The 115,343-nt window shown below is 70.1% G+C and carries 96 protein-coding genes, 1 tRNA gene, 5 pseudogenes and 1 riboswitch (2 of these 103 cut by a window edge); of the genes and pseudogenes, 50 read left to right on the top strand and 52 right to left on the bottom strand.

Annotated features, from left to right (window positions below; translation table 11 throughout):
* The 12 genes from AB0G35_RS02600 to dnaA form a co-directional block, all read right to left on the bottom strand.
* On the bottom strand, nt 1-681 hold the 5' portion of the coding sequence (locus tag AB0G35_RS02600; protein ID WP_360942477.1) for a hypothetical protein. 654 nt of this gene lie to the left of the window's left edge; the window shows 681 of its 1,335 coding nt (coding positions 1-681); it begins with the start codon at nt 679-681; its stop codon lies off the left edge, out of view.
* Nucleotides 682-713: 32 nt separating this feature from the next.
* Nucleotides 714-1,430, bottom strand: coding sequence for a hypothetical protein (locus AB0G35_RS02595; protein ID WP_360942474.1), 717 nt, complete (start codon nt 1,428-1,430; stop codon nt 714-716).
* 239 nt (nt 1,431-1,669) lie between these two features.
* Nucleotides 1,670-1,804, bottom strand: a complete 135-nt coding sequence (locus AB0G35_RS02590; RefSeq protein WP_003958712.1) for a DLW-39 family protein — start codon at nt 1,802-1,804, stop codon at nt 1,670-1,672.
* Between the two features lie 189 nt (nt 1,805-1,993).
* Nucleotides 1,994-2,067 (bottom strand) — tRNA-Ile (locus tag AB0G35_RS02585).
* Between the two features lie 88 nt (nt 2,068-2,155).
* Complete coding sequence (locus tag AB0G35_RS02580) at nt 2,156-2,833, bottom strand: DUF3566 domain-containing protein (RefSeq protein ID WP_360942471.1); 678 nt, start codon at nt 2,831-2,833, stop codon at nt 2,156-2,158.
* Between the two features lie 15 nt (nt 2,834-2,848).
* Nucleotides 2,849-5,443 carry a DNA gyrase subunit A gene (gene gyrA / locus AB0G35_RS02575; RefSeq protein WP_360942468.1) on the bottom strand — a complete coding sequence of 865 codons (2,595 nt, stop codon included), beginning with the start codon at nt 5,441-5,443 and terminating at the stop codon, nt 2,849-2,851.
* A gap of 50 nt (nt 5,444-5,493) precedes the next feature.
* Nucleotides 5,494-7,551 carry a DNA topoisomerase (ATP-hydrolyzing) subunit B gene (gene gyrB, locus AB0G35_RS02570; RefSeq protein WP_360942465.1) on the bottom strand — a complete coding sequence of 686 codons (2,058 nt, stop codon included), beginning with the start codon at nt 7,549-7,551 and terminating at the stop codon, nt 5,494-5,496.
* 299 nt (nt 7,552-7,850) lie between these two features.
* On the bottom strand, nt 7,851-8,384 hold the full coding sequence (locus AB0G35_RS02565; protein ID WP_360942462.1) for a DciA family protein: 534 nt from the start codon (nt 8,382-8,384) through the stop codon (nt 7,851-7,853).
* Complete coding sequence (recF, locus tag AB0G35_RS02560; protein ID WP_360942459.1) at nt 8,381-9,568, bottom strand: DNA replication/repair protein RecF; 1,188 nt, start codon at nt 9,566-9,568, stop codon at nt 8,381-8,383. The genes AB0G35_RS02565 and recF overlap by 4 nt, the downstream gene beginning before the upstream one ends.
* Nucleotides 9,569-9,620: 52 nt before the next feature.
* Complete coding sequence (gene gnd / locus AB0G35_RS02555; protein WP_360942456.1) at nt 9,621-10,499, bottom strand: phosphogluconate dehydrogenase (NAD(+)-dependent, decarboxylating); 879 nt, start codon at nt 10,497-10,499, stop codon at nt 9,621-9,623.
* 102 nt (nt 10,500-10,601) lie between these two features.
* Nucleotides 10,602-11,732 carry a DNA polymerase III subunit beta gene (dnaN, locus tag AB0G35_RS02550; protein WP_360942453.1) on the bottom strand — a complete coding sequence of 377 codons (1,131 nt, stop codon included), beginning with the start codon at nt 11,730-11,732 and terminating at the stop codon, nt 10,602-10,604.
* Nucleotides 11,733-12,653: 921 nt separating this feature from the next.
* On the bottom strand, nt 12,654-14,537 hold the full coding sequence (gene dnaA, locus AB0G35_RS02545; RefSeq protein ID WP_360942450.1) for a chromosomal replication initiator protein DnaA: 1,884 nt from the start codon (nt 14,535-14,537) through the stop codon (nt 12,654-12,656).
* Nucleotides 14,538-14,918: 381 nt separating this feature from the next.
* On the opposite strand from dnaA, the gene rpmH reads away from it, so the two are divergent.
* The 9 genes from rpmH to AB0G35_RS02500 all read left to right on the top strand — a co-directional run bounded on the left by rpmH (nt 14,919) and on the right by AB0G35_RS02500 (nt 21,815).
* Nucleotides 14,919-15,056 (top strand): 50S ribosomal protein L34, encoded by a 138-nt coding sequence (gene rpmH, locus AB0G35_RS02540; protein ID WP_003956500.1) that lies wholly within the window; start codon nt 14,919-14,921, stop codon nt 15,054-15,056.
* A 23-nt stretch (nt 15,057-15,079) separates the two neighbouring features.
* Nucleotides 15,080-15,538, top strand: coding sequence for a ribonuclease P protein component (rnpA, locus tag AB0G35_RS02535; protein ID WP_360942447.1), 459 nt, complete (start codon nt 15,080-15,082; stop codon nt 15,536-15,538).
* Nucleotides 15,535-15,852 (top strand): membrane protein insertion efficiency factor YidD, encoded by a 318-nt coding sequence (gene yidD / locus AB0G35_RS02530; protein ID WP_030412278.1) that lies wholly within the window; start codon nt 15,535-15,537, stop codon nt 15,850-15,852. Before rnpA ends, yidD begins: the two co-directional genes overlap by 4 nt.
* A 3-nt stretch (nt 15,853-15,855) precedes the next feature.
* Nucleotides 15,856-17,022, top strand: a complete 1,167-nt coding sequence (gene yidC / locus AB0G35_RS02525; protein WP_360942444.1) for a membrane protein insertase YidC — start codon at nt 15,856-15,858, stop codon at nt 17,020-17,022.
* Nucleotides 17,023-17,036: 14 nt separating this feature from the next.
* Nucleotides 17,037-17,543 carry a R3H domain-containing nucleic acid-binding protein gene (locus AB0G35_RS02520; protein ID WP_360942442.1) on the top strand — a complete coding sequence of 169 codons (507 nt, stop codon included), beginning with the start codon at nt 17,037-17,039 and terminating at the stop codon, nt 17,541-17,543.
* A gap of 136 nt (nt 17,544-17,679) precedes the next feature.
* On the top strand, nt 17,680-18,405 hold the full coding sequence (gene rsmG, locus AB0G35_RS02515) for a 16S rRNA (guanine(527)-N(7))-methyltransferase RsmG (protein WP_360942440.1): 726 nt from the start codon (nt 17,680-17,682) through the stop codon (nt 18,403-18,405).
* A gap of 303 nt (nt 18,406-18,708) precedes the next feature.
* A complete protein-coding gene (locus AB0G35_RS02510) occupies nt 18,709-19,779 on the top strand; it encodes an AAA family ATPase (RefSeq protein ID WP_078871841.1) in 1,071 nt (356 codons plus the stop codon).
* Nucleotides 19,776-20,888 (top strand): ParB/RepB/Spo0J family partition protein, encoded by a 1,113-nt coding sequence (locus tag AB0G35_RS02505; RefSeq protein ID WP_360942437.1) that lies wholly within the window; start codon nt 19,776-19,778, stop codon nt 20,886-20,888. Before AB0G35_RS02510 ends, AB0G35_RS02505 begins: the two co-directional genes overlap by 4 nt.
* Before the next feature lie 309 nt (nt 20,889-21,197).
* A complete protein-coding gene (locus AB0G35_RS02500; protein ID WP_030412272.1) occupies nt 21,198-21,815 on the top strand; it encodes a GNAT family N-acetyltransferase in 618 nt (205 codons plus the stop codon).
* Nucleotides 21,816-21,945: 130 nt separating this feature from the next.
* On the opposite strand, the gene trxA is transcribed toward AB0G35_RS02500, so the two are convergent.
* The 7 genes from trxA to AB0G35_RS02465 all read right to left on the bottom strand — a co-directional run bounded on the left by trxA (nt 21,946) and on the right by AB0G35_RS02465 (nt 31,538).
* A complete protein-coding gene (trxA, locus tag AB0G35_RS02495) occupies nt 21,946-22,272 on the bottom strand; it encodes a thioredoxin (RefSeq protein WP_360942433.1) in 327 nt (108 codons plus the stop codon).
* A 46-nt stretch (nt 22,273-22,318) separates the two neighbouring features.
* A complete protein-coding gene (gene trxB, locus AB0G35_RS02490) occupies nt 22,319-23,293 on the bottom strand; it encodes a thioredoxin-disulfide reductase (protein WP_360942430.1) in 975 nt (324 codons plus the stop codon).
* 114 nt (nt 23,294-23,407) lie between these two features.
* Complete coding sequence (locus AB0G35_RS02485) at nt 23,408-24,382, bottom strand: zf-HC2 domain-containing protein (protein WP_360942427.1); 975 nt, start codon at nt 24,380-24,382, stop codon at nt 23,408-23,410.
* Entirely contained in the window at nt 24,379-25,074 is a 696-nt protein-coding gene (sigM, locus tag AB0G35_RS02480) for an RNA polymerase sigma factor SigM (RefSeq protein ID WP_360942424.1), read from the bottom strand. The genes AB0G35_RS02485 and sigM overlap by 4 nt, the downstream gene beginning before the upstream one ends.
* A 125-nt stretch (nt 25,075-25,199) precedes the next feature.
* Complete coding sequence (locus AB0G35_RS02475; protein WP_360942421.1) at nt 25,200-26,912, bottom strand: protein kinase family protein; 1,713 nt, start codon at nt 26,910-26,912, stop codon at nt 25,200-25,202.
* Nucleotides 26,913-27,019: 107 nt separating this feature from the next.
* Complete coding sequence (gene murJ, locus AB0G35_RS02470) at nt 27,020-29,239, bottom strand: murein biosynthesis integral membrane protein MurJ (protein WP_360942418.1); 2,220 nt, start codon at nt 29,237-29,239, stop codon at nt 27,020-27,022.
* 46 nt (nt 29,240-29,285) lie between these two features.
* The gene (locus tag AB0G35_RS02465) at nt 29,286-31,538 is read right to left on the bottom strand and encodes a DUF6049 family protein (RefSeq protein ID WP_360942415.1); all 2,253 of its coding nucleotides are present in this window, start codon (nt 31,536-31,538) and stop codon (nt 29,286-29,288) included.
* 264 nt (nt 31,539-31,802) lie between these two features.
* On the opposite strand from AB0G35_RS02465, the gene AB0G35_RS02460 reads away from it, so the two are divergent.
* Nucleotides 31,803-33,281 (top strand): CCA tRNA nucleotidyltransferase, encoded by a 1,479-nt coding sequence (locus AB0G35_RS02460; protein WP_360942412.1) that lies wholly within the window; start codon nt 31,803-31,805, stop codon nt 33,279-33,281.
* A gap of 208 nt (nt 33,282-33,489) precedes the next feature.
* On the opposite strand, the gene AB0G35_RS02455 is transcribed toward AB0G35_RS02460, so the two are convergent.
* From AB0G35_RS02455 to AB0G35_RS02440, 4 genes are all read right to left on the bottom strand, one after another.
* Nucleotides 33,490-34,062 (bottom strand): hypothetical protein, encoded by a 573-nt coding sequence (locus AB0G35_RS02455; RefSeq protein WP_360942409.1) that lies wholly within the window; start codon nt 34,060-34,062, stop codon nt 33,490-33,492.
* Nucleotides 34,063-34,174: 112 nt separating this feature from the next.
* The gene (locus tag AB0G35_RS02450; protein WP_360942406.1) at nt 34,175-35,434 is read right to left on the bottom strand and encodes an MFS transporter; all 1,260 of its coding nucleotides are present in this window, start codon (nt 35,432-35,434) and stop codon (nt 34,175-34,177) included.
* 78 nt (nt 35,435-35,512) lie between these two features.
* Nucleotides 35,513-36,595, bottom strand: a complete 1,083-nt coding sequence (locus AB0G35_RS02445) for an inositol-3-phosphate synthase (RefSeq protein ID WP_360942403.1) — start codon at nt 36,593-36,595, stop codon at nt 35,513-35,515.
* A gap of 46 nt (nt 36,596-36,641) precedes the next feature.
* Nucleotides 36,642-37,322: a PadR family transcriptional regulator gene (locus AB0G35_RS02440; protein WP_360942400.1), complete on the bottom strand. Its 681-nt coding sequence runs from the start codon at nt 37,320-37,322 to the stop codon at nt 36,642-36,644.
* A gap of 361 nt (nt 37,323-37,683) precedes the next feature.
* Here AB0G35_RS02440 and AB0G35_RS02435 point away from each other — a divergent pair, with 361 nt between their 5' ends.
* Entirely contained in the window at nt 37,684-40,332 is a 2,649-nt protein-coding gene (locus AB0G35_RS02435) for a transglycosylase domain-containing protein (protein WP_360942397.1), read from the top strand.
* A 131-nt stretch (nt 40,333-40,463) separates the two neighbouring features.
* On the top strand, nt 40,464-41,945 hold the full coding sequence (locus AB0G35_RS02430) for a glycosyltransferase 87 family protein (protein WP_360942394.1): 1,482 nt from the start codon (nt 40,464-40,466) through the stop codon (nt 41,943-41,945).
* An 88-nt stretch (nt 41,946-42,033) separates the two neighbouring features.
* On the opposite strand, the gene AB0G35_RS02425 is transcribed toward AB0G35_RS02430, so the two are convergent.
* The 3 genes from AB0G35_RS02425 to AB0G35_RS02415 form a co-directional block, all read right to left on the bottom strand.
* Entirely contained in the window at nt 42,034-43,065 is a 1,032-nt protein-coding gene (locus AB0G35_RS02425; RefSeq protein ID WP_360942391.1) for an alanine racemase, read from the bottom strand.
* 65 nt (nt 43,066-43,130) lie between these two features.
* Nucleotides 43,131-44,249 (bottom strand): peptidoglycan bridge formation glycyltransferase FemA/FemB family protein, encoded by a 1,119-nt coding sequence (locus AB0G35_RS02420; protein WP_360942388.1) that lies wholly within the window; start codon nt 44,247-44,249, stop codon nt 43,131-43,133.
* A 139-nt stretch (nt 44,250-44,388) separates the two neighbouring features.
* Complete coding sequence (locus AB0G35_RS02415) at nt 44,389-44,706, bottom strand: hypothetical protein (RefSeq protein WP_360942385.1); 318 nt, start codon at nt 44,704-44,706, stop codon at nt 44,389-44,391.
* 228 nt (nt 44,707-44,934) lie between these two features.
* Here AB0G35_RS02415 and rpsF point away from each other — a divergent pair, with 228 nt between their 5' ends.
* From rpsF to rplI, 4 genes are all read left to right on the top strand, one after another.
* A complete protein-coding gene (rpsF, locus tag AB0G35_RS02410; RefSeq protein ID WP_006604399.1) occupies nt 44,935-45,225 on the top strand; it encodes a 30S ribosomal protein S6 in 291 nt (96 codons plus the stop codon).
* Between the two features lie 82 nt (nt 45,226-45,307).
* The gene (locus AB0G35_RS02405) at nt 45,308-45,892 is read left to right on the top strand and encodes a single-stranded DNA-binding protein (protein ID WP_261956679.1); all 585 of its coding nucleotides are present in this window, start codon (nt 45,308-45,310) and stop codon (nt 45,890-45,892) included.
* 108 nt (nt 45,893-46,000) lie between these two features.
* A complete protein-coding gene (gene rpsR / locus AB0G35_RS02400; RefSeq protein WP_003978893.1) occupies nt 46,001-46,237 on the top strand; it encodes a 30S ribosomal protein S18 in 237 nt (78 codons plus the stop codon).
* A gap of 18 nt (nt 46,238-46,255) precedes the next feature.
* Nucleotides 46,256-46,702: a 50S ribosomal protein L9 gene (rplI, locus tag AB0G35_RS02395; RefSeq protein ID WP_033267022.1), complete on the top strand. Its 447-nt coding sequence runs from the start codon at nt 46,256-46,258 to the stop codon at nt 46,700-46,702.
* Nucleotides 46,703-46,786: 84 nt separating this feature from the next.
* On the opposite strand, the gene AB0G35_RS02390 is transcribed toward rplI, so the two are convergent.
* A complete protein-coding gene (locus AB0G35_RS02390; RefSeq protein WP_360942380.1) occupies nt 46,787-47,653 on the bottom strand; it encodes a trypsin-like serine protease in 867 nt (288 codons plus the stop codon).
* 41 nt (nt 47,654-47,694) lie between these two features.
* On the bottom strand, nt 47,695-49,032 hold the full coding sequence (locus tag AB0G35_RS02385; protein WP_360942377.1) for an MATE family efflux transporter: 1,338 nt from the start codon (nt 49,030-49,032) through the stop codon (nt 47,695-47,697).
* Between the two features lie 459 nt (nt 49,033-49,491).
* Between AB0G35_RS02385 and dnaB the strand changes: the two genes are divergently transcribed.
* From dnaB to AB0G35_RS02370, 3 genes are all read left to right on the top strand, one after another.
* Nucleotides 49,492-50,967, top strand: coding sequence for a replicative DNA helicase (gene dnaB, locus AB0G35_RS02380; RefSeq protein ID WP_360942374.1), 1,476 nt, complete (start codon nt 49,492-49,494; stop codon nt 50,965-50,967).
* A gap of 95 nt (nt 50,968-51,062) precedes the next feature.
* Nucleotides 51,063-51,338: a hypothetical protein gene (locus tag AB0G35_RS02375; protein WP_360942372.1), complete on the top strand. Its 276-nt coding sequence runs from the start codon at nt 51,063-51,065 to the stop codon at nt 51,336-51,338.
* 499 nt (nt 51,339-51,837) lie between these two features.
* Entirely contained in the window at nt 51,838-52,242 is a 405-nt protein-coding gene (locus AB0G35_RS02370) for a hypothetical protein (protein WP_360942369.1), read from the top strand.
* A gap of 9 nt (nt 52,243-52,251) precedes the next feature.
* On the opposite strand, the gene def is transcribed toward AB0G35_RS02370, so the two are convergent.
* Nucleotides 52,252-52,914: a peptide deformylase gene (gene def, locus AB0G35_RS02365; RefSeq protein ID WP_360942366.1), complete on the bottom strand. Its 663-nt coding sequence runs from the start codon at nt 52,912-52,914 to the stop codon at nt 52,252-52,254.
* A gap of 111 nt (nt 52,915-53,025) precedes the next feature.
* Between def and AB0G35_RS02360 the strand changes: the two genes are divergently transcribed.
* The gene (locus tag AB0G35_RS02360; RefSeq protein ID WP_360942363.1) at nt 53,026-53,607 is read left to right on the top strand and encodes a winged helix-turn-helix domain-containing protein; all 582 of its coding nucleotides are present in this window, start codon (nt 53,026-53,028) and stop codon (nt 53,605-53,607) included.
* 437 nt (nt 53,608-54,044) lie between these two features.
* Here the strand turns inward: AB0G35_RS02360 and AB0G35_RS02355 are convergent, their stop codons facing one another.
* Nucleotides 54,045-55,154, bottom strand: coding sequence for an FAD-dependent monooxygenase (locus AB0G35_RS02355; RefSeq protein ID WP_360942360.1), 1,110 nt, complete (start codon nt 55,152-55,154; stop codon nt 54,045-54,047).
* Nucleotides 55,155-55,226: 72 nt separating this feature from the next.
* Between AB0G35_RS02355 and AB0G35_RS02350 the strand changes: the two genes are divergently transcribed.
* The 6 genes from AB0G35_RS02350 to AB0G35_RS02325 all read left to right on the top strand — a co-directional run bounded on the left by AB0G35_RS02350 (nt 55,227) and on the right by AB0G35_RS02325 (nt 62,466).
* Nucleotides 55,227-55,907, top strand: coding sequence for a TetR/AcrR family transcriptional regulator C-terminal domain-containing protein (locus tag AB0G35_RS02350; protein ID WP_360942357.1), 681 nt, complete (start codon nt 55,227-55,229; stop codon nt 55,905-55,907).
* A 425-nt stretch (nt 55,908-56,332) separates the two neighbouring features.
* Nucleotides 56,333-57,664, top strand: a complete 1,332-nt coding sequence (locus tag AB0G35_RS02345; protein WP_360942354.1) for a MerR family transcriptional regulator — start codon at nt 56,333-56,335, stop codon at nt 57,662-57,664.
* A gap of 30 nt (nt 57,665-57,694) precedes the next feature.
* Nucleotides 57,695-58,447 carry a hypothetical protein gene (locus AB0G35_RS02340; protein ID WP_360942351.1) on the top strand — a complete coding sequence of 251 codons (753 nt, stop codon included), beginning with the start codon at nt 57,695-57,697 and terminating at the stop codon, nt 58,445-58,447.
* 51 nt (nt 58,448-58,498) lie between these two features.
* Nucleotides 58,499-59,962, top strand: coding sequence for a serine hydrolase domain-containing protein (locus AB0G35_RS02335; protein ID WP_360942348.1), 1,464 nt, complete (start codon nt 58,499-58,501; stop codon nt 59,960-59,962).
* Between the two features lie 91 nt (nt 59,963-60,053).
* Complete coding sequence (locus AB0G35_RS02330) at nt 60,054-61,199, top strand: aminotransferase class V-fold PLP-dependent enzyme (protein WP_360942345.1); 1,146 nt, start codon at nt 60,054-60,056, stop codon at nt 61,197-61,199.
* Between the two features lie 481 nt (nt 61,200-61,680).
* Nucleotides 61,681-62,466 (top strand): helix-turn-helix domain-containing protein, encoded by a 786-nt coding sequence (locus tag AB0G35_RS02325; protein WP_360942342.1) that lies wholly within the window; start codon nt 61,681-61,683, stop codon nt 62,464-62,466.
* Here the strand turns inward: AB0G35_RS02325 and AB0G35_RS02320 are convergent.
* The gene (locus AB0G35_RS02320) at nt 62,450-62,902 is read right to left on the bottom strand and encodes a GNAT family N-acetyltransferase (protein ID WP_360942339.1); all 453 of its coding nucleotides are present in this window, start codon (nt 62,900-62,902) and stop codon (nt 62,450-62,452) included. The two genes, AB0G35_RS02325 and AB0G35_RS02320, sit on opposite strands and share 17 nt — an antisense overlap.
* Before the next feature lie 101 nt (nt 62,903-63,003).
* Nucleotides 63,004-63,438, bottom strand: a complete 435-nt coding sequence (locus AB0G35_RS02315) for a MarR family transcriptional regulator (protein ID WP_360943073.1) — start codon at nt 63,436-63,438, stop codon at nt 63,004-63,006.
* Between the two features lie 295 nt (nt 63,439-63,733).
* Between AB0G35_RS02315 and AB0G35_RS02310 the strand changes: the two genes are divergently transcribed.
* Nucleotides 63,734-64,954, top strand: a complete 1,221-nt coding sequence (locus AB0G35_RS02310; protein WP_360942336.1) for an MFS transporter — start codon at nt 63,734-63,736, stop codon at nt 64,952-64,954.
* 179 nt (nt 64,955-65,133) lie between these two features.
* Nucleotides 65,134-65,319: pseudogene (locus AB0G35_RS02305) on the top strand (heme-binding protein); the annotation flags it as partial.
* Nucleotides 65,320-65,595: 276 nt separating this feature from the next.
* On the opposite strand, the pseudogene AB0G35_RS02300 reads toward AB0G35_RS02305, so the two are convergent.
* Nucleotides 65,596-66,081 (bottom strand): annotated as a pseudogene (locus tag AB0G35_RS02300) (DUF2269 domain-containing protein); the annotation flags it as partial.
* Between the two features lie 289 nt (nt 66,082-66,370).
* Here AB0G35_RS02300 and AB0G35_RS02295 point away from each other — a divergent pair.
* The 3 genes from AB0G35_RS02295 to AB0G35_RS02285 all read left to right on the top strand — a co-directional run bounded on the left by AB0G35_RS02295 (nt 66,371) and on the right by AB0G35_RS02285 (nt 70,890).
* Nucleotides 66,371-67,006 (top strand): HAD-IB family phosphatase, encoded by a 636-nt coding sequence (locus tag AB0G35_RS02295; protein ID WP_360942333.1) that lies wholly within the window; start codon nt 66,371-66,373, stop codon nt 67,004-67,006.
* 448 nt (nt 67,007-67,454) lie between these two features.
* Entirely contained in the window at nt 67,455-69,836 is a 2,382-nt protein-coding gene (locus AB0G35_RS02290; RefSeq protein ID WP_360942330.1) for a globin domain-containing protein, read from the top strand.
* A gap of 100 nt (nt 69,837-69,936) precedes the next feature.
* Nucleotides 69,937-70,890, top strand: a complete 954-nt coding sequence (locus AB0G35_RS02285) for a pyridoxamine 5'-phosphate oxidase family protein (RefSeq protein WP_360942327.1) — start codon at nt 69,937-69,939, stop codon at nt 70,888-70,890.
* A 243-nt stretch (nt 70,891-71,133) separates the two neighbouring features.
* Here the strand turns inward: AB0G35_RS02285 and AB0G35_RS02280 are convergent, their stop codons facing one another.
* From AB0G35_RS02280 to AB0G35_RS02260, 5 genes and pseudogenes are all read right to left on the bottom strand, one after another.
* Nucleotides 71,134-71,613 (bottom strand): NUDIX hydrolase, encoded by a 480-nt coding sequence (locus AB0G35_RS02280; RefSeq protein ID WP_360942324.1) that lies wholly within the window; start codon nt 71,611-71,613, stop codon nt 71,134-71,136.
* A 226-nt stretch (nt 71,614-71,839) separates the two neighbouring features.
* Nucleotides 71,840-72,736, bottom strand: coding sequence for a LysR family transcriptional regulator (locus AB0G35_RS02275; protein WP_360942322.1), 897 nt, complete (start codon nt 72,734-72,736; stop codon nt 71,840-71,842).
* 421 nt (nt 72,737-73,157) lie between these two features.
* Nucleotides 73,158-74,285 carry a cystathionine gamma-lyase gene (locus AB0G35_RS02270; RefSeq protein WP_360942319.1) on the bottom strand — a complete coding sequence of 376 codons (1,128 nt, stop codon included), beginning with the start codon at nt 74,283-74,285 and terminating at the stop codon, nt 73,158-73,160.
* A 158-nt stretch (nt 74,286-74,443) separates the two neighbouring features.
* Nucleotides 74,444-74,911, bottom strand: a pseudogene (locus AB0G35_RS02265) (low molecular weight protein-tyrosine-phosphatase); the annotation flags it as partial.
* A gap of 3 nt (nt 74,912-74,914) precedes the next feature.
* Entirely contained in the window at nt 74,915-75,292 is a 378-nt protein-coding gene (locus AB0G35_RS02260) for a phage holin family protein (RefSeq protein ID WP_360942316.1), read from the bottom strand.
* A gap of 49 nt (nt 75,293-75,341) precedes the next feature.
* Between AB0G35_RS02260 and AB0G35_RS02255 the strand changes: the two genes are divergently transcribed.
* The 4 genes from AB0G35_RS02255 to AB0G35_RS02240 all read left to right on the top strand — a co-directional run bounded on the left by AB0G35_RS02255 (nt 75,342) and on the right by AB0G35_RS02240 (nt 78,320).
* Entirely contained in the window at nt 75,342-75,659 is a 318-nt protein-coding gene (locus AB0G35_RS02255) for a cupin domain-containing protein (RefSeq protein ID WP_360942313.1), read from the top strand.
* Nucleotides 75,660-75,893: 234 nt separating this feature from the next.
* The gene (locus AB0G35_RS02250; RefSeq protein WP_360942310.1) at nt 75,894-76,118 is read left to right on the top strand and encodes a DUF5326 family protein; all 225 of its coding nucleotides are present in this window, start codon (nt 75,894-75,896) and stop codon (nt 76,116-76,118) included.
* A gap of 904 nt (nt 76,119-77,022) precedes the next feature.
* Nucleotides 77,023-77,793, top strand: coding sequence for an IclR family transcriptional regulator C-terminal domain-containing protein (locus AB0G35_RS02245; protein ID WP_360942308.1), 771 nt, complete (start codon nt 77,023-77,025; stop codon nt 77,791-77,793).
* Between the two features lie 104 nt (nt 77,794-77,897).
* Nucleotides 77,898-78,320, top strand: coding sequence for an SsgA family sporulation/cell division regulator (locus tag AB0G35_RS02240; protein WP_360942305.1), 423 nt, complete (start codon nt 77,898-77,900; stop codon nt 78,318-78,320).
* 758 nt (nt 78,321-79,078) lie between these two features.
* Here the strand turns inward: AB0G35_RS02240 and AB0G35_RS02235 are convergent.
* Nucleotides 79,079-80,692: a YibE/F family protein gene (locus AB0G35_RS02235; RefSeq protein WP_360943070.1), complete on the bottom strand. Its 1,614-nt coding sequence runs from the start codon at nt 80,690-80,692 to the stop codon at nt 79,079-79,081.
* A 262-nt stretch (nt 80,693-80,954) separates the two neighbouring features.
* Nucleotides 80,955-81,111, top strand: a riboswitch (TPP riboswitch).
* On the opposite strand from AB0G35_RS02235, the gene thiC reads away from it, so the two are divergent.
* Nucleotides 81,105-82,895 (top strand): phosphomethylpyrimidine synthase ThiC, encoded by a 1,791-nt coding sequence (gene thiC, locus AB0G35_RS02230; RefSeq protein ID WP_360942302.1) that lies wholly within the window; start codon nt 81,105-81,107, stop codon nt 82,893-82,895. (Overlaps the previous riboswitch by 7 nt.)
* Nucleotides 82,896-83,041: 146 nt before the next feature.
* On the opposite strand, the gene AB0G35_RS02225 is transcribed toward thiC, so the two are convergent.
* The 3 genes from AB0G35_RS02225 to AB0G35_RS02215 all read right to left on the bottom strand — a co-directional run bounded on the left by AB0G35_RS02225 (nt 83,042) and on the right by AB0G35_RS02215 (nt 86,667).
* Nucleotides 83,042-83,944, bottom strand: coding sequence for a hypothetical protein (locus AB0G35_RS02225; protein ID WP_360942299.1), 903 nt, complete (start codon nt 83,942-83,944; stop codon nt 83,042-83,044).
* 225 nt (nt 83,945-84,169) lie between these two features.
* Complete coding sequence (locus AB0G35_RS02220) at nt 84,170-85,285, bottom strand: metallophosphoesterase (protein WP_360942296.1); 1,116 nt, start codon at nt 85,283-85,285, stop codon at nt 84,170-84,172.
* 281 nt (nt 85,286-85,566) lie between these two features.
* Entirely contained in the window at nt 85,567-86,667 is a 1,101-nt protein-coding gene (locus AB0G35_RS02215) for a LacI family DNA-binding transcriptional regulator (protein ID WP_360942293.1), read from the bottom strand.
* 418 nt (nt 86,668-87,085) lie between these two features.
* Here AB0G35_RS02215 and hisC point away from each other — a divergent pair, with 418 nt between their 5' ends.
* Nucleotides 87,086-88,165, top strand: coding sequence for a histidinol-phosphate transaminase (gene hisC / locus AB0G35_RS02210; RefSeq protein WP_360942290.1), 1,080 nt, complete (start codon nt 87,086-87,088; stop codon nt 88,163-88,165).
* A gap of 147 nt (nt 88,166-88,312) precedes the next feature.
* Here the strand turns inward: hisC and AB0G35_RS02205 are convergent.
* Nucleotides 88,313-88,572, bottom strand: a pseudogene (locus AB0G35_RS02205) (cyclophilin-like fold protein); the annotation flags it as partial.
* 267 nt (nt 88,573-88,839) lie between these two features.
* Between AB0G35_RS02205 and AB0G35_RS02200 the strand changes: the two are divergent.
* The 4 genes from AB0G35_RS02200 (at nt 88,840) to AB0G35_RS02185 (ending at nt 96,778) form a co-directional block, all read left to right on the top strand.
* The gene (locus AB0G35_RS02200; protein ID WP_360942287.1) at nt 88,840-90,348 is read left to right on the top strand and encodes a cytochrome ubiquinol oxidase subunit I; all 1,509 of its coding nucleotides are present in this window, start codon (nt 88,840-88,842) and stop codon (nt 90,346-90,348) included.
* Nucleotides 90,349-90,357: 9 nt separating this feature from the next.
* Complete coding sequence (cydB, locus tag AB0G35_RS02195) at nt 90,358-91,359, top strand: cytochrome d ubiquinol oxidase subunit II (RefSeq protein ID WP_360942284.1); 1,002 nt, start codon at nt 90,358-90,360, stop codon at nt 91,357-91,359.
* Between the two features lie 39 nt (nt 91,360-91,398).
* The gene (cydD, locus tag AB0G35_RS02190) at nt 91,399-95,001 is read left to right on the top strand and encodes a thiol reductant ABC exporter subunit CydD (protein WP_360942281.1); all 3,603 of its coding nucleotides are present in this window, start codon (nt 91,399-91,401) and stop codon (nt 94,999-95,001) included.
* A gap of 97 nt (nt 95,002-95,098) precedes the next feature.
* Nucleotides 95,099-96,778, top strand: a complete 1,680-nt coding sequence (locus AB0G35_RS02185) for a GAF domain-containing protein (protein ID WP_360943067.1) — start codon at nt 95,099-95,101, stop codon at nt 96,776-96,778.
* A gap of 52 nt (nt 96,779-96,830) precedes the next feature.
* Here the strand turns inward: AB0G35_RS02185 and AB0G35_RS02180 are convergent, their stop codons facing one another.
* Nucleotides 96,831-97,805: a Cof-type HAD-IIB family hydrolase gene (locus AB0G35_RS02180; RefSeq protein WP_360942278.1), complete on the bottom strand. Its 975-nt coding sequence runs from the start codon at nt 97,803-97,805 to the stop codon at nt 96,831-96,833.
* 186 nt (nt 97,806-97,991) lie between these two features.
* Here AB0G35_RS02180 and AB0G35_RS02175 point away from each other — a divergent pair, with 186 nt between their 5' ends.
* The 3 genes from AB0G35_RS02175 (at nt 97,992) to AB0G35_RS02165 (ending at nt 100,760) form a co-directional block, all read left to right on the top strand.
* A complete protein-coding gene (locus AB0G35_RS02175; protein WP_360942275.1) occupies nt 97,992-98,891 on the top strand; it encodes an LLM class flavin-dependent oxidoreductase in 900 nt (299 codons plus the stop codon).
* A 337-nt stretch (nt 98,892-99,228) separates the two neighbouring features.
* Complete coding sequence (gene htpX / locus AB0G35_RS02170) at nt 99,229-100,125, top strand: zinc metalloprotease HtpX (RefSeq protein ID WP_360942272.1); 897 nt, start codon at nt 99,229-99,231, stop codon at nt 100,123-100,125.
* A 71-nt stretch (nt 100,126-100,196) separates the two neighbouring features.
* On the top strand, nt 100,197-100,760 hold the full coding sequence (locus tag AB0G35_RS02165; RefSeq protein WP_360942269.1) for a hypothetical protein: 564 nt from the start codon (nt 100,197-100,199) through the stop codon (nt 100,758-100,760).
* Nucleotides 100,761-100,857: 97 nt separating this feature from the next.
* On the opposite strand, the gene AB0G35_RS02160 is transcribed toward AB0G35_RS02165, so the two are convergent.
* Together AB0G35_RS02160 and AB0G35_RS02155 are read right to left on the bottom strand one after the other, a co-directional pair.
* Nucleotides 100,858-101,400, bottom strand: a complete 543-nt coding sequence (locus tag AB0G35_RS02160) for an RNA 2'-phosphotransferase (RefSeq protein ID WP_360942266.1) — start codon at nt 101,398-101,400, stop codon at nt 100,858-100,860.
* 42 nt (nt 101,401-101,442) lie between these two features.
* Nucleotides 101,443-102,075: a PadR family transcriptional regulator gene (locus AB0G35_RS02155; RefSeq protein WP_360942263.1), complete on the bottom strand. Its 633-nt coding sequence runs from the start codon at nt 102,073-102,075 to the stop codon at nt 101,443-101,445.
* Nucleotides 102,076-102,132: 57 nt separating this feature from the next.
* Between AB0G35_RS02155 and AB0G35_RS02150 the strand changes: the two genes are divergently transcribed.
* Nucleotides 102,133-102,804 (top strand): hypothetical protein, encoded by a 672-nt coding sequence (locus AB0G35_RS02150; protein WP_360942260.1) that lies wholly within the window; start codon nt 102,133-102,135, stop codon nt 102,802-102,804.
* The gene (locus AB0G35_RS02145) at nt 102,801-104,150 is read left to right on the top strand and encodes a carotenoid oxygenase family protein (RefSeq protein WP_360942257.1); all 1,350 of its coding nucleotides are present in this window, start codon (nt 102,801-102,803) and stop codon (nt 104,148-104,150) included. Before AB0G35_RS02150 ends, AB0G35_RS02145 begins: the two co-directional genes overlap by 4 nt.
* 114 nt (nt 104,151-104,264) lie before the next feature.
* Here the strand turns inward: AB0G35_RS02145 and AB0G35_RS02140 are convergent, their stop codons facing one another.
* The 4 genes and pseudogenes from AB0G35_RS02140 to AB0G35_RS02125 all read right to left on the bottom strand — a co-directional run bounded on the left by AB0G35_RS02140 (nt 104,265) and on the right by AB0G35_RS02125 (nt 109,160).
* Entirely contained in the window at nt 104,265-105,392 is a 1,128-nt protein-coding gene (locus tag AB0G35_RS02140; RefSeq protein WP_360942254.1) for a MerR family transcriptional regulator, read from the bottom strand.
* 29 nt (nt 105,393-105,421) lie between these two features.
* Nucleotides 105,422-106,338: pseudogene (locus tag AB0G35_RS02135) on the bottom strand (metal-dependent hydrolase).
* Between the two features lie 84 nt (nt 106,339-106,422).
* Complete coding sequence (locus AB0G35_RS02130; RefSeq protein ID WP_360943064.1) at nt 106,423-108,153, bottom strand: SDR family oxidoreductase; 1,731 nt, start codon at nt 108,151-108,153, stop codon at nt 106,423-106,425.
* A gap of 140 nt (nt 108,154-108,293) precedes the next feature.
* Nucleotides 108,294-109,160 carry a M24 family metallopeptidase gene (locus AB0G35_RS02125; protein ID WP_360942251.1) on the bottom strand — a complete coding sequence of 289 codons (867 nt, stop codon included), beginning with the start codon at nt 109,158-109,160 and terminating at the stop codon, nt 108,294-108,296.
* Between the two features lie 320 nt (nt 109,161-109,480).
* Here AB0G35_RS02125 and AB0G35_RS02120 point away from each other — a divergent pair, with 320 nt between their 5' ends.
* From AB0G35_RS02120 to AB0G35_RS02105, 4 genes are all read left to right on the top strand, one after another.
* Nucleotides 109,481-110,572 (top strand): ABC transporter ATP-binding protein, encoded by a 1,092-nt coding sequence (locus AB0G35_RS02120; protein WP_360943061.1) that lies wholly within the window; start codon nt 109,481-109,483, stop codon nt 110,570-110,572.
* On the top strand, nt 110,562-111,473 hold the full coding sequence (locus tag AB0G35_RS02115; RefSeq protein WP_360942248.1) for an ABC transporter permease subunit: 912 nt from the start codon (nt 110,562-110,564) through the stop codon (nt 111,471-111,473). The genes AB0G35_RS02120 and AB0G35_RS02115 overlap by 11 nt, the downstream gene beginning before the upstream one ends.
* Complete coding sequence (locus tag AB0G35_RS02110) at nt 111,470-112,381, top strand: ABC transporter ATP-binding protein (RefSeq protein WP_360942245.1); 912 nt, start codon at nt 111,470-111,472, stop codon at nt 112,379-112,381. The genes AB0G35_RS02115 and AB0G35_RS02110 overlap by 4 nt, the downstream gene beginning before the upstream one ends.
* An 84-nt stretch (nt 112,382-112,465) precedes the next feature.
* Entirely contained in the window at nt 112,466-113,185 is a 720-nt protein-coding gene (locus tag AB0G35_RS02105; protein WP_360943058.1) for an ABC transporter permease subunit, read from the top strand.
* 31 nt (nt 113,186-113,216) lie between these two features.
* On the opposite strand, the gene mltG is transcribed toward AB0G35_RS02105, so the two are convergent.
* Both mltG and lysA read right to left on the bottom strand, forming a co-directional pair.
* The gene (mltG, locus tag AB0G35_RS02100; RefSeq protein WP_360942242.1) at nt 113,217-114,026 is read right to left on the bottom strand and encodes an endolytic transglycosylase MltG; all 810 of its coding nucleotides are present in this window, start codon (nt 114,024-114,026) and stop codon (nt 113,217-113,219) included.
* 307 nt (nt 114,027-114,333) lie between these two features.
* A protein-coding gene (gene lysA, locus AB0G35_RS02095; protein WP_360942239.1) for a diaminopimelate decarboxylase crosses the window boundary here: on the bottom strand, nt 114,334-115,343 show its 3' portion. It continues 328 nt past the right edge of the window; 1,010 of the gene's 1,338 nt are visible here — the last part of the coding sequence; its start codon lies off the right edge, out of view — the gene reads right to left on this strand; the stop codon is at nt 114,334-114,336.

The following is a 115,343-nucleotide window of genomic DNA, read 5'->3' as shown; positions in this document are numbered from 1 at the left end:
ACCGGTGGCGACCGATCCCGCGTCGTTGAAGCCGGTGCCGCCCTTGGCCCGGCGCTTGGTGGGGTCGGTACGCGGAGCGGGCGTGGCGGTGGACCAGGTGCCCGGCTGCGGACGGGCGGGGGTACTGCCCTTGAGCGGGGGCTCCTGCAGGTAGTCCAGCTCGACCGGCCAGGCGTCGGTCCCGGAGGTCGCGGATCCCTCCCGGGTGAGGACGACGAAGTACGGCCCGGGCTTCTGGCACTGCGTGCGGTCGCTGCCGATGCGTCGGGTGGCGTAGTCGGCGATCGGATAGGCCATTCCACCGCCGTGGAAGGACGGCGTCGCATCCGTGCCGCAGGGCTGGCCGCTGCTGTCCTGGACGCTGAGGGTGAACTGGTCCTTGTAATCCTCGATCTTGGTGCCGGGCCCGGGTGCAGCGACCGCCGAGAAGTAGGCGTTGGTCGTGGCATCGAGGGTGACGGCGTAGTACTTCTGCTGGCCGCGCCCGATGGTGTCGGTGTGCAGGCCGGGCGTGAGTGACGGGGCGTCGGCTCTGCTGGCGGTGCCTTTGACCGCCGTGGCGTCGTCCGCCATCCGGTAGCCGGGCACGGTCTCGGCCGAGGCCACGCCCACCGTCCCGGGAAGTACGGCCACCGCGGCCAGCGCCGCCAGCACGGCGACCGTCCGTCCGCTGTGTTTCACGTGAAACACGGTCCGCCTCGCCGTGCGTCCGGTCACCACGAGCCACCCCTCATCGGATCCGAATTCCCACAGCCGGCCGCCGACTTCCGGCGGGCCCGTACGTAGGCCAGTGCCAGACCGGCCAGCATCAGGACCCCCACCGCACCGACGGCTACGGCCACCACGCGTCCTGTGGACCATCCTCCACCGTCCTGTGACGCCCCGTCCGCCCGGGCCCCGGGAGTCCGCTCGGAGACAGCGCCGGTGACCGTGGCCGCACCGGACTCGGGGCCGGACTTCTCCTGGCCCAGCACCGCGACCCTCAGCACCACACCGATACGCGGGTTCTGAGCGATCTCGGCGGCCCTGGCGCCCAGCGTCACGGCGATGCAGAAGTCGCCTATCTCGTGTACGGGGATGACGTCGGGGTGGGTCTCGTAGCGGTTGGTCCAGGCGACCGGGACCGTCCCCATCCCGAGTGCGGCCGGGCAGGGCGTCCTCGACGGTGCCCACGGCCTTACGTACTGCGGCGGTGGGGGTCCCCCTGCTCGAACGAAGCTGAGAGCTTGGGGGAGGGTGCCGCCGGAGCCGTCGCTCCCGCTCATCGAGCCGGAGGAGTCGAGCACCATCACCATGCCGCTGCCCGCTGCGGCCGGCGCCGCCGTCGATGGCTTCGCCGCGATGGCCTGAAATGGTGCGGCCGCGGCGGCCAGAGCCGGCACCCGCCCGCCGAGCAACGCCACCGCCCCTCTGCGTGGTCGGTGTGCCATGCCTGATCCCCCTTGAGTCCCGCTGGTCACATCACAGGCGAAACTTTGCTTATGCAAGCTAATGGTGTGCTATAGCAAATTCAAGAGGATCACCGTCACGGTCCCGCAACGACAATCAGCCACCCCGGACCCCTCCCCGCACGCCACCACACGCCGCCCCATCCGCCCCCGGACATACGAAACCCCGACTGCCACCGGGCAATCGGGGTTCGTACGAACTTGCTGTACGTAGGTGGGTCTCAGACACCCGAACCTGCGGGCACGGAGTCGGTCGCCTCCGTCCACAGATCCTGCTCGGCGCGATCCGCCTGGATCTGGCGGTACACGAGGAGCCCGCCGATGGCGGCCAGTGCGACCAGGAGAAGCTTCTTCACCGCGCGACCTCGTCTTTCGTTGACGTAGGGGACCTATGTCGGCCGATGATACACACCGGCCGATACCGATCGGTTACCTAGCTCGCAGTCGGCAACGCCTCGTTCGCGGGCGCCCGCCGCGAGCCAACTTCCGCACCGGAACAACGAATCGGCCCGGCGGGGAGTTCCCCGGCCGGGCCGATCGTGCAGTGCGGCTACCAGGACTTGAACCTGGGGCCTCTTCCTTATCAGGGAAGCGCTCTAACCGTCTGAGCTATAGCCGCGCGTTCGCTGCACCGAAAGATTAGCGCACTTCAGAGGCGTTCCCAAAATCGGTTCCGGAGGCCCCCCGGACGCCCTCCCGTCCGGGCCTCATTCGTCCTCGGCGAGGGTCAGCTCCACGCCGCCGACGAACCCGGCCGAGAGGTTGTAGATGAAGGCGCCGAGGGTGGCCAGCGCGGTCGCCAGCACCACGTCGATCACGGCGATGATCCCGGTGAACAGCAGCACCCGCGGCAGCGACAGGAACGCCTGCAGGTCGAAGCCGCCGCCGTCGCCGGAGCCGGTGGCCTCGCTGATCGTCCCGCCGACCGTGGAGAAGACGCCCATCGCGTTCATCACCATCCACAGCACCGAGACGGCCACGACCGTGCAGATGCCCAGCGCGATGGAGAGCAGGAAGCTGACCTTCATCACCGACCACGGATCGGCGCGCGCGACCCTCAGCCGGGCCTTGCGCGTCCGCGGTGCGGTAGCGGTGCCCGTACGGGGCTTGCGGACCGCCTGGGGCCCGTCGGCGGTGGAATACGCCTGGGGCGGCTGGTACGGCGTCTGCGGGCCTTCTGCGGCCCGCGGGGCCGGCTCCTGCGGCTGCGGCTGTGGCTGGCGGGTGTCGCTCACGGGTCCCCCCTGGTGCGCGCCCTCGTGTCGGGGGCCGTCGGCAGAAACGGCAGAGCCACGGGCGCTGTCCTCCTTCACGGTTGCGGGTCCGGACGGGGAGTCCTTCCTGACTCCCGGTCCACCCGCCGCAGCGCCCGTGGCTCCACTCATGACCTACTCCTCGTGCTACTCCGCCGCGGGCTCGGTCACCTCGGCCGCCTCGGTCCCGGGCTCGTCCCCGTCGACCTCTTCGGCTTCCCGGCCGGCCTCGGCGTTCCGGGCGATGCCCACGACGGCATCGCGCTTGCCCAGGTTGATCAGTTGGACGCCCATGGTGTCACGGCCGGTCTCCCGGACTTCGTTGACCCGCGTACGGATCACGCCACCGCCGAGCGTGATGGCCAGGATCTCATCGGTCTCCTCGACGACCAGCGCGCCGACCAGCGAACCCCGGTCCTCGACGATCTTGGCGGCCTTGATGCCCAGACCGCCGCGGCCCTGGACGCGGTACTCGTCGACCGCGGTGCGCTTGGCGTACCCGCCGTCCGTGGCCGTGAAGACGTAGGTGCCGGCCCGGACCACGTTCATCGAGAGCAGTTCGTCGCCCTCGCGGAAGCTCATGCCCTTCACACCGGAGGTGGCCCGGCCCATCGGCCGCAGCGCCTCGTCGGACGCGGTGAAGCGGATCGACTGGGCCTTCTTGCTGATCAGCAGCAGGTCGTCGGTCTCCGAGACCAGTTCGGCGCCGATCAGCTCGTCGTCCGTGCCGTCCTCCTGCTCGCGCAGGTTGATCGCGATGACACCACCGGACCGCGGCGAGTCGTAGTCCTTGAGCGGCGTCTTCTTCACCAGGCCGGCCTTCGTGGCGAGCACCAGATACGGCGCTGCCTCGTAGTCGCGGATCGCCAGGATCTGCGCGATCTGCTCGTCCGGCTGGAAGGCGAGGAGGTTGGCCACGTGCTGGCCGCGGGCGTCGCGCCCCGCGTCCGGCAGCTCGTAGGCCTTGGCGCGGTAGACCCGGCCCTTGTTCGTGAAGAACAGCAGCCAGTGGTGGGTGGTGGAGACGAAGAAGTGGTCGACGATGTCGTCTTCCTTGAGCTTGGTGCCCCGGACGCCCTTGCCGCCGCGCTTCTGCGAGCGGTAGTCGTCCGTCTTCGTGCGCTTCACATAGCCGCCGCGGGTGATCGTGACGACGATGTCCTCCTCGGCGATCAGGTCCTCGATGGACATGTCGCCCTCGAAGGGCACCAGCTTGGAGCGCCGGTCGTCGCCGAACTTCTCGACGATGGCGGCGAGTTCCTCGCTGATGATCTGGCGCTGCCGCTCGGGGGAGGCCAGGATCTGGTTGTACTCGTCGATCTTGCGCTGGAGTTCGTCGTGCTCGGCGGTGATCTTCTGGCGCTCCAGGGCGGCCAGCCGGCGCAGCTGCATCTCCAGGATCGCGTTCGCCTGGATCTCGTCGATCTCCAGCAGGCCCATCAGGCCCTCGCGCGCGACCTCGACCGTGTCACTGCGCCGGATCAGCGCGATGACCTCGTCGATGGCGTCCAGGGCCTTGAGCAGACCGCGCAGGATGTGCGCCCGCTCCTCGGCCTTGCGCAGCCGGAACTTCGTCCGGCGGACGATGACCTCGATCTGGTGGGTGACCCAGTTGCGGATGAACGCGTCCAGGGAGAGCGTGCGCGGCACGCCGTCCACCAGGGCGAGCATGTTCGCACCGAAGTTGGTCTGCAGATCGGTGTGCTTGTAGAGGTTGTTGAGGACGACCTTGGCGACCGCGTCCCGCTTGAGGACGATCACCAGGCGCTGGCCGGTGCGCGAGGAGGTCTCGTCGCGGACGTCCGCGATGCCGCCGATCTTGCCGTCCTTCACCAGGTCGGCGATCTTCTGGGCGAGGTTGTCCGGGTTGACCTGGTAAGGCAGCTCGGTGACCACCAGGCACTGGCGGTTCTGGATCTCCTCGACCTCGACGACCGCGCGCATGGTGATCGAGCCGCGGCCGGTGCGGTAGGCCTCCTCGATGCCCTTGCGGCCCACCACCAGCGCGCCGGTGGGGAAGTCCGGGCCCTTGACCCGCTCGATCAGCGCGTCCAGCAGCTCCTCGTGGGAGGCGTCCGGGTGCTCCAGCGCCCACTGGGCACCGGCGGCGACCTCGCGGAGGTTGTGCGGCGGGATGTTCGTGGCCATACCGACCGCGATACCGGCCGAGCCGTTGATCAGCAGGTTGGGGAAGCGGGACGGCAGGACCGTCGGCTCCTGGTTGCGGCCGTCGTAGTTGTCCTGGAAGTCGACGGTCTCCTCGTCGATGTCGCGGAGCATCTCCATCGACAGCGGCGCCATCTTGCACTCGGTGTACCGCATGGCCGCGGCCGGGTCGTTGCCCGGGGAGCCGAAGTTGCCGTTGGAGTCGACCAGCGGCATCCGCATCGACCACGGCTGCGCCAGACGCACCAGCGCGTCGTAGATGGAGGTGTCGCCGTGCGGGTGGTACGTACCCATGACGTCGCCGACGACGCGGGCGCACTTGTAGAAGCCCTTCTCGGGGCGGTATCCGCCGTCGTACATCGCGTACAGGACGCGGCGGTGGACGGGCTTGAGGCCGTCCCGGACGTCCGGGAGCGCACGCGAGACGATGACGGACATCGCGTAGTCGAGGTAGGAGCGCTGCATCTCCGTTTCGAGCCCGACGGGCTCGACGCGCATCCCGACGCCTTCGATGGTGGCGGGCGCGCCCTCGGCGGTCACGCCGTCCGGGGTCACAGGGGGGTTCTCGTCGGCCATGGTGGTTCAAAGTCCTTTCGAGCTGCGGCTGTTGGAAGGGCCGACAGGGCTCAGATGTCGAGGAAGCGGACGTCCTTGGCGTTGCGCTGGATGAACGAGCGGCGTGCCTCGACGTCCTCGCCCATGAGCACCGAGAACAGGTCGTCGGCTCGGGCCGCGTCGTCCAGCGAGACCTGGCCGAGGACGCGGTGGTCGGCGTCCATGGTCGTCACCCGCAGCTCCTCGGCGTTCATCTCGCCGAGACCCTTGAACCGCTGGACCGAGTCGTCCTTGATCCGCTTGCCGGCGCGCTTGCCCTGCTCGATCAGGCCGTCCCGCTCGGCGTCGGAGTAGGCGTACTCGAAGTCGTCCCGGCCCCACTTGATCTTGTACAGCGGCGGGCGGGAGAGGTAGACGTGACCGGCCTCGACCAGCGGGCGCATGAAGCGGAACAGGAAGGTCAGCAGCAGGGTGTTGATGTGCTGGCCGTCGACGTCGGCGTCCGCCATCAAGATGATCTTGTGGTAGCGGAGCTTGCTGATGTCGAAGTCCTCGTGCACGCCCGTGCCGAAGGCCGAGATCAGCGCCTGGACCTCGTTGTTCTGCAGGATCTTGTCGACCCTGGCCTTCTCGACGTTGAGGATCTTGCCGCGGATCGGGAGGATCGCCTGGTACTCCGGGTTGCGGCCGGACTTGGCCGAGCCGCCGGCGGAGTCACCCTCGACGATGAAGATCTCGCACTTGGTCGGGTCGTTGGACTGGCAGTCGCTCAGCTTACCGGGCAGCGAAGCGGTCTCCAGCAGGCCCTTGCGGCGGGTCAGATCGCGCGCCTTACGGGCGGCCACGCGGGCGGTCGCCGCCTGGATGCCCTTGCGGACGATGTCCGCGGCCTCGTTGGGGTTGCGGTCCAGCCAGTCGTTGAGGTGCTCGTGGACCACCTTCTGCACGAAGGTCTTGACCTCGGTGTTGCCCAGCTTGGTCTTGGTCTGGCCCTCGAACTGCGGCTCGGAGAGCTTGACCGAGATGATCGCCGTCAGACCCTCGCGGATGTCCTCGCCCGTGAGGTTGTCGTCCTTCTCGCGGAGCAGCTTCTTGTCGCGCGCGTAGCGGTTGATCAGACCGGTCAGCGCGGCGCGGAAGCCCTCTTCGTGGGTACCGCCCTCGTGGGTGTGGATGATGTTCGCGAAGCTGTAGACGCCCTCGCTGTACTGGGTGTTCCACTGCATCGCGAGGTCGAGGGAGAGCATCCGCTCCTTGTCCTCGGCCTCCACCGAGACGACCGTCGGGTGCACCAGCTCGCCCTTGCGGGAGTTGAGGTACTTCACGAAGTCGACGATGCCGCCCTCGTAGTGGTACCGCACCGAGAGCGGCTGGCCGTCCTCGTCCACGTGGTCCGGGCGCTCGTCCTTGAGCGAGATGGTCAGCCCCTTGTTGAGGAACGCCATCTCCTGGAAGCGCCGGGACAGCGTCTCGAAGCTGTAGGTGGTGGTCTCGAAGATCTCGCCGTCGGCCCAGAAGGTGACCGAGGTGCCGTGCTTGTCGGTCGCCTCGTGCTGGGCCAGCGGGGCGGTGGGCACACCCTGCTTGTACTCCTGGGTCCAGCGGTAGCCGTCCGTGCAGATCTCGACCGCGACCCGGGTCGACAGGGCGTTCACCACGGACACACCCACGCCGTGCAGACCACCGGAGACCGCGTACCCGCCGCCGCCGAACTTGCCGCCGGCGTGCAGGACGGTCAGCACGACCTCGACGGCCGGCTTGCCCTCGGACGGCACGATGCCGACGGGGATACCGCGGCCGTTGTCGACGACGCGCACGCCGCCGTCGGCCAGGATCGTCACGTCGATGGTGTCGGCGTGGCCGGCCAGCGCCTCGTCGACGGAGTTGTCGACGACCTCCTGCACGAGGTGGTGCAGACCGCGCTCGCCCGTCGAGCCGATGTACATGCCGGGGCGCTTACGAACCGCGTCCAGGCCTTCGAGGACGGTGATCGCGCTGGCGTCGTACGACTTCTCCTCCGAGGAGTCGCCCATGGCGCCGGCCGGAACCCCCTCCTCTTCGGTAGAAGCCGTGTTGTTCTCGTTGAGGTCGCCGGAGTCGGCCACGAAGCGCCCTTTCTGGCACAGCACAAGCCCCTTCCGCGCCTGTGCGGGTCACCCCGGGAAATACAGGCGGGAGCGGCTGCGTCGTTCGACATGTTCCGCGAGTGGGCGGGATTGCTACCAGTGTACCGGTGGCGCCGACACTCATGGGGGTTTGCAGGCACCTGAGTCGTCATGTGCCGCCCTGAACCGCCGTCCGCCGACTCCCCATATCCGAGACGGGGCCCCAGGACGCTCAAACGGGCACTCAGCGCTTCGGGCTGTCAACCGGCGGCTACCATGAGCGGAGTCTCATCCGCCCCAGTGGTTCACCGGTGTCCTACGGCCTATCCGTAGGTGTCGCCGGGGCCCTTGCTGCCGGGCGCGCGCAGCGCTCCGTACCGGCGGGCGGGACCGCCCGGACCCAGCACCTTGAGCATCTTGACGGTGCCGTGCCCCAGGTCCTCGTTGAGCCGGGCCACCAACTGCGGGGCCAGCAGTCGCAGCTGGGTCGCCCACACCGTGGAATCGCATTGCACGGTCAGCACCCGGGCGTCCTCGTCGTAACGCTGCGGCTCGCAGTGCTGCGCCACCTCGGGGCCGACCAACTGCGGCCAGCGGCCCATCACCCCGCCGACCGCGGCCGGGGTCTCCCAGCCGCGCTCCGTGATCAGCCGGTTGATCGCCGCGCCCAGCGGCAGCGGATCGCGGCCGTCCGCCCGCGCGCCGGAGCGCAGGCCCCCGCGCCGGGCCTGCTTCTTCTGCTGGGCGGCCGCGCCCCGCGCCCGCGCCTGCTCCTTCGCGGCCACCAGCGCCTGCCGGGCCAGATCCACACCGGAGAGCTCCGGGGGCTTGGGCCGGTCGGGCTGCTGCTCGCTCACGGGGTCACCTTCTCGACCGCGCCGTCGGACACCGCGTAGCGCGCCCCGACCAGCACCCCGGGCACATCGTCGACGACCGCCGCCGTCACCAGCACCTGCTCGCCCGGGGCCACCAGCTCCGCCAGCCGCTCCCGGCGCCGCGCGTCCAGCTCGGCGAAGACGTCATCGAGGACCAGCACCGGCTCGCCCGCCCGTCGCCCGCCACCGCCCCCGGTGGAAGGCCCTTCGGGCCCTATCGGACTCTCGGCGCGCAGCAGGTCGTACGAGGCCAGCCGCAGTGCCAGCGCGTACGACCAGGACTCGCCGTGGCTGGCGTAGCCCTTGGCCGGCAGCTGGCCGAGCTTCAGCACCAGGTCGTCACGGTGCGGGCCGACCAGCGTCACCCCGCGCTCGATCTCCTGCTTGCGGGCCTCGCCGAGTGCGGCCAGCAGCACGCCGTACAGCTCCTCGCGAGACGTCGCGCCGGCCATCGCCTCGCCCGCCGAGGGGCGGTACTCCAGCGTCAACGGGCCGCCGCCGGGGGCCAGTTGCTCGTACGCCTTGTCCGCGAGCGGCTGCAGCGCGGCGATCAGGTCGAGGCGCTGCGCCAGCAACTCGGCACCGGCCCGGGCCAGATGCTGGTCCCACACGTCCAGCGTCGACAGGTCCATCTGCCGCCCGCCGTGCCGCCGCGCCAGCGCCGCGGTCTTCAGCAGGGTGTTGCGCTGCTTGAGGACGCGGTCGTAGTCGGCGCGCACCCCGGCCATCCGGGGCGAGCGCGCGGTGATCAGCTCGTCCAGGAACCGCCGGCGCTCGCCGGGGTCTCCCTTGACCAGGGCCAGGTCCTCGGGCGCGAACAGCACCGTCCGTACGATGCCCAGCACATCACGCGGTCTGACCTGCGAGGACCTGTTGATACGGGCGCGATTGGCCTTGCCGGGATTCAGCTCCAGCTCGATCAGCTGCTGCCGCTCGCCCTGCGCGACCGCGGCCCGGATGACCGCCCGCTCGGCGCCCATCCGCACCAGCGGCGCATCCGAGGAGACCCGGTGGCTGCCGAGCGTGGCCAGATAGCCGACCGCCTCGACGAGATTGGTCTTGCCCTGCCCGTTGGGGCCCACGAACGCCGTGACGCCCGGATCGAGCGGGACCTCGACCCGGGCGTACGAGCGGAAGTCGGCGAGCGACAGATGTGTCACGTGCATGGCGGTGCGCCGACCTCTCCCGGCTGCATGGTGGTGCCAGTACTGCTGGTGGTTACTTCTTGCTCTCGACCGCGTGGCCGCCGAACTGGTTGCGCAGCGCGGCGATCATCTTCATCTGCGGGGAGTCGTCCTGGCGGGACGCGAAGCGGGCGAAGAGCGAGGCCGTGATCGCGGGCAGCGGCACGGCGTTGTCGATGGCGGCTTCCACAGTCCACCGGCCCTCGCCGGAGTCCTGTGCATAACCGCGCAGCTTGTCCAGGTGCTCGTCGTCGTCGAGGGCGTTGACGGCCAGGTCGAGCAGCCAGGAGCGGATGACCGTGCCCTCCTGCCAGGAGCGGAAGACCTCGCGCACGTCCGTGACGGAGTCGACCTTCTCCAGCAGCTCCCAGCCCTCGGCGAAGGCCTGCATCATCGCGTACTCGATGCCGTTGTGGACCATCTTCGCGAAGTGGCCGGCGCCGACCTTGCCGGCGTGCACCGAGCCGAACTCGCCCTCCGGCTTGAGGGCGTCGAAGATCGGCTGCACCTTGGCGACGTCGTCCTTCTCGCCGCCGTACATCAGCGCGTAGCCGTTCTCCAGGCCCCAGACGCCGCCGGAGACGCCGCAGTCGACGAAGCCGATGCCCTTGGCCTTCAGCTCCTCGGCGTGCTTCTCGTCGTCGGTCCAGCGGGAGTTGCCGCCGTCCACGACGATGTCGCCCGGCGAGAGCAGCTCGGCCAGCTCGTCGATCGTGGACTGGGTGGCGGCGCCGGCCGGCACCATGACCCAGACCACCCGCGGACCCTTCAGCTTGTCCACAAGCTCCTGGAGGCTGTTCACATCCGCCAGGTCCGGGTTGCGGTCGTATCCGACGACGGTGTGGCCGGCGCGGCGGATGCGCTCGCGCATGTTGCCGCCCATCTTGCCGAGACCGACGAGACCGAGCTCCATCAGAGACCCTCTTTGCACGTAGTCGTTGCAGTCGTACCCGAGTCCGAGCCTACGCCCGCAGGTCCGCGCACACCTGTGGGCTCAGCCGCTCATCGGGGCTGGTCAGCCCGACAGACGCACCGGCATGATCAGGTACTTGTAGGCCTCGTCCGCCTCGGCGTCCTTGGCGGGGCGGCCGCTCAGCAGCGCCGGCTTGGTGGACGTCGTGAACGACAGCTGCGCCACGGGGGAGTCGATCGCCGACAGGCCCTCCAGCAGGAAGCCCGGGTTGAACGCGATCGAGATGTCGTCGCCCTCCAGATCGGCGTCGACCCTCTCCACAGCCTGTGCATCGTCGCTGGAACCGGCCTCCAGGATCAGCACGCCCTGCTCGAAGCTCAGCCGGACCGGGGTGTTGCGCTCGGCGACCAGCGCCACGCGCTTGACGGCCTCGACGAACGGAGCGGTCTCGATCACCGCGACCGAATTGAACTCGGTCGGGAAGAGCGTGCGGTACTTCGGGAGGTCGCCCTCCAGCAGACGGGTCGTGGTCCGCCGCCCGGCGCCCTCGAAGCCGATCAGGCCCTCGCCCTGGCCGGAGCCGGACAGCGCGAGCGTGACCGTGTCGCCGCTGCTCAGGGACTTGGCGGTGTCCAGCAGCGTCTTGGCCGGGACCAGCGCGACCGCGGAGGCGTCCGGGCTCTCCGGCTTCCACAGGAACTCGCGGACCGCGAAGCGGTAGCGGTCGGTGGAGGCCAGGGTGACGGTGTCGCCCTCGATCTCGATGCGGACGCCGGTGAGCACCGGGAGGGTGTCGTCGCGGCCGGCCGCGATGGCCACCTGGGCGGCGGCCGCGGCGAAGACCTCGGCGGGGACCGTGCCGGTGGCGGTGGGCATGGCCGGCAGGGACGGGTACTCCTCCACAGGAAGGGTGTGGAGGGTGAACCGCGAGGAGCCGCAGACCACGGTCACCCGTACACCGTCGGTGGAAATCTCCACCGGGCGGTTGGGGAGCGCGCGGCAGATGTCGGCGAGCAGCCGGCCGGAGACGAGGACCGTGCCCTCCTCCTCGACCTCGGCCTCCACCGAGACGCGTGCGGAGACCTCGTAGTCGAAGCCGGAGAGGCTCAGAGCGCCGTCCTCCGCCTTCAGCAGCAGGCCCGCGAGGACGGGCACCGGCGGACGGGCCGGGAGGCTCTTGGCCGCCCAGGCCACTGCCTCCGCGAGTACATCGCGCTCCACCCGGATCTTCACCGGAAACCGCCTCCTGCTGTTGCTGGCTTACGCCCTGCTGGCCTTCGTCGTCGGCTCAGTTGCCGGAGACCAGTCTGACGCACGCCACCGACAGTCGCTGCGGCTCGGGGTCAAGTCGACTCGGGCGACGCTGGACGCCGGGCCGCCGAGTTGTGCACAGGCCCCGTTTCCGAACGAGTTCCCCGGTAGATATCCGTGGTCGTAGTAGTAGGCCCTGTGGAAACCGTGGACAACTTCGTCTGCGCAGGTCAGCGCCGGTTTTTTATCCACTGCGGCTGTGGGCGGGGGCCGTGGATAAGCGGCCCGTGCTGTGGACTGCGGAAAGTTCTGCACACCCGATGCACAGGGGACGGGCAGTTCTCCCCAGTGCCATCCCCAGCTTTACCCACGTTCCCCACAGCCCAACCCATCACCTCGGTGTGACGGCTTTCACTCAGCCCGGTGAGGCGGGGTGTTGCGTTGCCGAACAGTGGACAGGGCTGTGGAGAAGCTGGGGATTGCTGGGGACAACGGCGGCTCACCTGTGGGTGGGCGGTGGACAAGAGATCCACTCCCCTGTGGACGAAATCTCTGTCCACACCCTGTGGAGAGCGCTTGACCACAAATCCACACCCGGCTGACCTCCTCCGATCGCCCTTCGGAGGCTCCGGCTGTGGATCCCACCGGGATAACTTTCCTCTCCCCAGGATGTGGACGGAAGATTCTTGCCCAATCTGTGGAGAGAGGCCGTGACCAGCCCCGGAATCGAACACGGCCGACGGCGCTCCACAGCCTCGGGACGGCGGCGCGGGCTCCCGTACGGCGGGCCGGGCGGCCCTGGAACGGCGAGCCGGGCGGCTCCGGAACGGCGAAGGGCGCCCGGGAGCGGGTCCCGGGCGCCCTGGGCGCGGTCGGTGCCGAGGCGGCGCGTCGGACGCGGCCTCAGCCGTTCTTGATGCGGTTGGTCAGCTCGGTGACCTGGTTGTAGATCGATCGCCGCTCGGCCATCAGCGCGCGGATCTTGCGGTCGGCGTGCATCACGGTCGTGTGGTCCCGGCCGCCGAACTGCGCGCCGATCTTCGGCAGCGACAGGTCCGTCAGCTCGCGGCACAGGTACATGGCGATCTGCCGGGCGGTGACCAGCACCCGGCTGCGGGACGAGCCGCAGAGGTCGTCGATGGTCAGGCCGAAGTAGTCGGCCGTCGAGGCCATGATCGCGGTGGCGGTGATCTCCGGGGCGGCGTCCTCGCCGCCGGGGATCAGGTCCTTCAGCACGATCTCGGTCAGCCCGAGGTCCACCGGCTGCCGGTTGAGCGAGGCGAACGCGGTGACCCGGATCAGGGCGCCCTCCAGCTCGCGGATGTTGCGCGAGATCCGGGACGCGATGAACTCCAGCACCTCCGGCGGGGCGTTCAGCTGCTCCTGCACCGCCTTCTTGCGGAGGATGGCGATCCGGGTCTCCAGCTCGGGCGGCTGGACGTCGGTGATCAGGCCCCACTCGAAGCGGTTGCGCAGCCGGTCCTCCAGGGTGACCAGCTGCTTGGGCGGCCGGTCACTGGAGAGCACGATCTGCTTGTTGGCGTTGTGCAGCGTGTTGAAGGTGTGGAAGAACTCCTCCTGCGTCGACTCCTTGCTCGCCAGGAACTGGATGTCGTCGACCAGCAGGATGTCCATGTCGCGGTAGCGCTTGCGGAACGCGTCCGCCTTGCCGTCGCGGATGGAGTTGATGAACTCGTTGGTGAACTCCTCCGAGCTCACGTACCGCACGCGGGTGCCGGGGTAGAGGCTGCGCGCGTAGTGCCCGATCGCGTGCAGCAGGTGGGTCTTGCCCAGACCCGACTCCCCGTAGATGAACAGCGGGTTGTACGCCTTGGCCGGGGCCTCGGCGACGGCGACCGCGGCGGCGTGCGCGAAGCGGTTGGAGGCACCGATGACGAAGGTGTCGAAGAGGTACTTCGGGTTCAGCCGGGCGGTGGGCTCACCCGGACCGGTGGCCGGCGCGGGCTGCGCGGCGAGCGGGCCCGGGGCGCCGCTGGGTGCCGGCAGCGCGGCACCGGGACCGGAACGGCCGTTGGGGCCACCGGGCTGGTGCTCGGGAAGCTCGCGGCGCTGCGCGTCGTACGGGGAGCGCGCGCCGTCGGAGTGCGACGGGACACCTCGGTCCTGACCGCGGTAGTCCGACTGCGCCTGCTGGTGCTGCGGTACGTGGGGGGCCGACGGGTACGGCTCGCGCCACTGCTCCGCGGACGTCTCGCGCTCGGGGAAGCCGCCGAGGTGCTGCTGCTGCCAGCCGTAGTCGTCGCGCGGGCCGGGGCCGCCGGGGGCCACGTGCTGCGGCCAGGCGCCGGGTTCGTGCCGCGGCTGCTGGTAGTCCGGGTAGGCGGGGCGGACGCCGGGCAGGTCGTCGCTCTGGTGCCCGTACCCCTGCCGGGTGTCGTGCCGGGGCTCGTAGTCGTACGCCTCGTGCTGCTGCGGTGCCGGGTGCTGCGGGTGGTGCGGCTGCTGCTGGGGCGCCTGGTGCTGCAAGGGTGCGGAGGGTGCCGGCGGCTCCTCGGAGGAGTCGTCGACGGTGATCGCGATCCGGATCGGGCGGCCGCACTCATGGCTGAGGGCCTCCCCGATCAGCGGCGCCAGCCGTCCTTCGAGCACGCCCTTGGCGAATTCGTTGGGCACCGCGAGCAGCGCGGTGTCGGCCACCAGCGCGAGCGGCTGGGTGCGCTTGAGCCAGTCCTGGTCCTTCGGCTTGAGGCCGTCGGCCTCCGCTCGGAGGAGATGGTCGAGCACGCGCGGCCACACTGCGGCAAGATCGGCAGGTACATCAGCCACAGGGCACGCTCTCTCACAGTCCCACGAATGTGTGATTCTCAGGACGGGCGGGAAGGAATCGGAGTTCAGCCACGGTAGTCAGGGCGGGCCTGGGGATTCAAGTTGTTGTCCACAGGCTGTGCATAGTGTGTCCTGACAACGGCTCGCGCGGGCTTCCATGGAGCCGGTTTGACCGGATGGCGTAGCCGCGCGTACCGTGACCAGGTCGAGTTGTCGATGGCTGCTGCCGCCTGCCTCCGATGGGCAAAGATCACGCTCCGGTGATCGTGTAGCGGTGCACTTAGGCGTTGCGAGGAGAGCTACTCGTGGGCGCACGGTGACAGCCAACGACGCCCCACATCTGTCTCTCCTTGAGACAACAAGCATTCCTGGAGCCCCCGAGTGAGCAAGCGCACCTTCCAGCCGAACAACCGCCGCCGCGCGAAGACCCACGGCTTCCGTCTGCGCATGCGGACCCGTGCCGGCCGCGCGATTCTCGCGTCGCGCCGCAGCAAGGGTCGCGCCCGCCTGTCGGCCTGAGCAGCCCGACCTAGGTCCATGACGTGCTGCCTACCGAACATCGGCTGAGGCGGCGCGAGGACTTCGCGACCGCGGTACGCCGGGGACGCAGGGCCGGGCGCCCGCTCCTTGTCGTGCATTGTCGTAGCGGTGCAACGGACCCGCACGCATCGGGGGAATGTGTTCCCCCGGCGCGTGCGGGTTTCGTCGTGAGCAAGGCCGTTGGCATCGCGGTCGTCCGCAACAAGGTCAAGCGGCGGCTTCGCCATCTCCTGCGCGACCGGCTGGACCGGCTTCCCGCCGGTAGCCTGGTTGTCGTACGGGCCCTGCCCGGCGCGGGCACCGCGGACCACGACGAGCTGGCCCGCGACCTGGACGCCGCGCTGGAGCGGCTGCTGGGAGGGTCGCCGAGAGGCTCCAACCCCACGGGGGCCGCGACCGGCAGCGGTTGCGCCGCGGACCCCCGGAACCCCGGCCGGGGCCCGGGAGGGAGCGCACAGTGAAGTACCCGCTGCTGCTTTTGATCAAGATCTATCAGTGGACCATCAGCCCCCTGCTGGGGCCGGTCTGCAAGTACTACCCGTCGTGCTCGCACTATGGCTATACGGCCATCGACCGGCACGGCGCGGTGAAAGGGACTGCGCTGACAGCTTGGCGCATTCTGCGCTGCAACCCGTGGTCGCTCGGTGGCGTCGACCACGTCCCTCCCCGGAAGCGTCCGGTCTGGCACCAGCGGCTGAGGAGCCGCCTGGGCGGGACTGCCGTCCATGAACCCGCCGCCCAGCCCGAGACTCAGCCCAACGCCCAAGGAGCCTGATTCGTGGACACGATCCTGAATCCTCTCTATTACGCCGTTTCCTGGATCATCGTCCAGTTCCACTCGTTCTACAGCCTGGTCTTCGACAAGAACAGTGGCGCGGCGTGGGGTCTGTCCATCGTCTCGCTGGTGGTGCTGATCCGTATCTGCCTGATCCCGCTCTTCGTGAAGCAGATCAAGTCGACGCGGAACATGCAGGCGCTCCAGCCGAAGATGAAGGCGATCCAGGAGCGCTACAAGAGCGACAAGCAGCGCCAGTCCGAAGAGATGATGAAGCTCTACAAGGAGACGGGCACCAACCCGCTCTCGAGCTGTCTCCCGATCCTGGCCCAGTCGCCGTTCTTCATCTCGCTGTACCAGGTCCTCAGCCACATCGCGAACAACAAGACGGTCGGCTTCATCGATCAGTCGCTGCTGGAGAGCGCGCAGAAGGCCCACATCTTCGGTGCCCCGCTCGCGGCGAAGTTCATGGACAGCGCGGCCAAGATCGAGAGCCTCGGCGCTTCGGTCACCAACGTCCGCGTGGTCACCGTCATCATGATCGTCCTGATGTCGGCGTCGCAGTTCTACACGCAGCGCCAGCTGATGACCAAGAACGTCGACCTCACGGTCAAGACGCCGTTCATGCAGCAGCAGAAGATGCTGATGTACGTCTTCCCGGTCATGTTCGCCGTCTTCGGCATCAACTTCCCCGTCGGTGTCCTCGTCTACTGGCTGACCACCAACGTGTGGACCATGGGCCAGCAGATGTTCGTCATCCGTCGTAACCCGACCCCGGGCAGCAAGGCGTTCGCCGAGCGCCAGGAGCGTCTGCGCGCCCAGGGCAAGCTGGTCGAGAGCCCGGCCGAGGTCGCGGCGAAGAAGGCCGTCGAGGAAGCACGCCAGAACCGTCAGCAGCCCAAGCGCCAGACGAAGGCCAAGCGGCAGACCGGTGCGCCGGCCGCCGGCGCCCAGGGTCGGACGCAGAACCGTACGCGGGCCGGCTCGGCGTCGGGTGGCTCGGCGAACGGCTCGGCGGGCTCCGGTCAGGGCGGAGCGAAGAAGCAGTCGCTGGAGAAGAAGGCCGCGCAGGACGGTACTGCGCAGGGCGGTTCGACCTCCGGGTCCCGCTCCGCGAAGTCCGGCCAGCGCAAGGGCCAGCAGCGCCCCAAGCACCCGTCGAAGAAGTAAGAAGGAGTCCTTTCGTGACGGACACGACCCCTGCCGCCGAGGGCACCGACACCCTGACCCGCCTGGAGCAGGAAGGCGAGATCGCGGCCGACTACCTCGAAGGTCTGCTGGACATCGCCGACCTCGACGGTGACATCGACATGGACGTCGAGGCCGACCGCGCCGCCGTGTCGATCATCAGCGACTCGACCAGCCGCGACCTGCAGAAGCTGGTGGGCCGCGACGGTGAGGTGCTGGAGGCGCTGCAGGAACTGACCCGGCTGGCCGTGCACCGGGAGACCGGTGACCGCAGCCGACTGATGCTGGACATCGCCGGCTACCGGGCGCGCAAGCGCGAGCAGCTCACGGCGATCGGTGAGAAGGCGGCCGAGGAGGCCCGCGGTACCGGCCAGCCCGTGACGCTCGACCCGATGACGCCGTTCGAGCGCAAGGTCGTGCATGACGCGGTGGCGGCGGCCGGCCTGCGCAGTGAGTCCGAGGGCGAGGAGCCGCAGCGCCGAGTGGTTGTCCTCCCGGCCTGACCGCTCAGCGCTTCCGTTTTTTCTTTGGCCCCGTCTGCTCGCAGGCGGGGCCAAAAGTTGTCAGCGTTCTGTGTTATTCCGGGTGCGTGACCCGGGTTCCCGGCAGGAAAAGCAGTCCAGAGGAAGGGCGGTTCCCGTGACGGAGGCAGCAGCGGAGCTCCCTCCTGCGCCGAAGGCGGCACAGGAGGTATTCGGTGAGCGCTTTCCGGAGGCCGTGCGGTACGGCGAACTGCTCGCCGACGCGGGGGTGACGCGCGGGCTGATCGGGCCGCGCGAGGTGCCGCGGCTGTGGGAGCGGCATCTGCTGAACTGCGCGGTGCTCTCCGAGGTCGTGCCCGAGGGCGTATCGGTGTGTGACGTGGGCTCCGGGGCCGGGCTGCCCGGGATCCCGCTGGCTCTGGTGCGGCCGGATCTGAAGATCACGCTGCTGGAGCCGCTGTTGCGGCGGACGAATTTCCTTCAGGAAGTCGTCGAGCTGCTCGGCCTCGACCATGTGACGGTCGTGCGGGGCCGGGCCGAAGAGGTCATGGGCAAGCTTCCGCAGGTGCATGTGGTGACCGCCCGCGCGGTGGCTCCGCTGGACCGGCTGGCCGGCTGGGGTGTTCCGCTGCTGCGGCCGTACGGCGCGATGCTGGCACTCAAGGGCGATGCCGCGGAGGAGGAGCTCAAGGGTGCCCGGGCCGCGCTGAGCAAGCTCGGTGTGGTCGACACCTCGGTGCTGCAGGTCGGCGAGGGCATTGTGGATCCGCCGACGACGGTGGTGCGGGTCGAGGTGGGCGAGAGCCCCGGCGGTGTGCGCTTCGCGGCGAAGCGGGCGAAGGCGGCGCGGGCCAGCCGTTCGACGAGGGGGCGCCGGCGCTGAGGCCTCCCGCCGGAGCCGTGGAGACCGGCATGGGGTGAGGGAATACCGTTCCGCGAAATAGGGGAAGCGGTAATTCCGTAAACCCCACCAAAACGGCACAAGACGGAGTGTCGCGGCTTATTCGGACGCGACGCTGGCATCGTGTTTCACGTGAAACGTCGCTCTCTGCTGCAAGGGATCATCAGCCGTGGTCGTGCGGCTGCCGCGCCGCGCGACCGTAGACCCACACGGGTAACGGAAGTATCCACAGACGTGGATTTGTCCACAGGAGAACGGACCTCACTGGTTCACGACGCCGAAAGCATGGCAGGCTCTGACCATTGCGAGCCTGATGTCGAGGAGAGTGAATCCTTGCGGTCCGACGCCAACATCGCGGGACCGATGACCGATCCGGTCCCCGGTCCCCGTAGCGAGTCGTTCGGGGACGACGTTTCACGTGAAACGCCGCCCCCGATGGACGACACCCCGATCGGTCGTGCAGCTCAGCTGGCGGTGGAGGCACTCGGCCGCGCGGGCGAGGGGCTTCCCCGGCCCGAACAGACCCGGGTCATGGTCGTTGCCAACCAGAAGGGCGGGGTCGGTAAGACCACGACCACCGTGAACCTGGCGGCCTCCCTGGCCCTGCATGGGGCACGGGTTCTGGTCATCGATCTCGACCCTCAGGGCAATGCGTCGACGGCGCTGGGGATCGACCATCACGCCGAAGTGCCGTCCATCTATGACGTGCTGGTGGACAGCAAGCCGCTCTCCGACGTGGTGCAGCCGGTCGTGGATGTGGAGGGGCTGTTCTGTGCGCCCGCCACGATCGATCTGGCCGGCGCCGAGATCGAGCTGGTCTCGCTGGTGGCCCGGGAGAGCCGGCTGGACCGGGCCATCAAGGCGTATGAGCAGCCGCTGGACTACATCTTCATCGACTGCCCGCCCTCGCTCGGCCTGCTGACGGTCAATGCGCTGGTCGCTGGGGCCGAGGTGCTGATTCCGATTCAGTGCGAGTACTACGCGCTGGAGGGGCTGGGACAGCTGCTGCGGAACGTCGACCTGGTGCGGGGGCATCTCAACCCGCAGCTCCATGTCTCGACGATTCTGCTGACCATGTACGACGGACGTACCCGGCTGGCCTCCCAGGTCGCCGACGAGGTCCGTAACCACTTCGGCCACGAGGTGCTCCGTACCAGCATCCCCCGCTCCGTGCGCATCTCCGAGGCACCCAGCTATGGGCAGACAGTGCTCACCTATGACCCGGGATCCAGTGGTTCGCTTTCCTATCTCGAAGCGGCCCGAGAGATCGCGCTGCGTGGGGCCCCGCAGACCGGGGGCCAGGGCCTCAGCGTCACCTATGAAGGACAGCACAGCATCTCGGAGGGGACTCAGTGAGCGAACGACGTAGAGGCCTGGGCCGTGGGCTCGGGGCGCTGATCCCCGCGGCACCGCAGAGCACGGACCATGCCGGGCCCGCGGTGGGGCAGGGAGCGACATCACCCGCGGCCGTACCGGTCCTGGCGCCGGAGCGAGGGGTGGCCGCCGCCAAGGTGACCTCGCTGCCGACGCACGATGTTTCACGTGAAACGGAAGCGCCGCCAGCGGCGGAGCCGTCGGCGGATGGCGTATCGGAAGTGGCGGGTGCGCACTTCGCCGAGGTGCCGCTCGATGCCATCACCCCGAACCCGCGCCAGCCGAGAGAGGTCTTCGACGAGGACGCCCTTGCTGAACTCGTCACCTCCATCAAGGAGGTGGGCCTGCTCCAGCCGGTGGTGGTCCGTCAGACCGGACCCGGTCGGTATGAGCTCATCATGGGAGAGCGCCGTTGGCGTGCCTCTCGGGAGGCCGGGCTGGAGAAGATTCCGGCGATCGTGCGGGCGACGGAGGACGAGAAGCTCCTCCTCGACGCGCTGCTGGAGAACCTGCACCGGGCCCAGCTGAACCCGCTGGAAGAGGCGGCCGCCTATGACCAGCTGCTCAAGGACTTCCAGTGCACGCATGACGAGCTGGCCGACCGGATCGGGCGCTCGCGCCCGCAGGTCTCCAACACACTGCGCCTGCTGAAGCTCTCCCCGTCCGTGCAGAAGCGACTGGCCGCCGGAGTGCTCTCGGCAGGGCATGCCCGGGCGCTGCTCTCCGTGGAGGACTCGGAGGAACAGGACCATCTCGCGCGCCGCATCGTCGCCGAGGGGTTGTCGGTGCGTTCGGTCGAGGAGATCGTGACGCTCATGGGGTCGACCCCCAAGAGCCCGAGCAAGGCAAAGGGGCCCCGTGCGGGCAACCGGGTCTCCCCCGCGCTCACCGGACTTGCCTCCCGCCTTTCCGACCGCTTCGAAACCCGGGTGAAGGTCGACCTGGGCCAGAAGAAGGGAAAGATCGTCGTCGAGTTCGCCTCGATGGACGATCTGGAGCGGATCCTCAACACCCTCGCCCCGGGCGAAGGCCCCGTCCTGGGCCAGTCGCTGGCCGAGGAGAACGATGAGGAGACCGGCGAAGAGCAGTGAGCTGATGCCTACGGCTCCCGGGCGGGCCGGGTTCCGGATCTATACCGGAACACGGCCCGCCCTTTGCTCTCTCGCGCTACCCGTGCCCGTAAAGGGTGGATACGATGCGTTCGGGTATGGCACGCATCCACGTGGAGACGCCTCACATCGAGGAGAGGCCATGCGATCGGTGAGCCGCACCGGACTGCTGGCAGCGGGCTTCGGCCTGGCAGCCGTTGGAGGGTTCGTTGGGGGTCTGCTCAGGGAGCAGGCCGTGCTGACGGCGCTGCGTGGTGGTGCGGCAGGCGAGAGAAGTGAGGACCTGGTTCCATGGGCCGTCGGCTCGTACCGCTCACGCTGGACAACCTTCCGGACCTCCCCAAGCGCTGCCGCTCCTGTGTCTTCTGGGAGCTCGACCCCGTCAGCGGCGAGGCCGCGGTAAAGGCGGGACGTCCCGAGCTCGAAAAGGAAGCCTGGATCTCGGCGGTCCTGCTGGAGTGGGGATCCTGCGGGCGGGTCGTCTATGTCGATGAGGTGCCGGTGGGGTTCGTGATGTACGCCCCGCCAGCCTATGTGCCGCGCTCGACCGCCTTCCCGACCAGCCCCGTATCGCCGGACGCGGTGCAGCTGCTCACCGCATGGCTGACGCCCGGATACCAGGGCCAGGGGCTGGGGCGGGTCATGGTCCAGACGGTCGCCAAAGACCTCACCCAGCGAGGGTTCAAGGCGATCGAGGCGTTCGGCGACGCCCGCTGGACCGAGCCGGCCTGTGTGCTGCCTGCCAACCATCTGCTCGCGGTGGGCTTCAAAACCGTACGGCCCCATCCCCGCTTTCCGCGGCTGCGCCTTGAGCTGAGGACCACCATCTCGTGGAAGGAAGATGTCGAGATGGCGCTCGACCGTCTGCTGGGCGCAGTCCAGAAGGAGCCGGCCCTGCGGCCGTTGTAGCGCACGATGTTTCACGTGAAACCGAGCTCTGTTTCACGTGAAACGGAGAACGGGCCCGTTCCTCACCGAGAACGGGCCCGTCCTCGGTGAGGAACGGGCCCGTTTCACGTGAAACAGACGATGAGGTGACTCAGGCGAGGAAGTCCGCCAGGTCGCGCTCGATCGCGGCCTTCGGCTTGGCGCCGACGATGGTCTTCACGACCTCGCCGTCCTTGTAGACGTTCATCGTCGGGATCGACATGACGCCGTACTTGGCGGTGGTCGCCGGGTTCTCGTCGGTGTTCAGCTTGGCGATGACGATCTCGTCGTGCTCGGCGGCAATGGCCTCCAGGGAGGGGGCGACCTGGCGGCACGGGCCGCACCAGGTGGCCCAGAAGTCCACGAGGACGGGCTTGTCGCTCTTGAGGACGACCTCTTCGAAGTTGGCGTCCGTGACGGTCACCGTGGCGCCGGCCATGGCAATCTCCTTACTGGGTGGGTGGTGGGAAAGCTGGAGCCGCGGGTCAGGCGGCAGGGGTCTTCTCGGGCTCGGGGGTCGACTCCCCGTCCGCCAGCGCGGCGAGGTACCGCTCGGCGTCGAGGGCGGCGGAGCAGCCCGTGCCGGCCGCGGTGATCGCCTGGCGGTAGGTGTGGTCGACCACGTCGCCGGCCGCGAAGACGCCCGTCAGGTTGGTGCGGGTGCTGGGCGCATCGACCTTGAGGTAGCCCTCGTCGTCGAGGTTCAGCTGGCCCTTGAAGAGCTCGGTGCGCGGGTCGTGGCCGATCGCGATGAAGAGACCAGTGACGGGGAGTTCCGAGGTCTCGCCGCTCTTGACGTTGCGCAGCGTCAGACCGGAGAGCTTGCTCTCGCCGTGGATCTCGGCGACCTCGCTGTCCCAGACGAACTTAATCTTCGGGTCCGCGAAGGCGCGCTCCTGCATCGCCTTGCTGGCCCGCAGCGTGTCGCGGCGGTGGACGACCGTGACCGACTTGGCGAACCGCGAGAGGAAGGTGGCCTCCTCCATCGCCGTGTCGCCGCCGCCGATGACGGCGATGTCCTGGTCCTTGAAGAAGAACCCGTCGCAGGTGGCGCACCAGGACACGCCACGACCGGACAGCTCGTCCTCACGGGGCAGACCGAGCTTGCGGTGCTGCGAGCCGGTGCTGACGATGACCGCCTTTGCGCGGTGCACATTGCCGGCGGTGTCGGTGACCGTCTTGATGTCCTCGCTGAGGTCGACCGAGACGATGTCGTCGGGCACGAGCTCGGCGCCGAAGCGCTCGGCCTGGGCGCGCATGTTGTCCATGAGGTCCGGCCCCATGATGCCGTCGCGGAAACCGGGGAAGTTCTCCACGTCGGTGGTGTTCATCAACGCGCCTCCGGCGGTGACGGCACCTTCGAAGACCAGCGGCTTCAGGGACGCGCGGGCGGTGTAGAGCGCTGCGGTGTAGCCCGCGGGCCCGGAGCCGATGATGATCACGTTGCGGACGTCGCTCACGGGTGTCTTCCTTGTCTCTGCCGACTGCTTGCTGGGGCTCTCGGAACTCTCACCCCACCCAACGGATCCTACGGGGCGTGCATTCCCGGAGTGTCACAGCGCACTACCCGTCGTTCAGTCTCGCGGGTACGAGTGCGACAGCAAGACCTTTCCGGGGGCTGGTGGGGTGGCGGAGACACAGGAGGACGAGACGACATACGCCGAGACGCGCTGGGCGTCTGCCGGGTCCGGCAGGACGACCAGGAAGGCGTCCTTGCCCTGGTAGCGGGTGTGGCTGGACGCGAGTGGGGCTTCCGGGCGGCCGATTCCCTGGCGGACGCAGGAGGGAATGGTGTCGGCGCTGCCCCGCAGCGGGGTCTCCGGGGAACTGCGGGCACCGATGTCCGGCGATTTGTGCGAGCTCTTGGTCGCCAGCAGGGCGTGGACATGGGAGCCGAGATTTGCGGCGGTCAGGCCGCCCGCACCGCTGGGGCCCTTCTCGGTGGTCGCCGGGGGCCGGTGAGGGCCGGCCTGCGTCCCGTCCATGGCGGCGTTCTGGAGGAGTAGTCCGCCGACGCTGAAGACGGCCGCCGCCGCTGCGGTGCCGAGCAGCACCCGGGGCCAGCGTCGCGCCCGGGAGGCCCGGCCGCCGCGGGTCTGGCGCCCCGGACCGGAGGAACCACTGGGGCGCCCGGCAGGGCGGGTGACCGAAGTACCGCGGGCGGGTGCCTCTGGCTCGGTTTCACGTGAAACAGGCGCGGGGCGGACGGTCGTTTCACGGGCCGCGGTGGCACGAGTCGCCGTTTCAAGGCTCGCTGTTTCACGTGAAACATGCGTCGCGGAGCTCGGAACGGTGGCATTGAGAAGTGCCTCGGCCGCAAGGGCGGCATCGATACGCCCGGCGACATCGGTCGGCATACGCGTCGGGCCGGGGAGCCTGCCGAGCATCCCCCTGATTTCCTCCAGGGAGGCGTAGACGTCCTCGCACAGCGCGCAGCCGGCGAGATGGGCGCGCAGCTCTGCGCTGCGGGAGGGGGAGAGCAGCCCGTCCGTGAGGTCGGAGATCTCGGAAACCTCCGGGTGCTCACCCGTGCCGGTCGTCGACGTCACGCTCGCCCACCTCCGCCCTTCACGGCACCTGTGTCCTTCGGCCCTGCCGTCGGTGGGACGGATGTCCCCTGCGCCCGGTTCCTTCCCCCGCTCGTCGGGTTGCTACCCCCGCCGTCAGCCCGCAGATGGGTGACCAAGGGGAGGAGGCGGGCACGGCCGCGTGCGCAGCGGCTCTTCACCGTTCCGGTGGGGATGTCGAGGATCGCGGCTGCCTCGGCGACGGGGTAGCCCTGCATGTCGACGAGGACCAGGGCGGCGCGCTGTTCCTCGGGAAGGGTCCGCAGGGCGCGGAGCAGCTCGCGGTGCAGGTCTTGGCGCTCGGCGGGGATCGCGGCGGACTCCTCGGGTTCGAGGAGCTGCTCCAGTCGCTCGGTCTCGGCGATCGGCGCGGTGCGCCGGGAGGCGGCCTTGCGGGCCCGGTCCAGGCAGGCATTGACCGTGATCCGGTGGAGCCAGGTCGTCACGGCGGACTGCCCGCGGAAGGTGTGGGCCGCGCGGTAGGCGGAGACCAGGGCGTCCTGTACGGCGTCCGCGGCTTCCTCACGATCACCGAGAGTGCGCAGCGCCACTGCCCAGAGCCGGTCGCGATGCCGCCGGACGATCTCCCCGAACGCATCGGGGTCGCCTTTCACATGCAGGGCAAGGAGATCGGCGTCGGTTGGTGTCGAAGCCTCGTCGCTGTCGGTGGACACGGGCCCCCCGGCCGTAGCTGCCTGATCTCGGTCCCATTCAAGCCCGCCGGATGGGGAAAGTAAATGTGCCGAGGGGCGATGATCAGCGGGCGAGCGCCCCGTTTCAGCCGCTCGCCCGCTGTTGCTCAGCCCAGCACCTTGATGTCGGAGATCCCGCCGCGGAACCCGTCCCCGACGCCGTCGCTCGGCAGCTCGGTGATGTGGACCAGCACGTAACGCGCCTTGACGGCCTTGTCCAGCTTCACCGTCAGCTTGTCTCCGGTCTTCGCCGGCTTGGAGAGCCGCTGTGAGAAGTCACTGAGAGCCGTGGGGTTCGACGCGGACGGTGAGGCCGCCAGGACCTCCGCGGTCTGGCCCGGGCGGTACATGTTGACCTCCACGCCGGAGACGTTCTTGGCGCTTCCGAGGTCTATGACGATGCCGCTGCCGTCCTTGCGGCCCGGCAGGTTTCCGAAGTTCGCCCATCCTTTGAAGAGGCTGGTCACCCACGCCGTCGAGGGCTTGCCATCCGTCACGTTCGACGCCTGGTCCCCGGAAAAGGGGGATTTCAGCGGAGAGAACTCCGTGGCACTTTGGATCGCCAGCGGAACCGAAGGCTTCTTCTGCTTGGTGCCATCCTGCGACTGCGAGTTCCCCGGAGCGTCCTGGTCTTTCTCGCGCTTGAGCAGGGTGTCCGCGAGCTGCCAGCTGCCCAGGCCCAGCGCCGCGATGAGCAGCGCGGAGACGGACCACTTCAGGGCCCGGCCGGTGCGGCTCTGGAGCGGCGGCGGCGGTGTGGCGATCGCCTGGGTCGGCCGACCGGCCTGGGGGGTACGGGCTGCCGTCTGCCGGTAGCTGCCCTGCTGGTAGCCCGTGCGCTGGTACGGCGGGGGCGTGGTGAACGCGGTCTCCGGGGGCCGGATGCGCGGCATCGCCGCGACCGCCTTGGACAGCTCCTCCGGGGTGGTGCACGGCTGTTCCTGGCGGGAGGCCGTGGCGCCGTCGTTGATCAGCGCGCGCATGGCGAGCTCGGAGAGGCCGCGGTGGACGCCGGCGCGGACCTGGTCGGGCGCGATCAGCCCGACACCCTTCGGCAGGCCGGTCAGGCCGTGCGCGTCGTTCTCGTACGGCCAGCGCTGGGTGAGCGCGGCGTACAGCAGCGCGCCGATCGCCTCGGTGTCCGTGCGCTGCGGGTGTTCGCAGCTGATGCCGCGGAGCGCGGCCATGACGGCCAGGCCACGGATGCGGTACTGCCCGGATTCCGTCCGAAGCACGGAGCTGGGGGTGATCCGGAGGTGGGCCAGGCCCTCGCGGTGTGCGGCGGCCATGGCCTGGGAGACCTGGCTGACGAGCTGGTAGGCCTCGTGCGGCTCCAGGGGGCCGTTGGCGAGGAGGGTGGTCAGCTCGGTGGCGTCCGGAAGCCACTCGTGGACGACGTAGACGAGGTCGTTCTCCTCGACGGCGTCCAGGACCTGGACGAACCGGGGGTCGCCGAGCAGTGCCGAGGAACGGGCGGCGGACAGCACCGGCCGGGCCCGCGGATGGTCGGCGGGCAGGATGTGTACGCCGACGGCGCGGCGCAGCTTTTCGTCGACCGCACGCCAGCTGCTGAATCCGTCCAGACGGGTGACGCACTCTTCGAGGCGGTAGCGTCTGGCGAGCTTGTGGCCGCTGTGCAGTTCCGGTGGCTGGGCCTCGTCCGCCGCACGCTGATCGTCGGTGCGTGCGGCGTCCTTGTCCCCGCCGGATACCTTCTCGGCCTTAGCACCGTCGTCCGTGGCCTTGCCCGCCTTGGCGGTCAGCGGCTCTTCGCCGCTCGTGTCGGCCACGTCGACGGCAGCCGTGCTCCGTTCCGCCACCGTCGTTCCTGCCTCCCCATCCGTTGCAGGCTCAATGAGCCAAGACAATTGTGCCCACAGTCCGCCACTATGCACGACACACGGTGGCAGTCGATGGTTGTGCTCAATCAACGCCCAAGCTTTGACCGGACCATGCCGACCAGGGCGTTCATTTCCTCGATGCGCATTTTGCGTGCGGCCACGTAGAACACGCCCAGAAGGGCGGCCGCGCCGGCGATCAGAGCGGCCAGGGAGCCGAAGAATCCGCTGCCCAGCGCCTGCATGATCGCGTACACCAACGCCCCGGAGACGATCGTGGCCGGGATGCTGGCGCCGGCCAGCCGCGCGTACGTCCGGACGATGTGCGCCGTGTCGAGGTCACCGTCCATGCGCCTGCTCAGCCGCCGCCAGGCCACCCCGACGCCGATGATGTACGCCAGGCCGTACGAGGCCGCCATACCCACCACGGCCCAGCGGGCGGGCAGAACCAGGAAGCACAGCCCGGAGGCGGCGGCGTTGACGGCGGCGACGATCACCGTGTTGTAGAAGGGCGTGCGGGTGTCCTCGTACGCGTAGAAGGCGCGCAGGACGACGTACTGCACCGAGAACGGGATCAGGCCCACGCCGAAGGCCATCAGCATGTAACCCATCGGGACACCGGCGCCGGACGAACCGTAGACCAGGGTGCACAGCGGGACGCCGAGGGACAGGAAGCCGAAGGCGATCGGGACGATGGCGACGGCGGAGGTGCGCAGGCCCTGCGACATGTCGTCCCGGACCGCGCCGGTGTCGCCGTCGTGCGCGGACCGGGCCAGCCGCGGCAGCAGCGCCGCCATGACGGAGACGGTGATGATCGCCTGCGGCATGTTCCAGATCAGCTGGGCGCTGGCGTAGGAGATGAAACCGGTCCCCGGGTGCCCCTGCTGGTCGGCGGTGTTGCCGGCCCAGGTGGAGAGCTGGGTGACGACCAGGACGCCGGCCTGGTTGGCGAGTACGAAGAGCACGGTCCACTTGGCGAGCTTGGCGGCCTTGCCCAGGCCGTGGCCCCGCCAGTCGAACCGCAGCCGGAGCTTGAAGTCGGCGTCGCGCAGGTACGGGATCATCGCCAGTGCCTGGACGACGAGCCCGAGGAGGGTGCCGATGCCCAGGAGGCGGATGCCCTCGTCCGGGATGGTGGTGACGCCGATGTGCGAGGTCTTCGCCGTGCCGTAGACCCAGATGAAGAGGCCGAAGGTGGCGATCATGACGATGTTGTTGAGGACCGGGGTCCACATCATCGCGCCGAAGCGGCCGCGGGCGTTGAGGATCTGCCCCATGACCACGTGCAGACCCATGAAGAAGATCGTGGGGACGCAGTAGCGGGTGAACGCCACCGCGACCTCGTTGGCCGCCGGGTCCCGGGAGATGTCGAACGAGACCAGTTTCACCAGCAGGGGCGCCGCGACCACCGCAAGCACCGTCAGCACCCCGAGCACCACGATGACCAGGGTCAGCAGCCGGTTGGCGTAGGCCTCGCCGCCGTCGTCGTCCTCCTTCATTGCGCGCACCAGCTGCGGCACGAAGACGGAGTTCAGACCGCCGCCGATGGTCAGGATGAAGATCATCGTCGGGAGCTGGTAGGCGACCTGCCAGGAGTCACCGAGCACCGCACCGCCGAGCGCCGCGACGATCAGCGCCGAGCGGACGAAGCCCGTCAGGCGCGACACCATCGTGCCGGCGGCCATCACGGCGCTGGACTTGAGCAGGCCGGAGGCCCGGCCACCGGAGGGCTTGCCGGCCGCCGGCACGGGAGCGGGCTCCGGCTCCGGCGCGGTCTGCTGCGGAACGGCCTCGGGTCCGGGCACCGCACCGGTCACCGGCGCCCCGACGGACGGGCCGGCCGGGGCGGGGCGCTGGGGATCGTAGGGATGCTGGTCTTGGTAGAGGTGCGCGAAGGCGTCGGACTCCGGACGCTCGTCGCCGGCCTGGCCGACCAGGGGATCGACACCCATGAACTGCGTCGTGGCGGCGTCGTCACCGTACGGAGCGGCCCGGTCCGGGCGCTGCGGCGCAGGCGTCCGGGGCGCGGCCCACGCCTGCGGGTCAGGGGCCTGCCGGCCGGGCCCGGGCTGCGGGTAGAGCGGCTGGGTGGGCCGCCCCAGGGACGGCGGCGGGTGCGCGGCGCGGTCGTAGCGCGCATCGCTCACCGGGTCATGCGCCATGGGGTCCTGAGCGCGGTGCGGGTCGTTGCGGTAGGCGTCCCGGACGTACGGGTCCTGCTCCGCGGGGAACGGGGGCGTCGGAGGGACCGGCCCCATGGGGTCGCCATCGGCGCCCCGGCCCCGGTCACCGTCGTACGGCGCATTCATCGCTGCCCCACCTCATCAGTCGCCGGCCATCCGGCCCCGCCATCTATCAACGGTCCACTTTCTCACCTGAGCCGGAAGGCTCGGACTTTTCCGAACCAGTGTCCGGCGCGGGGTCACTCGGCTGCTCGGGCTCGTCTCCGTCCGTGCCGCCGTCGTTGCCGTCCGTGCCCGCCGTGCCTTCGGAGCCGTCCTCGGGGCCGTCCTCGTCGGTCCGGCTGCCCGCCCGCTTGCGCTGCAGGTAGATCCGTACGCCGGCGAGCACGAGCAGCAGCACGCCGCCCGCGATGACGAGCATCACCGTCGCGGTGATCTCCGTGACGTTCACCTGGAACGTCATGCGCTCACCGTAGGGCTTGCCGTCCGAGGTGTAGAGCTGTGCGGTCACCCAGGCCCGGCCGTTGGCGTTGGCGGTGGTGTCGAACTTGAACGACTGGCTGTGCCCGCCGTCCACCGAGATCTGCTGCGACTTGCCCACGTCGAGCCGGTTGGGCTGGGAGGACGTGAGGCGCAGCGTCATGTGCTTGACGCCCTGGAAGAGGTTGTTCTGGACCGTCACCGGAATCGTGGCGCTGCGCCCGGAAAGCGTGGCCCCCGACTTCTGGATCAGGTGCACCTTCGTGGTCAGACCGTCGAGGTAGTTGTGCACGGAGTGACGGAAGCCGGCGGCACCGGAGCGGTCGCCGCGCCACTGCGTCGACATCTCCCGCATCATCGCGGTGGTGAACGGGATCACCACCCGCTCCGGCTGGGCCAGGATCGGCTGGAAGTCCTCCAGCGCCGACTGGGTGCCCTGGATCTGCCGGAACGCCCCCGTGGGGAGCTCCTGCCGGCGCAGCGAGGACGGGTAGGAGGCGCCGCTCGGCACCTGGCGGGTGGCCGCCGGGTCGGGCTTGGCCTTGGCCGCGGCGCCGAGGTTCTGCGCCTGCGTCCAGCGACCGGACTCGTCCAGTTCGCGCAGCGCGGTGGCCATGGCGTGCGCCTGGCCGGCCGACGGCATCCGCTGCGGCGCGACGACGACGCTGCGCTGCCGCTCCGGGTCCTGGAGGCTGATCATCTGGGTCTGGGCGAGGAATTCCTGGACCGCGTGGGTCGCGTTCGTCGCCTTCGACATGTCGCCCTCGAAGGCCCGGGAGAGCTGTGTGTCCGCCACGATGGCGGTGTTGCCGCCACCGATGGGGCGGGCCGCCGTCGGGGTGTAGGACAGCCGGCCGGCGTCCCGGAGGCTGTCGCTGCGGGTGATCACGTTGTGCGCGCCGGCCGAGGTCGCGACATCGACGATCGAGCGGTCGATGGCGCCGTCGACGGGCCAGGCGAAGTCGGTACGGGACTTGACGCCGAGGATCGTGTCCACGGTCTTGTCGGCGAGGTCGGTGGCCGGTCCGAGGTGGCTGAGCGCACTCGGCACGCCCTTGCCGTGGTGGGCGAGCGAGGCCAGGTCGGGGTCGGCGAAGGGCAGCGCCACCACCTGGTGCGACTTGACCGCCTCTTCGAGCTGGTGCAGCCACTGTTTGGCGACCGCCTGGTTCTTCCCCATGGGGCCGTCCGGGCCGTTCACCCGGTACGACTTGGTCATCGCGTCGACGGTCGCGAGCAGGTCGGGGTCGATGACGAAGGTCACCGGGAGGTTCTTGCCGAGCGCGACCATCTGCTGCAGCCGGCCGCCGGGGGCGAGCTCGGCGGCGAGATCGTCATTGCGGAAGACCGGGGTCTGCTGGGTGTCGGCGTCGGTCTCGGCCGTGAGGTGCGTGGAGGAGATCAGCGGCCACAGGTAGGTGAGCTGCGTCTTCTTCTCGGCGTCGGCGGACTGCCAGGGCAGGAAGGTCCGGTCGATGCCCAGGACCTGGTCGTACGACGAAGCCTGGGAGTGCCCCGACAGAGAGACACCGATCTGGTACACCCCGTCATCGTTGAGATGGAGGTCCTTGACCGGGACGCTGAGGCTGAAGGGGCGGCTGGCGCCGGCCTCCAGCTTGTCGATCTTCTCCGTGTGGCCCTTGATCTCCTCGCCGTCGACGCTGGGCAGATAGCCGGTGCGACGGGAGGTCGCCTCGATCGAACTGCGGTTGCCCAGCGCATCGCCGCGGTGCATTCCGACGTGCGCGTCGGTGATCGTGCTGCGGCTGTCGTTGGTCAGGGTGCCGGAGACGGTGACGGTGTCGCCCTTGCCGGGGGCCGACGGCGACATGGCGTCGATGGACACGTCGACCGTGTGCGACTCGGCCGGGGCGGCCTCGGCGGAGGGGGCGTGTGGAGCCTGGAGCAGTCCGACCAGCAGCGGCACTCCAGTGACGAGTGTCACGGTCCTGCGCAGCCATCGACCACGCGGCCGTTCAGTCCCCTGGAACCCTGCCGCCTCGGCCACGCGCTCGCCCGTCCCTCGTCGTCGTCAGTGGTCGTCGGAATGTGCGTCCAGGAATGGTAACGAGATCCGCCGCGGGGGAGTGCCGGGGACTGCTCCACATGATCGCGGAGCGGACGGCCGCCCGACCGGCCTGTCCCCTTTATTACGTGCGCGTTTATTACGTGGCGCTTCGCGCGGCGCGGCCACGTACCCTGTTCTGTTGTGCCGAACGCCAACAATGACCTCCCTGCCCCGCACGCCGAGCGGGCCCCGCAGTCGACGAACGCGTTGAACCACGTGCAGCGTCGCGCCGTGAGCGAGCTGCTGCGGGTGTCACCCGTCGCGGACGACCTGGCCCGCCGATTCCAGGAGGCGGGGTTCACGCTTGCCCTGGTCGGTGGCTCGGTCCGGGATGCGCTGCTCGGCCGGCTCGGCAACGACCTGGACTTCACCACGGACGCGCGCCCCGAGGACGTCCTGAAGATCGTCCGGCCGTGGGCGGACGCGCTCTGGGAGGTCGGGATCGCCTTCGGCACGGTCGGCTGCAAGAAGGACTCGTTCGACATCGAGGTCACGACCTACCGCTCCGAGGCGTACGACCGCACCTCCCGCAAGCCCGAGGTGTCCTACGGCGACTCCATCGAGGACGACCTGGTCCGCAGGGACTTCACGGTGAACGCGATGGCGGTCTTCCTGCCGCAGAAGGAGTTCGTCGACCCGCACAACGGCCTGGAGGACCTGGCCGACCGTGTGCTGCGGACGCCGGGCGCGCCGGAGGACTCGTTCTCGGACGATCCGCTGCGGATGATGCGTGCGGCCCGGTTCGCCGCCCAGCTGGACTTCCAGGTCGCGCCCGAGGTCGTCGCTGCGATGAAGGCGATGGCCGACCGCATCGACATCGTCTCCGCGGAGCGGGTCCGGGACGAGCTGAACAAGCTGATCCTCGCGCCGCACCCGCGCAAGGGACTGCGGCTGCTCGTCGACTCCGGCCTCGCGGACCGGGTCGTGCCCGAGCTGCCCGCGCTGCGTCTGGAAAGTGACGAGCATCACCGCCACAAGGATGTCTACGAGCATTCGCTCACGGTGCTGGAGCAGGCGATCGATCTCGAAGAGAACGGTCCCGATCTGGTGCTGCGACTGGCGGCCCTGCTGCACGACATCGGCAAGCCGCGGACGCGCCGCTTCGAGAAGGACGGCCGGGTCTCCTTCCACCACCACGAGGTGGTGGGCGCGAAGATGACCAAGAAGCGGATGACCGCGCTGAAGTACTCCAACGACATGATCAAGGACGTCTCGCGGTTGGTGGAGCTGCATCTGCGCTTCCACGGCTACGGGACGGGCGAATGGACCGACTCGGCGGTCCGCCGCTATGTCCGTGACGCCGGCCCGCAGCTGGAGCGGCTGCACAAGCTGACGCGTTCGGACTGCACGACCCGTAACAAGCGCAAGGCCAGCGCCCTGTCCCGCGCGTACGACGGGTTGGAGGAGCGCATCGCGCGGCTGCAGGAGCAGGAAGAGCTCGATGCGATCCGTCCGGACCTGGACGGCAACGACATCATGGAGATCCTGGGGCTGCGGCCAGGGCCCGAGGTCGGCAAGGCGTACAAGCAGATGCTGGAGCTCCGGCTGGAGCACGGGCCCATGGAGCGCGAGGCGGCGATTGCCGCGCTGAAGGACTGGTGGGCCACGCAGCAGGGCTGATGTTTCACGTGAAACGTGCGGGTGGTCGGTCAGTGCGATGTTTCACGTGAAACGGCCGGGTGATCGGTCGATGCGAGGTTTCACGTGAAACGAGCGGACGGTGGGCCGCTGCCATGTTTCACGTGAAACGTGGCGCAGAGCGCAGACGACTGGGGCGGTGTTTCACGTGAAACACCGCCCCAGTCGTCTGCGAGAGACGCGGAGTGCGCTACTTCGTGGGCGTCAGGCAGAGCACCATGGCCGTGTCGGCCCGCCGACGGCGGTGCACCGTCTTGACGTAGGCGTCCTCACCGGCGGAGCACACGGAGGGGTCCGAGGTGCCGTCGTGCACCTTGGACACCTTGTACTGGGCCTCCCCGCTGCTGCAGTCGACCACCGCGAGGCCGTCGTCGAGCGAACTACTGGACTTCTTCACGCAGTCGCCGGCCTCGGCGTTGCTGGCGTCGTCCCGGCTGGTGAACCAGAAGAACGCGAAGGCGACCAGAACGAAGACGATCCCGATGCCCCGCAGAATCGACTTGGCGGAACGGGTCTTGGCGGGGCGGGGCGGTGGGACGGGAGCGCCGTGCTGCGCATAAGGCTGCTGCGGCTGGGCCGGGTACCCCGGCTGGGGCTGGCCGTAGGGCGCCTGCGGCTGCTGGGGATAGGCGTATCCGCCCTGGGGCTGGCCGTACGGTGCCTGGGGAGCCGGCGGCGCCTGCGGATATGGATTCTGGCCGTAAGGCGGCTGCCCGTACGGCGCCTGGCCGTACGGATTCTGCCCAGGCGGCGGCATGGTCATGGAACTCCCCCGATTTTGTTGTGTACAGGCTCGTGTGTGGGACGCCCGTAAGGTACCGGGTCCCGGGCACCGCCGCAGGGACGGGACCCCTCTGGGGCGGGGAGGACAGCGCCTAACTCCGTCGAAAGCGAGCCATTGCCGCGGCGACCAGGGCGTAGAGGACCGTCACCACACCGAGCAGCGCGGCCGATCGGCCGTCCGGCGGCAGCATGAGGGCGGCGACCGCGGCGGCGCCGACGAAGGCGACGTTGAAGAGCACGTCGTACAGGGCGAAGATGCGCCCGCGGAACGCGTCGTCGACCGAGGACTGGACGACCGTGTCCGTGGAAATCTTGGTGCCCTGGGTGCCGAGACCGAGCACGAACGCGGCGGCCAGCATCGGACCCGGCGTGAAGAAGAGGCCCAGAGCGGGCACCAGCACCGCACTCCCGAGGGCGCAGCAGGCGATCCAGCCGAAGGCGGTGAGCCGTCCCACCGCCCAGGGAGTGACGACAGCGGCGGCGAAGAATCCCGCTCCGGACACCACGACGGCGATGCCGAGCAGCGCCAGGCCCTCGGACTCGGTGTCCGACCAGGAATACCGGCACAGCATCAGCACCATGACCGTCAACGCCCCGTAGCAGAAGCGGATCAGGGTCATCGCGGCCAGGGCGCGGGCCGGCATACGCCGCTGGGCGAGGTGGCGCAGCCCTGCCGCAAGGCCGCGTACGGTGCTCAACAGGGCCTCACCCAGGCCGGGTTGGAGCTGCGTCGGGTCGGGGCCGAGCAGTTGCGGCGTCATGCGCAGCGCGGTGAGCGCCGAGAGGAAATAGAAGGCCGCGGCGAGCAGCACGACGAAGGCATCCACATCGGGGCCGGCCAGCCGGACCGCGAAGGCCAGCCCGCCACCGGCCGTCGCGGCGAGCGTCCCGGCCGTCGGGGCGAGCGAGTTGGCCATGACGAGTTGCTCCTGCCCGTCGACCACGCGGGGCAGCGCGGCCGAGAGCCCGGCCAGGACGAAGCGGTTCACCGCCGTCACCGACAGGGCTGAGGCGTAGAAGAGCCAGTCGGGGACCTTCGACACGATCAGCGCCGCGGTGGCCATGGCGAGCAGCGTCCGCAGCAGGTTGCCGTACAGCAGGACCTGACGGCGTCGCCAGCGGTCGAGCAGCACACCGGTGAACGGCCCGAGGAGGGAGTACGGGAGCAACAGGACGGCCATGGCGGAGGCGATGGCTGCGGGCGAGGCCTGCTTCTCCGGTGAGAAGACCACGTACGTGGCGAGCGCGACCTGGTACACGCCGTCGGCCGCTTGGGAGAGCAGCCGTGCGGCGAGCAGCGATCGGAAGTCGCGTAGCCGGAGTAATACGCGAAGCGCGCGCACAGCATGCATGAGGCACAGCCTCACACAGCCCGCAGGCCCCCGGGTGGAATACCCGGGGGCCTGCGAAAGGCGGATGCGACCGGCGCCTCAGCGCTCGACCTCACCCCTGATGAACTTCTCGACGCTCTCGCGGGCCTCGTCGTCGAAGTACTGGACCGGCGGGGACTTCATGAAGTACGAGGACGCGGAGAGGACCGGGCCGCCGATCCCGCGGTCCTTGGCGATCTTCGCGGCACGCAGCGCGTCGATGATGACGCCCGCGGAGTTCGGGGAGTCCCAGACTTCGAGCTTGTACTCCAGGTTGAGCGGGACGTCGCCGAAGGCGCGGCCTTCGAGGCGGACGTAGGCCCACTTGCGGTCGTCCAGCCAGGCCACGAAGTCCGAGGGGCCGATGTGGACGTTGTCCTCGCCGAGCTCGCGGTCGCGGATCTGGGAGGTGACGGCCTGGGTCTTGGAGATCTTCTTGGACTCCAGGCGCTCCCGCTCCAGCATGTTCTTGAAGTCCATGTTGCCGCCGACGTTCAGCTGCATCGTGCGGTCCAGGATGACGCCCCGGTCCTCGAAGAGCTTGGCCATCACACGGTGCGTGATGGTGGCGCCGACCTGCGACTTGATGTCGTCACCGACGATCGGGACACCGGCCTCGGTGAACTTGTCCGCCCACTCCTTGGTGCCGGCGATGAAGACCGGGAGGGCGTTGACGAAGGCGACCTTGGCGTCGATGGCGCACTGGGCGTAGTACTTCGCGGCGTCCTCGGAACCCACCGGGAGGTAGCAGACCAGCACGTCCGCGCGGGTGTCCTTGAGGACCTGGACGATGTCCACCGGAGCCTCGGCGGACTCCTCGATGGTCTGGCGGTAGTACTTGCCCAGGCCGTCGAGGGTGTGGCCGCGCTGGACCTGCACGCCGGAGTTCGGCACGTCGCAGATCTTGATGGTGTTGTTCTCGCTCGCGCCGATGGCGTCCGCGAGGTCGAGGCCGACCTTCTTGGCGTCGACGTCGAAGGCGGCCACGAACTCGATGTCACGCACGTGGTAGTCGCCGAACTGCACGTGCATGAGGCCGGGCACGCGGCTGTCCGGGTCGGCGTCCTTGTAGTACTCGACGCCTTGTACCAGCGAGGCGGCGCAGTTGCCCACGCCGACGATGGCTACGCGAACCGAACCCATTCCGGTTGCTCCCTGTGTTCTCGATGAGGAACTGCACCGCAGTGCCTCATGTGGTGGTGTCATCGGACGGATCCGGCCGGGATCCACCCCGGTGCCGGGGCAGGCCGCCCGTATCTCCTGACTGGTTCTTCTTGTCCTGCGCTGCGGGGTCCGGTGCGCGCTGGTCGCGCCCGGCACGCTCACTCTCGATGAGCCCGTTCAGCCAACGGACCTCACGCTCCACGGATTCCATGCCGTGGCGTTGCAGTTCGAGGGTGTAGTCGTCCAGCCGCTCGCGGGACCGGGCCAAGGAGGTGCGCATCTTCTCAAGGCGTTCCTCCAGCCGGCTGCGGCGGCCTTCCAGCACTCGCATCCGTACGTCCCGCGACGTCTGGCCGAAAAATGCGAAGCGGACGCCGAAGTGCTCGTCCTCCCACGCATCCGGACCGGAGTGGGCGAGCAGTTCTTCGAAGTGTTCTTTGCCCGCTGCGGTCAATCGGTAGACGATCTTGGCCCGCCGCCCGGTCAGCGCCGCGGCGGAAACACCCTCCGGACCACCGTCCGTCTCCTCGGTGAGCCAGCCGTTCGCGACCAGCGCCTTGAGGCAGGGGTAGAGGGTGCCGTAGCTGAACGCACGGAACACCCCGAGCGACGTATTGAGCCGTTTGCGCAGCTCATAGCCGTGCATCGGGGACTCACGGAGCAGGCCGAGGACGGCGAACTCAAGGATGCCGGAACGTCTGGTCATCCTCCGCCTCCTCGGCCCGGTGCGTTCTTTATGCCGTCCTGATGTATCGACTCGATACATCCAGACGATAGAGCGGGCCCTGGGGCGGAACAAGTGGGGGGACGGTGAACGGCGTCACATCACTGATTCGTGCCATCCAACCTGACTGATTTGGAGTGAATTTCAACACTGGGCAGGTTTTGGCCGTGCGTAGTCTGTGCGGCATGCAGACTGCCGGGAACCGTGGGCCGATATCAGACGTCCCCGTCCTCGGTGTAGTGCGGCTCGCGCCTCAGGGACGGGCCGTGCATCGGGGGGACCTGAAGACAACTGCCGCCTTCAGGCGACGAGATAGCGCGCCTGCCCGAGGAGTATCCGTTCCATGAGCGAGCACCGTCGCAAACCGCCACAGCCGCAGAGTGGCGGACGTGCCGCGGCCCGACGCGCCGCACAGCAGTCAGGGTCAGGGCGTCGTGCCGCCCCTTCGCGTGGATCCGCTGCCGGCCCCACCCCCCCTTCCGGCCCGCCCGGGCAGGAGTCGAGGCTGGGCGGGCGGGCCGAGGCCCGCAGAGCCGCCCAGCGCGGCGGCCGCCGCCGGACGCCCGACACCGCCGCGATGGGCTCCGGTGGCGGCGGTCGTGGAGGCCGTCGTGGCGGTGGCGGCGGTGGCCCCGAGGGCGGTCGCGGCCGCGGTCGTGGTGACGGCGGCCCGCCCGGCAAGAAGCGGTTCATCGACTATCCCCGTGCCCACAAGATCGGCTGGCGGCGGTTCGTCCCGTCCTGGAAGCAGGTCGCCAGCCTGTGTGTGGGCTTCCTGGGGGTGATCGTCGGTGCGGCGGGTGTGGCGCTCGCGATGGTCCAGGTGCCGGATGAGAGCAAAGCGGCCAAGTCGCAGAACAACGTCTATCTCTGGGCCAACGGCAAGGTCATGGCCCGTGACGGTGAGACGAACCGGCAGAACGTCGGGATAGATGAGATCCCGAAGTCGATGCAGAATGCAGTGATTTCGGCGGAGAACGCGTCCTTCCGGTCGGACTCCGGTGTCGACCCGATGGGTATCGCCCGCGCCGTGCTGAACATGGCCAGGGGCGGCGAGACCCAGGGCGGCTCGACCATCACGCAGCAGTACGTGAAGAACGCCATGCTCAGCCAGGAGCAGACCCTTGACCGCAAGTTCAAGGAGCTGTTCATCGCCATCAAGGTCGGCTGGAAGATGAGCAAGCCCAAGATCCTGCAGGGCTACCTCAACACCAGCTACTACGGCCGTGGCGCGTACGGCGTCCAGGCGGCGGCGCAGGCGTATTACGGCAAGGACGCGAGGAAGCTGACTCCGGACGAGGGGGCGTTCCTCGCGGCAGTCCTCAAGGGTGCCAACCTCTATGACCCCGCGGGCGGCACCGGGCCGGGGGCATCGGCGGCGGCGAATACCAAGCGCGTCACGGCCCGCTGGAAGTGGATCCTGGACCGCGAGGTGGCCAACGGTCTCATGACGAAGGCGCAGCGGGCCAAGTACACGCGGTTCCCGAAGCCCATCCGGCCGAAGCCCGTGGCCAGCAAGAGCGGCCAGATCGGCTATCTGATGGACGTCGCCAAGAAGTACGTCCTGAAGCACGCCAACATCCCCGAGGCCCGGTTCGACAAGGGCGGCTACACGATCCGGACGACCTTCGACGAGAAGAAGACCCGGGAGCTGGAGACCGCGGTCAAGAAGGTCGACAAGCGCTACATCGACCCGAAGAAGCGGGCGAAGGACAAGTTCGTCCAGTTCGGTGGCGCGTCCGTGGTGCCGGGAGACGGCAAGATCGTCGCCCTGTACGGCGGTGCGGGCTACGACAAGGGGCACTTCAGCAACAACGCCGACACCTTCGGTGTGCCGGTCGGTTCGACCTGGAAGCCGTTCGTGCTCGCGGCGTCGATGAAGTACGGCGTCCCCAAGACCCGGCCCGACGGGCTCTCGCCGGACAGCCTCTACAACGGCAACGATCACCTCAAGGTGAAGGACGCACAAGGCAACTATGTCCTGAAGAGGGATAACTCGCCCTTCTACCAGGAGAACGAGAGCAACCACCCCTGGGGCTACATCTCGCTGGTCAAGGCGATGGAACAGTCCGTCAACACGCCCTTCGTCCAGCTGGGCATGGACGTCGGCATGGACAAGGTCCGGGACATGGCGGAGGCCTGCGGAATCTCGGAGGCCAGCTTCGACAAGCACCTCAACCCGTCGTTCGCGCTGGGCACCTCCACCCCGAGTGCGATCCGTATGGCCGATGCCTATGCGACATTCGCCGACTCGGGCACCAAGGTGGAGCCGTACTCGGTGACCAAGGTGACGTCCCAGGGCGTGGACCTGCCGGGCTTCGAGAAGCCCAAGCAGGAGACGGCGATGGATTCCAACATCGCCAACAACGTCACCAAGGTCCTGAAGAACGTCATCCAGAACGGCACCGGTAAGGCGGCCCGCCGACTGAACATGCCGGCCGCGGGCAAGACCGGTACCACCGACGAGAACAAGTCGGCCTGGTTCGTCGGGTACACCAAGCAGCTCTCGACGGCCATCACGATGTTCCGTGAGGACGCTCAGAACCCGCGTCAGCTGTCCATGAACGGCGTCGGCGGCTTCGACTCGATCCACGGTGGCGCCCTGCCCACCGAGGTGTGGACCGAGTACATGCTGCAGGCGATGAACGGCGTCACCCCGGAGGACTTCCCCCCGGCGACGCCGATCGGGCAGAAGGCGGACGAGGCGGGGATGCCGGCCCCGACGCCGACGCCCACGCCGTCCGACCCCCCGTCGGCGACGCCGTCGGACAAGCCGACCGAGTCCGCTTCCCCGAGCGACAGCCCGAGCCCGTCGCCGACCGATACCTGCTCGCCGTTCGACCCCACCTGCCGGAACACCGGTGGTAACGGCAATGGCGGAGGAAAGGGCGGCGGCACCGGCGGACCGGGCGGTACCGGAGGCACGACTCCGACACCGGATCCCACGGACACCAGCGGCGGTGGAGGGATCTTCGGCGGACCCGAAGGCTGATCCCGCGACCGTTTCACGTGAAACAGCGCGCTGTTTCACGTGAAACGGAGGCGCCGACGAAGCCCCCGCCCGGCTTGACCGGGCGGGGGCTTCGCCATGTTCTGCCCCTGCTCGTACGGCAGGATGGGCCCATGACGAGCGTGCGACAGGACGAGCCGGTGCGGCCGACGAAGCGGGACGAGGTGGCGGCGGCCGGCAGTGAGCTGATCGGAGGCCCGATCGGCCGGCACGCACTGCTCGGCACGAACTGGCTGACGCCGGTACGAGTCATCGCGCTCGTCGCCATCGGGATGTTCGCGCTCGGCATGGTGCAGAAGCTGCCCTGCTACAACGGCGGCTGGTTCTTCGGCGCCACGAGCCAGTACACCCATGCCTGCTACTCCGACATCCCGCACCTCTACGCGGGCCGTGGCTTCGCCGACGGGCTGATCCCGTACTTCGACCGGCTGCCCGGCGACATGGAGTATCTGGAATATCCCGTGCTGACGGGTGTCTTCATGGAGGTCGCCTCCTGGATGACGCCGCACGGCGGGGACCTGCAGTTCCGCGAGCAGATCTACTGGCTGGTCAACGCCGGGATGCTGATGATCTGCGCCGCCGTCATCGCGGTGTGCGTGACCCGTACCCACCGGCGGCGGCCCTGGGACGGCCTGCTGGTGGCACTGGCGCCGGCCTTCGCACTCACCGCCACCATCAACTGGGACCTGCTGGCGATCGCCCTGACGGCCGCCGGGATGCTGATGTGGTCCCGCAGCCGCCCGCTGGCCGCCGGCGTCCTGATCGGGCTGGCGACCGCGGCCAAGCTGTACCCCGTGCTCCTGCTGGGGCCGCTGCTGGTGCTGTGCTGGCGGGCGGGGGCCTGGCGGGTCTACGGCAAGGCGGTGGCGGGCGCGGCGGCGTCCTGGCTGGTGGTCAATCTGCCGGTGATGATCACGCACGATGCGACGGGCTTCCACATCCGCGAGGGCTGGGCGAAGTTCTACGTCTTCAGCCAGCAGCGGCCCATCGACTTCGGCTCCGTCTGGCTGCTGATCTCCCAGCGCACCGGCGCCGCGCTGGAGAACGCCAACACCTACGCCACGCTGCTGATGATCCTCGGCTGTGGCGCCATCGGCCTGCTGACCCTCTACGCACCGCGCCGGCCGCGCTTCGCCCAGCTCGCCTTCCTCGTCGTGGCGCTGTTCATCCTCACCAACAAGGTCTACTCCCCGCAGTACGTCCTCTGGCTGACCCCGCTGGCCGCGCTGGCCCGGCCGCGCTGGCGCGACTTCCTGGTATGGCAGGCCTGCGAGGTCATGTACTTCCTCGGGATCTGGATGTACCTCGCGTACACCGGCAACGGCGACAAGCACCAGGGGCTGCCGCCGGAGGGTTACCAACTGGCCATCGCGCTGCACCTCTTGGGCACCTTCTACCTGTGCGCACTGGTCGTCCGGGACATCCTGATGCCGGAGCGCGACGTGGTCCGCAGGGACGGCGACGACGATCCGTCGGGCGGTGTGCTGGACCGCAGCCCCGATGCGTTCGTGCTCGGGCGGGCGTACCACCCGCCGCGGCACGCGGTGCATTTCGAGAAGGCACCACGGGTGCGCTGGGGTGTGGCGCGCGACTGAGCCGGCCGGCCACATGCGACGGGCCCGGTGCCGCAGAGGTGATCTGCGGCACCGGGCCCGTCGTCCGTCCGGTGGGGCTGCGGTCCGGTCAGCGGTCCACGAGGCGGTCGTACTGCGTGGTGGTGTGCCGCAGATGGGCCACCAGCTCCTCGCCGACCTGCGGCTGCGGCGCGTCGGCCGGCACGAACAGGATCGAGACCTGCATGTGCGGCGGCTCGGCGAACCACCGCTGCTTGCCGGCCCAGAGGTAGGGCGCGAGGTTGCGGTTCACGGTCGCCAGGCCGGCCCGGGCGACTCCCTTGGCGCGCGGCATCACACCGTGCAGCGCCTTGGGCGCCTCCAGCCCCACGCCGTGCGAGGTGCCGCCGGCCACCACGACCAGATAGCCGTCGGAGGCCGCCTTCTGCTGGCGGTAGCCGAAGCGCTCGCCCTTGGCGACCCGGGTGACGTCCAGCACCGAACCGCGGTACTCGGTGGCTTCGTGGTCACCGAGCCAGAGCCGGGTCCCGATCCGGGCGCGGAACCGGGTCTGCGGGAACTGCTGCTGGAGACGGGCGAGTTCATCGGCCTTGAGGTGGCTGACGAACATGGTGTGCAGCGGCAGGCGGGCGGCCCGCAGCCGGTCCATCCAGCCGATGACCTCCTCGACCGCGTCGGACCCGTCGGCGCGGTCCAGCGGCAGGTGGATCGCGAAGCCTTCGAGCCGGACGTCCTCGATGGCCGTGGCCAGCTTCGGCAGGTCCTCCGGCTTGACGCCGTGCCGCTTCATGCTGCTCATGACCTCGATCACGACCCGGGCACCGACCAGGCCGCCCACGCCCTCGACCGAGGAGACCGAGCGGATCGCCCGGTCGGGCAGCGGCACCGGCTCCTCGCCGTGCCGGAACGGCGTCAGGACGAGCAGGTCCCCGCTGAAGTAGTCCTTGATGTGGGCCGCTTCGTAGGTCGTTCCGACGGCGAGAATGTCGGCACCCAGGCGGGTGGCTTCCTCGGCGAGCCGCTCGTGGCCGAAGCCGTAACCGTTGCCTTTGCAGACCGGGACCAGCCCGGGGAACTGCTGGAGAACGCTCTGCTGATGCGCCCGCCAGCGCGCGGTGTCGACGTAGAGGGTGAGCGCCATGGCCGGGCCCGGAACCTTTCTCGTGGCTGGGGTGTGTCAGGAGTTACGGACGTGCGGTGGAACGGTCAGCGGCGCGACATGTAGATGTCGAGCGCCTTGTGCAGCAGCTTGTTGAGCGGGAAGTCCCACTCACCGAGGTACTCGGCTGCCTGCCCGCCCGTGCCGACCTTGAACTGGATCAGACCGAAGAGGTGGTCGTTCTCGTCCAGCGAGTCGCTGATGCCGCGGAGGTCGTAGACCGTGGCGCCGAGCGCGTAGGCGTCCTGCAGCATCTTCCACTGCATGGCGTTCGAGGGCCGGACCTCGCGGCCGATGTTGTCCGAGGCGCCGTAGGAGTACCAGACGTGCCCACCGACGACGAGCATGGTCGCCGCGGAGAGGTTCACGCCGTTGTGGCGGGCGAAGTACAGCCGCATGCGGTTGGGGTCCTCGGTGTTGAGGGCCGTCCACATGCGCTGGAAGTAGCCGAGCGGCCGCGGGCGGAAGCGGTCGCGCTCCGCGGTGATCTCGTAGAGCCGCTGCCATTCGGCCAGGTCGTCGTAGCCGCCCTGGACGACCTCGACGCCGGCCTTCTCGGCCTTCTTGATGTTGCGGCGCCACAGCTGGTTGAAGCCCTTGTGGACGTCCTCCAGCGCGCGGTCGGCCAGCGGCACCTGGAAGACGTAACGGGGCTGGACGTCCCCGAAGCCGGCGCCGCCGTCCTCGCCCTGCTGCCAGCCCATGCGGCGCAGACGGTCGGCCACCTCGAAGGCGCGCGGCTCGATGTGCGTCGCCTCGACGTCGCGGAGCCGCTTGACGTCCGGGTTCTGGATGCCCGACTTGATCGCGGCGGCGTCCCAGCGGCGGATGATCACCGGGGGGCCCATCTTCACGGAGAAGGCGCCCTGCTGCTTGAGGTGGCTGAGCATCGGCTGCAGCCAGTCCTCCAGATTCGGCGCGAACCAGTTGATGACCGGCCCCTCGGGCAGGTACGCGAGGTAGCGCTTGATCTTGGGCAGCTGGCGGTAGAGCACCAGGCCCGCGCCGACCAGCTCGCCGCTCGCGTCGAACCAGCCCAGGCTCTCCGAACGCCATTCGGCCTTCACATCCGCCCAGGCCGGAACCTGCATGTGGCTCGCCGCGGGCAGGCTCTGGATGTATGCCAGATGCTGCTCTCGACTGATGGTCCTCAGGGTCAGGCTCATGCGGGGCGCTCCTCGGCAGGTGTGTCCCCTTGTGCGGGGCTCCGGCTCTCGCGCCGAAGCCTACTGTGGCCGGGGAGCGCCCCGTCTGGGCCGTACGCGCCGGGGCCCCGTATGCCGCAGTGGCACCGGGGCCGGGCGGCTATCCGATGAGGCCGCCGAAGAGGCCGCCGTGTGCCATGCCGAGGAAGAAGCCGAAGCCTGAGGCTCCGAGACCGATGATCAACAGGAAGCGCTCACCCGTCGTCGACGAGATGAACTGGCCCCACAGGCCGGTGCCGATTCCGACCAGGCCGACCCAGGAACTGACCAGATGCAGACTGGGAGAGAAAGTGGTGAAGGCGGCGATCGCGCCGAGCACCACGGTGACAAGGGCGAAGGTGTTCTCTACGGGATGGTCCTTGCCGTCGCTGTTGAGAAGCGAGAGCAGACTGCGCTGGATCCTGGCTGCCTGTGCCATGCGGCACCTCCGATGACAGGGGCGGCGCACTGTAACGCCGCTCACACCCGTTGTGTTCCAGATTGGGGGGTGTACCGGGCGGATTTCAACCGGAAGACTTCAGGCAGGTACTGTGTACCGTCTGCGCCCATGTCTGTCCGATGACCGGCCCGGCTCGGCGCGGAACGCATATGACCCTCCTGCCACGGAACGACCGTGGCCGCTGAGTCCAAAGGAGGTGGGTTCACCATGCGTCACTACGAGGTGATGGTCATCCTCGACCCCGATCTCGAGGAGCGCGCTGTCTCCCCGCTGATCGAGAACTTCCTCTCCGTCGTCCGTGAGGGCAACGGAAAGGTCGAGAAGGTCGACACCTGGGGCCGTCGTCGTCTCTCGTACGAGATCAAGAAGAAGCCCGAGGGCATCTACTCGGTCATCGACCTGCAGGCCGAGCCTGCGGTCGTCAAGGAGCTCGACCGTCAGATGAACCTGAACGAGTCGGTCCTCCGGACCAAGGTTCTCCGTCCCGAAACCCACTGAACGCGTCAGCGTCCAGCGGTAACCGGGTCCGAGTAGCAGCAACACCAGCAGCCAGCAGCACACCCGCCGAGAGGTTCCCCTAATGGCAGGCGAGACCGTCATCACGGTCGTCGGCAATCTTGTCGACGACCCCGAGCTGCGCTTCACCCCGTCCGGTGCGGCGGTCGCGAAGTTCCGCGTCGCGTCGACCCCCCGCACCTTCGACCGCCAGACCAATGAGTGGAAGGACGGCGAGAGCCTGTTCCTGACCTGCTCGGTGTGGCGTCAGGCGGCCGAGAACGTCGCCGAGTCCCTTACGCGGGGCACCCGCGTGGTCGTCCAGGGCCGCCTCAAGCAGCGGTCGTACGAGGACCGCGAGGGCGTGAAGCGCACGGTCTACGAGCTCGACGTCGAGGAAGTGGGCGCGAGCCTCAAGAACGCCACGGCCAAGATCACCAAGACCAGCGGTCGCGGTGGCCAGGGCGGCGGCTTCGGCGGCGGTCAGGGCGGTGGCCAGGGTGGCGGCGGCTGGGGCGGCGGCCCCGGCGGCGGCCAGCAGGGCGGCGGCGCTCCCGCCGACGACCCGTGGGCGACCGGCGGACCTTCTGGCGGTGGCCAGCAGGGTGGCGGCGGTGGTGGCTGGGGCGGCGGCTCCGGCGGTGGCTACTCGGACGAGCCGCCCTTCTAAGTCCGTGTCGGCTCGGCGCTGCGCTGTTTCACGTGAAACAGCGCTGTGAAACGGGCGGCGGCCTTGAGGGCGTCAGCACAAACTTCTTGAACTCACTGGAGAGAGACAATGGCGAAGCCGCCTGCTCGCAAGCCTAAGAAGAAGGTTTGCGTGTTCTGCAAGGAGAAGATCTCCTACGTCGACTACAAGGACACGAACCTGCTGCGGAAGTTCATCTCCGACCGCGGCAAGATCCGTGCCCGTCGAGTGACCGGCAACTGCACGCAGCACCAGCGTGACGTCGCCACGGCCGTGAAGAACAGCCGTGAGATGGCGCTGCTGCCCTACACGTCCACCGCGCGATAAGGGAAGGGTGACCGACAGATGAAGATCATCCTCACCCACGAGGTCTCCGGCCTCGGCACCGCCGGTGACGTCGTTGACGTCAAGGACGGGTACGCCCGTAACTACCTGGTTCCGCGTGGTTTCGCGATCCGCTGGACCAAGGGTGGCGAGAAGGACGTCGAGCAGATCCGCCGCGGTCGCAAGATCCGCGAGATCGCCACGATCGAGCAGGCCAACGAGGTCAAGGGCCAGCTTGAGGGCGTCAACGTGAAGCTGGCCGTGCGTGCCGGCGACGCGGGCCGCCTGTTCGGTTCCGTCACCCCGGCCGACGTCGCTGCGGCGATCAAGGCTGCCGGTGGTCCGGACGTCGACAAGCGCCGCGTCGAGCTGGGCTCGCCGATCAAGACCCTGGGCGCGCACCAGGTCTCCGTGCGTCTGCACGCCGAGGTCGTCGCGAAGCTGGGCGTCGAGGTCGTCGCCGCGTAATCGCAGCACCGAGCCGAAGGGCCGCACCCCGTCCTGGGGTGCGGCCCTTCGCCGTGCGGTCCGCGGTCGCCGGGGCGGACGGGTTCAGTCCTCGTCCTGGGCCCGCTTGTACAGCGCGGCGATGTCGTCGTCGAAGTACGCCGCGTACGAGACGTCGTCCTGGTCGCCGCCGCCTTCGTGGCCGCCGAGGACACCGATGACCGTTCCGGTGTGGCTCTTGGGGTCGTAGTCCGCCAGCCAGGGGCTGCCGCTCGTACCGCCCTCGAAGTCGGTGCACTGGATGCGCATCTGGGTGTCGCTGTACTTCGTGGTGCGGTTCTGGCAGGAGATCGGGGTCTCGCGGCTGGTGGGATAGCCGGTGATCTTGACTTCGTTGTCGAAGCCGCGGTCGATGCCGAGGGTGTTGCCGCCGAGGACGTCCTGGATGTTCTTGCCGTCCTTCTTGTCCAGGATGAGGAAGGCGACGTCGAGGTCCTCGTCCTGCGACTTCGCCCAGCGGTCGTCGAGGATCACCTTGTTGACCTTCCACAGGCCGGTGGGCTCCTCGCCGTCGCGGTAGTCGGGGGCGAAGACGAGGTCGTCGACCGTGCTTCCGGCCTCGGCGTCGAAGGCACAGTGCGCGGCCGTGATCAGCATGTTCCGACCCGGGCTCTGCACCACGCTCGCGGTACAGAAGTGATCGCCGGAGTCGTTCTTCTCGAAGACCACGCCGACCCGGGCGTTCTGCTCGGTCCTGCGGGGGGTGTACGCGTTGCCGTCATCGGCCGGGGCGGTCGCGGCGGGGTCCTGGTCCTGCGGGTCCTGACCCGACTCGCCGGACTTGCCGAAGCTGCTCCGCCCGCCGGCTCTGCTACTCGTATCCGACTCGTCCGAGGCGTATCCCGCCACGGCAGCGGCCATGACGACGATGAACGTCATGGGCAGCAAGGACTTCCTGGCAAGCGAGCGCACCTCGTCATTATCGACAAGCGCGCAGTGTTACGGGAGATGCTTCATCGCGAGGCTCCGGTCACAATCCACCGGCCGGAGCGGGCGCGCAGCAGGAGCGTGAGCATGCGGACGGTCATCATCAGGGCCATGGCCCACCACAGGGCGACCAGGCCGCCGCCGAAGGCGGGCACGGCGAGCGCGAGCGGAGTGAAGAGCGCCAGCGTCAGCACCATCGCCCAGGCGAGATAAGGGCCGTCCCCGGCGCCCATCAGGACGCCGTCGAGGATGAAGACGACGCCGGAAACCGGCTGGGTCACGGCCACCACCAGGAGCGTGGTCAGCAGCGGGCCCCGTACGGCGGGGTCGGAGGTGAACAGCGGGACGAACAGCGGGCGGCCGAGCACGACCAGGAGCCCGAGGACCAGGCCCGCGGCGATGCCCCACTGCACCATGCGGCGGCAGGCGGCCCGGGCGCCGGCCGGCTCCCCCGCGCCGAGGTAGCGGCCTATGATGGCCTGCCCGGCGATGGCGATCGCGTCCAGCGCGAAGGCCAGCAGGTTCCACAGCGTGATCACGATCTGGTGGGCGGCGACCTCGGCGTCGCCGATCCGGGCGGCGATGGCGGTGGCGATCATCAGCACCGCGCGCAGCGAGAGCGTACGGACCAGCAGCGGCACGCCGGCCTGGGCGGAGGCGCGGATACCCGCCGCGTCGGGGCGCAGCGAGGCGCCGTGCCGGCGTGCGCCGCGGACGACGACGGCGAGGTAGACGGCGGCCATCCCGCACTGGGCGATGACGGTGCCCCATGCGGAGCCGGCGATGCCGAGGCCGGCGCCGTAGACGAGTCCGATGTTGAGGGCGGCGTTGGCGGAGAAGCCACCGATGGCGACGTAGAGCGGGGTCCGGGTGTCCTGGAGGCCGCGGAGCAGGCCGGTGGCGGCCAGCACCACGAGCATCGCGGGGATGCCGAGCGCGCTGATGCGCAGGTAGGCCGTGGCGTACGGCGCGGCGGTGCCGGAGGCGCCGAGGGCTTCCACCAGCCAGGGGGCGGTGGGCAGCACGGCGGCGATGACCGCGGCGCCGAGCAGCAGGGCGAGCCAGATGCCGTCCATGCCCTGGCGGATGGCGGCGGGCAGATCGCCGGCGCCGACCCGGCGGGCGACCGCGGCGGTGGTGGCGTAGGCGAGGAAGACGAAGACGGAGACGGCGGTGGTGAGCAGCCCCGCGGCGACGCCGAGGCCGGCCAGCTGAGGGGTGCCGAGGTGGCCGATGACGGCGCTGTCGACCATGACGAAGAGGGGTTCCGCGACCAGGGAGCCGAAGGCGGGTACGGCGAGGGCGATGATCTCGCGGTCGTGGCGGCGGGTGATGCGCCGCGTGGTCGCGGGAGCCTGTGTCATGCACTCAATCTAACCTTCCACAGGTAAGAGATGCAAACCCTATGCAGTCCTTACTTTACGCGCTCCGGCGCCGTCTCCTCCGTGCCGTTTGTCGCGATCTTGAACAGGTGGTGGAAGTTTTTCTTCCCCACAGGCTATGGATGAGAAAGCCGCAGCTCAGGACGGTGTGGACGGGGTGATTGTGTGCTTGTCCACAGAAGTTTCCCCCGCCCCGTGCACAGGATCCGGGGAGTTCTCCACAGCTGAGGGCCGGTCATCCACACGGCCTGTGGATAACCAGATTGGCGGACGGTGCCCACGGGCCTACCGTGGTCCGGCGCCCGCCGCCCGTTTCCGGCCTGAGACGACGTCCGAACTCGACGCGCCGTAACCGGAGTCGGGCGTCTCGATTGTCAGAGCTGTGCCGTAAGAAGGAAGCGCACAGCAAGGTCCGCGCCGCGGACGGGAGGAGGTGCCGGGGTGAGCATTCCCGAGCCCATGGAAGACCCTTGGGCGGGCTCCGGCCCCAGCGACCTGCTGCCGGCCGCCCGCTCCCGGCGGCCCGACGGCAAGGGCCGCGGCCGCGGGGACCGGCCGGACCGCGACGACGACGGCGGTTCCTGGTCCGGCGGCTTCGAGCGGGTCCCCCCGCAGGACCTGGACGCCGAGCAGTCCGTGCTCGGCGGCATGCTGCTGTCCAAGGACGCCATCGCCGACGTCGTCGAGGTCCTCAAGGGCGAGGACTTCTACCGCCCCGCCCATGAGCTGGTCTTCCAGGCGATCCTCGACCTCTACGCCAAGGGCGAGCCGGCCGACCCCATCACCATCGCCGCCGAGCTCACCAAGCGCGGCGAGATCGGCCGGGTCGGCGGCGCCTCCTACCTGCACACCCTCGTCCAGTCCGTCCCCACGGCCGCCAACGCCGAGTACTACGCCGAGATCGTCCACGAGCGCGCCGTGCTGCGCCGCCTGGTCGAGGCCGGCACCCGCATCACCCAGATGGGATACGCAGCGGACGGCGACGTGGACGAGATCGTCAACAGCGCCCAGGCGGAGATCTACGCCGTCACCGAGCAGCGCACCAGCGAGGACTACCTCCCGCTCGGCGACATCATGGAAGGCGCCCTCGACGAGATCGAGGCGATCGGCTCCCGCCAGGGCCAGATGACCGGCGTGCCGACCGGCTTCACCGACCTGGATTCCCTCACCAACGGCCTGCACCCGGGCCAGATGATCGTGATCGCCGCGCGTCCCGCCATGGGTAAGTCCACCCTCGCGCTGGACTTCGCCCGCGCCGCCTCCATCAAGAGCAACCTCCCCAGCGTGATCTTCTCGCTGGAAATGGGGCGCAACGAGATCGCGATGCGCCTGCTGTCCGCCGAGGCCCGGGTGGCGCTGCACCACATGCGCTCCGGCAGCATGACGGACGACGACTGGACGCGGCTGGCCCGCCGGATGCCGGACGTCTCCGCGGCGCCGCTCTACATCGACGACTCGCCCAACCTGTCGATGATGGAGATCCGCGCCAAATGCCGCCGGCTCAAGCAGCGCAACGACCTCAAGCTGGTGGTCATCGACTACCTCCAGCTGATGCAGTCCGGCGGCTCCAAGCGCGCCGAGAGCCGCCAGCAGGAGGTTTCGGACATGTCCCGTAACCTCAAGCTGCTGGCCAAGGAGCTGGAGCTCCCGGTGATCGCGCTCTCCCAGCTGAACCGTGGCCCCGAGCAGCGCACGGACAAGAAGCCGATGGTGTCGGACCTCCGCGAATCCGGTTCGATCGAGCAGGACGCCGACATGGTCATCCTGCTGCACCGCGAGGACGCCTACGAGAAGGAGTCCCCGCGCGCGGGCGAGGCCGACCTGATCGTGGCCAAGCACCGTAACGGCCCGACGGCCACGATCACGGTGGCCTTCCAGGGCCACTACTCGCGCTTCGTGGACATGGCGCAGACCTGACGCGCCTGGTTGTAGGGTCTCAAATTTCGTGTCGGAATCTCAGCACCGATGTCGGACGAGAGTCGGATGCGACATGGACTTGAGACTCGCAGGTCGTGACCATCACCCGTTCGACCGAATCGCGCCTGGAACTCGCGCGGCTTCTGTACGCAGACTTCGCCCCCTCAGTGCACGGCATCGTGGCCCAGCCGTTCCTGCTGAAGACCGTGGTGGAGGGGAAGGCCCGCGAGCACATCCCGGACTACTTCCTGACCACCGAGCATGCTCCGGTCGTCGTTGACGTCAAGCCGCTGCGGCGGTTGTTGAATCCGGTAGTGGGCTTCACCTTCGCATGGACTCGGCGGGCTGGAGTCGCGAGGGTGGGTTTATGAGGTGTGGAGTGAACCGCCGGAGGCGGAACTGGAGAACATTCGCTTCCTGGCTGGCTATCGACGCTCTTGGCTGTTCGACCCGGTGATCTTGGAAGAGACACGCCGTGCTGACCTGGACGGTGTCACGTTGGGAGACGCTGTCCGGCGTGTTCCCGGCCATGCCGAGCCGCGGGTGCGGGCCGCAATCCACCACCTGCTGTGGAGGCAAGAGTGGAGGACGGATCTCACGCGCCCGCTACGGCCCTCGACGGTGCTGGGGAGGCCGGTGTGAGCGGCGCCGGAACACGGGTCGGTGTCGGGACGCGCTTCCTTTACGACGGCGAGGCCGTCGAGGTGGTCGAGTTGGCCGCGACGACTGCGGGCAACGAGGTCGTCCTGAAGGACGGCCGCGGCCGAGTCCAGCGCCTGTCGCTAAAGGAACTGCTCCTTTCCGACCGCGCTTGCGTGCTCCCCGACAGCCCGGGGCTCTGGGGGAGGAGATGCCGACGAGATCGCCTCGGTGGTGTTGGACCAGCTCAACGATGAAGAGCGAGCACCGACGGCCGAGCGGGCCGGCCACATGCGGGAGGTGCTGACGGGCTACCGGTCGGGCAGCTCGGAGTTGACGGCCGACGGTGAGCCGCGGGACGAGTACACCGCGGCCACGCCGATGGAGGCCAAGAAGGCGGCCAAGGCGGCGGAACTCGGAGTCACGGTTCGCACCGTTGAGCGGTGGCTCGCTGCCTTTCGCGACCAGGGCGAGGCGGAGGATCGGAATGCTGAAACGGGAGACCGGGCACCCGCTCTTCATCCGCGCAACCACGGCATCACCAATGAGACTGACCCCACTCGGCGAAGCTGTTGTCGCAGCGATCCACTCGGCGACGGGACCAGAGGTGCCGCACCCCTGCTGACCGCACGCTAATGCGGCGTCTCACCGACCCAAACTGGCGGCCTTGATCGCGCGTTGCGCGAAAACGTCCTCCCTGCGGTCTTCCATCTGCCGCAACGCGTCCTTGCGGTCCCGCTTGGAGAGCCGATCAAGATACGTGTGGCCGACGAGGTGATCGGTCTCATGCTGCAGGCACCGGGCGAAGTATCCCAACCCCTCAATGACGAGACGGTTGCCGTCCTTGTCGAACCCACGAGCGACAGCACGATCGGTGCGGGGAACCGCCATGGCGGCACCGGGCACGGACAGACAGCCCTCGAATTCGTCAACGAGTCGCCGACTCCCTGGATCGGGCAGGTCCAGAACCGGGTTGATGATGTGACCGACATGCCGGATTCCATAGTCGTCCGGGCAGTCATACACGAATAGGCGCAGGTCAACGCCAACCTGGTTGGCGGCCAGGCCGGCACCGTCGGCGACATACATGGTCAGGAACATGTCGTCGATTAACGCCGACAACTCCGGAGTCCCGAACTCGGTCACCTCCCGGCACGGACGGCTCAGCACCTCCTCGCCCACGACCGTGACCCTGCGAACCGAACCCCGTCCCGCCTCTGGCGGCAGAGCCGGATAGGTGTTCACCGGGCGGCCTTGAACACGGACTCGTCGGTCGACGGAACGGGACCGCTGGTGACGAACAGACATGGCTGTCTCCCTTTTGCGCACGCCACAGATGCCGCGGAGGTCACCGCAGCTGATCACCTTCAGCAGGACTACTGCTTGCCAAGCTCTTTGCAAAGTAGCAGACTTTGCAAAGTGACTGAAGATGACGTCAACACCCCGGACGGCCAGGCAGCCGGCAGCGGCGAAGAATTGCGTGAGCACGAAGTCCGCACAGCCCTGCTGGACCTGCTCGTCGAAGTCGGCACCGTCACGGCGACCGAAGCCGCCTCCCGGCTGGGTTACAGCTCTGGCCTCTGCTCATTCCACCTACGCCAGCTCGCACGCCACGGATACATTGAAGAAGCCCCCCACCGCGGGGGCCGCGCACGTCCATGGCGTCTGAGGCAGCACCCCCCCGCTGCCGACCGTCCCATGGCGGAGGAGCAGTTCGGCGACTTGGCTCGTGGGCTGGAGGACGAAAGCTGGCAGCGATGGCTGACCCAGCGAGATGAAGCGCCGTCCGAATGGCGCCATGACGAAGCCTTCAGCGCAGTTGCCTACCTGACACCCGAAGAGATGAGCCGGGTCGCGGACGTGATCCGACGGGCCCTCGCGCCCTACCAGGACCGCGAACAACGCCCCTTGGCCCGGCCCGACGGCGCTCGACCGGTGGCCCTCATCACCCGACTGTTCCCCCTGCTTCCCCACACAGCAGACGGCGCGGACCAGGACTGAGGAGTGGTCGGCCGTTCTGCACTCACTTGAGGAAATGACACGACGCTGAGACAGCAGGCAGATGACACGACGTGAGACAGCCTGAAAACGTCCAGGTCACCGCGTCACCGCATGACACGGCGGCTGAGAACCTACACCTGGTGCCGTTGCGCCTCGGTTTTCGCGGCACGATCTCAGCTCCGATGGCACATCGGCGGCACTCGTGCCGTCTTCGTGAGGCTCGCTGGTGACCCGTCCGGCCACCGATGTTCCGCTGACACCCTTGGCTGCACGGGCCAGGGCCCGTGGGTCGGGGTGCGAGGGGCAGGGCCATGGCGACGGCGGCGAAGGTTGCCGAACTCAGCGTGGGGCTACGGACCTTGAGGCGGCGGATCGCCGAGTTCCGGGAGCATGGGGAGGCTGGACCCGCTCTCCGGAACCGGCCGACCCGGTTTGCTTCAGCCAGGTTGGAAGAATGCGAGCAATTTCTGGGCGGCGTCCGGCGCCATCAGCAATTCCTGTATGTCCGCGGACATCCGGGCGGCAGCGCCGGTGCGCTCGAACATCTCGCGCTCGTATTCCTTGACGGCGGCGGGGAAGTCGTCCGGGTGCGCGGCCAGCGCGAGACCGAGCAGGGCGCCGTCGAGCAGCGCCATGTTGGCGCCCTCTCCCACCGGCGGCATCAGGTGCGCGGCATCGCCGAGCAGCGTGACGCCCGGCGTCGACGGCCAGGTCAGACCGATCGGGAGAGTGGTGATCGACCGCGGCACGACCGTGTCGTCGCAGGCCGCGATCAGCGCGGTGAACCGTGCGTCCCAGCCGTCGAGCAGGTCGATCAGCCGCGCCCGGGCGGCGGCCGGGTCGTCGAACGGGATCCCGCTGGTGGCGAACCAGTCCTCGGCGGTGTGGTAGAAGCTGAGGCCGATGCGAACGCGGCCGTCGCCGTTGCGCTGCGCCGCCAGGGACAGTCCGTTGCCGAGCACCCAGTAGGTGCCGCGCCCGACCATCGCCGCGAGGCCGGGGTGCGTGCGGTCGATGTCGGGAATGCCGAGTTCGACGACGTTCTGGCCGATGTGTGTCGGACGGGCGTCGGTGAGCAGCGCGCGGACCCGGGAGTTCGCGCCGTCAGCGCCGACCAGCAGGTCATACGTCGCACTGCTGCCGTCAGCGAAGTGCAGCAGGCCGTTGTCGGCGGATGCGTACGCGCGCCCCCAGCGCACCATGTCTTCGGGGAGGGAATCCAGCAGCAGATTGCGCAGATCGGCGCGGTCGACCTCGGGTCGCTCAAGCGGGGCGTCGTCGGGCGTGTCCTCTTGGAGCAGCAGGGTGCCATCCGGCGTGAGGAGACGCATGTCCTGGCCTTCACCACGGGCAATCGCGTGGAACTGGTCGATCAGGCCGGCCTCGCGCAGTGCCCGCTGGCCGGAGTGGATGTCGAGCATGCCGCCCTGACCACGCGCACCGCGTGACGATTCCCGTTCGTACACAACGGCGTCGAGGCCGTTCACGTGCAGCACCCGGGCAAGGGCCAAGCCGCCCAAGCCGGCTCCGACGATGGCGATGGTCATGGTCGTCTCCCTCTCGATACGCCGTACTGATCGATACACTGTATCGCCACGATGCGATGTATTGTTAGCGGCATGTTGGTGTGGGAGAGGCCGGAGCCGCCGAATCGACCCGTGCCGGTCCCGTTGAGCCGGGAACGGATCGTGCGAGCGGCGATCCAACTGGCCGACGCGGACGGCCTGGACGCGGTCTCGCTGCGCAAGGTCGCCACCGCGCTGGACGTCCGTCCGATGCGGCTGTACGGCTACATCGCCAGCAAGGAGGAGTTGCTCGACCTGATGGTCGACGCCGCCCACGCCGAGATCCGACCGGTCGGAGACGGCTGGCGGGAGGTCCTCCGGTCTCTTGCCGAAGCCACTCGGCACGCCGCTCACGAGCACGAATGGCTCGCCGATCTACTGGGTGGCCGACCCCAGCTCGGGCCGCACGCGCTGGCCAGCGGGGAGAACGTGGTGGCCGCACTGGGCGACGTCGACGTGGACGCCATCATGCCGGTGGTCGCCGCAGTCAACGCGTACGTGATCGGCGCGGTGCGTCGGGAGATCGCCGAGCGGCGTGCCGAGCGGGCCACGGGGATGGGCGAGAAGCGTTGGCAGGCCTCACTCGGGCCCTATCTGGAGCGCACCTTCGCCACTGGCCGATTCCCCGCGCTGGCCACGGTGGTGCGCGATGCCGCCCACCTGGACGCCGACCACACCTTCCGGATCGGCCTCGACTTCCTGCTCGACGGCATCGAAGCCCGCATCTCAAGGTGACGCGCGGCCGCAGGACCGGACCGGCCATAGCGCCAGGCCGGCGCTGATGCGTTGAAGTGTCGCAACCTCTCCAAAGCGCCCGGAACTTGATGAAGTGCCATGGGCTGAGGCTCAAGCCGCCTCACGTCCCGTGAGGCAAGCCGGGGATCTGCCGGTCAGCTGAGATCAACCTGCCACGCGGTGCGAGGCCCTGCACCTGGCGCGTGACGGCTCCCCCTCCTCAGCCACCCCGCGGTCACCGCGTCCGCCCAGCGCACTTTCTCCTGCTCCGCCGTGACGTCGGCCGACGCCTTGCCGGCATAAGGCGGTCCCAGGTGCGTTGCCCAAGGCGGCAGCGTGGGCGGCGCCTCGTCGACGGTCGTGATCCGGGGGGGGGCGGCCCCGGCTTTGACCTTCAGGTTGGTTGAAGCTCCAGAATCCCGAGCATGGACGACACCGGCGAACTGTTGAGCATCGGCGCGTTCGCGCGGCAGGTGGGCCTGGCGCCGAGCGCCCTGCGGTTCTACGACGACTGCGGGGTGCTCCGGCCGGCCCAGGTGGACGACGCGACGGGCTATCGGCGCTACGCCGCAGGCCAGGCGGCGCGGGCGGTGAAGCTGCGCCGGCTTCGGGAGGCGGGGCTGCCGCTGGTGGATGTCGCGGTGGTCCTGGACGGTCCGCAGGACGCGGCCCGGGACGCACTCCGTGAGCATCTGGAACGGATGCGGCGGACTGCCGACCAGGCGCATGCAGTGGTGGCGGGGTTTCTGCGCGACGTGCCCGACGAGGCGACGCATGGCAACGGCTGGGCGCGGGCCCGGGTGGGCGGTGCCGAGCTCGCCAGCGCCGTCCGGCAGGTGGCGCCGGCGGCCGCGCGGGGTGCGACGGCTCAAGAATTCCCCGTGCTGGGTTGTGTGGCGCTCGAACTCGCCGATGGTGAGGTGCGGTTGATCGCCACCGACCGCTATCGGCTGGCGGTGAGGGTGCTACGGCCGGAGGAGTTCGCGGGCGGACCACGGCAGATCCTCATCGGTGCGGACACCGCACGGAGTCTGGCGGAGTGGGCCGTACGGCAGGTGGCGGTGGATGTGGAGTGCGGCGGGACGACGGCGGGGGTTCGACTGCGGAGCGGGGCGGACGAAGCGGACTGGCGCGAGGTGCCGGAGTTCGGCGACATCGTGGGTGGTGCATCCGGCTGGGCGACGCTCCGGACCGGGGATCAGGCGAGGTTTCCGGACTATCGGCTGGTGCTCCAGGACATGGGGCAGGAGGGGCATCGACTGATCGTGGACCGGGTGGGGCTGAGGGACGCGGTGGCAGGGCGGTCGGGGGTGGTGTCGTTGTCGATCGCTGGCAGGGACGAGCGGCAGGGCGGCGGGCGGACAGAGACCCCAGGAGGGCAGCGGGCCGTTTCACGTGAAACATGCGACGGATTGCTCGATGTTTCACGTGAAACGGCGGGCGGTGCCCCGGAGGCCGAGGCCGTCCAGAAGCTGGAGGTGACGGGCGGTGCCAGACAGCCCGTCCGGCTGAGGGCCGTCCTCACGGGAAGTGCACTCCAGATCGCCTTCGACCCGGCCGTCCTTGTGCCTGCCCTAGAGGCAGGAGTTGGGCCTGACGTGCTGGTGGAGATCGTCGCGGCGGACCGGCCGGTCGTGGTCCGATCCGCCGACCAGGGAAGTTTTACGACGCTGGTGATGCCTGTACGGGGCGGTGGAGGCCATGGGGACGGTGCCGGCGGGAACCCCGTCGAGAGCGATGGCGAAGGGGAGGACTGAGGGCCAATGGCGGAGGAGGGGAGCGGGAGGATGAATCCGGAACTGCCCGTGGTGCGGTTGTGCGGGGAAGGGATGCAGGCCGAGGCGGAGGGGCGGGCGGAAGCCGCGCGTGAACTCTTCCAGCGGGCTTGGGATATTGCCGCGGACGACTATGAGGCGTGCATCGCCGCGCACTATCTCGCGCGGCATCAGAAGTCGGCGGAGGAGACGCTGCGGTGGAACCAGGAATGCCTTGACCGCGCCGATCGCGTCGCGGACGAGCGCGTTCGGGAGTTCTATCCGTCGTTGTATCTGAACATGGCACACGCCTACCGTCGGCTCGACCGCCCCGCACTCGCTCACTACTTCTTCCTGCGAGCTGCGGAACGGGCGAGTGACGCCCCCGGAGGCCGACACGACCAGCGCGACCAGAGTGATCAATACGGCCACCACAGCCAGTACAGCGACTGGAACCGTTTTGCCATCGCGGAGGGGCTACGGGCGACCGCCGATGCGGTCCCTGCCGAAGCGCCGGAGGCCGACACCCTGCCCGGCGCCGCCCCGCCCCAGCCCCTCGATGCCGAGGTGGACGGACGTATCCGGGAGTTGGTGGCACGTTGGTGTGCGCGGGCCGACCTCAAGGCGCTGGGACTGACGCTCCCGGCGTACCTCGGCTACCTCGGAACGGAAGCGGACCGCGTACGGCTCCGGTCCGCGCTGCACATGGTGCATGCGGCACGCTGGCTGCCGGCGGACGAGCAGACCGAACTGGGCGCGGTGATCGGGGCGACGGCGCTGCAGTGAGAGGTGAGGATAGGGGCCGGCCGAGTCGGACCCGTCGCTGAGGAGCGTGCCATGACCATCACCCAGTCCGCGGAGTCACACGAGCCCGCAGCGGAGGTCCCCCGGCCGGTGGGCCGGGGGACGGTAGGGGCCGAGACCTCTGAAGCGTTCACGGAGCTGTTGCCCCAGACGCGGCGGGCGCTGCTGCACCGGCTGGCCGTCGGGCAGGCCGAGGGACGGGCGCCTTCGATGGTGGGTGCGGTGGTGCGCGGTGGCCAAGCGGTCTGGTCGGGGAGCCGGGGCTCGGTCGAAGGGGAGGTGCCGCACGGCGATGTGCAGTACCGGATCGGCTCGCTCACCAAAACTCTGGTCGCCGTCCTCGTGATGAGGCTGCGGGACGAAGGGCTGCTGTGTCTGGACGATCCCGTGGGCAAGCACCTCAAGGGCACGCCGGTGCCGGAGGCCACGATCGCCCAACTTCTCTCCCACTCCTCGGGGTTGACGGCCGAGCCGCGTGGCCCGTGGTGGGAGCGGACGGCGGGCGAACTGCGCCCCGAGCCGGCCGATCTGTTCGATGACCGCCCCCAGCGGCTCGTGGCGGGACGCCGGCACCACTATTCCAACCCGGGATACGCTCTGCTCGGAGCAGTGGTCGAACGGCTTCGGGGCGGTACGCCCTGGTACGAGGTGCTGCGGGGCGAGGTCCTCCAGCCCCTGGGCATGGTCCGTACGACGCAGCAGCCCGAGGCGCCCCACGCGAACGGCTGGGCGGTGCATCCGTGGGCCGATGCGGTGCTGCCCGAACCCGCCCACGAGACCGGGCTGATGGCCCCGGCGGGGCAGCTGTGGTCGACACCGGAGGACCTGTGCCGCTGGGCGGCGTTCCTGTTGCGCGGTGACGACCGGGTGTTGAGCGCGGCGACCGTGGTTGAGATGCGCATGCCCGCGGTGCCGCCGGAGGAGCACGGCTGGGACGCCGGGTACGGGCTGGGGATCCAGCTCGTACGCAGGGAAGGGCGCCGGCTGGCCGGCCACACCGGGTCGATGCCCGGGTTCCTGGCGGCACTGTGGGCCGACCCGGAGGAGGACGTGGCGGCGATCGTGCTGGCGAACTGCACCTCGGGGCCTGCGGTCCCCACCATCGCTGCCGATCTCGCCGGGATCGTGACCGCGCATGAGCCCCGGATCCCCGCGCCATGGCGCCCGCTGTCCGGACCGCTGGACCCGGAGCTGCTGGCGCTCACTGGTCCCTGGTACTGGGGCGCGAACCCGCATGCCCTGCGACTGCGGGCCGACCGCGAGCTGGAACTCGCTCCCCTGTCCGGTGCGGGACGGGCCTCGCGTTTCCGGCCCCAGGACGACGGCACCTGGACCGGCCTGGACGGCTACTACGCGGGCGAGACGCTGAAGGTGGTGCGGGACGAGCAGGGCTCGGTCAGCCATCTCGACCTCGGCACCTTCGTCTTCACCCGGGGCCCCTATGAGCCGTCGGGACCGGTGCCCGGCGGAGTGGACCCGGAGGGCTGGCGGGTCTGAAGCCCGTACGCGGCGGCGCGGTCTCCGGACGTACAGTCGAATCCGATGTCAGGAGCCGCGCCGATGCGGCTCGCTACCGCTGGAAGGCCCCATGACTGCCGTGTCTGATCCGACCGCGAACACCGTTGGCCCCGACCTGCTCGACCTGCCGCCCCTCACCGCGGCCCACTTCGCGCGCATCGAGGACAAGGTCGCCGCGCTGATGCGCACCCGCTGCGACGTCGTGACGATGCAGGGTGAGGCGCTGCTGCCGCTGGAGGCCTGCATCCGGTCCGCCGTACGGCCCGGCAGCACTGCCCTCAACATCATTACCGGCCCGTACGGCGAGACCTTCGGCGGCTGGCTGCGTTCCTGCGGGGCCGAGGTGGTCACCCTCTCCGCACCGTTCACCGGGGCGGTCGACCCGCGGCAGGTGGCCGAGGCGCTGCGTGAGCACCCGGAGATCGACTTTGTGAGCCTGGTGCACGCCGAGGCGGCCACCGGCAACACCAACCCCGTCGCCGAGATCGGCACCGTGGTGCGGGAACACGGCGCGCTGCTGATGCTGGACGCGGTCGCTTCGGTCGGTGCGGAGCCCCTGTTGACCGATGAGTGGGGTGTGGACCTGTGCGTCATCGGCGGACAGAAGGCGCTGGCCGGGCCCGCCGGAGTGTCCGTGGCCTCGGTCAGCGCCCGGGCGTGGGAGCGGATCGCCGCCAATGAGCAGGCTCCGCGGCGTTCGTATCTGTCGCTGTGGGACTGGAAGGAACGCTGGCTCGACGGCGGTCGCACGGCTCTACCGCACGCGCCGGCCCAGCTGGAAATGCTCGCTCTGGAGCAGGCGGCGGACCGTATCGAAGCTGAGGGGCTGGACGCGGTCATCACCCGGCATCGGGCAGCGGCAGCGGCGACCCGGGCCGGCGTGCGGGCCCTGGGGGAGCTGACCCCGTACGTCGTGCGTGACGAGGACGCGGCGCCGGCCGCGACAACCCTGCGTGCGCCCGAGGGAGTCGACGCCCGGGAGATCGTGGCTGCTGCGCTCGCGGTGGATGGAGCGGTACCCGTGCAGGCCGCGGCGGGCACGCTGGCCAAGGAGATGATCCGGGTGAACCACTACGGCCGTGCCGCCGACCTCGCCGTGGTGAGGGCCTCGCTGGGGGCGCTGGCCGGCGGGCTTCGTACGCTAGGTATCTCGGTGGATGCCGAGGGCGCAGCCGTTGCGGCGGGCGAGGCATGGGACGAGGTGTCCGCCGGCTGAGGAATGTCGGACGTGGGCCGCGTTTCACGTGAAACACGGCCCACGCGGATGCGCCATGCACCGCCGTTTCACGTGAAACCAGCTCACTCGCTCGGGCCCGGGGTAGCCGAAGTGCTCCTCAAGGGGCCCGTTTTCATGCGCCAATGTCCCTGCACCGCAGTGCAGTTGGACTCCGCCCGCTGCGGGTGCGCAGACGAGGAGACCGGCCCGATCGGGCGTACTCCGGTGGCGCGCCAGGTGCTGTAGCGACAGGCTGAATGCTGGAGATCTCTACGCGCTGGAGGTTCGCTCCGCAGCGATCCGGCGGCTCTCACTTATGCCGAGCCCGGCTCATGAGGTCGACCGCGCGCCCGTCCCCGCTACCTCGCCGTGAGTCCCTTAACGATCATGTCCAAACGCTCTCATAGAATCGGAATGAGCGACCCGGTTGGAAGTGCGGGGTGCGCGAAACGGTCGGCAGGGGTCTACGGGAGGTCCGGCGATGGCGGCGAGCGGTGCCCGGCACGGTCATGCGCCCGCGCGTGCTGATGCCCGGCGCAACAGGGCACTGGTGCTCCAGGCGGCCCGATCGGCCTTCGAGGAACAGGGGTTGGGGGTGCCGCTCGGGGAGATCGCGCGCCGGGCAGGGGTCGGCGCCGGCACCGTCTACCGCCATTTTCCTTCCAAAGAAGCCCTGTTCAAGGCGGCGGTCGTCGAGCGGATCGAGCTCTTCACGGACACCGCAAGGGACTTGCTGGATGTCGACGACCCCGCCGAGGTCTTCTTCCGCTACCTGTCCTCGGTGGTGCGCCTTGTGTCACGGAACAAGGCGTTGTGTGAGGCGCTGGAGGCGGCCGGCACGGGTCACTTCGCGCCCTCGCCGGACGTCGGGCGGGACTTCGACGAGGCGTTGGAATCCCTGCTCGCGAGGGCCCAACTCGTCGGCGCGGTACGGCTGGACGTCGGGCTGGCCGACCTCAAGGCGCTGCTGCTGGGCTGTCTCGCGATGGAACAGGCCCGGTCCGGATCGGGCGACGACGGCGGGGTGCCGGGCCGGATGACGGCGCTGATGTGTGATGCGCTGCGTACGCATAGCGCCGTAACGGAACTGCCTGGTTCGCCTGGAAATCGTAACGAAACACGATGCGCGCAGTGCGGGGCGGTGATCGAACCGGCGCGCACCGGCAGACCCGCGCGCTACTGCGGCGCGGCCTGCCGGCAGCGGGCACACCGGGCGCGGGGCCGCACCCGGGCGGAGGTGAGGCCGTCCCTCACAGCGTCAGCTTGAACCCCAGGTGGGAGGCCTCGAAGCCGAGGCGCTCGTAGAAGCGGTGGGCATCGACACGGGTGGCGTCGGAGGTCAGCTGCACCATCCGGCAGCCCAGCGCGCGTGATGTGGCGATCGCCCACTCGATGAGCTGGGTTCCGAGGCCGCTGCTGCGTTCCTCGCGGTGCACGCGTACACCCTCGATGATCGAGCGAGTGGCGCCGCGCCGGGACAGGCCGGGGATGACCGTGAGCTGGAGCGTCCCGATCGTCCGCCCGTCGCGCGCCGCGACGATCAGGTGCTGGTTGGGGTCGGCGGCCAGCGCCGTGTAGGCGGCGACGTACGGAGTCATGTCGTCCGGCGATTCACGGGTGGCGCCCAACGGGTCGTCGGCAAGCATCGCGACGATGGCGGGCAGGTCGGCCTCGGTGGCGCGGCGTATCTCGATGTCGCTCATGGGCGCGACCTTATGCTTCAACGCCTCCACCGCACCGGCCTGGCCGCCGAGCAATCCCGCGGTGACAACAGCCGGTCAGCGCCGCCCTGTCCCCTCGTCGGTCAGTCCTGCGACGACGGGGCGAGCGTCTGGACCGCGGTGACGAGCGGTGCCAGCTCTGGTCGCTGGGCGGCCTCCTGCAGGGCCTCGCAGAGCGCCCCGTCATGCGTCGGGCGGGCCTCCACCAGGAGGGCCAGCCCGTCGGGCGTGACGTTCGTATAGATGCCACGCCGGTCGTCAGGGCACAGGTAGCGGGACAGCAGGCCGCGGTCCTCCAAGCGGGTCACGAGGCGGGTGGTGGCGCTCTGGCTGAGCACCACCGAGTCCGCGACCTGGTTCATCCGCAGATGCCCGCCCGGCCCGTCGTGCTGCTCACTGAGGACGTTGAGCACCGAGAACTCACGGACGCTGAGGTCGTGCTGCGCCTGCAGTGCGCGTTCGATGTGCGACTCGATGCGGCCGTGGAGAGCCGAGAGCGCGCACCAGCCCTGGGCCAGGGAGGGGGTGGCCGCCGGCGGACAGCCGGGCGCAGCGGTCTCAGCCTGGGCCTCGGCGGTGCCCGGGGTCTCCGGCCCCGTGGCCGCCACCTGCGGGGCGTCCGCCCTCGCGGCCTTCGCCTGCGGCCGAGCTGCCTGCTTCTCGCGCGTCTGCTGCGTCATCGAAGACCTCCTCATGGGGCGCACGATCCAGGATAGGGCACGAGTGAAATATCCGGCGCTTGCAATTAACCCGCGTCTGCAATTATTGTGGACGCTCGTAAGGGACGGACACAACCATTCGAAGGGATCCGTCATGCCTCTCGCACTCCTGGCTCTTGCCATCGGTGCTTTCGGGATCGGAACGACCGAGTTCGCGGTCATGGGTCTGCTGCCGGACATGGCGGCCGGCTTCGACGTGTCCATCCCTCTCGCCGGATACGCGACCACCCTCTACGCCCTCGGTGTGGTCATCGGCGCTCCGCTGATGACGGCGCTGGGCACCCGCTTCACGCGCAAGCAGATGCTGATGCTGTTGATGGGCCTGTTCATCGTGGGCAATCTGCTCACGGCCGTCGCGCCCAGCTTCTGGATCATGCTCGCCGGCCGGATCGTCTCCGCGTTCACGCACGGTGCGTTCTTCGGTATCGGCGCCATCGTTGCCGCCGACCTCGTCGCCCCTCAGAAGCGCGCCAGCGCCATCTCGCTCATGTTCAGCGGCCTGACCGTCGCCAACGTCGTGGGCGTCCCGGCAGGCACCATGCTCAGCCAGCAGTTCGGCTGGCGGACCACCTTCTACGCCATCACGGCGCTCGGCGTGATCGGCCTGCTCGGCATCATCAAGTTGATCCCGGCGCAGCAGGCGAAGGCCGCCTCGCGCATCGGCAGTGAGCTCGCGGTCTTCCGGAACCCGCAGGTCGGCCTGGCGATGCTGATGACGATCCTCGGCTTCGGCGGGGTCTTCGCCGCGGTCACGTACCTCGCCTCGACGATGACCGAGGTCACCGGCTTCGCCCCGTCCTCCGTCATCTGGCTGACGGCCCTCTTCGGACTCGGCATGGTCGGCGGAAACCTGGTCTCCGGCCGCTTCACCGACCGCGCCATGATGCCGATGCTGTATGTGGCGATGACCGGCCTGGCGCTCTCGCTGGCCGCGTTCACCTTCACCGCGCACAACAAGATCGCAGCGACGATCACCATCGCGCTGATCGGCATCTTCGGCTTCGCGACCGTGCCACCGCTGCAGAAGCGGGTCATGGACCAGGCAGCCGCCGCGCCCACGCTCGCCTCGGCCGGCAACATCGCGGCCTTCAACTTCGGCAATGCGCTGGCCGCTTGGCTCGGCGGGCTGGTGATCTCGGCCGGCCTCGGCTACACGGCAACCAACTGGGTCGGTGCGCTGATGACCACCGTTGCGCTCGGGGTGGCGATATTCGCCCATGCCCTGGAGCGGCGTCAGACGGGCCGTGGCCAGGTCGTGGCCGCGGGCGGCGCCACCACGGTCGCCGACGAGCCCCTGGCAGCGGCGCACCACTGAGGCCCGTGGTGGCCCCGTACCAGTACGGCCGGCAGAGCGCAGACCACCGCACCGCACGGACAGCACCGCGGTTCCCCGCTGCACGAGCTGCCGCAGGGCCCTCCCCTCCCGGACCCCGCGCACAAGCGCCACGCGCACGGTCACCCGCAAGACCACCGGTACGACCCACCCCCGCACTGGTACGGCCCGACGGGCTCTTCCACACGCTGCCCACGGCGCTGGACCGGCCGCTGCTCTTCCTCGCGGGCGGGGTGCCGCTCCACCGCGACGGCCGGCTGATCGGCGCGATCGGCTTCGGTGGTGGCGCACCCGACCAGGACCATCGGATCGTCCTCAGCGTGATAGCGGAGGCGGGCCTGGAGTGAGCTGGATCGGGCGGGAGCGGGACGCCCGACTGCCGTGACCACAGATCGCCTCTGACTACAGATCGTCCCTAACGACAGGGCACCTCTGACGACAGGGCACCCCTGACGGCGGTTTGCTGCTGACGGCCGAGTGTTCCAGGCGGCGACGGCCGTGAGGCTGCGAGGGCCGACCGGCCGCCCGTCAGCTGATGCCCGCGCCCGCCCTGCCGTTCCCCGGCATTCGGTGGGCGCGGGCCCGGCCGCCCGGTCCTCGCGCAGCTCCTCGCGCAGCTCCTCGCGCAGCCGGCGTCCGCGGCCGGTCGGCCCCCAGGGTTTGAGGACGGAGATCGCAGTGAGGAAGAAGCAGGTGGCCGAGGCGACCGCCGGTGCGATGACGAGGCCGATGTCGGGGACCGGAGTGCCCGTGGCGGCCTCGGCGGCGAGACGGTCGATGCCCGGACGGAGCGCGAAGACCGAGAGCAGCACCGTGACGAGCGTCAGCCAGAACTTGACGTAGACCCAGCGGTGCCGGGCCAGCCCCCAGGGGGTGCCCAGCGACAGCACCAGGCCCGTGAACAGCGCACCGAAGGCGAGGGGGAGGATCAGCCAGTCACCGAAGACCTTCATTGCGCGGTAGGCGGCGGCTGCCATCTCGGGGGAGCTACTGGTCCAGCCCGTGATGCTGAGCGCCAGCAGCCCGAGCGTGAGGCCGAGCCAGCTGACGGATACGGCGACATGAAGCACGAGGAGGGCCCGGCGGGCGGGCCGGCTGAGCTGCTGCATACCGTCCACGGTCCCGACCCGGGCCCTGCGGTACATCTGCCGCCGGGAGTATCCCCGTATACGCGCCTCTGAGTACGGCCTGCAATAACGGCGGTTCGCGGCGCCGCAACTCCCTGCCTCGTCCCACTCCTCTCCGCTCCCCAGTTGGTCGCCGTCCTCGTCCCGCCCCCAGTTCGTCGCCGACCCCGCCCGCGCCCCGGTGAGCAGCCGACCCCCGCCCCCCTCTGCGCCCCTGCCCCCTGCCCCCTGCCCCCTGCCCCCGTGATCGTGGGGTGGTTACGCTCCCGGCATGGGGACGCTGCATCTGTTCGATATGGACGGGACGTTGCTGTACGGCTCCGCGGCCGCCGTGGAGATATCCCGGCAGCTCGGCCTTGATCGGGAGATCGCCGAGTTGGAACGCCGATTCGCCACGGCGGAGCTGACACCGGTGCAGTTCGCGCAGCTGGCCTGCGATCTATGGGCCGCCGAGCTGACCGAACTTCAAGTGGCCGCCGCCTTCGACGGCGCTCCGTGGCTCGCCGGAATTCGGGAGGTCTGGGCGGATATCCGCGCGCGCGGCGAACGATGTGCGGTAATTTCCCTCTCGCCCGGCTTCTTCGTCGAGCGGCTGCTGGACTGGGGAGCCGACACGGCCCACGGTTCGCGCTGGCCCGCCGTGCCGATCCGGGTGCCGGTGGATCCGGACGGCATCCTCTCGTCGGCGGCGAAGGTGCGGATCGCCGATGAACTCTGCGTGCAGTACGGGCTGACCCGGGAGGACTGTGTGGCGTACGGCGACTCCATGTCGGACACCGAACTGTTCGCGGCGGTGCCCCGGTCCGTGGCGGTGAATGCCGACCATCACGTCAGTGACCTGGCCTCTTTTGCCTACACGGGGCGTGATCTGCGAGAGGCATACGCGCTGGTCCGTACTGGCGGGTAATTCCGCGCTGTCCGCGGCGGATTCAACCGTGTGTGCGCGAAAAATGCGCTCTGTGCTGAGGATCACGGATATCGGAGGGGCGTGCGGAGTGTTCCAAGATCAGGGCTTGTGGTTTCAACTACTGCCGGTATGGTCGAGTCCGGCTTGGCGGGGGTGAGGGCTTCCGTGGGTACGCGAAGACGCGGGCAAAGCTCATCAGCCTAGCGGTGAAGTGGCCCGTCACACCCGGACTTCCGACTGTTTGTCCGTTGTGCTGAGCGGGATGGCATGCTGCTGACGCGGCATCTGCTCCGCATTGTCGCAGGGAAGTGAGATTTGTCCGCTTTAGAGGATGTTGCCGGAATCGCTTGAGTCGATTAAGAATTCCGGTCAGGGCGGGGGAATTCCGGGCAGTTCCGGTCTACGGAAGTGCGAAGACGACCGAAAGACGTTCGAGGCGAGGCAGACCATGGACGCTCCGACCACCACATCGGCCGATAGCGGCTCTTCTGGCGGCAGCAGCGGCGATTGGGGTTGGTTCACTCCGCCGGCGAAGAAGTCCTCCGGGGAACAGCAAGAACAGCAGGAACAGCAAGAACAGCAGCAACGGCAGAATGTCCGGGACCGCCAGGATGTGGACGGCCAGGGCAGCCAGAACGGCCAGAGCGGCCAGGATGGTCAGTATCAGGGCGGTCAGCGCCGGGACGGTCGGCAACAGGACGGTTGGGGCCGGAGTGCCTCATACGGAGGTGGCCGAGCCGAGGCCGAGGACTGGGGTAGGGGCAACGGCCAGGATGAGCCCGACGGCCGGGGCGAACGCGACTACCGCGGCCTGCAGGGCGGGCGTCATGCGCCGAACAATCCGAGCGCCCCGAGCGCCCCGAGCGCCCCGAGCGCCCCGAGTACCCCGAACACCCCGAATGCCTGGAACTCCCCCCATCCTCCCCACGACCGGGAGCGGATACCCAGCCGGCCGGTCAACCCGATCCGGCCGGTAGGCACCGCAGCCGATCGTGGGACGGAGCCGCCGCAGGCTCCACAGCCGTACCGCGAGCCGCCCAACCCGTTTGGTGAGCCCGGCCCCGAGTACGGCGACCCCACTCGCCCGTACGGAGAGCCTGCCCACCCGTACGGCGACCCCGCCCGTGCTTATGTGGACCCCTCGCGCCCCTATGGCGAGCCGGTTCATCAGCCAGCCCCCGAGACCCACCGCCAGCCGTTCCCTGAGTCGGCCCCCGAGACCCACCGCCAGCCGTTCCCGGAGCCGGCCCCCGAATCCCACCGCCAGTCGTCCCCCGGACCCACCGGCCGGCCGGCTCCGGCGCCCCGCCGCCAGCCAGCTGCGGAGGCCACCGGTCAGCCGGCTCCAGAGGCCGCCCGACGTCAGTCCGCCGAGCCGCCGTCCCGCCCCTCCGTATGGGAGCGCGGCGCCGCTCGTGACCACGAGCCCGAGCCCGAGCCCGTCCACGAAGCGTTGCGCCACACCGCAGCGGCGCCCACCCACAGCACCACCCCAAGCCCCGACGCCCCTCGCCCGGCCAACCCCAACCCCGTGGCGTCCGGCCCCAGCGCCCCAGCCCCCGGTACCCCCGCCCCCGGTACCCCCGGCCCCAGCACCCCCACACCCAGTACCCCCGCCGCTCCCCCCGCTCCCCCCGCGCCCCAGCCCTCCCTCGCCGCACTCGATGCCACGGTGTCCGAGGAGTCCGCTTCGCCCGATGCGATCCTCATTCGCCGCACCATGGCGGAGATCGAGCCGGTGGCCGACAAGGTCACCTCGTACTTCTACGCGCTGCTCTTCGTCCAGCACCCGGACCTGCGGGCCCTCTTCCCGGCCTCGATGGACACCCAGCGCGACCGGCTGTTCAAGGCGCTGCTCACCGCGGCCAAGCACGTCGACGACACCGAGATACTCACCGGCTACCTCTCGAACCTCGGCCGCGGCCACCGCAAGTACGGCACCCAGCCCGACCACTACCCCGCGGTCGGCGAGTGCCTGCTCAGCGCGCTCTCCCGTTACGCCACGACCAGTTGGGGCCCGGAAGTCGAGGCCGCGTGGGTGCGCGCGTACACCGCGATCTCCCAGATCATGATCGACGCGGCCGCCGAGGACGAGGCCGTGGCGCCCGCCTGGTGGCAGGCCGAGGTCGTCTCGCACGAGCTGCGCACGCCCGAGATCGCGGTGGTCACGGTCCGCCCCGACCAGCCGTACCCGTTCCTCGCCGGGCAGTACACCAGCATCGAAACGCCCTGGTGGCCGCGGGTCTGGCGGCACTACTCCTTCGCCTCGGCGCCGCGTTCCGACGGCCTGCTCTCCTTCCACGTGAAGGCGGTTCCGGCCGGCTGGGTCTCCAACGCCATGGTCCACCGCGCCCGCCCCGGCGACGTCCTCCGGCTCGGCTCACCGGCCGGTTCGATGACCGTCGACCACACCACCCGCAACGGCCTGCTGTGCGTCGGCGGCGGCACCGGCATCGCGCCCATCAAGGCCCTGATCGAGGACGTCGCCGACCACGGCATCCGGCGCCCGGTCGAGGTGTTCTACGGCGCCCGCAGCGACCACGACCTCTACGACCTCGACACCATGCTGCGTCTGGAACAGACCCACCCGTGGCTGTCGGTCCGCCCGGTCGTCGCCACCGGGCCCGCGGTCCGCGGCGGGACCAGCAGCGAGACCGGTCAACTCCCCGATGCGGTACGGCAATACGGGCCCTTCCGGGAATACGACGCCTATCTTTCCGGGCCGCCGGGCTTGATCCGCAGCGGTGTGGACGCTTTGGTGGGGGTCGGCATTCCGTCCGACCGCATACGGCACGACTCGGTGGAAGAGCTGGTCTCGGTAGGGGATTGAGATCTTGGCAGAGCACGGCGAATACGGGCCGACAGGGGAGGCGCGGGGGATGCAGGACGTGCCGCAGGGAGAGCGTCCAGGGAGCGACGGTGAGCACCTGGTGCAGCAGAGACTCGGCACGACCGAGCGTGCCGACCGGTTCTACCGGGACCAGGTGCTGGACCACCTCAATACCCGTATGCAGGAGTTCGTCGCACGGCAGGAGATGTTCTTCCTGTCCACGGCCGACCGGCACGGCGAATGCGATGCGACGCTCCGCGCCGGGCCGCCCGGATTCCTGCAGGTGCTCGACGCACACACGCTGGCGTACCCGGAATACCGGGGCAATGGCGTCATGGCGTCCATCGGCAACATTTCGGAGAACCCCCGTCTCGGCCTGCTGATGGTCGACTTCACCCGGGACCGCATCGGTCTGCACGTCAACGGCCGGGCCCGGGTGGTGATGGACGAGGAGATGCGGGCCGGCTATCCCGGTCTGCCGGTCGATCCGGTTCCCGGACGGCGTGCCCAGTTGTGGGTCATGGTCGAGGTCGAAGAGGCGTACATCCACTGCGCCAAGCACATTCCGCATCTGCAGAAGGTCCCGCCACAGCAGCGCGGGGCCCGGGCCTGGGGCACCGACGACTTCAAGCGGAAGGGCGGTGACTTCTTCGGCGCGGCGGCCGAGGCGAGCAGCCGAGCACCTTTCCGCCGCCCGGAGCGCAAGAACGAGCACCTCCGGGGCGGTCTGCATGAGGACCGGCAGGACGAGGCGCCAGCGGCGTACGGGACCGGAAGCCGGGCCGTGACCCGGAGAGGAAACGGAAACGGTAGCGGAAACGGTTCAGCACCCGAAGACACCGCGCTCCCCGGCCTCGGCCCCTCCCAGGCCTCGGCGGCGGGCTCGCGGTCCGATGCCGAGGTGGCTGCCGTGCCGGACCGGGACGACTTCGTGGCGGAGCTGAACGCGGAGTTCCTCGACCGGGTCGAGCGGGTGCTGGCGCGTGCCCAGCCGCGTCGGGCGGCGGAGGACGAGCCGGAGTTCCGCGGCTGGTTCGACCGACGCGACGCCTGAGTCACGGCCCCTGCCGCAGCCCCTGGCCACAACCTGGGCGCCCTCAAGACAGGCCTCACGCCAGACCCAAAACAGAGCTCACCCCCGGCCCAAGAGCCAGACCTCACGCCAGGCTCATGACAGGGCTCGCCAATCCCAGAACAGGGCTTCCCCATCCCAAAACAGGGCTCTGCAGGCCCAAGACAGGGCTCACGCCAGGCCAGGTTCACGCCCAGCTCAGGGCTCAGCGTACGGAAGCCGATCTCACCCCAGATCCGGCGCGTGCATCGCCCGTACGCCCTCGATGTTGCCGTCCAGATAGTGCCGCAACGACAGCGGGACGACCTCGACGGAGGCGATGCCGACGCGGGTGAACGGCACCCGCACGATCTCGTAGTCCCCGCACGGCTCGTCGATCTCGGGGCCGTGCCGACGGGCGGGGTCCATGGAGTCGAGCCGGCAGACGAAGAAGTGCTGGACCTTCACACCGTCCACCCCACCGTCGCTGAAGTGCTCGACGGTGTCGACGAAGACCGGGACCACGTCCTTGATCTTGGCGCCCAGCTCTTCGTCCAGCTCCCGATGGAGCGCGTCGACGACCGTGGCGTCCTCCGGCTCAACGCCGCCACCAGGAGTGATCCAGTACGGGGCCCGTCCCGGCTTGGTGCGTTTGATCAGGATCAGGTCCTCGCCGTCGAGCAGGATCGCGCGGGCGGTGCGTTTGACGACTGGCCGTACGGTCATAGTCGACAGATGCCGCAACCACGCCCTGGTGAAACCCCTGCCCCTCCCTCACCAGCCCGCAGGGCACCGCGTCTCGTCACCGGACCAACCGATTCACCAGCCAGCGGCTCGCCGTCAGCCAACCGGCCACCGCGACCCGCTGCGAGCCCACCGAGCTCCGCTTGCTGGTCGCCAGCCCACCCGGTCACCGTGGCTCGCCCCCAGCCCATCCGGTCACCGCGTCTCGTCACCAGTCGACCGCGGACCGCAGCAGCCACTCGTGGGACCGGGCGATATGCGGCAGCCCCAGCGTCCCGGTCCGTACGGCGAGGAAGTACGTGCGCAGCGGGGGCACAGGAGGCTCCAGCAGCGCCACGACCTCGCCGCACGCGAGCGACTCGGTGCACAGATAGCGCGGCAGCACGGCCAGCCCTGCCCCGGCCGTCACACACGCCAGCACCGCGCGGAGATCGGCGGCGATGACGGCGGCGGACGCCGCGGGCTCGGCGTCGAAGACCTCGGCCCAGTAGCGGGCGATCAGCGGCAGGCTTTCGTGGACGTCGACGAGCGGTACGGATTCCAGTACGCGGACGCCGCCCGCCTGCAGCACGGCCGGCCCGCCGAACTGCGCCGACCAGGACGGTGCGGCGATCAGTACGTGCTCCTCGTCGCACAGCGCGGTGGCGGTCAGCAGCCCGCCGCGCGGCCGGGTGGTGGTGACGGTCAGATCGTGGTGGCCGGCCGCCAACCCGGTCAGCAGCTCGTCCGCGGAGCCGAAGGCGGTGCGTAGGGAGAGGCCCTCGGCGATGAGCGGAGCCAGCGCGGGAAGCGCGCGGTGGGCCATGAACTCCGGTGGGCCGGCGAGATGCAGGGTGCGGGTGACGGACTCCCGGTCGAGCCCGGCCTCGGTGATCTCGGTGAGCGCGTCGAGGTGGGGTGCCACTTTGTGGGCGAGTTCGTCGCCGACGGTGGTCGGCGTGACACCACGGGCGTAACGGAGGAAGAGCGGACGGCCCAACTGCCGTTCCAGCGCCCGTATCTGGCTGGTCACGGCGGGCTGGGACAGCCCGAGTAACGCCGCGGCGCGGGTGAAGGAACCGGCTCGGTGCACCGTGACGAAGGTGCGCAGCAGAGCCAGATCCATCCCGTACCTCCTGCGTCCTTCGGAAGCCTGGTCGCGAGCCAGCCATAAAATTGCGGATAGGGCTGTGTCTCTAGCGTGATTGGACACTGACGCTCAGTCAACTAGCCTTGTTCGAGCGGTTGGTTTCACGTGGAACATTCGGTTTCACGTGAAACACGTGGCGGCGCGCACCACACAACCGCGGCCGGCAGGGTGACGAGGGGGGATACCCTGCCGGCCCCTCGCATGTGGCGCCCGGGAAATGGCCGTTCGAGCTGCTGGCGTGTTCGAGGGGGAGCCGAGGCCGATGCCAACGCGCGGACGATGTCAGCTTCGGTGCCGGTGCCGGTGCCGGTGTCGGTGGCGGTGGCGGTGGCGGTGCCGGTGGCCGGGCGGCCCGGGACGCGGCCTCAGACGATCCGCGTCGGCCGCCACTCCCCGCTCAGCCCGCGTTGGCCGTGTCCAAGGCGCGGAGGACATCCGCGATCAGGTCGTCCGGGTCCTCGATGCCGACCGAGAAGCGGATGAAGCCCTCGGGCACGGCGTCGCCGCCCCAGCGGGCACGGCGTTCGGCGGTGGAGCGTACGCCGCCGAAGCTCGTGGCGTCGTCGACCAACGTGAGGGCGGACAGGAAGCGTTCCGCGTGGGCCTTGTCCGGGAGGGTGAAGGACACCACAGAGCCGAAGTGGCCGGGGCGCATCTGGCGGGCGGCGAGCGGATGGGCCGGGTCGGTGGGCAGGCCCGGGTGGCGCAGGCCGGTGACCTCGGGGCGGTCGGCCAGCGCGGCGGCGAGCGCCAGGGCCCCGGCCGACTGCTGGCGGACGCGCAGCGCGAGGGTCGCCAGTGAGCGGTGCGCCAGCCAGCTCTCCATGGGGCCGGGGATCGCGCCCACGGTCTTGCGCCACTGCCGCACGGCATCGGCCAGCCCGGCGTCGCGGGTGCTGGCGTAGCCGAGCAGGACGTCGCCGTGGCCGGTCAGTGCCTTGGTGCCGCTGGCGACCGAGAAGTCCGCCCCGAGGTCCAGCGGGCGCTGACCGAGCGGTGTGGCGAGGGTGTTGTCGACCGCGACCAGGGCGCCGCGCCGATGTGCCTCAGCGGCGAGCCGGCGGACGTCACAGACGTCGAGGCCGGGGTTGGAAGGCGTCTCGATCCACAGCAGCCGGGCGCCGTCCAGCACGTCGAGTTGGGCGTCCTGTGCGGTCGGGGCGGTACGGACCGCGATGCCGTAACTCTCCAGCCGCGTGCGGACGGCGGGCAGCAGCTGGTAGCCGTCGCTGGGCAGCACCACGGCATCGCCGGAGCGCAGCTGGGAGAAGAGCACGGCACTGATCGCCGCCATGCCGGAGGCGAACGCGACGGTGTGCGCGGTGCCGTCCGGGGCTTCCAACTCCCCGATGGCGCGTTCCAGGTGGGTCCAGGTCGGGTTGGTGTCGCGGCCGTATGTGTACGGCCCGGAGGCGTCGCCGGGGAGGTGGTAGTGGGCCGCGAACACCGGCCCGGGAAGCGCCGGTTCGAACGCTTCCGGCTCCGGAAGCCCGGCACGTACGGCGCGGGTGCCGTCGCCCGTCATGCGTTCTCCTTCTCCTGCGGGGAGCACGGGGCCTCCTGCGGGTGGTGCGGGACCTGCGCGTCCTGGGGGATCTGCGTCTCCGGGGGGATCTGCGCGCGGCGCCGGTCGTCGGGCTCGGGTGCGCGTGCCGGGAGGAGCGTCCGTGCGGTGAGCGCGGTGCGCACCTCGGCCAGCAAGCCGTCGCTCGCCGCCTCGATCATTTCCAGGCACTCCTCGAAGCCTTCAAAACCGCCGTAGTACGGGTCCGGGACGTCGAGATCGGCGGCTTGCGCCGCGTACGAACGCAGCAGACGCACCTTGGCGGCGTCCTGCGGCGTGGGAGCCAGCCGGCGGAGTTCGCGCAGATGGCCGGAGTCGAGGGCGATCACCCGGTCGAGGCGGGCGAACCAGGAGGCGCGGAACTGCCGCGCGGTGTGGGCGGTCGGGTAGCCGGCCGTGCGCAGGACGGCGACGGTGCGCGGATCGGCGCCGTCGCCCTCGTGCCAGCCGCCGGTGCCCGCACTGTCCACCTCCACCAGGCCGTCGAGCCCGTCTTCCGCGACCCGGGCACGGAAGACGGACTCCGCCATCGGCGACCGGCAGATGTTGCCGGTGCAGACGAAGCAGACGCGGTACGGAGCGGCCAACGGTCAGTCCTCGTCGGGAAGGATCACGTGCATCGCCCAGGAGACGATCGAGACGATCACGCCACCGAGCACCGCCGTCCAGAAGCCGTTCACATGGAAGGCGAGATCGGCCTTGCCGGCGAGCCAGGAGGTCAGCAGCAGCATCAGCGCGTTCACGACCAGCGTGATCAGGCCGAGCGTGAGGATGAACAAGGGGAGGGACAGCAGCTTCACGACGGGCTTCACGATGAAGTTGACCAGCCCGAAGATCAGCGCCACGAGGATCAGGGTGAGTATCTTGCGGCCGGTGTTCTCGCCGGTCAGCGTGATGTCCTTGAGCAGCCAGATGGCCACGGCAAGCGCTGCGGCGTTGGCGATCGTCTTGACCAGAAAATGCTTCATGGTGAGATCGTCGCAGACGAGTGTGAACCATCGGAGGGGTGCGAACGGCATGAAGGCTTTCAGGCTGGAGGAACTGGAGGCAGAGCGGGTCGCGAACGACGGCGCTTATCTGCAGTTCATCCGGGAGCGCAACATGTCGGTCGGGCTGTACGCGCTGGACGCCGGCAGCACCGATCCGCAGCGGCCGCACGCCCAGGACGAGGTGTACTTCGTCGTCAGCGGCCGGGGACTGATCACCGTCGGGGCGGACACGGAGCCGGTGGCGCGTGGCAGCGTCGTCTACGTGCCGGCCGGAGTACCCCACAAGTTCCACCACATCAGCGAGGATCTGCGGGTGATGGTGGTCTTCTCTCCTCCTGAGAGCTAAGGGTCGGGGCCCCGAACCCGTAGGGGACGAGTCAGGGTAGAGCCGGGGCTGCGAGGCCCCCACGGCGGTGTCCGGCGACCTAGCATCGTGGGTGATGGGAGAGCCGGAGGCGGCGAGGCGGCAGGAACGCGGCCCGCGGACGGCGCCATCAGTGCGCAACGCAGCGCACCGGACAGATAGCGCGGTACGGACAACGGTACAGACAGCGCGACCGACAGAAAGCAGGGCAGAGCAGTGGCTGGTAAGGGGATATTCACAGGACTTCCGTGGTGGGTCACCTGGGTTGTGGTGCCCGTCATCCTGATCGTGGTCTTCGGCGGCCTGATCGCCTCCGCGCTCCACTTCCTGATCGGTCTGCTGTTCAAGGTCCTCATAGCGGCGGCTCTGATCGCGGGCGTCATTTACCTGGTCCGCCGTTTCACCGGCTCGTCCTCGTCCTCGTCGAAGAGCGACTGGTAAACCACGGGGCCCCGCCGAGCCGCCACCACGGCGGCCGACGGCCCACGTACGCGCTTTCACTCCGCTCCGGACCTGGCATGGTTCCGGAGCGGTGGTGGTTCCGGGCGGTGGTGGTTCCGGGGTGGAGCAGGTTCCGGGGCGGGGGTCTCTTCGGGCCGGGCGGGCTCCGGACCTGGCGTGGCTTCGGGCCGGGGGTGTCTTCGGGCCGGCATGGCCCTTGGCGAACGTGGCCACGGAGAAACGTGATCTCGGATGGACACGACTTCGGAGGGACAGGGCCTCGGACCAACCTGGTCACGGGAAACGTGATCACGGTCGGAGGCGACGTCGGACGGATGTGGGCCCGGGCGGCGGTGGCGTCCGGGCGGGCGGAGGTCCAGACGAAGGCCGGGGCCAGACGAAGGTCTCGGGTCGGGCCGGGCCGGGCCGGGACGGCGGCGGCGCTCAGGAGGGCAGTGCCCAGGGCAGGCAAGGCAACGGATGAACGCAACCCTCAGCCTCTTGCCCTCCTGACCGCATCAACCTCCCCTTGACCCGCCGGCTTCCGCTCGTGTCCGTCGCTGGGCCAGGCGGGTTAACTCCCTTGGCTTTCGGTCTATCGGCGCGACACGCGGAGCTAGAGTGCGGACCGCAGACGTCTTCCGGATGACGACGTTCCGCATGTTGCGTTCGAACGGTGACGCCCGGACGGGGATGCCTGGACGGTGATGCCGGACGGTGTCGTCCGGGCGGTGTCGTCCGGATGTCGCGGTGCGAAGGGTGACGTACGGGAGGCGCTGCATGAGGCGAGGCCGGGACGGGTGTCACCGCGGAGGGACGGGAGACGCGCGCGGGCGCGGGAGCGGTACCTGCGACCGGGGCCCCGGCCCCCGTGGCGAGCGGAACCTGGGGGTTGGCGTTGGCAATGGCGAATGGCGAATCCGGCTCTCACCCCACTCTGATCGGCTCGGTGCAGCGGGCGCTCCGGTTGCTGGAGGCGGTGGGGGCGCACGAGGACGGGGCACCCGCCAAACAACTCGCCAGAGAGACCGGACTGCCCCTGCCGACGACGTACCACCTGCTGCGGACCCTGACCCACGAGGGCTATCTGCGCCGGGAGAACGGCGTGTTCGTCGTCGGGGAGGCGGCCGAAGCCATCGGCCGGGCCGGGGCCAGGCGTCGGCAGCGGACCCAGATCTCGGAAGCGCTGGCGCTCGCGGGCCGGGAGTTGGGGGCCGCCGTCTACTTCGCCGTCTACCGGGAGGGTGAAGTGGAAGTCGTGGCGGTGACCGATGATCCGGAACGGCCGCCGGTGGAGGAGTGGGTCGACTTCCGCAGCACCGCACACGCCCACGCGATCGGGCAATGTCTGCTCGCCCAGCTTGACGACGCAACGAGGAAGGAGCATCTGGCCCGCTATCCCCTGCAGTCCATAACCCCGTTCTCCCTGTGCACGGAGGGCGATCTGCTGCGCCGCCTGGATACGGTGCGTCGCGGTCAGGCGGCCTACGAGTGCCAGGAATATGCCCTAGGCACGGTCTGTGCGGCCATTCCCGTCCAAGTCGGCGCGGCCGTGGCGGCCCTGGCGATCTCCCTGCCAGCGGAAGAACTGCATCGATTGCGGTCCGTTACGGATCGACTACGAAAAATGGCGGAGGCGACACTAACGACACTCGCCTTCTCTATCAGTATCTGAAAACTCACTCCTTGTGATCTGCCTGCGCCTGGCCGACGATGGCGTCAATAGGGCTATGGGGGATGTTTCCCGGCCATCTCCGATCAAGTGCGGGGCAGTGGTTGATGACCGACACAGTTCAGGCAGAAGTGATCATGAGCTTCGTCGTCTCCGAGGAGCTTTCGTTCCGGATCCCGGTGGATCTCGACTTCGACAGCGCCGATCCGTATGCCGTCCGTCTCACCTTCGACCTGCCCGGCGATGCGCCCGTGACCTGGGCGTTCGGTCGTGAGCTGCTGCTGGACGGGCTGAGTAGGCCGTCCGGTGAAGGTGATGTGCGGATCGAACCGGCCTCGCACGCGAACCTCAGCGACGTCTTCATCAGCCTTCAAGTGGGCGTCGAGCGCGCGCTGTTCCGGGTCAGTGCGGCGCCCCTGGTTGCCTTCCTGGACCGTACGGACCGGCTCGTCCCACTGGGCAAGGAAGAGGTCTGCGACACCCTGGAAGCGATCTTGGACCAAATCCTCACCGAGGCCCCCGCCGGCTGACCCGCCCGCGCCCAATCGTTCCGGCTAAGCGCCGCCGTTCCGGATAAGCGCCGCCGTTCCGGCTGAGCGCCGCGCGCACCTGGGGTGGACGCCGGCCGGCGCCTACGTGGTCGTCACCTGCGGCCGCGCCCGCTGGATGCCCCCTGCCTGGCCGCGCCTCGCGCCCAAGGGCTCAGATCCGCGCGTTCCGCGTTCCAGACGCCCGGTGCCTCGCGTCCCGGACCTCCTGGATCGCGGACCGTCGGACCTCGGATCTCCCGGGCCTCCGGGGCTCCGTGGCCGCATCCGCTTGGCCGTCAGCCCCGTCGTACCCGCCCAGTTGCGCCACCCTGGCCGCGTCCCCGCCCCCCTCCGACTCCCGACCCTCCCAGCCCCGCGCTGGCGCCGCGCCGTGTAGCTGCGGCTCCGGCCGCAGCTATCCCGCTGCCCCGCACCGGTCGTCTCTCCGAGCCTCGGGGCTCCAGGTACTCGCGTCGCCCCGTTACGGGTGCGCCGCGGCCGGCTTCCTCAGCCTCGTCCCTGGCCTCCCGGGCCTCCCGGGCCTCCGGCGCCCCGGGTCTCGGACCCGTAGCCCCGGATCGTCAGGCTTCCGGGCCACCCGACCTCGGGCCCCGAGACGTCCACTTCCCGATCCTCCCGGGCCCCCGGGCCTACCGGCTCCGACTCTCCGGCCCGGGCTGCCCGGCGCCCGACCCTCCCACCCCCGGGCTTCCCCGCCCTCCTGGCCTCCCCGCCCTCCCCGAAGCCCGGGCGGCGGCTTACCGCCTGCGTCGCCTGCCGCGGCCTCCGCGGTGGCCGGAGGGCGCGCGGGTGGTGGCTCCTGGTTGCCCGGAGGCCCCGGTAGTCCCCTGCGTCCCGTAGGTGTCCGGTGGCGCATCCGCATCCCGCGTCCCGGGGACGTCCGATGGGGCCGCTGCACCCCGCGTCCCGGGGGCGTCCGGGCGGGCCGTCGCGGCACGCGTCCCCGGGATGTCCGGTGAGGGTGCCGGACCCTGGCTTCCGGAGATGTCTGGTCGGGCTCCTCCGCCTCGCGTGCCGGGCTTCTTGCGGTCCGCTGAGACGACCAGGGCGGCCAGGAGCGTCGTCAGGGGTACCGAGGCGACCAGGCCGATGCTGCCTACGAGGGTGCGGACGATTTCCTCGGCGACCACCTCGCTCGTGGCGACCGTACCGACGCTGCTCTGTGCGATCGAAAACAGCAAAAGCAAAGGCAGGGCGGCTCCTGCGTAGGCCAGTACGAGGGTGTTGACGACGGAGGCGATGTGGTCCCGGCCGATCCGCATCGCCGCGCCGTACAGCTTCCGCCAGCCGGCCGACGGGTCCGCCTCGCGCAGCTCCCAGATCGCCGCGGTCTGGGTGACCGTCACATCGTCGAGCACGCCCAGCGATCCGATGATGATCCCCGCCAGCAGCAGACCGTGGATCTCGATGTTCGGATAGAGGCCGTGCACCAGGCCCGTGGTGTCGTCCGTATTCCCGGTCAGCAGCGCCCAGTTGATGAACACCGACCCGAGCAGCCCGATCAGCAGCAGCGACGCAAGTGTGCCGAGCACCGCGACCGAGGTGCGGGCCGTCAGGCCGTGGCACATGTACAGCGCGATCAGCATGATGGCGCTGCCCCCTACCACCGCCACCACCAGCGGATCGGAACCCTGCAGGATCGCCGGCAGGATGAACAGAGTCAGGACGACGAAGCTGGCCGCCAGCGCCACCAGCGCCAGCACCCCGCGCAGCCGCCCCACGACGACGACCGCCAGGGCGAAGATCCCGGCCAGGATCCACATCGGCACGGACCGGTCGACATCGCTGACCGAGTACTGGAGTTCCTTCGGCGCCTTGGGGGAGTACGCCACCACGACGTCCTGACCGGTGGAGTAGTGCCGGAGCGAGTCCGGCGTCACCACCGTCTGGAACGTGCGGCCGGCGTTCTCGCCCGTGGTGACCTTGATCGTCGCCTGCTGGCAGGGCCTTCCCTTCGCTGCTCCCCCGGTCGGCTGCTCCCCGGTAGGTGATGGCGGCTGGGGCTGCTGTTCGGCATGCACATCCGCACAGTTCACCTCCGCCACTTTGATCACGCGGGCCCGTTCCGTGGGTTGGTCGAAGCCCACCCCGGACGGTTTGTGCGGTGGCGCGCCGCCCGGCCAGAGCACGACCAGGCCGACCGCCACCGCGGCCGCGAACGGAATCAGCACCGCCGCGATCACCTTGCGCAGATGCCGGGAGACGGGCGCGGCCGGTCCATGGCCATGACTGTGTCCGTGCCCCTGCCCGTGCCCGTGGCTGTGGCTGTGGCCGTGGCTGTGACCAGGGCCGTGATCATCCCCGCGCCCGGGCTCGCGCGGGCCCGACTGCGCACCGAACTGCGACTGCACACCGAACTGCGACTGCGGACCCGACCGCGGGCCGAACTGCGACTGCGGACCCGACCGCGGGCCGAACTGGGGACCCGACTGCGGACCGGGCTGAGGGTGGGGCTCGTGAGTGCTCACCGCTCGATCATTGCAAGACGTCGGGCCGCTGTCGGGGCCCCGTTCCGATGAGTCCCCTCTGTACCCGTTCCGATGAGTCCCCTGTGCACCCGTTCTGACGGGCCCCCTGTTCACCCCGCGGCGTCGGCCGCTACCGTGGTGCCACCTTTGCAATCGCGGGAGCTCGGAGCACCGGGCTGAGAGGGCGCTGACCTTCGTCCCAGCGGTGTTTCACGTGAAACACCGGCGGACGGATACGGCTGCGTCGACCGCCGAACCTGTTACCGGGTAATGCCGGCGTAGGGAGTTGGGTCTTATGACTCTGCAGGATGCACGCACGCCCGAAAGCGGAAGCGGTGCCAGCGGCGAGCCGAAGGAGATCGGCTGGCACAAGGGCTATGTCTCCGGATCGCGCCCGGACCTGCGGGTACCGGTTCGGCGAGTGCACCTCACCAACGGCAAGGACGTGACGCTCTACGACACGTCAGGGCCGTATACCGACCCGAACATCGAAACCGACGTCCGCCGTGGGCTGGCGCCGCTGCGGGAGAACTGGATCATCGCCCGCGGCGACACCGAGGAGTACGCGGGCCGGCCCATGCGGCCGGAGGACGACGGCCTCAAGCACACCGCGCCGCGCGGCGGGCTCAAGAACCTCGACGCGGTCTTCCCCGGCCGCCCGCGCCAGCCGCGCCGCGGCCGTAACGGCGCCGCGGTCACCCAGCTCGCCTACGCGCGGCGTGGCGAGATCACCGCGGAGATGGAATACGTCGCCCTCCGCGAGAACGTGAGCCCCGAGTTCGTACGCGACGAGATCGCGGCGGGTCGGGCGGTGCTGCCGGCCAACGTCAACCACCCGGAGATCGAGCCGATGATCATCGGCAAGAACTTCCTGGTGAAGGTGAACGCCAACATCGGTAATTCGGCGGTCACTTCCTCCATCGAGGAGGAGGTGGAGAAGATGACCTGGGCGACGCGCTGGGGCGCCGACACGGTCATGGACCTCTCCACCGGCCGCAACATCCACACCACCCGTGAGTGGGTGCTGCGCAACTCCCCCGTCCCGATCGGCACCGTCCCGCTCTACCAGGCGCTGGAGAAGGTCGACGGCAAGGCCGAGGAGCTGACCTGGGAGATCTACAAGGACACCGTCATCGAGCAGGCCGAACAGGGCGTGGACTACATGACGGTGCACGCCGGTGTGCTGCTCCGGTACGTCCCGCTCACCGCCCGCCGCAAGACCGGCATCGTCTCCCGCGGCGGCTCGATCATGGCCGCGTGGTGCCTGGCGCACCACAAGGAGTCGTTCCTCTACACCCACTTCGAGGAGCTCTGCGAGATCCTCGCGTCGTACGACGTGACCTACTCGCTCGGTGACGGCCTGCGTCCCGGCTCCATCGCGGACGCCAACGACGAGGCGCAGTTCGCGGAGCTGAAGACGCTCGGCGAGCTGAACACCATCGCCAAGCGGCACGGCGTACAGACCATGATCGAGGGCCCGGGCCACGTCCCGATGCACAAGATCAAGGAGAACATCGACCTCCAGCAGGAGATCTGCGAGGAGGCCCCGTTCTACACGCTCGGCCCGCTGACCACCGACATCGCGCCTGCCTACGACCACATCACCTCCGGTATCGGCGCGGCGATGATCGCCTGGTGGGGCACCGCGATGCTCTGCTACGTCACGCCCAAGGAGCACCTCGGCCTGCCGGACCGCGACGACGTCAAGACCGGCGTGATCACGTACAAGATCGCGGCCCATGCGGCGGACCTGGCCAAGGGGCACCCGGGCGCCCAGGAATGGGACGACGCGCTCTCCGACGCGCGCTTCGAGTTCCGCTGGGAGGACCAGTTCAACCTGGCCCTCGACCCGGACACGGCACGCGCCTTCCACGACGAGACGCTGCCCGCCGAGCCGGCCAAGACGGCGCACTTCTGCTCGATGTGCGGGCCGAAGTTCTGCTCCATGAAGATCAGCAGGAGCATCACGGAGCAGTTCGGCGGTGACGACGGCTCGACCCCCGAGGAGATCGAGGCGGGCATGCTGGAGAAGTCGAAGGAGTTCGCGGCGGCGGGGAACCGCGTGTACCTGCCGTTGGCGGACTGATCGGCGAACGGTGTGGAGAAGGGCTCCGTCGGTGCTTCCGACGGGGCCCTGACGGTGCCTCCGGTGGGGCCTGCGGCAGGCCCTCCCCCCCCGTGGGGCCTCCGGCGGGCCGTCCCGCGGGGCCTCCTCCATCACCCCCCCAACCCCTACTCCGCCCCCTCCTCAGGCCCCCCGTGGTCCGGGCTGGTGAAGTCCGGGCTGGAGTAGCGCGGGCGGGAGGACGAGGGGCCGGTTTCGGGGCTGGAGAACTCGGGGCGGGTGTAACCGAGGGTCGGGATGCGGCTCTCGGAGGCCGGGGTGCGGCGGGGGACATAGCGGACGGGGTCGTTGTCCGGGGCGGCCGTGGGGTCGGCGAGCGCCTCGCGCAGGAAGGGCAGCAACCCGCGTTCCAGCAGGGCCCGCCGCCACGCCTCACGGGCCTCGTCCAAGGCCTCGTACAGCTCGTCCGTTCTGGCGGACTCGGCGGACGGGCCGTTGCGCAGTGCGGTGATGACCAGGCAGGTCATCGCGACCAGGGAGCCGGCCGCGGTGAGCGCCGCGAACACCCAGCCCACGCTGATCAGCGGCTGCGCCAGCGACTTGTCCGGGCTGACCGCGCGCAGGACGTAGCCGATGACGAGGAAGAGCACGGCGGCGATACCGGCGAGGACCGGGGCGAGCACGGTGATCATCGCCGCCAGCCCGGCACCGGTGTTTCCGGCCTCGTCCGCGGCCGGATCGGTGGCCGAACCCGGTCCCCCTTCGGCGTCCTCCCCGTGCTCCCCGGCGTGCGCCGCGGGGCCGGACGCCGGGCCGGACGCGGCCGGTGCCGGTGCCCGCAGCTCGGCACGGAGCTGGACATAGCGTTGGTATTCGGCCGTCGCGCAGGCGGCGATGGCGGTGGTCGCGCTGAGCGCCATCGTGCGCAACTGCTCGGTGTTCAGATGGTTTCCCGTGGCGGCGGTGAGGTCGTCCGGGCGGTATTCCGCGGTACGCAGCGCCTCATCAAGGAGCCGCGCGAATTCCGCGCGGTCCTCGTTCAGCAGGTGCGGAGCGCTGTTCATGTGCATCCCCCGATGCTCCGTAGGGCCGTACGGCCGGCGTGGGCCGGGCAGTGGGCGGAAACGGAGGAGAGCCTGCTACGGATAGACCGATGGTAGAGCGACTCCGGTACGGGGTGACAGAGAGTTTGCGGAAATTGAGTAACCGCACGACCGGATCCCGCCGGTGTCTCCCCTCGTTCCCGCCCGTACCGACCGTCCTGCCGGTCCGGGGGATACCTGCCCCGGTAACGCTCAGGCAGTCAGGGGGAGTTGGACGACCAGCAGCTTTCCGGCCATCGTGATGCCGCCGTCCATGGCGATGGCCAGACCGTCGGCGTAGACGTGCGGACCGTCGACCGCGATGCCGTCGCCCTCGCCGTCCTCCGCGCCGACCTCGCCCAGGAGGTACGGGATCGGGCTGTGGCCGTGCACGACGCGGTCGCCGCCGTAGGCGTCGAGGAGTTCGCGTACGGCCTGCGAGCCGGACTCGTCGCGGAAGGCGAAGCGCTTGGTGAACTTCCGGAAGAGATCCCAGACTTCGTCGGCGTCGCTGCGGGTGAGGACCTCGTGGACGGTGTCGTTGACCGCCTCGATGGAGTCGCCGTATTCGAGGTAGGCGGTGGTGTCGGAGTGCACGAGCAGATGCCCGTCCTCCTCCATCACGGCGTCCAGCCGGGCCATCCACTGCAGGTGGTGGTCCTCCAGGCGGTCCATGTCGGTCTTCTGGCCGCCGTTGAGCAGCCAGGCGGCCTGGAACGAGGCGGTGCCGGCGCCGGACTGCACAGGGGTGTCGCCGAACCGCTTGGCGCCCAGCAGCAGCAGCTCGTGGTTGCCCATCAGGGCCTTGCAGTAGCCGCCGGCCGCAGCGGCCTCCGCGGACAGCTGCATGACCAGGTCGATCACGCCGATGCCGTCCGGGCCGCGGTCGGTGAAGTCGCCGAGGAACCACAGCCGGGCGTTGCCGGCGGCCCAACTGCCGTCGGCGTCGATCAGGCCCTCGGCGGCCAGCGCCTCGCGCAGCTCGTCGTAGTAGCCGTGCACATCGCCGACGACGTAGAGCGGGCCCATGCCCCCGGGCGCGTCGGAGCTCGTGGCCGGGTCGGGGACCGGCGCGACGGACGGGCGGTCGATGAGCGTGTCGGTGCGGCCCGGGGTGACGACCGGGAGGTCGCGGGCGGTCGGGGTGTAGTCCTCGGGCAGCTCGACCGGCTGCGTGGCCGGCGGCACCGAGGGGGGCGCGGCGGGCGGCGCGACCGGGGTGCCGGCGGGCACATGGAGCGGCGGGCCGGCCGGCGGCACGGGAGACCCTGCGGACGCACCGGCGGACATTCCGGGCGGCGGAACGGACGCCGGAGCTTGTCCTGCCATGGTCCACACCATGGGTCCCTGACTGGCCCCCTGAGTCATCGACCCCTCCACCGTTGCGCCGCCGTGCACCTCTCGGACCTTGCCTGGTCGACGGCGGTCCGCGGTGTCGTGCGCCCATCATAGGAATGCCGATCGCGGGTTGTGACGCACCCGGGGGTGGTCAATCCGCTGGAGCCTGGCATTCGCGGCTGATTTCTCCCGGGATCGCCTGGTTTTTCTGTGTCAACGCGGGCGCCTCGGCGTCGTCCGGTGCGCCCGTTCGTTCTGGTTCGGCGGCGAGTTCAGGCGCCGGCGGGTCCTCGTGGCGGGCTGATGGTCGTGCGCGTCGACCGCCGCTGGGAGGAGGTGCGCACGATCAGATCGGTCGGTATGACCTGCTCGATGGGGCGTCCGGTGTCGAGCCCCTCGATGGCGTCGATGAGGATCTGCACCACGGCGGTACCGATCCGGCGCGGTTTGAGGGAGAGCGTGGTGATCGGCGGTTCGGTCGTGGCGTAGACGGTGGACTCGCTGCAGCAGACCAGCAGCAGGTCCTCCGGGACGCGCAGGCCGTAGCGCCGGGCGGCGGCGAGCAGATCGGTGCCGTTGGGGTCGAAGAGGCCGTAGACGGCGTCCGGCCGGTCCGGGCGGGCCAGCAGCCGGTCGGCGGCCACCGCGCCCGCGCACGGGTCGTGGGCCGGGTACGACTCGTAGACCGGGTCCTGTCCGACCCGCTCGCACCAGCGCAGGTACGCCGTGGTCGAGAGGCGGGTGTAGGTGTCGGTGGTGGTGCCGGTGAGCAGGCCGATGCGGCGGGCGCCGGCGTCGGCGAGGTGGTCGAGCAGGCCGAGGACGGCGGCTTCGTGGTCGTTGTCGACCCATCCGGTGACCGGGAGCGCGCCGCCGGGGCGGCCGTCGGAGACCACCGGGATGCCGTGCCGGACGAGTTCCGTCACGACCGGATCGCCGTCGGCGGGGTCGATGACGACCGTGCCGTCCAGGGCGACGTTGGACCACACGTCGTGCCGGGAGGTCGCGGGGAGGATGACCAGCGCGTAGCCGCGGGCCAGGGCCGCGGAGGTGGCCGCTCTGGCCATCTCGGCGAAGTACGCGAACTCGGTGAAGGTGAAAGGTTCATCCCCGTACGTGGTCACGGTCAGGCCGAGGAGCCCGGACTTGCCGGTACGGAGGGTGCGGGCGGCTGCGGACGGGCGGTAGCCCAGCCGGTCGGCCACCTCGCGGACGTGGCTACGGGTGGCATCCGGGAGCCGGCCCTTGCCGTTGAGCGCGTCGGAGACGGTCGTGATCGACACACCGGCTGCGGCGGCCACATCGCGGATGCCCGCACGCCCCAGCCGGCGACCGGTCGCCCGGCTCACCTGGTGCTTCCCTGCTGCTGTCATGGCGAGCCGATAGTAGGGCTCGATAGGGCCATTCGCGGGGCGTTGACTGCGGTGGCGGAAAGGCACGTTTCTGCAAGGTGATGGGTCATCATATACCTTGCAAAATAAGGCAGTTGGGCGTTGAGGTGGCTGTTTGGGGGGAGATTTTCCGGATCGGCCTGGCGATCGGTTCAGGTCTCGAAGAGGTCTCAAGTCACCTTGACGAGGGATGCGCGCCACGGCGCAGGCCACCGGCGCGCGACTGCGAGTGGGGCGCGCCCCGAAGGTCTCACGCTGGCCCCGTCCGGGTGATCTTGGTGCACGGGTGCGGGAGGGTGGGCCGCGCGCCCGGCTTCCGGCCGGGGCTGCCGCCGAACGGGTCAATCCTCTTAAGGTGTGCAGTATTGGAGATGGACGGGACGGTCGAGGAGGACCTGCGGTGAGCGAGAAGACCCCGAAGCTGCGTACGGCGCTGGACGGCATCCCCACCTACAAGCCGGGGCGGCCGGCGCCGGCCGATGGTCCCGTCACCTACAAGCTGTCCTCCAACGAGAACCCCTATCCGCCGCTGCCGGGCGTCCTGGAGAGCGCGGTGACCGCCGCGGGGTCCTTCAACCGCTACCCGGACATGGCGTGCACCGGCCTGATGGCGGAGCTGGCCGACCGCTTCTCGGTGCCGGTGGAGCACCTCGCGACCGGCACCGGGTCGGTGGGCGTGGCCCAGCAGCTGATCCAGTCCACGGCCGGCCCGGGCGACGAAGTGATCTACGCCTGGCGGTCGTTCGAGGCGTACCCGATCATCACCCAGGTGTCCGGGGCCACCTCCGTGCAGGTTCCGCTGACCTCCGGTGAGGTGCACGACCTCGACGCGATGCTCGCCGCGGTCACCGACCGGACCCGGCTGATCTTCGTCTGCAACCCCAACAACCCCACCGGTACGGTCGTCCGCCGTGCGGAGCTGGAGTCGTTCCTGGACCGGGTGCCGGGCGATGTCCTGGTGGTGCTGGACGAGGCGTACCGCGAGTTCATCCGCGACGCCGAGGTGCCGGACGGGATCGAGCTCTACCGCGACCGTCCCAACGTCTGCGTGCTGCGGACCTTCTCCAAGGCGTACGGCCTGGCGGGGCTGCGGGTGGGGTTCGCGGTGGCGCACGAGCCGGTGGCCGCCGCGCTGCGCAAGACGGCGGTGCCGTTCGGGGTGAGCCAGCTCGCGCAGGACGCGGCGGTGGCGTCGCTGCGTAGTGAGCAGGCTCTGCTGGAGCGGGTGGACGCGCTGGTGGCCGAGCGGGCGCGGGTGGTCGACGGGCTGCTCGGGCAGGGCTGGACGGTGCCGGAGACCCAGGCGAACTTCGTGTGGCTCCGGCTGGGGGACCGTACGACCGACTTCGCGGCGGCCTGTGAGCGGGCCGGTGTGGTGGTGCGGCCGTTCGCCGGCGAGGGTGTCCGGGTCACGATCGGGGAGACCGCGGCGATGGATCTCTTCCTGCAGGCGGCGGAGGAGTTCCGCAAGGCGCTGTAAGCCGCTGAAAGGCGCCGGCAGGCACGCCGGAAGGCCCTGCAAGGCCCTGCAAGGCCCTGCAGGAGCGTGGCATCGAGGCCGCGGGTCCGTCGACCCGCGGCCTCCGGCTTTTGGCGGGGGCGCTCACGCCTTCTGTACGCGGACGGGGTCGCCGCTGAGATCGGCGTGGGCCCGTAGGGGAGCGCGAGGGCGTTGCCGGGTGGCCAGAAAGCGACGGTGCCGGGCTCGACGACCTGGCGGGCGTCGGGTTCCAGCGCGGGTGAGAGCCCGGTGTCGAAGTAGACCTCCTCGCCCCAGGTGTGCGCGGTGGCCTCGACCGGCAGTGCAGCCATGAGGGCCGCCGCGGTCGGGGTGTCGTCGAGGGTCGCGGTCAATTGCCCGGCGGGCCAGGTGATGCGGATCTTCATGGCGATGAATTCAACAATGTGTTGAAGGTCGAGGGGGGAGCGTGTCCACACTCGGAGAAAGGCGCCCGCAACCTCGGCGGAAATGTTCATACGCCATGGATTCGAGCGTGACCGCAGTCACGTACCCCCCTTACCCAAGGGTGGAAGGGCATGGGAGATAATTGCTTGTGAATGTGAACGCGTTCACAAGCCCGTCCCGGTATTTACCGCTTTGTGTGACGCAAAAGGGACATTGCCGTTGGCAAACGGCGAGGTAAGGAGCACGGCATGGAACTGGCCTTGGCGCCGGAGACTCTGGCGCGATGGCAATTCGGCATCACCACCGTCTACCACTTCCTCTTCGTCCCCCTGACGATCTCGCTCGCCGCTCTGGTGGCCGGGCTTGAGACCGCATGGGTGCGCACGGGCAAGCAGCAGTACCTCAAGGCCACGAAGTTCTGGGGCAAGCTGTTTCTGATCAACATCGCGATGGGCGTCGTCACCGGCATCGTGCAGGAGTTCCAGTTCGGGATGAACTGGTCCGACTACTCGCGGTTCGTCGGTGACGTCTTCGGTGCCCCGCTGGCCTTCGAGGCGCTGATCGCGTTCTTCTTCGAGTCGACCTTCATCGGCCTGTGGATCTTCGGCTGGGACAAGCTCCCCAAGAAGATCCACTGCTTCTGCATGTGGATGGTCTCCATAGGCACGATCCTGTCCGCGTACTTCATCCTGGCCGCGAACTCCTGGATGCAGCACCCGGTCGGCTACAAGTACAACGCCACCACCGGCCGCGCCGAGCTCACCGACTTCTGGAAGGTGCTGACCCAGGACACCACCCTGGTCGTCGTCTTCCACACGCTGACCGCGGCCTTCCTCACCGGCGCCGCGTTCATGGTCGGTATCTCCGCCTTCCACCTGATGCGCAAGAAGCACATCAAGGTCATGCGGACCTCGCTGCGGCTCGGGTTGGTCACCCTGGTCATCGCGGGCATCCTCACCGCGGTCAGCGGTGACACGCTCGGCAAGGTCATGTTCAAGCAGCAGCCGATGAAGATGGCCGCCGCCGAGGCACTCTGGGACAAGGAGGCGCCGGCGCCGTTCTCGGTCTTCGCCTACGGAGACGTGGAGAAGGGCCACAACGAGGTGGCCATCGAGATACCCGGCCTGCTCTCGTTCCTGGCCCATGACGACTTCTCCTCGCCGGTCCCCGGCATCAACGACGTCAACAGGTCCGAGCAGCAGAAGTTCGGCCCCGGCGACTACCGGCCCAACATCCCCGTCGCCTACTGGGGCTTCCGCTGGATGATCGGCTTCGGCATGTCGTCGTTCGCCATCGGGCTCGCCGGGCTCTGGCTCACCCGTAAGAAGTTCTGGCTGGCGCCCGGCCTGCGGACGGGCGACGAGGAGCCACCGAAGCTCGCGCTGACCAAGAACAGGGTGCTCGGCGCCCGCCTCAGCAAGTGGTACTGGTCGCTCGCCTTCGTCACCCTCGGCTTCCCGCTGATCGCCAACTCGTGGGGCTGGATCTTCACCGAGACGGGCCGGCAGCCCTGGGTCGTCTACGGCGTGCTGCGCACCTCCGACGCGGTCTCCCCCGGCGTCTCCCAGGGCGAGGTGCTCACCTCGATGATCGTCTTCACCACGCTCTACGCGATCCTCGCCGTGGTCGAGGTCAAGCTGCTGGTGAAGTACGTCAAGGCCGGGCCCCCGGAGCTCACCGACGACGACCTCAACCCGCCCACCAAGATCGGCGGGGACAGCGCCGACGCCGACCGGCCGATGGCCTTCTCGTACTAGGAGGCGACCGTGCAACTCCACGACGTCTGGTTCGTTCTCATCGCCTTCCTCTGGATCGGATACTTCTTCCTCGAAGGATTCGACTTCGGGATCGGCGTCCTCACCAAGCTCCTCGCTCGCGACCGCGGCGAGAAGCGGGTACTGATCAACACCATCGGCCCGGTCTGGGACGGCAACGAGGTCTGGCTGCTCAGCGCGGGCGGGGCGACCTTCGCCGCCTTCCCCGAGTGGTACGCCACCCTGTTCTCCGGCTTCTACCTGCCGCTGCTGCTCATCCTGGTCTGCCTGATCGTGCGCGGCGTGGCCTTCGAGTACCGCGCCAAGCGGTCCGAGGAGCGCTGGCAGCGCAACTGGGAGCACGCGATCTTCTGGACCTCGCTGCTGCCCGCGGTGCTGTGGGGCGTGGCGTTCGGCAACATCGTGCGCGGGGTGAAGATCGACGCGCACAAGGAGTACGTCGGCGGCCTGCTCGACCTGCTCAATCCGTACGCGCTCCTCGGCGGGCTGGTCACGCTCGCGCTCTTCACCTTCCACGGCGCGGTGTTCGCCTCGCTCAAGACGGTGGGGGACATCCGGGAGCGGGCGCGCAGGATGGCGGGCGTCCTCGGACTGGTCGCCGCCGTGTTCGCGGTCGGCTTCCTGGGCTGGACCCAGGCCGACAAGGGCGACGGCAGCAGCCTGATCGCCATGATCGTCGCGGTGGTTGCGCTGGTGGCGGCGCTGGGCGCCAACAAGCTCGGGCGTGAGGGGTGGGCGTTCGCCTTCTCCGGTCTCACCATCGCGGCGGCGGTCGCCATGCTGTTCCTCACGCTCTTCCCGAACGTGATGCCGTCCACGCTGAACGAGGGCTGGAGCCTCACGGTCAGCAACGCCTCGTCCAGCCCCTACACCCTCAAGATCATGACCTGGTGTGCGGGGATCGCCGCGCCCCTCGTGATGCTCTACCAGGGCTGGACGTACTGGGTGTTCCGTAAGCGCATCGGCACCCAGCACATCGCCGAATCCCACTAGCCGATACGCCGCCCCTCGGGGCGGCACCGGCAGGATGGAATGTTTCACGTGAAACCCGTCGACCCGCGCCTGCTCCGCTACGCCCACGCCACCCGCGGCTTCCTCATCGCGGTGGTGTTCCTCGGGCTGGCCGGAGCGGGCCTGGTCGTCGGCCAGGCGATGCTGATCGCCGAGATCGTGGTGGGTGCCTTCCGGCACGGCCTCGGTCCCGGCCCTCTGGCCACTCCGCTCGTGCTGCTCGCCGCGGTGTCCGTGGGGCGCGGTCTGGTCTCCTGGCTCACCGAGCTGGCCGCGCACCGCGCCAGCGCGGCGGTGAAGTCCGAGCTGCGGATGCGGCTGGTCGCGCGGGCGGCGCGGCAGCGTCCGGAGCGGGCCACCGGCGAGCTGACCACACTCGCCACCCGCGGCATCGACGCCCTCGACGACTACTTCTCCCGCTACCTGCCGCAGCTGGGGCTGGCGGTCGTCGTCCCGGTCGCGGTCCTGGCCCGGATCGTCACCGGTGACTGGATCTCGGCGCTGACGATCGTCCTCACGCTGCCGCTGATCCCGCTGTTCATGATCCTCATCGGCTGGGCCACCCAGTCGCGGATGGACCGCCAATGGCGGCTGCTGGCCCGGCTGTCCGGGCACTTCCTCGACGTCGTCGAGGGCCTGCCCACCCTCAAGGTCTTCGGCCGGGCCAAGGCCCAGGCCGCCGCGATCCGCACCATCACCGGCGAGTACCGGCGCGCGACGCTGCGCACCCTGCGGATCGCCTTCCTCTCCTCGTTCGCCCTGGAACTGCTCGCCACGATCTCCGTCGCCCTGGTCGCGGTCGGCATCGGCATGCGGCTGGTGAACGGCGAACTCGACCTGTACACCGGGCTGATGGTGCTGGTGCTCGCGCCGGAGGCGTATCTGCCGCTGCGGCAGGTGGGGGCCCAGTACCACGCGGCGGCCGAGGGTCTCGCGGCGGCGGAGGAGATCTTCGCCGTGCTGGAGGCACCGCTGCCCACCCCCGGCACCGCACCGGCGCCCGAGGGCACCGCGCTGACCGTCGAGGACCTCGTGGTCCGCCACCCGGGACGGACCGCGGACTCCCTGCCCGCCACCTCGTTCGAGGTCCGCCCCGGCGAGACCGTCGCCCTGGTCGGCCCGTCCGGCGCGGGCAAGTCCACGCTGCTCAGCGTGCTCCTCGGCCTCACCGCGCCGACCGGGGGCCGGGCCCTGGTCGACGGCCACGACATCGCCTCGCTCTCCCCCGACAGCTGGCGGCAGCGGATCGCCTGGGTGCCCCAGCGCCCGCAGCTGTTCGCCGGGACCATCGCCGAGAACGTACGGCTGGCGCGACCGGACGCGGACGACGCCGCGGTACGCGCCGCCCTCGCGGACGCCGGTGCGCTGGACTTCGTCGAGGCGCTCCCGGACGGCCCGGCGACCCGGCTCGGCGAGTCCGGTGCCGGGCTCTCCGCCGGCCAGCGGCAGCGGCTGGCGCTGGCCCGGGCCTTCCTCGCCGACCGCCCGATCCTCCTGCTGGACGAGCCGACCGCGAGCCTGGACGGCGGGACGGAGGAGGCGATCGTCGCCGCGGTCGGCCGGCTCGCCGTGGGCCGGACCGCCCTGCTCGTCGTCCACCGGCCGGCGCTGCTGGCGGTGGCCGACCGGGTGGTGCGACTCCCGGACCCCGCTTCTGACGTGCGGGAACCGGCTGTGGACGCGGGCGTAGGGGCGGGCCGGGACGCGGCCCCGGCCGCCGCGCCGGACGCCCCTGCCGACCCCGCGCCGGACACCCCCGCCGAACCCGCTCCGGGCACCCCGGCCGACCCCACTCCGGACCTCGCCGCCGACCCCCGCGGCGGTCTCGGCCTCGCCCCCACCCGGGCCTCGGCCCCCGCCCGCCTGCGGCGGATGGCGCGGGCCCGGCGGGCGCGGTTCGCGCTGGCGCTGCTGCTCGGCAGCCTCGCCCTGGGCAGCGCGGTCGGCCTGATGGCCACGTCCGGCTGGCTGATCTCGCGGGCCGCACAGCAGCCGCCGGTGCTGTACCTGATGGTGGCGGTGACCGCGACCAGGGCGTTCGGCATCGGGCGCGCGGTCTTCCGGTACGCCGAGCGGCTGGTCTCCCACGACGCGGTCTTCCGCATGCTCGCGGACGTCCGGGTCGCCGTCTTCCGGCGGCTGGAGCGGCTGGCGCCGGCCGGGCTCGCCGAGCGCCGGCGCGGCGATCTGCTGTCGCGGCTGGTCGCCGACGTCGATGCGGTGCAGGACCACTTCCTGCGCTGGCTGCTGCCTGCCGGGGCGGCGGCGCTGGTCGGCGCGGGCGCCGTCGGCTTCACCGGCTGGCTGCTGCCCGAGGCCGGGGTGATCCTCGGCGCCGGGTTGCTGCTCGCGGGCGCCGGGGTGCCGCTGCTCTCGGCCGCGCTGGCCCGGCGGGCGGAGCGGCAGCTGGCCCCGGCCCGCGGCCGGCTCGCCACCCGCGTCGTCGATCTGCTCACCGGGACCGCCGAGTTGACGGTGGCCGGCGCGCTGCCGGCCCGTACCGAGGCGGTACGGCGGGCCGACCGCGAGCTGACCCGGATCGCCGCCCGGTCGGCGACCGTGGCGGGCACCGGCGCCGGACTCTCCGCGCTGCTGTGCGGGCTGACCGTGGCCGCCGCCGCGGTCGCCGGCGTCCAGGCGGTGCACGCCGGGCGGCTGGACGGGGTGGCGCTGGCGGTCGTCGTGCTCACCCCGCTCGCCGCGTTCGAGGCGGTGACCGGGCTGCCGCTCGCCGTGCAGTACCGACAGCGGACCCGGCGCGCGGCCGAGCGGGTCTTCGAGGTGCTGGACGCGCCCCCGCCGGTACGCGAACCGGCCGCCCCCGCGACGCCTCCCGAAACGCCGTTCCCGCTGGTCGTACGCGGTTTGACCGCCCGCCACGCCGGCCAGGACCGGCCCGCGCTGGACGGGGTGGACCTCACGCTGGCGGCCGGGCGCCGGATCGCCGTCGTCGGCCCGTCCGGGTCCGGCAAAACCACCCTGGCGCAGGTGCTGCTGCGCTTCCTGGACCATGAGGCGGGCAGGTACACGCTGGGCGGAACGGACGCCCGGACGCTGGACGGCGACGCGGTCCGGCGGCTGGTCGGGCTGTGCGCGCAGGACGCGCACCTCTTCGACAGCTCGCTGCGGGAGAACCTCCGGCTCGCCCTGCGGGACCGGCGCACCGGCCCGGACGGGGACGCGGACCGGGCGTTGTGGGACGCGCTCGGCCGGGCCCGGCTCGCCGACTGGGTGCGCGGGCTGCCCGACGGCCTGGACACGATGGTCGGCGAGCACGGCGCCCGGCTCTCCGGCGGTCAGCGGCAGCGGCTGGCCCTGGCCCGTGCGCTGCTCGCGGACTTCCCGGTGCTCGTCCTGGACGAGCCCGCCGAACACCTCGACCTGGCCACCGCCGATGCGCTGACCGCCGATCTGCTGGCCGCGACCGAGGGCCGGACGACGCTCCTGATCACCCATCGCCTCACCGGGCTCGACGCCGTCGACGAGGTGCTGGTGCTGGACGGCGGCCGGGTCGTGCAGCGCGGTGCACCGGCGGAGCTGGCCGCGGCCGACGGTCCGTTCCGGCGGATGCTGGAGCGCGAACGGGCGGTGGACGCGGCGTACGGCATGGCACCGGCGCTCTGACGGCTTTGCAGGTGAATGGCCGCTTATATGGGGTCTTATTAGGCTCGTGGGCATGGATCGCGCCTCCCCCCGCACGGACCCGTCCGCCCCCGACCCCATGCACGCCGCCACCGAGGCCACCCGCAGCCTGCAGGGCCTGTCGCCCGAGCTGACCGCCCGGGTTCCGCAGTTGCTGGAGGCGATGCGCACGGTCGGCGCGGGGCTCGATCTGCACATCACCCTCGACCGGATCGCGCAGACCGCCGCCGAACTCGCCGATGCGCGCTACGCCGCCATCGGCATCATCGACGACGCCCGCGAGGGGCTGTCGGACTTCGTGACATACGGGGTCGGCGCGCAGGAGCACGAGCGGATCGGCGCGCTGCCGGACGGCCACAAGGGGCTGCTCGGCGCGCTCATCCACCACCCGCAACCGCTGCGCCTCGCCGACCTCACCCAGGACCCGCGCTCGGCCGGCTTTCCCCCGGGGCACCCGCCGATGCGCACCTTCCTAGGGGTGCCGATCCGCGTCCAGGGCGAGATCTACGGCAACCTCTATCTGACCGAGAAGCGCGACGGCGGGGAGTTCAGCGAGGAGGACCTGCACATGGTCCGGGTGCTCGCCACGGAAGCGGGCATCGCGATCGGCAACGCCCGGATGTACGCGGCGACCCGCCAGCGGGAACGGTGGATCGACGGTTCGGTGGCGGTGACGACCGAACTCCTGGCGGGCAGCGACGTCGACGACGCGCTCGCAGTGGTGGCCGAGCAGGCCAGGAAGCTGGCGGATTCGGCGGCGGGCATCGTGCTGCTGCCCGACGACGAGGGCGGGCTGGAGATCGTCGCCGTATCGGCCGACGACCCCACCGGCATCCTGGGGACGCACATCCCGCCCGACAGCCCGGTGGCCCGGCAACTCCTCGACGGTGAGCCGGTGTTCGTCGAGGACTCGGCCAGCGACCCCCGGATGGTCACCGACCTCGCGGCCCGCTTCGGCCCCAGCATGCTGCTGCCGCTCAAGAGCGGCGGCCGGGTCCTGGGCACCCTCGCCACCCCGCGGTCCCGGGGCGCCCGGCCGTTCACCGCCGTCGAACGGACGCTGGCCGGCCAATTCGCCGCGCAGGCCGCGCTGGCGCTGGTTCTGGCCGACGCCCAGCGCGACCGGGAGCGGCTGGCGGTCTACGAGGACCGCGACCGGATCGCCCGTGACCTGCACGACCTCGTCATCCAGCGGCTCTTCGCGACCGGCATGATGCTGGAGGGCGCCCAGCGCAGGTCCGTCGTCCCGGAGGTGGCGGAGGGCATCGGCAAGGCCGTCGACGAACTGGACGTCACCATCCAGGAGATCCGGACCGCGATCTTCGCCCTCCAGCAGAGCCCGGTCGAGGCGCCGTCGGGACTGCGGACCCGGGTGCTGCGCGAGATCGGCACCGCCGCCGTACCGCTGGGCTTCCAGCCGTCGGTCCACTTCGCCGGCCCGGTCGACTCCCGGATCGGCGAGCTGACCGGCAGAAACCTGATCGCCGCACTGCGCGAGGCGCTGTCCAACGCCTTCCGGCACGCCCACGCCTCCCGGATCGAGGTCGTGGTCGACGCGACGATCCGGCTGCCGGACGGCACCGACGGGGTCCGGCTGACCGTCGCCGACGACGGCGTCGGCATACCGTCCGGCGGCCGCCGCAGCGGTCTGCGGAACCTCGCCCAGCGCGCGGAGTCGCTGGGCGGCTGCAGCACGTACGGGCCCGGTCTGGGCGAGGGCGGCGCGGGCACGACGGTGACCTGGGAGGCGCCGCTGTGAGCCGCGACCTGAGAGGGCGCCGCTGTGAGCCGCCGCGCCGACCGGGTGCCGCTCAGGGGCGCACGGCACCGCGCTCGGCGCACCGCCGCAGGATCTGCTCGATGACCAGCGCGACGCCGTCCTCGTTGTTGGACGCGGTCCGGCCGGTGGTGGCGGCCAGCACCTCCGGATGGGCGTTGGCCATGGCGTACGAGGTGCCGGCCCAGCTCAGCATCTCCAGGTCGTTCGGCATGTCCCCGAAGGCCACGACCTCCTCCGGGGAGATGCCGCGTTCCGCACAGCAGTGGGCCAGGGTGCCGGCCTTGCTGACGCCCGGGCCGCTGATCTCCAGGAGGGCGGTGGGGCTGGAGCGGGTGAAGGACGCCAGATCGCCCGCGGCCGACCGGGCCAGCGCGAGGAACGCGTCCGGTTCGAGGTCGGGGTGGTGCGCGAGCAGCTTGATGACCGGCTGGTCGGGGAAGGCGGGCGGCTCGGCGCCAGCCGCCGAGCCCGCCCCGTCGGGGCCCAGCGGCGCCACGAAGTCGTCGGCCAGCAGCTTCTCGGCCGGCGCCACGACCGCGGCCGGGTCCAGCAGGAGCGGCGGGTACTGCGGTTCGTAATGGATGCCGCTGGTGCGCTCGACGGCGAACGAGGTACCGGGCGCGGCGCTGCGCAGTGCGTCCACGACCTCCCGTGCGAGCGCCTGCTCCAGCGGGCTGACCTCGACGATCCGGCCGCCGCGGTGCAGATCGACGACGGCCGCGCCGTTCGCGCAGATCGCCAGGCCGTGGCCGTGCACATGGTCGCTGACCACGTCCATCCAGCGGGCCGGGCGCCCGGTGACGAAGAACACCTCGATGCCGGCCCGCTCGGCGGCGGCGAGCGCGGCGACGGTCCGCTCGGACACCGTCTTGTCGTCGTGCAGCAGGGTGCCGTCGAGGTCGGTCGCGATCAGCCGGGGCACGACGGCCGGTTCGGGCAGGACGGCCGGGCCGGGGGCAACGGCCGGTTCGGGCGCCCGGGGTGGCGTGGCGGAGGCATCAGTCACGGGCCCATCTTCCCGTACCAGGGCGCACAGGCGTGCGGTGGGTTGCGCGGATGAGACGGCGGGGGCGACCTGCGATCCCGAGGCTGTGTCCCAGGGCCGATGACGGCTTACGGCCGGGGCCGGCGGCGCCGCGCGGTGGCCGGAGGCGATCGTGGGGAACACCCGGACGGCCGTACGCTCGGGTGCATGCGACTGAGCACCGTGATACTTCCCGTCCGCCGCTGGTCCGAAGGTGGGCGGGAGGTGTGGCAGCGCGCCGAGGAGCTGGGCTTCCACGCCGCCTACACCTACGACCACCTGTCCTGGCGGAGCTTCCGCGACCAGGCCTGGTTCGGGGCCCTGCCGACCCTGACCGCCGCCGCGGCCGCGACCTCCCGACTGCGCCTGGGCACCCTCGTCACCTCACCGAACTTCCGGCACCCGGTCACCCTCGCCAAGGAACTGATCTCCCTCGACGACATCAGCGGCGGCCGGTTCACCCTGGGTATCGGCGCGGGCGGCAACGGCTTCGACGCCACCGCGCTCGGCCAGGAGCCCTGGTCGCCGCGGGAGCGTGCGGACCGCTTCGGCGAGTTCGTGCCGCTGCTCGACCGGCTGCTGACCCAGGACGTGGTCACGTACGAGGGCGAGCACTACTCCGCCCACGAGGTCCGCAACATCCCCGGCTGTGTGCAGCGGCCGCGGCTGCCGTTCGCGGTGGCCGCCACCGGGCCGCGCGGCCTGAAGCTCGCGGCCAAGTACGGCCAGGCGTGGGTGACCACCGGTGACCCCAAGGTCTCCAACGGCGGCGGTAGCTCGGCCGACTCGCTGGAGGCGGTCCGCGGGCAGTGCGAACGGCTCGGCAAGGCCTGTGCCGAAATCGGCCGCGATGCCGGCGATCTGGAGAAGATCATGCTCTCCGGCTTCACCCCGGACCGGCCGCTGGACTCCGTCGACGCGTTCGTGGACTTCGCCGGGAACCACGCCGCGCTGGGCTTCGACGAGCTGGTCATCCACTGGCCGATCGCCGATTCGCTCTTCGCGGCGGACCTCGACGTCTTCGAGCGGATCGCCACGGAGGGGCTGGCGCAGCTCGGCACCGAGTAGGGGCGGGCGGGGAGGCCGAGCGGGTCTCCGGGACGGGCCCGACTCCCCGGTGCGCCTGGTGCGCACGGTCGACGACGGCGACGCCCACCGGCCGGGCCCACGGGACGGGCCTCCCGGCGCGGCCGGGCTGCGGGTGGTTTCACGTGAAACAGCCGCCCGGCCCGCCGTGCCTTCCCGACGCGCCCGGTCGTTCGCTCACCTCCGCTTTACCCCGTATATAGCCCGGAAGAGGGAGAATCGGGACAGCGGCGCAGTGTGGCGGACGCGGCGCGCGGTGCGAGACCGGCGCGCGAGCGGACCGGCGCACTGCGCGAAGTGCGGTGTTCGTGGAGGAGCCATGGCACAGACCCGATTCGCCCCGGACCGCGGGCTGACCTCGCGAATGATCACGACGATGTTCTTCATCGGTCTGCTGTACGTCGTGGTCGTCGGCGTGCTGGTGGTCCTGCTCAAGGGTGCCTGGGTGGTGGTGCTGCTGATCGCAGGGGGCCTGTTCGTCGCCCAGTTCTGGTTCAGCGACCGGATCGCCGCCTTCAGCATGGGCGCGCACGAGGTCACGCCGGAGCAGGCGCCCGTGCTGCATGGCGCGGTGGACCGGTTGTGTGCCCTCGCGGACATGCCCAAGCCGCGGGTCGCGATCGCCGAGTCGGACGTGCCGAACGCCTTCGCCACCGGCCGCAACCGGAAGAACTCGATGGTCTGCGCCACCACGGGCCTGCTCAGGCGGCTGGAGCCGGAGGAACTGGAGGGCGTGCTGGCCCACGAGCTCTCGCACGTCGCGCACCGCGATGTCGCGGTGATGACCATCGCCTCGTTCCTCGGCGTCTTGGCGGGCATCATCACCCGCGCCGCCCTGTGGAGCGGCGTAGGACGCAACAACCGGGACCAGAACGCGGCCATCGCCGTGCTGATCGTCACCGCCGTCAGCGCGGTCGTCTACGCGATCAGCTTCCTGCTGACCCGGCTGCTCTCCCGTTACCGCGAACTGGCCGCCGACCGCGCCGCCGCGCTGCTGACCGGCCGCCCCTCGGCGCTGGCCGCCGCGCTGACCAAGGTCACCGGGCAGATCGCCCGGATCCCGACCGAAGACCTGCGCAAGGCCCAGCCGTACAACGCCTTCTTCTTCGCCCCGGCCTTCAACAAGGAGAACTTCCACCGGCTGCTGTCCTCGCACCCGACGCTGGAACAGCGCTTGGACCAGCTGGGCCGGATCGCGACGCAGCTCGGGACGTGAGCCGTCCGTGACGATCACCGGCCCGGGCTGAGAGTGCGGGCCGGTCCCTCCAGGAGCAAGGAGTACCGCGCATGGGATTTCTGGACGCCCTCCTCGGCCGCAGCAAGCCGGTTCGCCCCGATCTGGACCAGCTCTTCGCGCTGCCGTCCGCCGCGGTCACCCTCCAGGCCGCGGCCGGATTCACGCCGACCGGCCTCGGATCGGTGTGCTTCGCCAGTGTGGAGGGCGGTGCGTTCTCCCGCATCCAGGAGGAGGCCCGGTCCCTGCTGGACGGGCCGGTGGAGTTCGCCCAGGACGGATACGGCTACACCTGGCTGCTCGTACGGCATGCGCCGGATGACGTGGCGGGCCTGGTCAACGACCTGCACGCGGTCAACACGTCCTTGGAGGAGGCGGGGTTCGGCCCGCAACTCCTGTGCTCGCTGCTCGGCTTCCGTGACGACCGGCAGCGGTCGCTGGCGCTGGTCTACCTCTACAAGAGGGGCACGTTCTACCCCTTCGCGCCGAAGCCGGGCGGCGGGGAGAAGCGCGACAACCCGCTCGAACTCCAGGTCAGGGCGATGCTGGGGGACGATCTGACGATCGAGAAGGACCTGGCGCGGTGGTTCCCCGTATGGGGCGCACCGGGATGGTGACCCCTCGGGCGGGGGCGTGATCCCCCGGGCGCACTCCTGGGCGCGGCATCCCGCCCGGCGGCTCGCCGGGGGCTCAGCTGGTGGCTCACCTGGTGGCTCACCCGGGGAAGCGGAGGAACCGGGCGGGTACCCGGTCGGTGAGCCAGACACCGTTCGCGCTGACCCGGAAGACGTGTCCGGCCCGGTGCATCGCCGCCGCGTCCACGGCCAGGACCACCGGTTTGCCGCGCCGGGCGCCCACCCTGGTCGCGGTGTCCCGGTCCGGCGAGAGGTGGACCGCGTGCCGTTTCATCGGCAGGAGCCCCTTCTCCCGGATGGCGGCCACGTTGCGCGCCACCGTGCCGTGGAAGAGGTACGCGGGAGGTTCGGCCGGCGGCAGGCCGAGGTCCACGCGTACGGAATGGCCCTGGTTGGCGCGGATCCGGCCGTCCTCGATGGTGAAGCGCTGTTTGTCGTTGCGGGCGACCACGGCCGTCAACTCGGCCTGGGAGAACGGAAATCCATGCGCCGCGGCCGCCGCCAGCAGGTCGTCGACGGGCACCCAGCCCTGGGCGTCGAGAGCAAGGCCGATCCGCTGCGGTTCATGGCGCAAATGCTTCGACAGGTACTTCGAGAGACGCACGGAGCGCTGGGTATTCATGCCTCCAGGGTGCCGCTCTTGGCGCCCCGGAGGCATCCGCATTCACGTCCCGTCGGCCTCGTTCTCCGGTGAGCCATCGGCGTTTCCTGCGTGCTTTTCGTGGCTGCCGGTGTGTCCTGCGTGCTGGGCGTGCGCGAGCGCGCTGGCCCGTCGTGCCTTGGCGGTGGTCACCTGCTCGGCCGCCCAGCGGGCCCACTCCTCCTGGGCCGCCGACATCCGCAGGCCGTACTCCAGGGCGATCCGTCCGTAGACCGAAATCATCTCGTCGTCCCACTGGGCGTTCTCCTCGACCTGCTCGCACATGGCGCGGGTGCGCGCGGCGAGCTCGGCTTGATGGAGGAGGAAGGTCTGGGCTTCGAGCGGGGTGACGATGCCGAGGAAGAAGACGCGCAGCAGACCGTCATCGCGCTGGGGGCCGCTGGGCTCGACCTCGGTGAGCCAGTGGCGCAGCTCCGTCAGTCCGTCGTCGGTGATCGCGTATTCCTTGCGGCCGCGGGGGCCGTGGGCGGTGACCTCGACCATGCCGGCGGTGGTGAGCTTGCCGAGCTCGCCGTACACCTGGCTCTGAGTGGCGGGCCAGACCATCGAGAGCGTGGCGTTGAACAGCTTCATCAGGTCGTAGCCGCTCGCCGGGGCTTCGGACAGCAGGCCCAGCACGGCATGTCTCAGGCTCATGACCATCACATTACCTTCCACTGTTGACATGTCAAAGAAGGACCTTCTACATTCGACATGTCGAAGTTGGAATGTGCGGCGGAGATGCGGACGGCGAAGCGCGCCGGCCGCGCGGCCGCGGACGAAGAGGGGGGAGACATGAACTATCTGCGGGGCTTCGTGCCGTGGCTGGTTTTCGCGGGGGTGTCCACGATCGGCTGGCAGTGGGGCGCTCTCGCCGGTCTGCTGACGGCCGCCGCGCTGCTCGTCGCCGACCGCGCGGCGGGCCTCTCGCTGGACTACCGCGTGCTGGAGTACGGCACGATCGTCTTCTTCGCCGCCCTGTCCGCGCTCTCCTTCGCCCGTCCCGACAGCGGCCTGCGGCTCTACGGCAGCGCGCTCTCGATGGGCTGGCTGGCGCTCATCGCCTGGGTGTCGATAGCGGTCCGGCGGCCCTTCACGATGGGCATCGCCCGCCGCATGGCTCCGCCCGAGGTCTGGCACACCCCGCTGTTCCGCCGCATCAACGTCGTGCTCACCGCCGCGTGGGCGCTCTCGTTCACCCTCACCGCGGCCGCCCAGGCCCTCGTCTCCGCCTACGAGCTGAACACGGTCTACTCGGTCCTCATCCAGATCGCGGGCTTCGTCCTCCCCGTCCGCTTCACCTCCAGTTACCCCGACCGGGCCCGGGCCCGCTTCCAGCAGCAGGCCGCCGGGCAGGCCGGTGTCCAGGAAGGCCTCGCGTCATGACCACCGCCTCCCCGACCACCCCGTCCGCCTCCGATGCCCCCGCTCCGCACCTGGCCGGCAACTTCGCCCCGGTCGCCGAGGAGCTGACCGCCTACGACCTGCCGGTGACCGGCGCCCTGCCGCCCGAGCTCACCGGCTGGTTCCTGCGCAACGGCCCCAACCCGCGGGACGCCGCCACACCGCACTGGTTCTTCGGTGACGGCATGGTCCACGGGCTCCGCCTGGAGGGCGGCCGGGCCGTCTCCTACCGCAACCGCTGGGTCCGCACCTCGACCTTCACCGACGGAGTGCCGGTCCGCGATGCGCAGGGCCGCCGCAATCTGTCGGCGGGCGTGGCCAACACCCATGTCGTCCGGCACGCCGGCCGTACCCTCGCGCTCGTCGAGTCGTCGTTCCCGTACGAAATCGACTGCCGCCCCGGCCATGAGCTGGAGACCCTCGGTGTGCATGACTTCGGCGGACGGCTCACCACCGCCATGACCGCGCACCCCAAGACCTGCCCGACCACCGGCGAGCTGCACTTCTTCGGCTACGGCGGGTCCAGACCGCCCTATCTGACCTACCACCGGGCCGACGCGGACGGGGAGTTGGCGATCAGCCGGCCCATTGACGTCGCGGCGCACACGATGATGCACGACTTCCATCTGACCGAGCGCCATGTCGTCTTCATGGACCTCCCGATGGTCTTCGACGCCCACCGCGGGGGAATGCCCTACCGCTGGGATCCGGAGTACGGCGCGCGACTGGGAGTACTGCGCCGGGACGACCCGTACGGCGAGGTCCGCTGGCTGCCCATCGACCCCTGCTTCGTCTTCCATGCGCTGAACGCCCATGACGACGGCGAGCAGCGGATCGTCCTCCATGTGTCCCGCTATCCCGACTTCAGCGGCAGACAGCCGTCCTGCCTGTGGCGCTGGACGATCGACCTGGCCTCCGGCACGGTCGCCGAGGAGCAGCTGGACGACCAGTACTGCGAGTTCCCGCGGGTGGACGACCGCCTGGTGGGGCAGCGCGCCCGCTTCGGCCATGCCACCGTCGCCGAGGCCCCGGGGACCGGCCACATACCCGGCGCCCTGCTCCGTTACGACCTGGAGACCGGCGCGGTCGTCCGCCATGACTTCGGTCCGGGCCGCACCCCGGGCGAGGCGGTCTTCGCCCCGGCGGACGACCGTCCGGGCGGACCGGGCTGGCTGCTCACCTACGTCTACGACGCGACCACCGACACCAGTGATCTGGTCGTCCTCGACGCCGAGGACATATCCGCCGACCCGGTGGCCACGGTCCATCTGCCGCAGCGGGTGCCGTACGGCTTCCACGGCAACTGGCTGCCGGACCCGGCGGGTTGAACCGGCGGGGCGTGGAGGCGCCGCGGCGGTTTGCGCATCCGGGGCGGAATAACCGCGATCGCATGCTTCTTGAGAACTGAAGAGCGCGTGGTGCCAAGCCTGTTGGGTGCCGGCTCAGGTACCGGGCGGGGGCTCGGTGCCGGGAGCGGTGCCCGTGGCGCCCCCGGACGGGGCACGGGGCCCGTCCGGGAGCAAGGCGTCCATGGTGCGGGCCTGCACCTCGCGCCGGGCGGCGGCCGCGATGAACGCCGCCGTGTGCTCGGGGCCCACCAGGGCCCGTACGGCCGCCACGGCGTCGGCGGGCAGCGCCACCGTCTCGGCGCCGGGCCCGGCCGCCGCGGCGGGCTCCGTCCGGAGGCCCGGCGTGGCCTCGGGGGCGGGGCCGGGTGCAGGGCTCGGGTCGGTCGCGGTACGGGGGTCCGTGACCGACCCGGAGCCTGCCGGTGAGGCGGTGGCCCTCGGCCCGTGGCTCTCCGCGGGGAGCGCCTCGCTGAGGTGCCGGCGGAGGTAGCGGGTGGCCAGGGCCCGCATGGCGCGGGCGAGTTCGGCGTCGACGGTCTGCTGGGCCAGTGGCCGCAGCCGGCGGACGAGGGCGGCCGCCTCGGCCGCCTCGGCGTCGGTGGGCGGATGGTCCAGGAACTGCTGGAAGACGTGCTCGGTGGTGAAATCCAGGAAGCGCGAGGCGATGTGTTCCACCTGGCCGCGGAGCTCCCGGAGGTGGGCGGAGATCGCCGGCAGCGGGACGCCGGCGGAGTGCAGTTCGGCGGCGACGGCGAGCTCCTGCGGGCTGGGCACGAGGAACTCGTCGTCCTGGCCGGGGAGCCGTTCCAGGACGCCCAGCTCGACGGCCTCGGCGACCGCCGCCTCGTCGGAGGCGCCCCCGAAGGCCGCGTCCAGATCGGCGCGGCTGATCCGGGACGCCTGCTCGTCGGTCCACGGCCCGTCGATCTCGGCGACCAGCCCCAGCACCCCGCCGAGGTCGAGCCCGGCGTCCCAGGCCTGGAGGAGCTCCTTGATGCTGGCGAGGGTGTAACCGCGGTCCAGCAGATCGGCGATCTGGCGCAGCCGGGCCAGATGGGCATCGCCGTAGACATTGGCCCGGCCGCGGCGTTCCGGGCGGGGGAGCAGCCCGCGGTCCTGGTAGGCGCGGATCGTCCGGACCGTGGCACCGCTGAGGTGCGCCAGGTCCTCGATGCGGTACTCGGCCGGGCGGGATGCGGCCGCTGGCGGCTGTTCGGTCACTGCGGTGCTCCTCCTCCGTCGGCCGCGCACTATGAGACGGCCGCGCGGCCCACCGCGCCCGCCGCGGCCCGGGCGGCCGGCGAGGAGGCCAGGTAGGCGACGCCGTGCGCAGCGACCCTTCCTGCGAGGGATGGTACGACCGGCGCAGAAGCGCGGTATCGCCGCTCCCAGCTCACGCCGGGAGGGGAGCAGTCCTTTGCGGACGGCCCGGTTGTGCTCCCGCAGCGAGGAGCGGGAGCGGGCGGCGAGCTGCGGATCGTGCCGGAGGAGAGAGGACGCTCCCCAGGCCCAGAGGTGGAGCAGCACGGGTGCGGTGACGGCCATGCCCAGCACCCGGCGGGCGTACCGGCCGGGATCCTCGCCGCCGGTGTGCTGGTACATGTCGAACGCGACCGCCCGGTGCTCGACCTCCTCCGCACCGTGCCAGCGCAGCAGGTCGAGCAGGACCGGGTCGGGCCCGGCCCGGTCGAGGCCGTCGGCGGCCAGCACCCAGTTCCCGAGCACCGCGGTGAACTGCTCGATGGCGGCGACCAGGGAGAGCCGGAAGCGCAGCCGCTCCCGTTCCGGGAACGGAAACGCCGCATGGTGGCCGGTCGCCCAGCAGACGCTTGAAGAGGAAGTTGATGTGCCGGGTGTAGGGGCCGGTCTCCAGGCCCTGGTGGGCGAGATGGTCGAGGACGTGGGAGTGCTGGACGCTATGGATGGCCTCCTGGCCCATGAAGACCTTGACGTCCTTGCGCAGTTGATCGTCCCCGACCAGCGGGAACCCCTCCTTGAAGACCTTGACGAACCACCGCTCCCCGGCCGGCAGCAGCAGGTGCAGCACGTTGACGACGTGGGTGGCGGTGGGCTCGTCGGGTATCCACAGCAGCGGTGTCCGATGCCAGTCGAACGAGGCCCGGCGCGGGGTGACCGGGTGGTGCTCCTGGAGGGATGACGTGCTCATGCGCGGCTCCTGACATGCGCAGTTGTCCGGCTCTCGGGATCCTCCTCCGGTCGTTGGGGCTCCTCCCGGCGGGGCGGTGCTCGCTCACAGCCGCGGCTCGATGCGGGCGAGGGCGCGCAGGACCCGCGGGGCGAACCGCGACAGGAGATGGGCGCCGCGAGCCTCGGGGGTGACGGGCACCACCGCCTGGTTGCGGACCACCGCCCGCAGGACGGCGTCGGCGACCTTCTCCGGCGGGTAGTTGCGCAGCCCGTACACCCGCGCGGCCTTGGCCTGGCGGCGCTTCTCCTCCTCGGCCGACACCCCGGCGAAGCGGGCGGTGCTGGTGATCGAGGTGTTGACCAGCCCGGGGCAGATGGCCGAGACACCGATACCCTGCCCGGCCAGTTCGGCGCGCAGGCACTCGCTGAGCATCAGGACCGCGGCCTTGGAGGTGCTGTAGGCGGGCAGCATCTTCGACGGCTGGAAGGCGGCCGCCGAGGCGGTGTTGACGATATGGCCGCCCTGACCGCGGTCGGCCATCCGCCTGCCGAAGATCCGGCAGCCGTGGATGACACCCCACAGGTTGACGTCCAGCACCTTCTTCCAGTCGTCGGTGGTGGTCTGCAGGAAGGCGCCGGACAGGCCGATCCCGGCGTTGTTCACCAGCACGTCCACGGGGCCGTACTCGGCGTCGACCTTGTCGGCGAGCTTCTCCATGGCTGCCTCGTCCGCGACGTCGACGACCTCGGGCCAGGCCTGCGGGGCGCCGATCAGACGGGCCAGCTCGGCGGTCCGCGCCGCACCGTCCGCGTCCCGGTCGACGGCGACGATCCGGGCACCGGCCTCCGCGAAGGCGAACGCGGTGGCCCGGCCGATGCCGCTGGCCGCGCCGGTCACCAGCACCAGCTGTCCGCCGAACCGGTCGGCGTACGGGCCGCGCGCCGCGAGCTCCTTCGCCGGGTCGCCCTCCTCCTTGGCGGTGACGAACTCGGCGATCCAGGAGACCAGTTGGTCCGGCCGGGTGCGGGGGACCCAGTGCTTGGCCGGGAGGGTACGGCGGACGAGCTGCGGCGCCCACTGCTCCAGGTCGTCGTAGAGCCGCTGGGAGAGGAAGGCGTCGCCGGTGGGGGTGATCAGCTGGACCGGGCAGTGCGCGTAGGCATCGGCGCGCGGGCGGCGGAGCCGGGCGCGGACGTTGTCGCGGTAGAGCCAGGCACCGTGGGCCGCGTCGGTGGGCAGCGAGGCGGTCGGGTAGTCCCCGGCCGGCACCTTCTCCACCCGCTGCAGGACGCCGGGCCAGCGCTTGCCGAGCGGACCCTTCCAGGCCAGTTCGGGCAGCACGGGCGTGTGCAGCAGGTAGACGTACCAGGACTTGGCGCCCTGGTTGAGGAGCTGGGCGGCGCGGCGCGGGGTGGGCCGCACCATCCGCTTCTTGATCCAGTGGCCGAAGTGGTCCAGCGACGGGCCCGACATGGACGTGAAGGAGGCGATCCGGCCCTCCGTACGGCGCACGGTGGCGAACTCCCAGGCCTGTACCGAGCCCCAGTCGTGGCCCACGACATGCACCGGGCGGTCGGGGCTGACGGCGTCGGCGACGGCCAGGAAGTCGTCGGTCAGCTTCTCCAGGGTGAAGCCCCCGCGCAGCGGCCGCGGGGCGGTGGACCGGCCGCAGCCCCGGACGTCGTAGAGCACCACATGGAAGCGGTCGGCCAGACCGCGGGCCACCTGCGACCACACCTCCTTGCTGTCCGGGTAGCCGTGCACCAGCACCACCGTGGGGTGCGCCGGGTCGCCCAGTTCGGCGACGCACAGCTCCACGCCGCCGGTGTGCACCCGGCGCTCCGTCGCCCCGGCGAGCCCCGGCGCTCCGCCCGATGCCCCGCCCGATGCCCGGCCCGGCGCCCCGTCCTGCGTCCGCCCCGGCTCCTGGCCGCGGCCCGCAGCCGCGTCCCGTCCTCGTCCACGTCCCGTCTTCACGCGGCCTTCTCCTCCTGCCAGCGCCGCACGTGCGGCAGATCGTCGTCCAGCCAAAAGGCGCTTTCCTGGGGGTCCTTGGAGTCCGTCACGACCAGGATCTCCTCGAACTTCGCGCCGGTGCCCCGGAACCCGAGGTGGGGTTCGACCGCCCACAGCCCCGGCTGCGGCGGATGGTCGGAGAAGGTGTACGGGCTCCACAGCGGGGACCAGCCCTCCCGGTGCCCGTGCAGCGCGTCGGAGGCGAGGCCCTTGAGCGACTGGGTGCCGAACCCGAAGAGGGTGGGGGACCAGCGGCGCTGCCCGACCCGGTCGATCTTGTGCGCGATGACGCCGAAGGGATAGGCGCGATGGCGGTTGGCGTAGCCCTGCCGCACCATGAGCCGGTCGACGTCCTGGTAGATCTCCCGCAGCGGGCGGCGTTCGCGGACCTCGCGCAGGATCAGCTCGCGGTGCGCCTCCAGGTCGGCGAGCAGCTTGTCGTGCACGGGGTTGAGGCCGAGACAGCCGGAGTAGCCGATGTCGGCGGTGAAGCCCCGGTGGACGGGGGCCATGTCGAGGATGAAGGGCATCCCCGGTTCCAGCTCGCGGTTGGTGGGGAAGAACTGCAGGGGTATCCGGAAGCTGACGAACGCGGTGCGGTCGCCGAACCAGGCGAACGGCAGGTGGAACCAGTCCCGCACGCCGCGCTCGCGCAGCCACTCGCGCTGCATCCGCGCCGTCGCGCGCTCGGTGATCCCGGGCTTGAGCTGGGCGGCCACGGCCTCCGCGCAGGCGTAGGCGAGCCGCTGGACCTCTCTGAACCCCCTTAGTTCTGCGGTGAGTTCTCCGGCTGCCCTTGAGGTCGCTGTGGTGACTGGGGCCATCGCCAACCGTCCGTCCGTGAGCCGTTCATCGCGGTACGCGCCCGTAACTTGACACCGATGAATGTGACAATGACCGGCGGCGACGTCAAGAGGGCCGACGCACCCCGATGGCCCCGGCGGCCCCACCCGGCAGCGCTTGGCAGCCCCGGGCAGTGCTCGGCGGCCCCGGGCAACGCTCGGCGGCCCCCGGCGGTGGGAAGCCAGAGGGCCCGCCCCTGCCGCCCCGACCCTGAGACGAGGACCGTTCGAAGCAGGAGAACCCTTACGGGCCGTAATACCGCAGGGGGATGCGGATACCGACTTGTGGGTTGACGACCGGTGTGGCGGAGGCCACTACCGTCGAAGACGTGACTGTGATCGTGACTGAAAGCCTGAGCAAGCGGTTTCCGCGGGTGACCGCTTTGGACCGGCTCTCCGTTGACATCGCCCCCGGCGTGACGGGCCTGGTGGGTGCCAACGGCGCCGGAAAGTCCACCCTGATCAAGATCCTGCTCGGACTGGCCCCGGCCAGCGAGGGATCGGCGCGCGTCCTCGGGATGGACGTGGCCAAGGACGGCAGTGCCATCCGCGAGCGGGTCGGATATATGCCCGAGCACGACTGCCTGCCGCCCGACGTCTCGGCCACCGAGTTCGTCGTGCACATGGCCAGGATGTCGGGCCTGCCGCCGACCGCCGCCCGTGAGCGCACCGCCGACACCCTGCGCCACGTCGGGCTCTACGAGGAGCGCTACCGCCCCATCGGCGGCTATTCGACCGGCATGAAGCAGCGGGTGAAGCTGGCCCAGGCGCTGGTCCACGACCCGCAGCTGGTGTTCCTCGACGAGCCCACCAACGGCCTCGACCCGGCCGGCCGGGACGAGATGCTCGGCCTGATCCGGCGGATCCACACCGACTTCGGCATCTCCGTCCTGGTGACCTCGCACCTCCTCGGCGAGCTGGAGCGCACCTGTGACCACGTCGTCGTCATCGACGGCGGCAAACTGCTGCGGTCCTCCGCCACCGACGAGTTCACCCAGGTCACGGCCTCCCTCGCGGTGGAGGTCACGGACACCGAGGCCCACCCGGACGGCACCGAGGCACTGCGCACGGCCCTGACCGCCGCCGGCGTCACGGTGACGACCGGCACTCCGGGCGCCGGCGGCCTTCCCACCTCCGGCCATCTGCTGTTCGTCGAGGCGGCCGGCGAACAGACCTACGACCTGGTGCGGGACACCGTCGCCGGACTCGGACTCGGCCTGATCCGGATGGAACAGCGCCGCCACCAGATCGCCGAGGTCTTCCGCGACGCGGACCAGGCCCAGGCCACCCCCGCCCCCACGGCCACCCCCGCCCCCACGGCCACCCCCGCCCCCACGGGCGCCCCCGGCGCCTCGTACACCACCCAGGAAGGAGGCGCCCACGATGTCGCCTGAGCCCACGACCCCGGCATCCACCGCCCCACCCGGCGCCTCCATCCACAACATCGGCTACCGCCACTACGACGGCCCGCGGCTGGGCCGCGCCTATGCCCGCCGGTCGCTGTTCTCGCAGAGCCTGCGCGGCGCCTACGGCCTCGGCCGCTCCGCCAAGAGCAAGGTGCTGCCGATGCTGCTCTTCGCGGTGATGTGCCTGCCCGCCGCGATCATGGTCGCGGTCGCGGTGGTCACCAAGGCGAGCAGCCTCCCGGTCGGCTACACCCGCTACGCCATCTACCTCCAGGCCGTCATCGGCCTCTATCTGGCCGCCCAGGCCCCGCAGTCGGTCTCCCGGGACCTGCGCTTCAAGACCGTGCCGCTGTATTTCTCCCGCCCCATCGAGCGCGGCGACTACGTGGCCTCCAAGTTCGCCGCGATGGCAAGCGCCCTGTTCCTTCTCAACGCCGCCCCGCTGCTCGTCCTCTACGTCGGCGCGCTGCTGGCGAAGATGGACTTCCTCGACCAGACCAAGGGCTTCGCCCAGGGACTCGTCTCCGTGGTGCTGCTGTCGCTGCTGTTCGCCGGGATAGGCCTGGTCGTCTCCGCGGTCACCCCGCGCCGCGGCTTCGGCGTCGCCGCCGTGATCGCCGTCCTCACCATCCCGTACGGCGCGGTGAGCGCGGTGCAGGGCATCGCCTTCGTCCAGGGCAGCGAGTCCGCCGTCGGCTGGCTCGGACTGTTCTCCCCCATCACGCTCATCGACGGAGTGCAGTCCACGTTCCTCGGCGGGAGCAGCTCCTTCCCCAACGGGCTCGCCCCGTCCACCGCTGCCGGGTTCGTCTACCTCCTCGTCACCCTGAGCGCCATCGCCGGCTGCTATGCCCTGCTGATGCGCCGCTACCGGAAGGCCGGTCTATGAGCACCCTCCACATCGACCACGCCTCGCGCTGGTTCGGCAACGTCGTCGCCGTCAACGACATCACGATGACCATCGGCCCCGGTGTGACCGGCCTGCTCGGTCCGAACGGCGCCGGCAAGTCGACACTGATCAACATGATGGGCGGCTTCCTCGCCCCCTCCAACGGCTCGGTCACCCTCGACGGAGCGACGATCTGGCGCAACGCCGGCGTCTACCGCCACATCGGCATCGTCCCGGAGCGCGAGGCGATGTACGACTTCCTCACCGGGCGCGAATTCGTCGTGGCAAACGCCGAGTTGCACGGTCTCGGGCGGCGGGAGGCGGCCGGGGCACTGGCCACCGTGGAGATGGAGTACGCCCAGGACCGCAAGATCGCCACCTACAGCAAGGGCATGCGGCAGCGCGTCAAGATGGCCTCCGCGCTGGTCCACGACCCGTCCGTGCTGCTGCTCGACGAGCCCTTCAACGGCATGGACCCGCGCCAGCGGATGCAGCTGATGGAACTGCTGCGCCGGATGGGCGACGAGGGGCGCACGGTCCTGTTCTCCTCGCACATCCTGGAGGAGGTCGAGCAACTCGCCTCGCACATCGAGGTGGTGGTGGCCGGCCGGCATGCCGCGTCCGGCGACTTCCGCAAGATCCGCCGGCTGATGACCGACCGCCCGCACCGCTATCTCGTCCGCTCCGACGACGACCGGGCGCTGGCGGGCGCACTGATCGCCGACCCCTCGACGTCCGGGATCGAGGTCGATCTCGTCGACGGCGGGCTGCGCATCCAGGCGGTCGACTTCGGCCGCTTCACCGAACTCCTGCCGCGGGTCGCCCGCGACCACGGCATCCGCCTGCTGACGGTCTCGCCCTCCGACGAATCGCTGGAATCCGTCTTCTCCTACCTCGTAGCGGCCTGAGGCTGAAAGGAGCCCTGACGCATGTCCACGAGCACGACCACCCCGACCGCCCCGCCGGCGCCGGCCGCCGCGCCCCGGGCCTCGCTGTTCCACCCGACCGTCGCCCGGCTCACCTACCGAGCCCTGCTCGGCCGGCGCCGGGCCCTGATCCTCTTCGTGCTGCCCGCCCTGCTCCTGGTCATCGCGGTGGCCGTCCGCGCGCTGGCCGGCGCCGATGACACCACCGCCGGCGGCATCCTGGGCGGTTTCGCCCTGGGCACGATGGTGCCGCTGATCGGCGTCATCGCCGGCACCGGCGCGATCGGCCCGGAGATCGACGACGGATCGGTGGTCTACCTGCTGTCCAAGCCGGTCCCCCGGCCGACGATCATCTTCACCAAACTCCTGGTCGCGATCGGCGTCACGGTCGCCTTCTCCGCCCTCCCCGTGCTGCTCGCCGGCTTCCTCCTGAACGGCAACAGCCAGCAGATAGCGGTCGGGTACGCCGTCGCCGCAGCCGTCGCCGCGGTCGCCTACAGCGCGCTCTTCCTCCTCTTCGGCACGATCACCCGGCACGCCGTGGTCTTCGGGCTGGTCTACGCCCTGGTCTGGGAGGCGCTGGTCGGCAACCTCATTCCCGGCGCGCGGACCCTCAGCATCCAGCAGTGGGCCCTCGCCATCGGCCAGCAGACCGCCGCCGAGGGAGCGATCAGCTCCGACGTCCAACTGTCGCTCGCCATAGGCCTGTTGGTGTCCGTCACGGTCGCTGCGACCTGGTACGCCGGCCGCCGGCTGAAGGCCCTCACCCTCGCCGGCGAGGAGTAGAAGGACCGCCGGGGCGGCAACCGCCCCGGGTCTAGGCGCCGCCGCCGCTCTTCTGCCGGCCGTTGAACTCCCGCACGTTCTTCAGGTGCTCCTGGTAGTCGGCGGTGAAGCGGGTGTCGCCCGGTTTGACGGTGACGAAGTACAGCCAGTCGCCCGCGGGCGGCGCGCCGGCCGCCTTGAGGGCGTCCGCCCCGGGGTTGTCGATCGGAGTGGGCGGCAGGCCCTCGTAGCGGTAGGTGTTGTACGGGCTCTTGGTACGGGTGTCGGCGTGGCTGGTGTGGAGCGTGCTGCGACCCAGCGCGTAGTTGATCGTCGAGTCCATCTGCAGCGGCATGTGCCGGGCCAGCCGGTTTTCGATCACCCGCGCGACCTTGCCCATGTCGGCGGGCCGGTCGGCCTCCGCCTGCACGATGCTGGCGATCACCACCGTCCGGTAGGAGGTGATGTGGTCCTCGGCGAGCCGCTGGTTGGCGGTCTTGACCATGTACGAGAGCAGCGACGCCGGGGTGGTGTCCGAGCGGACCGGATACGTCGCCGGGAAGAGGTAGCCCTCCGGGTTTTCCCGCGCCTCGGCCGGCAGCGGGAGGTGCGCGGTCTTGGCGGCCTTCGCCGTGGAGCCGCTGGGCCGGTGGAGGGCCTTGTCGGCGGCGGCGTAGATCTGGGCAGCCCGCTGCCCCTCGGGGACGGTCAGCGTCTCCTCGTGCGCCCGCTCCCGCAGCAGCCGGGTCACCAGCACCACGCCGAGCACGACCAGGACGGCCAGCACGGCCACCACGATGAGCCGGCCGGCGCGGGGGAACCGCGGGCCCGGCCGGCGACCGGTGTGCTGAACATCGCTCATGGGGGCACGGTAAGCCACGGCCTGCGGCTCGCCGGGCGGCCACCCCCGGATCGTTGCCGAGGACGAAGATCGTTCACCGGCTCGCCATCATCCGCTTACACGGGGCGCCCCAGCCGGACCGTTCCGGCCCTGTGGCCTGGCCCACGGGCCGCTGCGTCCGGGCCCGGACTCCGGGGGTTCCCGGACCCCGGGGGGCCCGGACCCCGGTGGATCCCGGAACCCGGGCCCGGCGCCGTGCAGCGAACGAGAACGAGCCTCCGTCACGGGCGGTCGCGGCCATGGCAGGTGGGATATCCCGTCCCGGGCTTCACAGGCCGATATCGCGTTCCTGGATGTCCGCCAGGGATTCGCGGCGGACGAGGAGGCGGGCGGTGCCCGAGGTGACCGCGACGACCGGAGGGCGGCCCACGAGGTTGTAGCCGGAAGCCATGGAGAGGTGGTACGCGCCGGCCACGGGCACGGCGAGCAGATCGCCGGGGCGGAGGTCGCCGGGCAGCCGGGCGTCGGCGGCCAGTACGTCGCCGGCCTCGCAGTGCCGGCCGACAACGGTGACCTGCTCCTGCGCGGCCGACGAGGACCGGCCGACCAGCCGCGGCGCGTAGCGCACCCCGTACAGCGCGGGGCGCGGGTTGTCGCTCATGCCGCCGTCCACCGCCACGAAGGTGTGCCTCCCGGTGCGCTTGACGGACAGCACCCGGTAGAGGACGACCCCGGACGGGCCGGCGATCGCACGGCCGGGTTCGACGGCGAGCCGGGGCACCGGCAGTCCGGCCGCCGCGCAGCCGCGTACCAGTTCGGCGCGGATCCGGGAGCCGAGCGCGGCGATGTCGAGCGCGGGCTCGCCGGGCCGGTAGGCGACGCCGTGCCCGCCGCCGAGGTCCAGCTCGGGCAGGGTGACGCCGTGCTGTTCGCGGATCCGTGCCAGCAGGCCGACCAGCCGCCGTACGGCGGACAGGTACGGCTTGACGGTGGTGATCTGGGAACCCAAGTGGCAGTGCAGACCGGTGAGTTCGAGCCTGGGCTGGTCGAGGACCCGGGTGACGGCGTGCTGTGCGGAACCGTCCGCGATCGACAGCCCGAACTTCTGGTCGTCGGTCCCGGTCCGGACCTTGGCGTGACCGCCCGCGGCGATTCCCGGGACGACCCTGATCAGCACCTTCTGGCGGGTGCCGGCCGGGACCGCGGCGGCCAGCCGGGCGATCTCGGAGGTGGAGTCGATGACGATCCGCCCGACGCCGAGCCGGAGCGCGGCCCGGAGGTCCGCCGGGCTCTTGGCGTTGCCGTGCAGCACGATCCGCTCCGGCGGGAAGCCGGTGG

The organism is Streptomyces sp. NPDC021749 (assembly GCF_040640655.1).
GTDB lineage: Bacteria > Actinomycetota > Actinomycetes > Streptomycetales > Streptomycetaceae > Streptomyces.
This window is presented reverse-complemented; position numbering and strand designations above follow the sequence as displayed.

What these genes read in the sequence shown, in the direction of transcription:
- AB0G35_RS02595 (WP_360942474.1), bottom strand. Translation starts at nt 1,430, where the DNA reads ATGGCACACCGACCACGCAGAGGGGCGGTGGCGTTGCTCGGCGGGCGG.
- AB0G35_RS02580 (WP_360942471.1), bottom strand. Translation starts at nt 2,833, where the DNA reads ATGAGTGGAGCCACGGGCGCTGCGGCGGGTGGACCGGGAGTCAGGAAG.
- gyrA (WP_360942468.1), bottom strand. Translation starts at nt 5,443, where the DNA reads ATGGCCGACGAGAACCCCCCTGTGACCCCGGACGGCGTGACCGCCGAG.
- recF (WP_360942459.1), bottom strand. Translation starts at nt 9,568, where the DNA reads ATGCACGTGACACATCTGTCGCTCGCCGACTTCCGCTCGTACGCCCGG.
- gnd (WP_360942456.1), bottom strand. Translation starts at nt 10,499, where the DNA reads ATGGAGCTCGGTCTCGTCGGTCTCGGCAAGATGGGCGGCAACATGCGC.
- AB0G35_RS02510 (WP_078871841.1), top strand. Translation starts at nt 18,709, where the DNA reads ATGGCAGGCTCTGACCATTGCGAGCCTGATGTCGAGGAGAGTGAATCC.
- AB0G35_RS02500 (WP_030412272.1), top strand. Translation starts at nt 21,198, where the DNA reads ATGGGCCGTCGGCTCGTACCGCTCACGCTGGACAACCTTCCGGACCTC.
- trxA (WP_360942433.1), bottom strand. Translation starts at nt 22,272, where the DNA reads ATGGCCGGCGCCACGGTGACCGTCACGGACGCCAACTTCGAAGAGGTC.
- murJ (WP_360942418.1), bottom strand. Translation starts at nt 29,239, where the DNA reads ATGAATGCGCCGTACGACGGTGACCGGGGCCGGGGCGCCGATGGCGAC.
- AB0G35_RS02455 (WP_360942409.1), bottom strand. Translation starts at nt 34,062, where the DNA reads ATGACCATGCCGCCGCCTGGGCAGAATCCGTACGGCCAGGCGCCGTAC.
- AB0G35_RS02450 (WP_360942406.1), bottom strand. Translation starts at nt 35,434, where the DNA reads ATGCATGCTGTGCGCGCGCTTCGCGTATTACTCCGGCTACGCGACTTC.
- AB0G35_RS02445 (WP_360942403.1), bottom strand. Translation starts at nt 36,595, where the DNA reads ATGGGTTCGGTTCGCGTAGCCATCGTCGGCGTGGGCAACTGCGCCGCC.
- AB0G35_RS02440 (WP_360942400.1), bottom strand. Translation starts at nt 37,322, where the DNA reads ATGACCAGACGTTCCGGCATCCTTGAGTTCGCCGTCCTCGGCCTGCTC.
- AB0G35_RS02435 (WP_360942397.1), top strand. Translation starts at nt 37,684, where the DNA reads ATGAGCGAGCACCGTCGCAAACCGCCACAGCCGCAGAGTGGCGGACGT.
- AB0G35_RS02430 (WP_360942394.1), top strand. Translation starts at nt 40,464, where the DNA reads ATGACGAGCGTGCGACAGGACGAGCCGGTGCGGCCGACGAAGCGGGAC.
- AB0G35_RS02425 (WP_360942391.1), bottom strand. Translation starts at nt 43,065, where the DNA reads ATGGCGCTCACCCTCTACGTCGACACCGCGCGCTGGCGGGCGCATCAG.
- AB0G35_RS02420 (WP_360942388.1), bottom strand. Translation starts at nt 44,249, where the DNA reads ATGAGCCTGACCCTGAGGACCATCAGTCGAGAGCAGCATCTGGCATAC.
- AB0G35_RS02415 (WP_360942385.1), bottom strand. Translation starts at nt 44,706, where the DNA reads ATGGCACAGGCAGCCAGGATCCAGCGCAGTCTGCTCTCGCTTCTCAAC.
- rpsF (WP_006604399.1), top strand. Translation starts at nt 44,935, where the DNA reads ATGCGTCACTACGAGGTGATGGTCATCCTCGACCCCGATCTCGAGGAG.
- AB0G35_RS02405 (WP_261956679.1), top strand. Translation starts at nt 45,308, where the DNA reads ATGGCAGGCGAGACCGTCATCACGGTCGTCGGCAATCTTGTCGACGAC.
- rpsR (WP_003978893.1), top strand. Translation starts at nt 46,001, where the DNA reads ATGGCGAAGCCGCCTGCTCGCAAGCCTAAGAAGAAGGTTTGCGTGTTC.
- rplI (WP_033267022.1), top strand. Translation starts at nt 46,256, where the DNA reads ATGAAGATCATCCTCACCCACGAGGTCTCCGGCCTCGGCACCGCCGGT.
- AB0G35_RS02385 (WP_360942377.1), bottom strand. Translation starts at nt 49,032, where the DNA reads ATGACACAGGCTCCCGCGACCACGCGGCGCATCACCCGCCGCCACGAC.
- def (WP_360942366.1), bottom strand. Translation starts at nt 52,914, where the DNA reads ATGTCTGTTCGTCACCAGCGGTCCCGTTCCGTCGACCGACGAGTCCGT.
- AB0G35_RS02355 (WP_360942360.1), bottom strand. Translation starts at nt 55,154, where the DNA reads ATGACCATCGCCATCGTCGGAGCCGGCTTGGGCGGCTTGGCCCTTGCC.
- AB0G35_RS02350 (WP_360942357.1), top strand. Translation starts at nt 55,227, where the DNA reads ATGTTGGTGTGGGAGAGGCCGGAGCCGCCGAATCGACCCGTGCCGGTC.
- AB0G35_RS02345 (WP_360942354.1), top strand. Translation starts at nt 56,333, where the DNA reads ATGGACGACACCGGCGAACTGTTGAGCATCGGCGCGTTCGCGCGGCAG.
- AB0G35_RS02340 (WP_360942351.1), top strand. Translation starts at nt 57,695, where the DNA reads ATGAATCCGGAACTGCCCGTGGTGCGGTTGTGCGGGGAAGGGATGCAG.
- AB0G35_RS02335 (WP_360942348.1), top strand. Translation starts at nt 58,499, where the DNA reads ATGACCATCACCCAGTCCGCGGAGTCACACGAGCCCGCAGCGGAGGTC.
- AB0G35_RS02330 (WP_360942345.1), top strand. Translation starts at nt 60,054, where the DNA reads ATGACTGCCGTGTCTGATCCGACCGCGAACACCGTTGGCCCCGACCTG.
- AB0G35_RS02325 (WP_360942342.1), top strand. Translation starts at nt 61,681, where the DNA reads ATGGCGGCGAGCGGTGCCCGGCACGGTCATGCGCCCGCGCGTGCTGAT.
- AB0G35_RS02320 (WP_360942339.1), bottom strand. Translation starts at nt 62,902, where the DNA reads ATGAGCGACATCGAGATACGCCGCGCCACCGAGGCCGACCTGCCCGCC.
- AB0G35_RS02310 (WP_360942336.1), top strand. Translation starts at nt 63,734, where the DNA reads ATGCCTCTCGCACTCCTGGCTCTTGCCATCGGTGCTTTCGGGATCGGA.
- AB0G35_RS02295 (WP_360942333.1), top strand. Translation starts at nt 66,371, where the DNA reads ATGGGGACGCTGCATCTGTTCGATATGGACGGGACGTTGCTGTACGGC.
- AB0G35_RS02290 (WP_360942330.1), top strand. Translation starts at nt 67,455, where the DNA reads ATGGACGCTCCGACCACCACATCGGCCGATAGCGGCTCTTCTGGCGGC.
- AB0G35_RS02280 (WP_360942324.1), bottom strand. Translation starts at nt 71,613, where the DNA reads ATGACCGTACGGCCAGTCGTCAAACGCACCGCCCGCGCGATCCTGCTC.
- AB0G35_RS02275 (WP_360942322.1), bottom strand. Translation starts at nt 72,736, where the DNA reads ATGGATCTGGCTCTGCTGCGCACCTTCGTCACGGTGCACCGAGCCGGT.
- AB0G35_RS02270 (WP_360942319.1), bottom strand. Translation starts at nt 74,285, where the DNA reads ATGACGGGCGACGGCACCCGCGCCGTACGTGCCGGGCTTCCGGAGCCG.
- AB0G35_RS02260 (WP_360942316.1), bottom strand. Translation starts at nt 75,292, where the DNA reads ATGAAGCATTTTCTGGTCAAGACGATCGCCAACGCCGCAGCGCTTGCC.
- AB0G35_RS02255 (WP_360942313.1), top strand. Translation starts at nt 75,342, where the DNA reads ATGAAGGCTTTCAGGCTGGAGGAACTGGAGGCAGAGCGGGTCGCGAAC.
- AB0G35_RS02245 (WP_360942308.1), top strand. Translation starts at nt 77,023, where the DNA reads ATGGCGAATGGCGAATCCGGCTCTCACCCCACTCTGATCGGCTCGGTG.
- AB0G35_RS02240 (WP_360942305.1), top strand. Translation starts at nt 77,898, where the DNA reads ATGACCGACACAGTTCAGGCAGAAGTGATCATGAGCTTCGTCGTCTCC.
- thiC (WP_360942302.1), top strand. Translation starts at nt 81,105, where the DNA reads ATGACTCTGCAGGATGCACGCACGCCCGAAAGCGGAAGCGGTGCCAGC.
- AB0G35_RS02225 (WP_360942299.1), bottom strand. Translation starts at nt 83,944, where the DNA reads ATGCACATGAACAGCGCTCCGCACCTGCTGAACGAGGACCGCGCGGAA.
- AB0G35_RS02220 (WP_360942296.1), bottom strand. Translation starts at nt 85,285, where the DNA reads ATGGCAGGACAAGCTCCGGCGTCCGTTCCGCCGCCCGGAATGTCCGCC.
- AB0G35_RS02215 (WP_360942293.1), bottom strand. Translation starts at nt 86,667, where the DNA reads ATGACAGCAGCAGGGAAGCACCAGGTGAGCCGGGCGACCGGTCGCCGG.
- AB0G35_RS02200 (WP_360942287.1), top strand. Translation starts at nt 88,840, where the DNA reads ATGGAACTGGCCTTGGCGCCGGAGACTCTGGCGCGATGGCAATTCGGC.
- cydD (WP_360942281.1), top strand. Translation starts at nt 91,399, where the DNA reads ATGTTTCACGTGAAACCCGTCGACCCGCGCCTGCTCCGCTACGCCCAC.
- AB0G35_RS02185 (WP_360943067.1), top strand. Translation starts at nt 95,099, where the DNA reads ATGCACGCCGCCACCGAGGCCACCCGCAGCCTGCAGGGCCTGTCGCCC.
- AB0G35_RS02175 (WP_360942275.1), top strand. Translation starts at nt 97,992, where the DNA reads ATGCGACTGAGCACCGTGATACTTCCCGTCCGCCGCTGGTCCGAAGGT.
- htpX (WP_360942272.1), top strand. Translation starts at nt 99,229, where the DNA reads ATGGCACAGACCCGATTCGCCCCGGACCGCGGGCTGACCTCGCGAATG.
- AB0G35_RS02165 (WP_360942269.1), top strand. Translation starts at nt 100,197, where the DNA reads ATGGGATTTCTGGACGCCCTCCTCGGCCGCAGCAAGCCGGTTCGCCCC.
- AB0G35_RS02160 (WP_360942266.1), bottom strand. Translation starts at nt 101,400, where the DNA reads ATGAATACCCAGCGCTCCGTGCGTCTCTCGAAGTACCTGTCGAAGCAT.
- AB0G35_RS02155 (WP_360942263.1), bottom strand. Translation starts at nt 102,075, where the DNA reads ATGAGCCTGAGACATGCCGTGCTGGGCCTGCTGTCCGAAGCCCCGGCG.
- AB0G35_RS02150 (WP_360942260.1), top strand. Translation starts at nt 102,133, where the DNA reads ATGTCGAAGTTGGAATGTGCGGCGGAGATGCGGACGGCGAAGCGCGCC.
- AB0G35_RS02145 (WP_360942257.1), top strand. Translation starts at nt 102,801, where the DNA reads ATGACCACCGCCTCCCCGACCACCCCGTCCGCCTCCGATGCCCCCGCT.
- AB0G35_RS02125 (WP_360942251.1), bottom strand. Translation starts at nt 109,160, where the DNA reads ATGGCCCCAGTCACCACAGCGACCTCAAGGGCAGCCGGAGAACTCACC.
- AB0G35_RS02115 (WP_360942248.1), top strand. Translation starts at nt 110,562, where the DNA reads ATGTCGCCTGAGCCCACGACCCCGGCATCCACCGCCCCACCCGGCGCC.
- AB0G35_RS02110 (WP_360942245.1), top strand. Translation starts at nt 111,470, where the DNA reads ATGAGCACCCTCCACATCGACCACGCCTCGCGCTGGTTCGGCAACGTC.
- mltG (WP_360942242.1), bottom strand. Translation starts at nt 114,026, where the DNA reads ATGAGCGATGTTCAGCACACCGGTCGCCGGCCGGGCCCGCGGTTCCCC.